The sequence below is a fragment of the Rossellomorea vietnamensis NBRC 101237 genome (assembly GCF_001591825.1).
Classification (GTDB): domain Bacteria; phylum Bacillota; class Bacilli; order Bacillales; family Bacillaceae_B; genus Rossellomorea; species Rossellomorea vietnamensis.
The window spans coordinates 1-87,420 of record NZ_BCVQ01000015.1; the positions used below are offsets into that span (position 1 = coordinate 1).

The 87,420-nt window shown below is 45.5% G+C and carries 89 protein-coding genes, 1 pseudogene and 2 riboswitches; of the genes and pseudogenes, 69 read left to right on the top strand and 21 right to left on the bottom strand.

The window, feature by feature from the left end:
* The first annotated feature begins 102 nt into the window (after positions 1-102).
* From BVI01S_RS09975 to BVI01S_RS10105, 28 genes and pseudogenes are all read left to right on the top strand, one after another.
* Positions 103-612 carry a nucleoside deaminase gene (locus BVI01S_RS09975; protein ID WP_061810040.1) on the top strand — a complete coding sequence of 170 codons (510 nt, stop codon included), beginning with the start codon at positions 103-105 and terminating at the stop codon, positions 610-612.
* 1 nt (position 613) lies between these two features.
* A complete protein-coding gene (locus tag BVI01S_RS09980; RefSeq protein ID WP_061810041.1) occupies positions 614-1,090 on the top strand; it encodes a hypothetical protein in 477 nt (158 codons plus the stop codon).
* An 18-nt stretch (positions 1,091-1,108) separates the two neighbouring features.
* Positions 1,109-1,732: a kinase gene (locus BVI01S_RS09985; RefSeq protein ID WP_061810042.1), complete on the top strand. Its 624-nt coding sequence runs from the start codon at positions 1,109-1,111 to the stop codon at positions 1,730-1,732.
* A gap of 91 nt (positions 1,733-1,823) precedes the next feature.
* Positions 1,824-3,077 carry an ATP-binding protein gene (locus BVI01S_RS09990; protein ID WP_061810043.1) on the top strand — a complete coding sequence of 418 codons (1,254 nt, stop codon included), beginning with the start codon at positions 1,824-1,826 and terminating at the stop codon, positions 3,075-3,077.
* Positions 3,078-3,353: 276 nt separating this feature from the next.
* Complete coding sequence (locus BVI01S_RS09995) at positions 3,354-3,776, top strand: DUF4181 domain-containing protein (RefSeq protein ID WP_061810044.1); 423 nt, start codon at positions 3,354-3,356, stop codon at positions 3,774-3,776.
* Between the two features lie 13 nt (positions 3,777-3,789).
* Complete coding sequence (locus BVI01S_RS10000) at positions 3,790-4,857, top strand: DmpA family aminopeptidase (protein ID WP_061810045.1); 1,068 nt, start codon at positions 3,790-3,792, stop codon at positions 4,855-4,857.
* A 16-nt stretch (positions 4,858-4,873) separates the two neighbouring features.
* Positions 4,874-5,365: a kinase gene (locus tag BVI01S_RS10005; protein ID WP_061810046.1), complete on the top strand. Its 492-nt coding sequence runs from the start codon at positions 4,874-4,876 to the stop codon at positions 5,363-5,365.
* 17 nt (positions 5,366-5,382) lie between these two features.
* A complete protein-coding gene (locus BVI01S_RS10010) occupies positions 5,383-5,814 on the top strand; it encodes a cytidine deaminase (protein WP_061810047.1) in 432 nt (143 codons plus the stop codon).
* Between the two features lie 50 nt (positions 5,815-5,864).
* Positions 5,865-6,674 (top strand): MBL fold metallo-hydrolase, encoded by an 810-nt coding sequence (locus BVI01S_RS10015; RefSeq protein WP_061810048.1) that lies wholly within the window; start codon positions 5,865-5,867, stop codon positions 6,672-6,674.
* 90 nt (positions 6,675-6,764) lie between these two features.
* Positions 6,765-7,331 carry a DEAD/DEAH box helicase family protein gene (locus tag BVI01S_RS10020; protein WP_061810049.1) on the top strand — a complete coding sequence of 189 codons (567 nt, stop codon included), beginning with the start codon at positions 6,765-6,767 and terminating at the stop codon, positions 7,329-7,331.
* A gap of 39 nt (positions 7,332-7,370) precedes the next feature.
* Positions 7,371-7,970 (top strand): GNAT family N-acetyltransferase, encoded by a 600-nt coding sequence (locus tag BVI01S_RS10025; RefSeq protein ID WP_156477321.1) that lies wholly within the window; start codon positions 7,371-7,373, stop codon positions 7,968-7,970.
* The gene (locus BVI01S_RS10030; protein WP_061810050.1) at positions 7,963-8,523 is read left to right on the top strand and encodes a class I SAM-dependent methyltransferase; all 561 of its coding nucleotides are present in this window, start codon (positions 7,963-7,965) and stop codon (positions 8,521-8,523) included. The genes BVI01S_RS10025 and BVI01S_RS10030 overlap by 8 nt, the downstream gene beginning before the upstream one ends.
* Before the next feature lie 236 nt (positions 8,524-8,759).
* Complete coding sequence (locus tag BVI01S_RS10035; RefSeq protein ID WP_061810102.1) at positions 8,760-10,046, top strand: histidine--tRNA ligase; 1,287 nt, start codon at positions 8,760-8,762, stop codon at positions 10,044-10,046.
* A 482-nt stretch (positions 10,047-10,528) separates the two neighbouring features.
* Positions 10,529-10,948: a MarR family winged helix-turn-helix transcriptional regulator gene (locus BVI01S_RS10040; RefSeq protein ID WP_061810051.1), complete on the top strand. Its 420-nt coding sequence runs from the start codon at positions 10,529-10,531 to the stop codon at positions 10,946-10,948.
* Positions 10,949-10,960: 12 nt separating this feature from the next.
* Positions 10,961-12,154, top strand: coding sequence for an MFS transporter (locus BVI01S_RS10045; protein ID WP_061810052.1), 1,194 nt, complete (start codon positions 10,961-10,963; stop codon positions 12,152-12,154).
* A 202-nt stretch (positions 12,155-12,356) separates the two neighbouring features.
* Positions 12,357-12,623 carry a hypothetical protein gene (locus BVI01S_RS22935; RefSeq protein ID WP_244886919.1) on the top strand — a complete coding sequence of 89 codons (267 nt, stop codon included), beginning with the start codon at positions 12,357-12,359 and terminating at the stop codon, positions 12,621-12,623.
* 12 nt (positions 12,624-12,635) lie between these two features.
* Positions 12,636-12,833: pseudogene (locus BVI01S_RS22940) on the top strand (GyrI-like domain-containing protein); the annotation flags it as partial.
* A 112-nt stretch (positions 12,834-12,945) separates the two neighbouring features.
* The gene (locus tag BVI01S_RS10055; RefSeq protein WP_034762207.1) at positions 12,946-13,419 is read left to right on the top strand and encodes a DUF2975 domain-containing protein; all 474 of its coding nucleotides are present in this window, start codon (positions 12,946-12,948) and stop codon (positions 13,417-13,419) included.
* Positions 13,420-13,428: 9 nt separating this feature from the next.
* Positions 13,429-13,650, top strand: coding sequence for a helix-turn-helix domain-containing protein (locus BVI01S_RS10060; RefSeq protein ID WP_061810053.1), 222 nt, complete (start codon positions 13,429-13,431; stop codon positions 13,648-13,650).
* A 2-nt stretch (positions 13,651-13,652) separates the two neighbouring features.
* Positions 13,653-14,468, top strand: a complete 816-nt coding sequence (locus tag BVI01S_RS10065) for a DUF817 domain-containing protein (RefSeq protein WP_061810103.1) — start codon at positions 13,653-13,655, stop codon at positions 14,466-14,468.
* Entirely contained in the window at positions 14,465-14,719 is a 255-nt protein-coding gene (locus BVI01S_RS10070; protein ID WP_061810054.1) for a hypothetical protein, read from the top strand. Before BVI01S_RS10065 ends, BVI01S_RS10070 begins: the two co-directional genes overlap by 4 nt.
* A 115-nt stretch (positions 14,720-14,834) precedes the next feature.
* Positions 14,835-15,119, top strand: coding sequence for a DUF3784 domain-containing protein (locus BVI01S_RS10075; RefSeq protein ID WP_034762213.1), 285 nt, complete (start codon positions 14,835-14,837; stop codon positions 15,117-15,119).
* Entirely contained in the window at positions 15,119-15,973 is an 855-nt protein-coding gene (locus BVI01S_RS10080) for an alpha/beta fold hydrolase (protein WP_244886925.1), read from the top strand. The genes BVI01S_RS10075 and BVI01S_RS10080 overlap by 1 nt, the downstream gene beginning before the upstream one ends.
* Before the next feature lie 107 nt (positions 15,974-16,080).
* Positions 16,081-17,049 (top strand): ATP-binding cassette domain-containing protein, encoded by a 969-nt coding sequence (locus BVI01S_RS10085; protein WP_061810056.1) that lies wholly within the window; start codon positions 16,081-16,083, stop codon positions 17,047-17,049.
* Positions 17,039-17,818, top strand: coding sequence for an ABC transporter permease (locus tag BVI01S_RS10090; protein WP_174523023.1), 780 nt, complete (start codon positions 17,039-17,041; stop codon positions 17,816-17,818). Before BVI01S_RS10085 ends, BVI01S_RS10090 begins: the two co-directional genes overlap by 11 nt.
* A 298-nt stretch (positions 17,819-18,116) precedes the next feature.
* On the top strand, positions 18,117-18,512 hold the full coding sequence (gene spxA, locus BVI01S_RS10095; protein ID WP_034762215.1) for a transcriptional regulator SpxA: 396 nt from the start codon (positions 18,117-18,119) through the stop codon (positions 18,510-18,512).
* Positions 18,513-18,585: 73 nt separating this feature from the next.
* Positions 18,586-19,002, top strand: a complete 417-nt coding sequence (locus tag BVI01S_RS10100) for an RrF2 family transcriptional regulator (RefSeq protein ID WP_034762217.1) — start codon at positions 18,586-18,588, stop codon at positions 19,000-19,002.
* Between the two features lie 59 nt (positions 19,003-19,061).
* Positions 19,062-19,394: an IDEAL domain-containing protein gene (locus tag BVI01S_RS10105; RefSeq protein ID WP_034762219.1), complete on the top strand. Its 333-nt coding sequence runs from the start codon at positions 19,062-19,064 to the stop codon at positions 19,392-19,394.
* Between the two features lie 61 nt (positions 19,395-19,455).
* Here BVI01S_RS10105 and BVI01S_RS10110 read toward each other — a convergent pair whose 3' ends face one another.
* Both BVI01S_RS10110 and BVI01S_RS23270 read right to left on the bottom strand, forming a co-directional pair.
* Positions 19,456-19,815: a hypothetical protein gene (locus BVI01S_RS10110; protein WP_061810057.1), complete on the bottom strand. Its 360-nt coding sequence runs from the start codon at positions 19,813-19,815 to the stop codon at positions 19,456-19,458.
* Complete coding sequence (locus BVI01S_RS23270; RefSeq protein WP_369690886.1) at positions 19,812-20,039, bottom strand: DUF2651 family protein; 228 nt, start codon at positions 20,037-20,039, stop codon at positions 19,812-19,814. The genes BVI01S_RS10110 and BVI01S_RS23270 overlap by 4 nt, the downstream gene beginning before the upstream one ends.
* Before the next feature lie 429 nt (positions 20,040-20,468).
* On the opposite strand from BVI01S_RS23270, the gene BVI01S_RS10125 reads away from it, so the two are divergent.
* From BVI01S_RS10125 to BVI01S_RS10135, 3 genes are all read left to right on the top strand, one after another.
* On the top strand, positions 20,469-21,482 hold the full coding sequence (locus tag BVI01S_RS10125) for a C45 family autoproteolytic acyltransferase/hydrolase (protein WP_061810060.1): 1,014 nt from the start codon (positions 20,469-20,471) through the stop codon (positions 21,480-21,482).
* Positions 21,483-21,671: 189 nt separating this feature from the next.
* Positions 21,672-23,411 (top strand): ABC transporter ATP-binding protein, encoded by a 1,740-nt coding sequence (locus tag BVI01S_RS10130; RefSeq protein WP_061810061.1) that lies wholly within the window; start codon positions 21,672-21,674, stop codon positions 23,409-23,411.
* On the top strand, positions 23,408-25,180 hold the full coding sequence (locus BVI01S_RS10135; protein ID WP_061810062.1) for an ABC transporter ATP-binding protein: 1,773 nt from the start codon (positions 23,408-23,410) through the stop codon (positions 25,178-25,180). The genes BVI01S_RS10130 and BVI01S_RS10135 overlap by 4 nt, the downstream gene beginning before the upstream one ends.
* Before the next feature lie 114 nt (positions 25,181-25,294).
* Here BVI01S_RS10135 and BVI01S_RS10140 read toward each other — a convergent pair whose 3' ends face one another.
* On the bottom strand, positions 25,295-25,498 hold the full coding sequence (locus BVI01S_RS10140) for an IDEAL domain-containing protein (protein ID WP_061810063.1): 204 nt from the start codon (positions 25,496-25,498) through the stop codon (positions 25,295-25,297).
* 150 nt (positions 25,499-25,648) lie between these two features.
* Here BVI01S_RS10140 and BVI01S_RS10145 point away from each other — a divergent pair, with 150 nt between their 5' ends.
* Positions 25,649-26,359 carry an SDR family NAD(P)-dependent oxidoreductase gene (locus BVI01S_RS10145; protein ID WP_061810064.1) on the top strand — a complete coding sequence of 237 codons (711 nt, stop codon included), beginning with the start codon at positions 25,649-25,651 and terminating at the stop codon, positions 26,357-26,359.
* 14 nt (positions 26,360-26,373) lie between these two features.
* Positions 26,374-26,733, top strand: a complete 360-nt coding sequence (locus tag BVI01S_RS10150) for a MerR family transcriptional regulator (RefSeq protein ID WP_061810065.1) — start codon at positions 26,374-26,376, stop codon at positions 26,731-26,733.
* Positions 26,734-26,799: 66 nt separating this feature from the next.
* Here the strand turns inward: BVI01S_RS10150 and BVI01S_RS10155 are convergent, their stop codons facing one another.
* From BVI01S_RS10155 to asnB, 5 genes are all read right to left on the bottom strand, one after another.
* Complete coding sequence (locus BVI01S_RS10155) at positions 26,800-27,600, bottom strand: YibE/F family protein (RefSeq protein ID WP_061810066.1); 801 nt, start codon at positions 27,598-27,600, stop codon at positions 26,800-26,802.
* Positions 27,597-28,718, bottom strand: coding sequence for a YibE/F family protein (locus BVI01S_RS10160; protein ID WP_061810067.1), 1,122 nt, complete (start codon positions 28,716-28,718; stop codon positions 27,597-27,599). Before BVI01S_RS10160 ends, BVI01S_RS10155 begins: the two co-directional genes overlap by 4 nt.
* 300 nt (positions 28,719-29,018) lie before the next feature.
* On the bottom strand, positions 29,019-29,351 hold the full coding sequence (locus BVI01S_RS10165; RefSeq protein WP_061810068.1) for an SdpI family protein: 333 nt from the start codon (positions 29,349-29,351) through the stop codon (positions 29,019-29,021).
* Positions 29,352-29,365: 14 nt separating this feature from the next.
* A complete protein-coding gene (locus BVI01S_RS10170; RefSeq protein WP_061810069.1) occupies positions 29,366-31,066 on the bottom strand; it encodes a S9 family peptidase in 1,701 nt (566 codons plus the stop codon).
* Between the two features lie 353 nt (positions 31,067-31,419).
* On the bottom strand, positions 31,420-33,243 hold the full coding sequence (gene asnB / locus BVI01S_RS10175; RefSeq protein WP_061810070.1) for an asparagine synthase (glutamine-hydrolyzing): 1,824 nt from the start codon (positions 33,241-33,243) through the stop codon (positions 31,420-31,422).
* Between the two features lie 364 nt (positions 33,244-33,607).
* Between asnB and BVI01S_RS10180 the strand changes: the two genes are divergently transcribed.
* From BVI01S_RS10180 to BVI01S_RS10215, 8 genes are all read left to right on the top strand, one after another.
* Entirely contained in the window at positions 33,608-34,441 is an 834-nt protein-coding gene (locus tag BVI01S_RS10180; RefSeq protein ID WP_061810071.1) for an STAS domain-containing protein, read from the top strand.
* 162 nt (positions 34,442-34,603) lie between these two features.
* Positions 34,604-35,152 (top strand): hypothetical protein, encoded by a 549-nt coding sequence (locus tag BVI01S_RS10185; RefSeq protein WP_061810072.1) that lies wholly within the window; start codon positions 34,604-34,606, stop codon positions 35,150-35,152.
* Positions 35,153-35,281: 129 nt separating this feature from the next.
* On the top strand, positions 35,282-35,614 hold the full coding sequence (locus tag BVI01S_RS10190) for a hypothetical protein (RefSeq protein WP_061810073.1): 333 nt from the start codon (positions 35,282-35,284) through the stop codon (positions 35,612-35,614).
* A gap of 148 nt (positions 35,615-35,762) precedes the next feature.
* Positions 35,763-37,808 carry a DUF4179 domain-containing protein gene (locus BVI01S_RS10195; RefSeq protein WP_061810074.1) on the top strand — a complete coding sequence of 682 codons (2,046 nt, stop codon included), beginning with the start codon at positions 35,763-35,765 and terminating at the stop codon, positions 37,806-37,808.
* Between the two features lie 196 nt (positions 37,809-38,004).
* On the top strand, positions 38,005-39,912 hold the full coding sequence (locus BVI01S_RS10200; protein WP_061810075.1) for a PTS mannitol transporter subunit IICBA: 1,908 nt from the start codon (positions 38,005-38,007) through the stop codon (positions 39,910-39,912).
* 85 nt (positions 39,913-39,997) lie between these two features.
* Positions 39,998-42,067, top strand: coding sequence for a BglG family transcription antiterminator (locus BVI01S_RS10205; RefSeq protein ID WP_061810076.1), 2,070 nt, complete (start codon positions 39,998-40,000; stop codon positions 42,065-42,067).
* Between the two features lie 5 nt (positions 42,068-42,072).
* Positions 42,073-43,212 (top strand): mannitol-1-phosphate 5-dehydrogenase, encoded by a 1,140-nt coding sequence (locus BVI01S_RS10210; RefSeq protein WP_061810104.1) that lies wholly within the window; start codon positions 42,073-42,075, stop codon positions 43,210-43,212.
* Between the two features lie 346 nt (positions 43,213-43,558).
* Entirely contained in the window at positions 43,559-44,206 is a 648-nt protein-coding gene (locus BVI01S_RS10215; RefSeq protein ID WP_034762805.1) for a 2OG-Fe(II) oxygenase, read from the top strand.
* Between the two features lie 41 nt (positions 44,207-44,247).
* On the opposite strand, the gene BVI01S_RS10220 is transcribed toward BVI01S_RS10215, so the two are convergent.
* Positions 44,248-45,207: a DMT family transporter gene (locus BVI01S_RS10220; protein ID WP_061810105.1), complete on the bottom strand. Its 960-nt coding sequence runs from the start codon at positions 45,205-45,207 to the stop codon at positions 44,248-44,250.
* Positions 45,208-45,299: 92 nt separating this feature from the next.
* On the opposite strand from BVI01S_RS10220, the gene BVI01S_RS10225 reads away from it, so the two are divergent.
* Entirely contained in the window at positions 45,300-45,890 is a 591-nt protein-coding gene (locus tag BVI01S_RS10225) for a helix-turn-helix domain-containing protein (RefSeq protein WP_034762248.1), read from the top strand.
* A gap of 95 nt (positions 45,891-45,985) precedes the next feature.
* Here BVI01S_RS10225 and BVI01S_RS10230 read toward each other — a convergent pair whose 3' ends face one another.
* On the bottom strand, positions 45,986-46,774 hold the full coding sequence (locus tag BVI01S_RS10230) for a DUF2935 domain-containing protein (RefSeq protein ID WP_034762255.1): 789 nt from the start codon (positions 46,772-46,774) through the stop codon (positions 45,986-45,988).
* A 152-nt stretch (positions 46,775-46,926) separates the two neighbouring features.
* A riboswitch (Lysine riboswitch) is annotated at positions 46,927-47,103 on the top strand.
* A 113-nt stretch (positions 47,104-47,216) separates the two neighbouring features.
* Here BVI01S_RS10230 and lysA point away from each other — a divergent pair.
* From lysA to BVI01S_RS10260, 6 genes are all read left to right on the top strand, one after another.
* Positions 47,217-48,503, top strand: coding sequence for a diaminopimelate decarboxylase (gene lysA, locus BVI01S_RS10235; RefSeq protein ID WP_061810077.1), 1,287 nt, complete (start codon positions 47,217-47,219; stop codon positions 48,501-48,503).
* 110 nt (positions 48,504-48,613) lie between these two features.
* Positions 48,614-49,483, top strand: a complete 870-nt coding sequence (locus tag BVI01S_RS10240; RefSeq protein ID WP_244886922.1) for an ABC transporter permease subunit — start codon at positions 48,614-48,616, stop codon at positions 49,481-49,483.
* Positions 49,480-50,508, top strand: coding sequence for an ABC transporter permease subunit (locus tag BVI01S_RS10245; protein ID WP_061810078.1), 1,029 nt, complete (start codon positions 49,480-49,482; stop codon positions 50,506-50,508). The genes BVI01S_RS10240 and BVI01S_RS10245 overlap by 4 nt, the downstream gene beginning before the upstream one ends.
* Before the next feature lie 557 nt (positions 50,509-51,065).
* Positions 51,066-54,779, top strand: coding sequence for a S8 family peptidase (locus BVI01S_RS10250; protein ID WP_061810079.1), 3,714 nt, complete (start codon positions 51,066-51,068; stop codon positions 54,777-54,779).
* A gap of 149 nt (positions 54,780-54,928) precedes the next feature.
* Positions 54,929-55,186 carry a hypothetical protein gene (locus BVI01S_RS10255; RefSeq protein ID WP_156477322.1) on the top strand — a complete coding sequence of 86 codons (258 nt, stop codon included), beginning with the start codon at positions 54,929-54,931 and terminating at the stop codon, positions 55,184-55,186.
* A gap of 69 nt (positions 55,187-55,255) precedes the next feature.
* The gene (locus BVI01S_RS10260) at positions 55,256-55,747 is read left to right on the top strand and encodes a GyrI-like domain-containing protein (protein WP_034762265.1); all 492 of its coding nucleotides are present in this window, start codon (positions 55,256-55,258) and stop codon (positions 55,745-55,747) included.
* A gap of 59 nt (positions 55,748-55,806) precedes the next feature.
* Here the strand turns inward: BVI01S_RS10260 and BVI01S_RS10265 are convergent, their stop codons facing one another.
* The gene (locus tag BVI01S_RS10265) at positions 55,807-56,709 is read right to left on the bottom strand and encodes a LysR family transcriptional regulator (protein ID WP_061810080.1); all 903 of its coding nucleotides are present in this window, start codon (positions 56,707-56,709) and stop codon (positions 55,807-55,809) included.
* A 118-nt stretch (positions 56,710-56,827) separates the two neighbouring features.
* Here BVI01S_RS10265 and BVI01S_RS10270 point away from each other — a divergent pair, with 118 nt between their 5' ends.
* Positions 56,828-58,825 (top strand): YhgE/Pip domain-containing protein, encoded by a 1,998-nt coding sequence (locus tag BVI01S_RS10270; RefSeq protein WP_061810081.1) that lies wholly within the window; start codon positions 56,828-56,830, stop codon positions 58,823-58,825.
* A 47-nt stretch (positions 58,826-58,872) separates the two neighbouring features.
* Here the strand turns inward: BVI01S_RS10270 and BVI01S_RS10275 are convergent, their stop codons facing one another.
* Positions 58,873-59,577: a DUF1836 domain-containing protein gene (locus tag BVI01S_RS10275; protein WP_034762270.1), complete on the bottom strand. Its 705-nt coding sequence runs from the start codon at positions 59,575-59,577 to the stop codon at positions 58,873-58,875.
* Between the two features lie 155 nt (positions 59,578-59,732).
* On the opposite strand from BVI01S_RS10275, the gene htpX reads away from it, so the two are divergent.
* The 3 genes from htpX to rlmD all read left to right on the top strand — a co-directional run bounded on the left by htpX (position 59,733) and on the right by rlmD (position 63,472).
* Positions 59,733-60,614, top strand: coding sequence for a protease HtpX (gene htpX, locus BVI01S_RS10280; RefSeq protein WP_061810082.1), 882 nt, complete (start codon positions 59,733-59,735; stop codon positions 60,612-60,614).
* 165 nt (positions 60,615-60,779) lie between these two features.
* Positions 60,780-61,946 carry an N-acetylmuramoyl-L-alanine amidase family protein gene (locus tag BVI01S_RS10285; protein ID WP_051758406.1) on the top strand — a complete coding sequence of 389 codons (1,167 nt, stop codon included), beginning with the start codon at positions 60,780-60,782 and terminating at the stop codon, positions 61,944-61,946.
* A 161-nt stretch (positions 61,947-62,107) separates the two neighbouring features.
* Positions 62,108-63,472, top strand: coding sequence for a 23S rRNA (uracil(1939)-C(5))-methyltransferase RlmD (rlmD, locus tag BVI01S_RS10290; protein ID WP_408005960.1), 1,365 nt, complete (start codon positions 62,108-62,110; stop codon positions 63,470-63,472).
* Between the two features lie 136 nt (positions 63,473-63,608).
* Here the strand turns inward: rlmD and BVI01S_RS10295 are convergent, their stop codons facing one another.
* The 3 genes from BVI01S_RS10295 to BVI01S_RS10305 are packed head-to-tail and all read right to left on the bottom strand — an operon-like array spanning position 63,609 to position 66,123.
* Entirely contained in the window at positions 63,609-64,199 is a 591-nt protein-coding gene (locus tag BVI01S_RS10295) for a hypothetical protein (RefSeq protein WP_034762275.1), read from the bottom strand.
* Positions 64,196-65,221: an ABC transporter permease subunit gene (locus tag BVI01S_RS10300; RefSeq protein ID WP_061810083.1), complete on the bottom strand. Its 1,026-nt coding sequence runs from the start codon at positions 65,219-65,221 to the stop codon at positions 64,196-64,198. Before BVI01S_RS10300 ends, BVI01S_RS10295 begins: the two co-directional genes overlap by 4 nt.
* Entirely contained in the window at positions 65,218-66,123 is a 906-nt protein-coding gene (locus tag BVI01S_RS10305; RefSeq protein ID WP_061810084.1) for an ABC transporter permease subunit, read from the bottom strand. Before BVI01S_RS10305 ends, BVI01S_RS10300 begins: the two co-directional genes overlap by 4 nt.
* 161 nt (positions 66,124-66,284) lie before the next feature.
* On the opposite strand from BVI01S_RS10305, the gene BVI01S_RS10310 reads away from it, so the two are divergent.
* From BVI01S_RS10310 to BVI01S_RS10340, 7 genes are all read left to right on the top strand, one after another.
* Entirely contained in the window at positions 66,285-67,679 is a 1,395-nt protein-coding gene (locus BVI01S_RS10310) for an amino acid permease (RefSeq protein WP_061810085.1), read from the top strand.
* Positions 67,680-67,786: 107 nt separating this feature from the next.
* Positions 67,787-69,235 carry a protein adenylyltransferase SelO gene (locus BVI01S_RS10315; protein ID WP_061810086.1) on the top strand — a complete coding sequence of 483 codons (1,449 nt, stop codon included), beginning with the start codon at positions 67,787-67,789 and terminating at the stop codon, positions 69,233-69,235.
* 66 nt (positions 69,236-69,301) lie between these two features.
* Positions 69,302-70,336 carry a zinc-binding dehydrogenase gene (locus BVI01S_RS10320; protein ID WP_061810087.1) on the top strand — a complete coding sequence of 345 codons (1,035 nt, stop codon included), beginning with the start codon at positions 69,302-69,304 and terminating at the stop codon, positions 70,334-70,336.
* Between the two features lie 178 nt (positions 70,337-70,514).
* On the top strand, positions 70,515-71,087 hold the full coding sequence (locus BVI01S_RS10325) for a cysteine hydrolase family protein (RefSeq protein WP_061810088.1): 573 nt from the start codon (positions 70,515-70,517) through the stop codon (positions 71,085-71,087).
* Between the two features lie 147 nt (positions 71,088-71,234).
* Positions 71,235-71,864 carry a TetR/AcrR family transcriptional regulator gene (locus BVI01S_RS10330; RefSeq protein WP_061810089.1) on the top strand — a complete coding sequence of 210 codons (630 nt, stop codon included), beginning with the start codon at positions 71,235-71,237 and terminating at the stop codon, positions 71,862-71,864.
* 2 nt (positions 71,865-71,866) lie between these two features.
* Positions 71,867-72,568: an ABC transporter ATP-binding protein gene (locus tag BVI01S_RS10335; RefSeq protein WP_061810090.1), complete on the top strand. Its 702-nt coding sequence runs from the start codon at positions 71,867-71,869 to the stop codon at positions 72,566-72,568.
* Entirely contained in the window at positions 72,568-74,784 is a 2,217-nt protein-coding gene (locus BVI01S_RS10340; RefSeq protein WP_061810091.1) for an ABC transporter permease, read from the top strand. Before BVI01S_RS10335 ends, BVI01S_RS10340 begins: the two co-directional genes overlap by 1 nt.
* 70 nt (positions 74,785-74,854) lie before the next feature.
* On the opposite strand, the gene nei is transcribed toward BVI01S_RS10340, so the two are convergent.
* Both nei and BVI01S_RS10350 read right to left on the bottom strand, forming a co-directional pair.
* A complete protein-coding gene (gene nei / locus BVI01S_RS10345; RefSeq protein WP_061810092.1) occupies positions 74,855-75,679 on the bottom strand; it encodes an endonuclease VIII in 825 nt (274 codons plus the stop codon).
* 121 nt (positions 75,680-75,800) lie between these two features.
* On the bottom strand, positions 75,801-76,700 hold the full coding sequence (locus BVI01S_RS10350; RefSeq protein ID WP_061810093.1) for a Gfo/Idh/MocA family protein: 900 nt from the start codon (positions 76,698-76,700) through the stop codon (positions 75,801-75,803).
* Between the two features lie 176 nt (positions 76,701-76,876).
* Positions 76,877-76,980, top strand: a riboswitch (purine riboswitch).
* Positions 76,981-77,123: 143 nt separating this feature from the next.
* On the opposite strand from BVI01S_RS10350, the gene BVI01S_RS10355 reads away from it, so the two are divergent.
* The 6 genes from BVI01S_RS10355 to BVI01S_RS10380 all read left to right on the top strand — a co-directional run bounded on the left by BVI01S_RS10355 (position 77,124) and on the right by BVI01S_RS10380 (position 82,265).
* Positions 77,124-77,987: a 5'-methylthioadenosine/S-adenosylhomocysteine nucleosidase gene (locus BVI01S_RS10355; RefSeq protein ID WP_061810094.1), complete on the top strand. Its 864-nt coding sequence runs from the start codon at positions 77,124-77,126 to the stop codon at positions 77,985-77,987.
* 108 nt (positions 77,988-78,095) lie between these two features.
* Positions 78,096-78,881, top strand: coding sequence for an SDR family oxidoreductase (locus BVI01S_RS10360; protein WP_061810095.1), 786 nt, complete (start codon positions 78,096-78,098; stop codon positions 78,879-78,881).
* A gap of 175 nt (positions 78,882-79,056) precedes the next feature.
* Positions 79,057-79,923, top strand: coding sequence for a TRM11 family SAM-dependent methyltransferase (locus BVI01S_RS10365; RefSeq protein WP_156477323.1), 867 nt, complete (start codon positions 79,057-79,059; stop codon positions 79,921-79,923).
* A gap of 267 nt (positions 79,924-80,190) precedes the next feature.
* Complete coding sequence (desA, locus tag BVI01S_RS10370; RefSeq protein ID WP_061810096.1) at positions 80,191-81,222, top strand: Delta(5) desaturase DesA; 1,032 nt, start codon at positions 80,191-80,193, stop codon at positions 81,220-81,222.
* A 76-nt stretch (positions 81,223-81,298) separates the two neighbouring features.
* Entirely contained in the window at positions 81,299-81,772 is a 474-nt protein-coding gene (locus tag BVI01S_RS10375) for a response regulator (protein ID WP_061810097.1), read from the top strand.
* Positions 81,773-81,893: 121 nt separating this feature from the next.
* Positions 81,894-82,265, top strand: coding sequence for a DUF2500 domain-containing protein (locus tag BVI01S_RS10380; RefSeq protein ID WP_197035355.1), 372 nt, complete (start codon positions 81,894-81,896; stop codon positions 82,263-82,265).
* Positions 82,266-82,309: 44 nt separating this feature from the next.
* Here the strand turns inward: BVI01S_RS10380 and BVI01S_RS10385 are convergent, their stop codons facing one another.
* The 3 genes from BVI01S_RS10385 to rluF all read right to left on the bottom strand — a co-directional run bounded on the left by BVI01S_RS10385 (position 82,310) and on the right by rluF (position 84,816).
* A complete protein-coding gene (locus BVI01S_RS10385; RefSeq protein ID WP_034762305.1) occupies positions 82,310-83,308 on the bottom strand; it encodes an inorganic phosphate transporter in 999 nt (332 codons plus the stop codon).
* 14 nt (positions 83,309-83,322) lie between these two features.
* A complete protein-coding gene (locus BVI01S_RS10390; protein WP_061810098.1) occupies positions 83,323-83,940 on the bottom strand; it encodes a DUF47 domain-containing protein in 618 nt (205 codons plus the stop codon).
* Positions 83,941-84,108: 168 nt separating this feature from the next.
* Positions 84,109-84,816, bottom strand: coding sequence for a 23S rRNA pseudouridine(2604) synthase RluF (gene rluF / locus BVI01S_RS10395; RefSeq protein WP_061810099.1), 708 nt, complete (start codon positions 84,814-84,816; stop codon positions 84,109-84,111).
* A 154-nt stretch (positions 84,817-84,970) separates the two neighbouring features.
* Here rluF and BVI01S_RS10400 point away from each other — a divergent pair, with 154 nt between their 5' ends.
* The 3 genes from BVI01S_RS10400 (at position 84,971) to BVI01S_RS10405 (ending at position 86,473) form a co-directional block, all read left to right on the top strand.
* Positions 84,971-85,744, top strand: a complete 774-nt coding sequence (locus BVI01S_RS10400) for a MerR family transcriptional regulator (protein WP_061810100.1) — start codon at positions 84,971-84,973, stop codon at positions 85,742-85,744.
* Between the two features lie 85 nt (positions 85,745-85,829).
* Positions 85,830-85,976, top strand: a complete 147-nt coding sequence (locus BVI01S_RS22170) for a DUF3934 family protein (protein WP_082804709.1) — start codon at positions 85,830-85,832, stop codon at positions 85,974-85,976.
* A gap of 296 nt (positions 85,977-86,272) precedes the next feature.
* Entirely contained in the window at positions 86,273-86,473 is a 201-nt protein-coding gene (locus BVI01S_RS10405; RefSeq protein WP_034762311.1) for a cold-shock protein, read from the top strand.
* Between the two features lie 77 nt (positions 86,474-86,550).
* Here the strand turns inward: BVI01S_RS10405 and BVI01S_RS10410 are convergent, their stop codons facing one another.
* The gene (locus BVI01S_RS10410) at positions 86,551-86,763 is read right to left on the bottom strand and encodes a hypothetical protein (protein WP_034762313.1); all 213 of its coding nucleotides are present in this window, start codon (positions 86,761-86,763) and stop codon (positions 86,551-86,553) included.
* A gap of 255 nt (positions 86,764-87,018) precedes the next feature.
* Between BVI01S_RS10410 and BVI01S_RS10415 the strand changes: the two genes are divergently transcribed.
* Complete coding sequence (locus BVI01S_RS10415) at positions 87,019-87,219, top strand: cold-shock protein (RefSeq protein ID WP_034762315.1); 201 nt, start codon at positions 87,019-87,021, stop codon at positions 87,217-87,219.
* Positions 87,220-87,420: the final 201 nt, after the last annotated feature.

The following is an 87,420-nucleotide window of genomic DNA, read 5'->3' on the forward strand; positions in this document are numbered from 1 at the left end:
CAGACCTCTTTTTTATGAAAGAAAATAGCCCTTGAGTTAATCATTGAGTTATCCTTCTTAATTTGAAATAATTGGTATATAGGTTTTATAAGGAGGGGGAAAATGCGCAACGATCGATTCTTTCTGGAATTGGCGCTTGAAGAAGCCGAAAAAGCTTTAAACGATCAGACGTATCCGATAGGCGCTGTCATTGTCGATGAAAATAAGAACATCCTCTCCACAGGGAGAAACCGTGTCCATTCTCATCAGGATGCAACGGCCCATGCGGAAATGGACGCCATCCGAAATGCCGGTTCGTCCATTTTCAAAGCGAAAATAGAAGGTGAGACATTAACGATCTACACTACTGTGGAACCGTGTCTCATGTGCACCGGCGGAATCCTTTTCTCTAAAATCAGGAGGGTGGTGTGGCTGCTGAATGATGGGCAAGGATTTGGCGGATATAAAAAAGTGAACGCTGCCGGCATCTTTGAACGCAAACTTAACGAAGTCGACGTACTGGAAGAACCTTATGCCGATTTAAAGATGAAGCAGCTCGAACTCATGAGGCAGTGGGAGGAGAGCCCCAATCATGTGGTGAACTTGAGGAAAACATTCAAAAAGGGAGGATGAGATGGTTTATTTTATCATTGGCATCATAGTAGTATTGATCATCTTTTTAATGAAGAAAGCATCAAAGCCGGAACCACTGCAGGAAAATCGTTACGAAATTTACAGCTATGTCGTAATGGAAGACGAAGACGAAGAGAAATTCAGTGAAGCAGATCAGCCATTGTGGGGTCTGGCAAAGCGTCACTCATTCCTGCATCCCGGACAGATCCTGTGTAGAGTAGATCGCTACAAGGATGTACATCAAGAAGAATGGGATGAAATCAGAAAGTATTCCAGCTTCACAAAAGACAAAGAACCTTATTACATATTCTTCGATGAGTATCGTGCAGACAAAGACCGGCCGACCCAAATGGCTTGGGATCAAAAGGTATTTGAAACAAATGATCTCGAGGAAGTGAAGAAGTGGTGTGAGAAGTTTGAAGAAGAAATCTTCGAGAAACATGACGTGTATGTAGGGAAAGTATATGACTCCAAGTAATGATGGAGGAACATGGACATGGCCATTGAGCAAGTGACCCGCACATTATTCGCACAATATACAAGACGCTCTTCGATCAACCGTCCCTTCATCGTCGGGATCGATGGCTTAGGTGGATCGGGGAAGACGACCCTTGCCAGAAAGGTGCAACAAGCATTAATACTCGCAAAGTGTGACGCGGTTATCCTCCACATGGACGACTACATTGTGGAAAAGAGCGAACGGTATGGAACGGGGAACGAGGAATGGTATGAATATTACGCACTTCAGTGGAATATTGAACAGCTTCGGAAAGAACTTTTCCAAAGGTTACATGGGGGCTGTAACTCTATCACGTTACCTTTCTATGAATCCAGTGCGGACTCAGTCGTATCGAAGCCATTCCACCTAGACGGGGTAAGGGTGGTCCTGATTGAAGGTGTCTTCCTGCAACGGAAGGAATGGCGTGATTTCTTTGACTTTGTGATTTTTTTGGACTGTCCCTCAGAACTCAGATCCGAAAGAGTTATTGGGCGGGACACCTATCTCGGGGATGAGCAGGCCAGGGTCGAGAAGTATAAGAGAAGATACTGGCTGGCGGAGGATCATTATCTTCTTCTCGAAAATCCGGCTGGAAAGGCAGACTATATTGAAAGAATCTGAAAATGTCGTAAGTTGTTGAAATATTCTCTATCTTCATCTGTTTTTTTGTTAAAATAGAACCGTATATAAACAGAAGGCGAATGGTGCCCAGATGAGTATAGTGAAAGATTTCCTGCTGCAGCTCACCCTCATGATCATACCGATATTCAGTTATTTCACCTTTATTCTGGAAAAAGTAAAGAATGACCGCACAATCAAGATGTTCGTAGCCCTATTGTGGGGAGTGTCCATCGTGTTATGTATGTCATTCCCGGTGGAATATGCGGGAGGAGACCGCCTCGATTTGCGATTTATTCCACTCCTTCTCGGGACATTATACCTCGGGATAGGTCCAGGGCTCTTTCTGTCGGTCCTGATTATCTTCTATCGAATGACCTCGGGAATCACCATGGGACTCTATACAACAATCCTTGTTCTGGTTATCACCCTGCCTGTCATTTTGTACGTTCAACGAATGTTTATGCGGGAGAAAAAGGATCGAAGAGTGATGATTGCAGCGGGATTATCTTTCCTATATTGCCTCTGTGGTATGACGGTGTTCAGTCTTATAAATGGAATCTCAATCCCCGTTTTGAAAGTGCAAGGTATCCATCTTCTTTTTACAGTGGCCGTTACCTGTTTCTGTACGGTATTGATTGAAAAGATCCGTGAGATCCATCAGCTGAGGCTAGAGATCCAGGATGCGGAGAAATTCAGGATGATCAGTGAGCTGACCAGTGTGTTTGCCCATGAAATCCGAAACCCCATGCAGGTGACCCGTGGCTTTCTTCAGCTACTCGATGAGCCGGACTTACCTCAACATAAGAAGGAATATATCAAGGTATCCATTGAAGAATTGGACCGTGCCAATGAAATCATCAGCGACTTCCTGGCGTTCGGCAAGCCTTCCCTCGATACATATGGGACCATCAATGTCGGTGAACAGTTAAAGCGTGTCACCACGCTCATTCAAACATTCAACATAAACCAGCAGGTGGAGTTTAAGTCCGATATAGCGGATGACTGCTGGATCCAAGCAAACCCTCAAAAGCTGAACCAAACTCTGATCAATATCCTGAAAAATGCCGTGGAATCCATGCCGGAAGGTGGAACCGTCTGGATCGCCTGTCACTCATCCGATGACGGACATATCAGGATCACCATCAAAGACCAGGGAGTCGGCATGAACCCAAACCAAGTCGACCGCCTTGGCTCTCCCTATTATTCTCTCAAAGAAAAGGGTACCGGTCTCGGGATGATGGTCAGCTATCAAATCATCCGTTCCTTCAAAGGGCGCATCACGGTGGAAAGTGAAGAAGGGATCGGTACGGAGTTTGTCATCGAATTTCCCCGTGTTGAAACGTGAAAAACGGCTTAGATCTTTATTGGTCAAAGTCGCTTTTTCTATGGCTCCCACAAAAAATTCGACGTAGCTGCTCGATTTCAATCGAAACCGGCATGATTAAATCCAATCTCGCACGATTATCTTCAGTCCCGCATGAAAAATCCAGAACCCGCACGATTTTTTAAAATCCCGCATGATTACAGGGCAAGGAATGTCTTTATCAAGAAAGGATTGAGTTTATATGAATATTTTGGAATAATTGGTATGTAACTGACTACATAGGAGGAGAACGATTAGTTGGATCATTTTTTAGTAAAGAGTTTCTTATTCTTATCAATCTACGCTTTGTCCATCTTCCTATTTAATGCAGGAATGAGGAAAATATTGAACGTCAAGAGAAAGAAGAGGTTCTCGTATAACCATGTGAATGATCATCATAAAAAATGGGATTGGATGATTCGAATCGCATTTTTGATCCTTATTGTCATTGGAGGCATCTATCATGCTTTCAATCTGGATCAAGAAGGAAGAGTATGGTACTTGCAACCGTATATAATGGTATTCGGTTTTGGCCTGGTATCGGAAACAGTCAGGGCCATCTTTGAAAAGAAACATTCAGAGAATCCCAATGATTATAAATTCACCCTTTCACAGCTAGCCTATCTATCCATCACGTTACTAGTATTCTTCACAACCGAATTTTTCGGAATATTCACCTAATGGAGGGGCCGCAATGAACCATCCTGCACAAAAAAGAATCCGGGACTACGGAGTGAAAATCGGTAAGTTAGAAACAGGTCCCAACAATTCAATCACAGATGTTGAAGGCGTAACGGTCGGTCATGTCACCCTTAGTGAAAATGATAGGCAAACCGGTGTCACGGCGATCCTGCCTCACCAGGGAAACCTATTCAAAGAGAAGCTCATCGCCTCCACCCATGTCATCAACGGATTCGGCAAAACAATGGGAACGATCCAGATCAATGAACTAGGAACCTTGGAAACTCCCATTCTATTAACGAATACATTGAGCATCGGTACAGCCGCCGACGCCCTGATCGATTACATGCTCGAACAAAATCCTGAGATTGGCAGAACGACAGGGACCGTCAATCCCGTGGTGTGTGAGTGCAATGACATGTTTTTAAACGACATTAGGGCACGTTTCATCACGAAAGATCATGTCCGGAAAGCTCTGGAAAATACCTCGTCATTCGTTGAAGAGGGGACGGTCGGAGCCGGTACCGGTATGCTCTGCTACTCCTTGAAAGGAGGAATCGGGACGGCATCACGGATGATGAAGATGGACCACGGGACCTACACAATGGGTGTCCTCGTCTTAACGAACTTCGGGATACTAAGCGACCTGACTATAAACGGAAGGGCTGTCGGAGGAGAACTGAAGAAAAGAATCCTCCACTCCCGGGAAGAACTGGACAAAGGCTCGATCATCATCATTGCAGGGACGGACCTCCCCGTGTCCGAAAGACAGCTCAACCGAATCATCAAGCGGACGATCACAGGATTATCCCGTACAGGCTCCATCATCACAACCGGGAGCGGCGAAGTGGTCATCGGCTTCTCGACGGCAACGAAGATCCCCCATGACCAAACGTCTCAATATATGTCTGTCCCCATGATTCATGAAGAAGAAATCGATCTTGCATTCCGCGCAATCGGAGAAGCAACGGAAGAAGCAGTATTGAACTCATTGATCACGGCAACACACGTGGTGGGCAGGGACGGAAATGAAAGACCGGCATTAAAAGATTTACTGGAAAAATACACTATAGAGCTATAACCACCTGGGAGGAATTATGGAATCAACATTGATCATCATTCGAGGAAATTCCGGCAGCGGAAAGACCACGACCGCCAAGCGTCTTCAACAACATCTGGGACGGGGGACACTCCTCGTCTCCCAAGATGTCGTCCGCCGCGATATGTTGAAGGTTCAGGACCGGGACGGCAACCTGTCCATGGACCTGATCAGGCAAATCACAGAATACGGCAGAGGGAAATGCGAGTACGTCATTGTAGAAGGAATCTTCTCAGAACAACGCTACGGTGACATGCTTCGGGAGTTAATCCAGTTTTATAACGGAAAAGCTCATACATACTACTACGATTTATCGTTTCAAGAAACCGTCCGACGGCATAACTCCCGTTCAAAAAAGACAGAATTTGGGGAGGAGTCTTTGCGTGACTGGTGGAATGCGGAGGACTATCTCCGTGTGGATGGAGAGGTTCAATTGACGGATGAAATGACACAGGATGAGATAGTGGAAATGATTTTAGCACAAATATGAAAAAAAGGGAGTGCAACATGTTAAACGTTAAACCATTAGAAGAAAGAGACTATGAACTGATCAAAGAAGCAGAAAGAGTCATAGAAACGAATTATCGGTACGGTCGGCACCACATCGGTTCAGCCGTCAGAGCAACATCCGGAGAGGTCTATGCAGCTGTCCACGTTGAAGCAAACGTCGGCAGGATCACCGTATGCGGCGAAGCGATGGCCCTTGGGAAATCCATTTCTGAAGGAGACCACGAATTTGAAACGATTGTTGCAGTAGCACACCCCCATCCACACGAAGACATCGAGAAATGCTGGGTCGTCGCACCTTGTGGAATGTGCCGGGAATTAATAAGCGATTATGGAAAACATACCGATGTGATCCTTTCATATGGGGGGGAATTGGTGAAGTGTAACGTGATGGAATTGCTGCCGGAGAAGTATTCGAGTGATGTGGAATGAATTTTCAAATAAACAAAAGAATTTTAGGATGAGCTCAAAGGAGGTATCATATGATCCACTTCAAAAACGACCATTTAACCGTTTTTCAAAGTTCACTATATCAAACCACATCAGCCATCATTCAAACTGATGATGTCATGATTATGACCGACCCCAATTGGCTGCCCCATGAAGTCCAGGCCATTCGGGAGTATGTGGATAGAGAATTAGGTGACAAGCAGCTTTATATCATCTACACGCACAGTGATTTCGACCACATCATCGGTTCCGGGGCATTTCCGGAAGCAAAGGTGATTGCTTCAGAAGAACTGAAAGCTCATGAACACAAGGAAGAAATCTTGCAGAAGATCAGTGAGTTTGATCAGCGGTATTATATCAAAAGGGACTACGAGCCCCATTACCCATCAGTGGATCACGCCATATCCCGCGATGGAGAAAGACTCGAACTCGGCTCACTTTCTTTACGTTTTTACAAAGCACCCGGTCACACCCACGACGGTCTTTTCACGGTCGTTGAACCATTAGGTATCTTTTTATCAGGTGACTATCTATCCGATGTAGAGTTTCCGTTCATTTTCAGCAGTTACATAGATTATAAGAAAACGATGGAAAAGGCAGCAACGATTATGGAAAATCACTCTATTCAGATACATGTCCCCGGGCATGGGTCTGTGACAAATAATCCCGACGAAATCATGAGAAGACTCAAGGAATCAACCTACTATATTAATCATCTTTTACAGGATGGGGAAAAGCTCGAAACCCATTGTAGCGAACAATACCCCTTTTTTGAGGGAATGAAGAGTATCCATTTTGAAAACATAAAGTTGGCTAGAAAAGAGGATGGAGAAGACCACTGACAAATCTTGTTCATAAACAAAAAAGCTGGTCCTTAAATAAACATAAAATCAAGCGATTTACTAGCAAATAACCCAAAAGGGGGCACTCCAATGAAACTCATCTTACTATTCGGACCCCAGGCCGTCGGCAAAATGACGGTAGGACAAGAACTGGAAAAAAGAACAGAACTGAAACTATTTCATAACCACATGACCATTGAACTGCTTCAGCCTTTCTTCGGATTCACAGAAGAAATGTGGAGGATTTGCGGGATGATGAGAGAAGAAATTTTTCAATCATTTGCAAAAACAGATCAATACGGGATGATATTTACCTTCATGTGGGCATTTAACGAAGAAAAGGACTGGAAGTGGGTCGAGAAGGTCACAGACATTTTTGAATCCAACGGGGCAGATGTCTATTTCGTCGAGCTGGAAACAGATCTGGAAGTCAGACTGAAACGGAACATCACACCGAACCGACTGCAGCATAAGCCGTCGAAGCGAAATATCGAAGACTCCGAAAAGCGGTTGCTTGCTTCCCTGGATACATATCGCCTGAATTCGGTCGAAGGGGAAATAGAAAGAGAGAAGTATATCAAGATCAACAACACAGATATGAGCCCCGAACAAGTTGCCGAGAAGATAATAGAAGAGTTTCAGCTCGAGCGTAAGTAAGGGACGGACCTCAAAATGAATGGAAAAACAGGAGGACATATGAAAACTACTATCTTTCATTCCCCACCGACATTAGAAAATGAGAAAATCAAATTGATACCCTTGGAGGTTCACCATTCCGCTGCTCTCCTTGAAGCAAACGATCCGGAGATATGGCGTTTCATGTTAATCGGAATTACAACCCTTGAACAAATGGAACAATGGGTAACAGCCGCTACCCGGCTACGGGATCAACAAACGGCCTTACCTTTTGCGGTTGTGTTAAAAGAACAAAATAGAATCATAGGGTCTACCAGGTTGTTCGAAATCAACCTTTCACAAAAATCGTGTGAACTAGGTTCCACTTGGTACAGAAAAGATTATCAGAGGTCTTTCGTGAATTCCAGCTGTAAGTATCTCATTCTTCGTTATTGTTTTGAAGAACTGGGGATGTTGCGGGTTCAGCTTAAAACAGATGAACGAAACCTCCGTTCCCAGAAGGCAATTGAACGGTTAGGTGCCGTGAAAGAGGGAGTCTTGAGAAAAGAAAGGATCCTGTCAGGTGGCTATGTCAGAAATGCCGTTCTGTATTCGATCATTGATGAGGAGTGGCCTTCGGTAAAGGCAGGATTTGCTTTGAGGGAGTTGAAGTATGAATAATAATCATACAGAACTCAAAGTCGTAATCGGCGCAGGAGAATATCATAATAATCCCGGTTGGTTGCACACCCAGGAAGAAGATCTGAACTTACTGGATGAAACGACGTGGCAAAACATGTTCGAAGAAAATTCTATATCCGCAATATTGGCTGAGCATGTATGGGAACACCTTACATACGAAGAAGGGTTACGGGCAGCAAAGATATGCCTGAAGTATCTTAAGGCGTCTGGATATATTCGTTGCGCTGTACCTGATGGGTATTTTCCTGATGAAGATTATCAAAGGGTCGTACAAATAGGGGGACCTGGTCCGGAAGATCACCCTGCTGCCAGTCATAAGATTGTTTATGATTACAGGGTGTTAAAGGAACTATTTGAGGCAGCCGGATTCCAAGTGAGATTGCTTGAATATTTTGACGATAAAGGCGATTTTTACCAACATGATTGGGATGGATCTGACGGGGTCATCTTCCGATCCAAAAAGTACGATCCTAGAAATCAGGGGGAACGTATGGCTGCCCCTTCTCTCATCCTTGACGCTATTAAGTATTGAAATCACATTTCTTATGTGATAACGTATATGAAAATAAGAGGTGGATAAATATGACTTTCATCAACAAGCAATGCTCATTCACACAATTCCATCATCATATCGAGTAACCTTGCTATCCGATTTTTAACAATCGCACATAGGAAGGTTATTTCCCATAGAACCGCATTTGATTAAGTTATTCGCTTATCAAGTGCGGTTCTTTTTTTATAGAAAAAAGGAGGAGAAGAAAGATGAAGATGAAGAAGATGGATTATCAAAATGTCAAAGGGACGCAGGATTATTTACCGGAGGCGGAAGTGATCAGAAGGGAAGTCAGGAGGACCCTGGAGGACGTTTTTATCCAATACGGCTGCAAGCCCCTCGAGACCCCGATCCTGAATTACACAGAATTACTCGCCTCGAAATATGCAGGAGGGGCTGAGATCCTGGAAGAGATGTACACCTTAACGGACAGGGGAGAAAGGGACCTCGCCCTGCGCTATGATTTGACGATTCCCTTTGCCAAGGTGGCGGCCATGAACCCGACCATCCCCATGCCGTTCAAGCGCTATGAAATCGGAAAAGTATTCAGGGACGGACCTATCAAGGCGGGTAGATTCCGGGAATTCACTCAGTGTGACGTGGACATTGTGGGCGTCGAATCACAGGTTGCGGAAGCGGAGCTGCTGATGATGGCCGTGGATGCGTTTGGAAAACTCGATATGAAGGTGACCATTCAATACAATAACCGGAAACTGCTGACAGGGATGCTTGAAGTGTTCGGTGTAGAAGAGGATCGAATCAATCAAGCAGTTTTGATCCTCGACAAACTCGAAAAGATTGGTGTCGATTCGGTCATCTCAGAACTCTCTGACCTGTCCATTGCGGACAGCACTAACCAATTGATCCAACAATTTTTAACAGACAGTGACAATAGCCGATTGGGCTATTTCGAATCATACGCCGATCAAAACGGCCAAATCAGGGAAGGATTGGATGAATTAAAGGAACTGACTTCCTATATTGACTTCCTGGAAATCAACGAACAATGCGTGTTCAATCCCTTTTTGGCAAGAGGTCTGGAAATCTACACGGGGACCATTTATGAAATATTCTTAACGGATGGGTCCATCACCTCAAGCATCGGTAGCGGAGGGCGGTATGATAATGCTATCGGTGGTCTATTGGGAACAGGTGAAAATGTCTCGACTGTCGGCATTTCCTTTGGATTGGATGTCATATATGCAGCGATCATGACGACTAAGCAAAATGGGAAGAAAAGTGCCACCGTTGACTATTACATCATTCCACTTGGTACCGGGAAGGAAGCTTTACGGGTGGCACATGATTTAAGGAAAAAAGGCTATATCGTCGAACTTGAGATGAGCAGCCGGAAATTAGGAAAGCTCTTGGAGAAAGCAAATAAAGAAGGGGTACGGAATGTGATTGTTATAGGAGAAGAGGAGGTCCGGAAGAATCAATTTAAGGTGAAGGATATGGTAACCGGAGAGGAGAAAGTATGGGAGATGAGTGATTTGCAATAGACTGAAGGGCAGAGGTTCTAAGAATTAAAGATTATTCGACAAGAGGCTTTATTATCTCAAGACCCGCACGATAATTTCTTATGTCGCATGAAAAGTGGTCCAATCTTGCATGATTCTCTTATTGAGAATCTTTTTCTCTCAGTTTTGACTAGGAATCAGTACGTCTATTGGAAGAGTAGAGTAATATTGCTTGCTGAAATGAACAAAAGCAACGGGAATCTTATAGAAATCACGGAAAAATGATTAAACTTCCCATTTATTGTCCACCCTATACCCAATAACCCTTTTCGTATTATAGCTCTGACCTGGTTCGTCCATGTTAACCTACGTCCTACGAAGAAGGGTTTATTTTTTTGCGAAATGGGCTCAAATTACCCCTCAACTCCCCCCACTCGACAACCCTACAATCATCTGTTACTATATAATAGTTACCCAAGATAACCATTACCCAAGATAACTATATGAAAAGGAGGATCCACCAAATGAAATCGGAGCAACAGTTTTTTCAGGAGCTGATCAGGCTCTACAGGCCATTTGAGAATCAATTGAACGTTCAGCTGAATGAACACGGTCTGCATAGGGCTCAGTGGACGATTTTATATAATCTTTATCATAACGGACCTGCCTCCAACGTGGAGATCTCCAACTATCAGAGTGTGGAGAAACCAACGATTACGAGGACGGTTCATCAGTTGGAGGAAGCGGGCTATATCGAGCGTATTCCCGGGAAGGATCGCCGGGAAAAGCGGATGCAGCTGACGGAGGCGGGGATCGAAGTGTATGAGAATGCCCGCAAAACCATCGACCGTTTTGAACAGACCATCATGGAAGGAATCAGCGAAGAGAAGCAGCTTGAGATGATGGAAATGATGAAAAAAATCAAAGAAAACTTGAACAGATAAGGAGTTTTACAGATGAGCCAGACACAGTCAAAGCTATGGACGAAGGACTTCACGCTCATGTCCATCGCCAACTTTTTCATCTATTTAATCTTTTATTTATTGCTCGTCACCATGGCGGTCTATGCTGTGGATGAATTCGGTGCATCGGAAAGTCAGGCGGGACTAGTGACCGGGATCTTCATCATCGGGACCTTGATCGGACGCTTGTTCCTAGGCCGAATGATCACGACCATCGGAAATAAGAAAATGCTGTTTGTCGGCATGATCGCATTCATTGCCACCTCATGCCTGTATTTTGTGGAGGGCGGCATCAGTTTCCTACTGCTTACCCGTTTTCTTCACGGTGTGGCACTCGGGATGGTCAGTACGGCTACCGGTACCATCGTAGCGGAAATCATCCCTGGGAGCCGGAAAGGGGAAGGAATCGGTTACTACAGTATGAGCATTACACTCGCAACCGCTGTTGGACCATTCTTCGGTCTTTTCTTAAGTCAGCATGCAAGCTTCACAACGATCTTTGCCTTCTGTCTTGCCCTTGGGGTCATCAGCTACCTCATTACACTGTTTGTGAAAATTCCGGTTGTCAAGAAACCGGCAGGGAAAAAAGCGGAGAAAGAGCGCCTGAGCCTGTCAAGTTTCATCGAGCCAAAGGCACTTCCTATCGCGCTTGTCGTATTGTTCGTTTCCCTTGCTTACTCAAGTGTCCTGTCGTTCATTAATTTCTATGCCATCGACATCGACCTTGTAGAAGCAGCGAGCGTGTTCTTTGTCGTCTATGCCGTTGCGATCCTCGTATCGCGCCCATTCACAGGAAGACTCATGGATGCAAAAGGGGCCAAGGCCGTCATGCTGCCGGCGTTTGTCCTGTTCGCGGCGGGCTTGTTCCTATTAAGTGCGGCTGGTAATACAATGATCCTGCTTCTTTCGGGAGTTCTAATCGGACTGGGATTCGGTAATATGCAATCCGTCACACAGGCGATTGCCGTGAAGGCCGTTCCTCCTGAGCGCGTGGGTCTTGCAACATCCACTTATTATATTTCCCTTGATGCAGGCCTTGGATTCGGACCTTATGTACTTGGCTTCCTGATTCCCTTGACCGGCTATCGTTCCCTGTACACGATAATGGGAATCCTGGTTGCCGCAACACTCGTACTCTACTACTTCCAGGAAAGAAAACAATCGCGCGCAGTACTTGCGCATGAATAAGATTCACTTAAAGGAGTCCGGCCACATGGCCGGACTCCTTTTTTTTGAGGGACGGACCTCCAAAATGTCTATTTACTCTATTGGTTTCCCGCCCATAGAGGTCCGTCCCTCACCTGTCTATCATGAGCAAGAATGGACAGGAGGGTGTCTTGAATTTCTACTATATTAGTAGAGTGCAGGTGAGATGAGAGGTGGGAGAGGAATGAAGTTTAAAGAAGTGGTGAAGGAATCTTTTGTTGTGGTCGGATATAGTGCTCCGGGGAGCTGGGGCGAAGATTTTGCATATCCGATACCTGGCCTATGGGAGAAAGCGAAGGAATTCATCGCAACGGATCAGGTGGATCAGATAGTAGGGGTCTGCCTTCCCCCAAGAAGCGATGACTACTATTACACCTGTGGGATGGAGATGGATTCTGTAGCTTTCCGAAGAATGAAAAAGGACTTGACGGCACACCTTTTTCCGAAGTAAAAATACGTCGTATTCAACCATAAAGGCCCCGCCAGGAACATCCCTTCAACCTACCACAAGCTGTGGAAGGTCTTTGACCGGGAAGGATATCACATTGAAAAAGGAATGCCCGAGATTGAAGTGGTGGACGGGCATTGGTTTGGAAAAGAAGATAGCGATGAATATGAAATGGACATCTGGATTCCGGTTGGTGAGCATCCCCGCGCATAAGGGGGTGCTCTTTATTTATCAATAAACACATCTTAAAAAATAATAAAAATTTATTGTAAAACAATAAATAACATGGTAAATTCATATTATATTATCAAGTGAGGTGCTAAGAATGAAACGGGAAACACTTTTTTTGAAAATTGCCCTTTTTCTTATCGGGGCTCCCATTGCCGCTTTATGCTTGATTGGATTACCTCTGATCGCAATGGAAGCGGCGGGTTCGAAAGTTGCCTATGTGGTTTATGGGATGCTGGCTGTCATGTATGCATCGGCGATCCCTTTTTACACGGCGTTGTATCAGGCGTTTAAATTATTGATGCTGATTGACCGGAACAACGCTTTCTCAGGGGCATCCGTGAAGGCGTTGAAGGTGATCAAGAAGTGTGCCATCGTCATCAGTCTCTTCTATGTAGCAGGATTGCCGCTCTTTTATGTACTGGCGGAGGTGGATGACGCGCCGGGGATTATCGTGATCGGGATGATCTTTGTCTTCGGATCAGCCGTCATTGCGGTATTCGCGGCAGTTCTCCAGAAGCTTCTCTACAATGCCATCGAAATCAAATCTGAAAATGATTTAACGGTCTGAGGTGAAATTATGGCAATTATAATCAATATAGATGTGATGCTTGCGAAACGGAAAATGAGTGTGACGGAGCTTTCGGAAAAAGTGGGAATCACGATGGCCAACCTTTCGATCCTGAAAAACGGGAAGGCAAAGGCTGTTCGTTTATCCACGCTGGACGCGATCTGCAAGGCACTTGATTGTCAGCCGGGAGATTTGCTTGAGTATGAACGGGATGAAGAAGCAGAGTCATGATCATGAGAGCGGGCAAACAACTCCTTCGTTTCGGCTGGGAGCAGGCTCTGTCCTGCTTGTTTCCTGTGGTCATCTTTGCATCTTTGGCGATGACTCAAATCATTCCGCTCCCCTTCCTGCCGAGGTATGACTGGCTGCTCCTGATCTGCCTTATCATGCAATGGGGAATGGTGAAATCGAGTCTCGAAACCCGGGATGAATTGAAGGTCATCACCCTATTCCATCTGATCGGCCTGGCCCTTGAACTGTTCAAGGTACATATGGGCTCGTGGTCTTATCCCGGGGAAGGCTATTCCAAGTTGTTCGGCGTCCCTTTATATAGTGGATTCATGTATGCAAGTGTAGCAAGTTACCTGTGCCAGGCGTGGAGGAGGCTCAAGGTGGAGTTGATCCGGTGGCCGCCGTTTTGGGCAGTCGTAGCCCTTGCTGCCGCGATCTACCTGAATTTTTTTACCCACCATTATTGGATCGACATCCGCTGGTGGCTCTCGGGCCTTGTCATCGTCGTCTTTTGGAAGACGTGGGTCGAATATGAGGTGGGTGGGACACGTTACCACATGCCTCTCGCCCTATCATTTGTCCTCATCGGCTTCTTCATCTGGATCGCTGAAAACATCGCAACCTTCTTCGGTGCCTGGGAATACCCGAACCAGACCGAAGCCTGGAGCCTTGTCCACCTTGGGAAGGTCAGCTCATGGCTTCTCCTCGTCATTGTCAGCTTTTTGATTGTGGCATCGTTGAAACGAGTGAAGGGTAAGGGTGAGGCAATCCACATCCCAACCGAACATTCCCAGCAAGGTCAGGAGGGAACAGTTTGAAGAAGCTGGCTTTCGTATTCATATTGATCCACTTCATCATCTTTATCCTGTGGATCATGAATTCAGGATATTTATTCTCACCGTATGGAATATTGGCTTGGATCGCCATCGTAGCAATCGGATTTGTGATTCAAATCAAGCTGGAAAACGTGTGGATGGTCAGACGGGTACTCGCCATTTCAAATGGCTGGATGGTGTTTTTGATGGTGGCAACCGTGTTTATCTATTTTGCTGTCAGCTCCATGCCTTAATCTATAGGAGGAACAGGTCCCTTGGTACGCCAATGGGGCTTTTTTTAGTAAAAATATGGAACCTTTCGGGAGCTGAAACGTACATGTACTAACATGAAAAATGGGAGGAATCACTATGGACTACGGTTTGCTGGTGATCGGTCTTGCTCTTGTCCTCGTTTCATATTTAGTCGGTGTCAAAAAACAAACTTGGCTGCTCGCAGGCTTCAATGAAAAGATGATCAAAAATAAGTCTTTGTTAGGAACGGTAACGGGATTTCTCTTTTTTCTTCCTTTAGGGTTGATTGTGATCATCAATAGCTTAATCGATTATCCCTACGAGGGAACCATTCTTGTGGTGGTCATGTTGACTCTTTTAACGGGTGTGTATGTATTCATTAATAGGAGGCTTATGGATTGATGGAAGAAAAGCATGTCATGATAAATGGAAAGAACGTTTTTATTACTAAAAAAGGAGAAGGGGAGCCGATTGTTTTCCTCCATGGAGGACCAGGCGGGAGTTCTGACTATTTCCTCCCTCATATGGAGCCTTTAGGGGAAAGCTTTCAGATCATTTTTTATGATCAAACGGGGTGCGGAAGATCTGAAATAGAGACAGGACATTCCTATTCCATAGACGATGAAATCAACAACCTCGAAGAAATCAGAAAAGCCCTCAACTTGGAGAAAATGACGCTTTTTGGAGAGTCCTGGGGGAGCATCCTGGCCTTATCATATGCGGCGAAGTATCCGTACCGTATCCATAAACTGATTCTCACCGCTGCCATAGGGTTAACCTCTAGGGATTATCGGACGTTTAAAGAAAACCTTTTTCGAAAACTCGGATTTCACAAGAAAATGCTGCTCGGTTATTATTCCCTTTCCTCTCTCTTGGGTGTCGATTCATCCTGGAAGATTGAACAACTCCTCGACCCATATTACGTGTATTCAAATGACACATTAAAAAAGAAAACAAGGATCCCATACAACCAGGATGCCCTTAAACATATTGGGCAAGAACTTGACCATCAATACAACCTGGTCCCGTCCTTGGCGGTGCTAAGATCCCTCCCCATCATGATTGCTCAAGGATCACACGATATTTTACACTATGCCTATATGAAGGAAAATGTTTTGATACATTTGGATAACGTCATCCTTAAAGAAGTAGAAGAAAGCGGACACTGGACCATACTCGAACAACCTGAAAAGATGGTTGCATTAACACATGAATTCATGAGTTTCACAGGGACAGTCATCCCGGTTCACTCTTAAGAGCCAAGGTGCCTGTCCCCGTGGCATGCCAACACATCGGCACACACCAGATAAAGGATAAACCAATCCCTCCCTCGAATAGAAATAGATAGAACGGAGGGATGCTCATGAATGGCAGGATTGAAGTGGAGAATCTAACCAAAACATTTAAAAAAGGAAATGTGCAGGCAGTGAAGAATGTATCTTTCCATGTCGAAGAAGGGGAGTTTTTTGCTTTTTTAGGTCCCAATGGTGCAGGGAAATCAACGACGGTCCAGATTTTGACGACCCTCATCAATGCTTCGTCTGGAAAAGTGGAGGTAGCCGGATATGATGTCATAGGGGAACCGGAACAAGTCCGGCGGCATATCGGCGTCGCCCTTCAGGAGACGGGCGTAGACCCGGATTTGACCGGCCGCGAGATGGTGGAGCTTCAGGCGTTTATTTTCGGCTTCGGGAAAGAAGAAGGGAAACGCCGGGCACAGGAGCTTCTGGACATTGTGGAATTATCAGAAGCATCTGAGCGAAGGATAGGTGGTTATTCCGGGGGGATGAGAAGGAGACTGGACCTTGCTCTCACCCTGGTCAACGAACCGAATATCCTTTTTCTGGATGAACCGACGACGGGACTGGATCCGTCGAGCCGTGCAGCGATTTGGAAAGAGCTGCGCCGTCTGAACAAGGAGAAGGGCACGACGATCTTTCTCACAACGCAGTATCTGGAGGAAGCCGATTCCCTTGCAGACCGGATCGGTATCATCAATAAAGGCGAAATCGTCGCCATGGGATCTCCGAAGGACTTGAAGGCTGAGATCGGGCAGGATCTCATTACTCTCACCTTGAAAGACCGGGATGTGATCGAACACAGTGTGAATATGATTCGCACCCAAATGGAAGAGGTCGATGTACTTGCACAACAAGAAAAGATCCTCGTTTATGTAGAAGAGGGAACGAGGCAGCTTCTCGAGGTCGTCCGAATCCTTGACACGGAGGATATAGGGATCATCGATATTCAATTGTCTTCCCCAACCCTGGATGATATCTTCCTGAAATTGACGAGCGAGACGAAGGAAGGGGTGAAGAGTCGTGGGGAATAATGTATTCAAGGACACATGGCTCATGACGGTCCGGAACATCAAGACCACCATCCGAAACCCGTTTTCATTCATTCCTAATCTGATTATTTCTGCGTTCTTCCTTCTGGTGTACGAGGGGGGACTGAGCGGTATATCCCAGTTGCCGACCTTTGAAGGTGCCGATTATCTTGCCTTCATCCTTCCCGTATCGATTGTATCGGCTGCCATCGGTGGGGCAGGGGGAGCGGGGCAGAGCATCGTAAAGGATATTGAAACCGGCTTTTTTTCAAGATTGCTTTTGACACCGGCATCACGCCTTGCCATCGTTCTCGGTCCGATCATCGCCGGGATGCTGCAGCTGCTCGTTCAGACGCTCCTTATCATTGGCATGGCCTTTTTACTCGGTCTGAACGTCAAAACAGGCTTTGCCGGGGTTTTGTTTGTCCTCTTAATCGCGATTGGGTGGGGACTTGCATTTGCCGGGTATTCCGTCGGGATTGCCCTGCGGACGAGAAATGCCCAGGCCGCCCAGGCGGGGACATTCATCTTTTTCCCGCTCATTTTCTTAAGCACGACCTTTGTTCCACTTGAATTGATCGAGGCTCAGTGGTTAAAGATTGCCGCTACCATCAACCCGACGACTTATGTGTTTGAAAGCATGCGGACCGCTCTCATCGACGGTTGGGTGTTCTGGGATTTGATGCAGGGTGTCATTGCCATCGTGATCGTCTGTGCCATCACGATTACATTTGCCGCCGTTTCTGCGAAAGGAGCCGTTTCAAGAAAATAGAGTAGTAAAAGGAATTCTTCTCTTAGAGGGAAGGATTCTTCTTTTTATCAGGTTTATAAAACCTTTATATAAGCTTCTTGTCAAAAAACTTCGAAGAATTCAATGAGTTCAATCTTACGTTTATCCATTTAGCTTATGGGGTAAGGAATAATCATAACGGTCTAAAAGAGTTTTCTAAAAAGAGTTGACATCTTTAACTGTAAATATTATTATTACAGTGTACCCGAAATTGGCGTGCATTTATTTTAATCATAACTGTTACTTTTTTTATTACATTTAAAAAGGAGTGTGTAAACACATGGTCAATTTATTTCTGACACCGAGCTGTACGTCCTGCCGCAAAGCGAGAGCATGGCTTGAGGAACATTCCATTGAATTCGTAGAACGCAATATGCTGACAGAGCCATTGACGCCTGATGAGATCAAGTCGATCCTCCGCCTGACGGAAAATGGCACAGAGGACATCATTTCTAAACAATCAAAGGCGTACCAGGAGTTGAAAGTGGACATTGATTCGTTGCCACTCCAGGATTTATATAAATTAATCAGGGAAAATCCTCTCATATTGAAACGACCGATCATGCTGGATGAGAAAAGATTGCAGATTGGATATAATGACGAAGAAATCCGCAGCTTTCTCCCAAGGAAAGTGCGTAACTTCGAATACAGTGAGCTGCAAAAGCTGGCCAATTAACCGGGAACCGGATTCTTGACAGTGTGAACTGTAAAAGTTACCATTACAGTAACATCCGGGAAGGAGGCAGTCCATGAATAGCGACTTTACCTTAGCCATCCATAGTTTGACGTATCTGGCACTGCAGACGGACCGCATGTCGACAAGCGATGCGATTTCGGAAAGTGCAGGGGTTCATCCGGTCCGGATTCGCAAAGTCCTCAGTCTTCTGAAAAAGCAGGGATTCATTGCGTCTAAAGAAGGGACAGGCGGCGGATTCATCTTTGCCATGGACCTGAGCGACATTAATCTGTGGGATATTTATAAAATCACATCAGAGGGCGCCCTTCAGCCAAAATGCACCGCTACCAATGATAAGTGTCTCGTAGGCGCCAATATGAAGAATGTCCTTTTCCAAATCTTCCTCGGTGCAGAAGAAAAACTGGGGGATTACTTAAAGGACTATACGATTAAAGACATCGTCGAGATGATCCATCAGGAGAAAGCGTAGAGAGCTTTCTTTCTGGCTAAATGTAACAAATAACATTACAGTTTGGAAGGTGAAAAGGAATGTCAAACGAGCAAACACTATTAAAAATTGGAGATTGGGTCAAAGGGAAATTACTTACCGGAGAACTGGTCATCGGCTATATTGAGAACCTGGACACCAAAGGAGAAGCTGTTAAAGCGAAAATTGTGACCAGTGATAATAAAACCATCGAAGGGAAAATCCTTCCCCTGTTAAATAGACAAATCAACAAAATTCCCGATACACATGTCAAAAATAAAGAACAGATCCAATACTTGATCGACCTGGCCCTCGAAACGGGAGATGAAGAATGGTTCCTGGAGCTGACAGCTAAGTTGAACTCCATGCGTGAACTGGTTGAGGGTGTGAAGTGAATAGAGTAGTGAAAAGCTGAAGGAGTGGACTCTTCAGCTTTTTTTGTATGTGGGGGAATTTTCAACTTCTCTGCTTGTTAAAGACCATTCCGGATAAAAACAACACAATCATCGTGTACACCCCAAACATACCTGCATACAGATAAGGCATGATGATATCACCCAGATCTCTAATCGGTTCGGGTGGATATAGACTGATACCAAAGGAAGCAAAAAGTAGATAGAAAAGACCCGTACTGAACGAAATCACAATGATATCTTTTCTATCCCAATTTTTCTTCCTTCTATAGAAAAGAAATACAACAATCGTGAGAAGGAGTGACCAAGCAAAAGAGCCCCATAAACCGTCAACTATGCGAATGAAAAGAAACGAAAGTAATGAGAGTAAACTAAATAGCATTCCTGAACGATAGTTTTTCATATTGCCCCCTTATTTTCTTTAAAGATTTTTATCCCTAAACCAGAAAGAAAAGCTAAGCTGGTATATACAAAAACCCATAGCAGAAACGAATCATTGAAAACAGTAAACGTGGCAACAAGCGCAGATAGAAAGACGAATATAGGTGAGACAAAGAGATTTCTAAAAAAGAAATATCCCAGAATTCCTGCTATGATTGACAAAATCGGAAAGCCAACTAAAACCATGAACAAGATATCCAATGTAAAAATCACTCCTTTAGTGTAATATTACACCAAATAGACGTAGTTATCAATTGGATTTTGAGGACCTTGTAGATCTTTGAATTAAAATTTATCGATAAGCTCATAAGTCAGATTGATCTAAATATGGGAAGGTACGCCCATGGAGTAACATGAGCATTATAAATGCGATTATTTTAAAGAAAATTCGACAAGCTGGCACGATTATCTGAAATCCCGCATGATATGTTCCATATCCCGCTTGATCCTGAGTCATTCGGCATGAAAAATTCATTTCTCGCTTGAAAGGTCTCGAAACCCGCATGAATCCCGTCTCCCTTGTACATTCAATTCAATCAATCAGTCCCAAACAAGCACAAAATGACAGGTGTGAAGCAATCAGAAGGAATAGGATGGAATCAAGGAGGGATTTACATGCCGGATTTCAAACTACAAGTCTTTCAAATGAGGGGCAACTCATATGATATCGGAGTAGAAACAGGTGAAAAGATGAGAGATACTTCCATCTTACATATGCTTGGGTCAATCACTAAACAAGAGATTGATCTTCCAGAAATGAAATCGATTTATACCTCATTCTCCCCACACCTGATGGAGGAACTGGAAGGCCTTGCAGAGGGTTTCGGTATCTCATCTCTTAAAGCAGCTGCCTTATGCAGTGGGTATGATGTACCGAAGACTGAAGCGATGGGGTGTTCCAGCCTTCTTTCTAAGGAGTGTTATGTACGGAATTATGATTTTTCCCCGGATTTATATGATGGGGTTTTTAGTATGGTTCAGCCAAAACAAGCCTTTGCATCCGCAGGGTATAATCTTCAAGTCCTGGGAAGGCATGATGGGGTGAATGAACATGGTCTGGTTGCAGGATTGCACTTTGTCAGTCATGACGGCTACAGAAAAGGAGTCTCTCCGTGGGCGGCCATACGGATGGTTCTGGATACATGTTCTTCCCTCGAAGATGCAGTTGCCTTGCTACAGGAAATCCCGCATTCAGCCTGCTATAACTTTTCCATCGGAGACCGAAATGGAAAGATGGCCGAAGTGGAAGCTAGTCCTGAGAAGGTGACGGTCAGGTATGGAGAATCTTTTCTGTCATGTGTGAATCATTTTCAGGATGAACAAATGAATAGCAAAAACCGTCCATTCATTGAAGGCTCCCTGGAGCGAAATGAACATCTACTGAGATTAAACGAAGAACAGCTTTCCCATCGTCAACTGTTTCACCATTTTAAAGACATCGACTCCCCGATTTTCTTCAGTGATTATGAGAATTTATTCGGCACCCTTCACACCTTTTCGTATTCCTATCATGATTCAAGAATCCTTACAACCATTGCCGGGAGCAAGGAGGCACTGGACGTGAACTTTCACGATTGGGTAACAGGGGGCGACATTCTCAGAAAGAAACTGAGTGGCTACATAGAGTGAATAGAGAAAAGCTGATCCCATGCCAAGATGGATCAGCTTTTTCTTCATCCAAAAGTCGTAGAACCCATCCGCCCCAACGACCGAAGATAGGGATGGAAAGGATGAATATACTTAATTTATACAGTATTCAAATTATAGTGAATATTTTCATCTGTTGGTATAAAATAGAATTTTGTGAGGGGGTTCAACATGAACTTATTAAAAATAACGTTAAACCATTTTAAGCCTTATTGGAGGAAGCTGTTGGTGGCACTCCTGTTTTCCGTCATCGGCGGTCTCTTTACGATCGTGCCGTCAATTCTTGTGAAACGATTGGTGGATGACGTCATTGTCGGAGGGGATCTGAACTTTCTTGTCTGGGTAGTAGGCGGGATTCTCGGTGCGTATCTCGGTAAATCCCTGTTCGAAACGATGCAGGAATACGTGCAGGTGAAAATCGGTCTTGATGTGATCACAGATATGCAGATCCGGGCGTTCAGAAAGCTGCACCGGACCCCGATGTCGTTCTTCTCGAAGACGCCGAGGGGGGATATGCTCTTCCGTCTGACGCATGATGTGGAATCGATTCAGAACCTGAACAATACGGTCGTTCCCCGTATTCTGCAGCAGGTGGTGGGAGCAGTCGCTGCCTTTTCCACCGTGTTTGTTTTATTCTGGCCTGCTGCAATTGTCATGTTCGCGGTTTTTGCCATTTATATCATCCCTTCCTTCACCTTGGGTAAAAAAATGAGGAAAATGAGCGCGGTCCAGCGGGAGATGAGTGCGGATATGTATCAGCACCTGCAGGAAAGCATTGAAAGTGTCCGATTGGTGAGGACTTATCAGACACAGGATATAGAAGTTGGCACTCAGGAGAAGAAGCTAAGTGATTGGAAGCAATTCTCGATCCGGGCAGCGCTGATCGGAAAGGTGAACTGGCGCCTCGGGAATCTCTTTAATATCGCAGCACCGGGTGTCGTCATGCTGATCGGGGGCTGGGCAATCTGGGATGGAACGATCACCATCGGTACCCTAGTTGCCTGCCTGAGCTTCATTCCCATCATGTTTTTACCAGTAAGATCCATGGCAGAGCACGCCTTGACGATTCAGCAGGCGATTCCTGCCCTGCATCGGATTTATGAATATTTCGATCTGCCGGAAGAACATGAAGAGAAGCTTCCCTCTTTTGGTCCTGTAAAAGGAAAAATAGACTTGGAGAATCTATGGTTTTCGTATCCCGGGACGGATAAACAGGTATTAAAAGGTGTTTCTTTGTCACTCAACCAGGGGAATCATATCGGGATCGTCGGAACGAGCGGCGGAGGGAAAAGTACCCTTGTCCAGCTATTACTGGGACTCTATGAACCGCAACAGGGTTCGGTGATGATCGATGATAAAAATCTATTCGACTATAACAGGAACAGCTTTCGCCAGCAGGTAGGGGTCGTATCCCAGGAGACGTTCTTATTGAATAGTACCTTAAGGCAGAATCTGTTATACGGAAAACCAGATGCGACGACAGAAGAACTTGATCAGGCTGTAGAAGCCGCAGGTCTGAAGGAATTGATTTTTTCTCTTGAGGAAGGATATGAAACCATCGTCGGGGAGAGGGGATTGAAGCTTTCAGGCGGACAGAGGCAAAGGGTGGCCATGGCTCGTGCCATCCTGAGGCAGCCTCCTGTCCTGATCTTCGATGAAGCGACTTCTTCCCTTGACGGAGAGACGGAGGAGCGGGTGCAGGCTTCCCTGGAAAAACTGATTCCGGGACGGACAACGATCACCATCGCCCACCGTCTTGTCACCGTAAGGAATGCCGATGTCATTATTCTTCTCGATGGAGGAGTCGTGGCGGAAAAAGGTACTCATGAAGAACTGCTTCTGAAGCAAGGCAAATATTATGAATTATACAAGGCTCAATACAGCGAGCTTGAAAGGGAGTTGATCGGATGAGCGCGAAGAAGAATCGCGACGGCAGAAGAGTGCTGAGCTTTCTCCGTCCTTATAAAAAATGGGTCATCGCGGATTCCATAGTCATCGCGATCAGCCAGGTATTTTCGGCATTGATCCCGACTCTTGCCCTTAGCTGGCTCGTGGATACGATCATTCCGAATGAACATTACAACTGGCTTTGGGGGCTGATGTGGCTCTTGATCCTTTCAGCAGTTCTGGATCTGGTCATGATGGTCATCGACGAATATTTCTGTCACCAAACGGCGAAGACGGTGACGAATTGGCAGAAGCTGCGCTTGTTCCGCCATCTGCAAATCGTCCCGTATTCTTTTTATCATCATAATTCCACGGGAGAGATGCTTGCGAGGGTGTCGGATGATCCGGATACGCTTCATAATTTCCTCGCATGGGAAGGATCGACCTTCATGGCAAGCGTGCAGGGGGTATTCATTTACAGCCTGGTGCTCCTATGGATTCATCCTTATCTGATGATCACAAGCGTCGTCCTTGGCGTGATCTTCTATTGGACTTCCAATATGGTAGGGGCAAGGACCCGGTTGGCGTCAGCGGATGCCAGGAAAGAAGCGTCGAGATATCTTGAACGATTGAGAGAGTCCGTGACTGGGATCCATCTGTCCAGGGTCATGGGTGTGTCGGAGAGTGAAGTGGACAGCGTCATCTCCATCCGTGACAGTTTTGTACACCACTCGGTCAAAGAACTGAAAGCAAGGATGCAATCGGTCGTCGTCATTGCAAGTTATAACGGGTTTGCCCTGGGACTGGTTTATTTGATCAGTACGCTCTTAATCTGGAATCAAGGACTGACAAGTGGCCAGATGCTGACAGCCGGTGGACTCGTGACCATTGCGGCGAATGAGATGCAGCGCCTGCTCAGAAACTGGCTTTCTGTCAGACGGACCGGTCCGGCGTTGGATCGGTCGGAAGTTTTGCTTGCCGAGGAAGCTTCGGAAGCTGAGGTGTCAGAAGGCATCGCGGGTAAACGGGCAATCGGCAGTATCCGTCTTCAGGACGTCGCATTTTCTTATCCCGGTAAAGATGAAAATGTATTAAAGGGTGTATCTTTTTCCATCGGTGCCGGGGAAAAATGGGCATTGGTCGGTCCAAGCGGCTCGGGTAAATCCACGATTGTCGATCTCTTATTCAAGCTCTATGATACGGGAGTAGGGCGGATTGAAGTGGATGGCCGGGATATCAGGGAGTGGGATACAGCCTGGCTGCGTTCACAGATGGCCATTGTCACCCAGGATGTCATGCTGAGGAGTGGGACACTCGCTGATAATCTGCGGATCGGGAAACGGGATGCGACGGATGAGGAGCTATTGAAAGCCCTCGAAGACAGCGGGCTCGGTGAATTGATTGAAACGCTGCCTGAAGGGCTCTATACTTTGGTCGGTGAAAGAGGGAGCCTGCTTTCCGGTGGACAGAAGCAGCGTCTTTCCCTTGCAAGGGCCCTTTTAAAAGATGCTCCCATTCTTATTCTGGATGAAGCAAGCTCCGCCCTTGATCCCATAACGGAAACAAAAATCAACGAAGCGGTGCTGCGCGCCGGAAAGAACCAAACGATCATCATCGTCTCTCACCGTTTATCCACGGTCCTGTCCGCCGAGCAAATCGTCGTCCTGGAGGATGGACGGATCGCAGAGCAAGGGAAGCATGGGGAGTTGTTACAGAATCAGACCGGTGTGTACGCACGGTTGTTTGGCAGAGAAGCGGAAATTGGCGGAGCGACGATTGATTATGTGTCGTGAGATCATATAGGTCAGACTTAGTAGAAAAAACGATTAGTAGAACATAAAAGAGGACCCATTCCCTACTTCAAATCAGTTGGGGAACGGTCCTCTTATCATTATTGTAATATTTAATTATCCCACACTCTGAATTTCCTTCAATTCCTCCGTCAAACGCAGGAATTCTTTTTTATTCCGGTTACATAATGCCTGGTCAATCCCTTGTGCGATTTGCTCTTTCCGAAATGTCAGCAGTGCCTCGTCCAATATCATTTCTGCAAATAGTGAATCCATGTGATTTACATCAGACTGTGGTGAGTTCAGCAAATACTTCTTCATGAAAATCAGCTCCTTGACCTTTTTTCTATTATACTAACCATTTATAGAATATTCAAACATTTTATTAAAAAAATATTCTTGCCCTCAACCTTGGTTCAGGGTTTATTCTGAATTTAGAACAACAAAACGAAGTACATGGAGGAAAGATATATGACAAAATATGCTTTGGTAACAGGAGCGAATAAAGGAATTGGATACGAGGTCGTTCGACAGCTGGCGGAGAATGGGTTTGAAGTTTTCTTAGGAGCACGGAACGAGGATCTGGGCAAGGAAGCGGTGGAGTCCCTTGGCAAATCGAATGTAACATTCGTTCAATTGGATATCTCCAGTTCACAATCCATTCAGGACTCAGTCCGAACTATTAAGGGAATGACGGATCACCTTGACTTATTGATCAATAATGCCGGTATAGCGCTTGATTTTAACATTCAACCGAGTGAAGTGAAGGTCGAAATGCTGCGTGACATCTTTGATGTGAACTTCTTTGGGACATTTCAAATGATGCAAGCGTATCTTCCTTTATTGAAAAAAGTGGAGGGAAGTAAGATGGTGAACGTTACGACGGATATGGCATCCCAGACCATGTTCGACAATGGGGATGTTCATCCCCTCAATATCCTGGGATATAATTCTTCCAAGACGGCTGTGAATTCACTGACATTATCCTTCAGTAAAGAACTGGGGAGTGAGGGTCCTGAAGTCATGGGTGTCACGCCTGGTTTCACTTCCACTGATTTAAACGGGAATGCCCCTGGAGGGAAAACGACGGCCCAAGGAGCAGAAGTCATTGTGAAATACGCTTTGAGTGAGACAAACTATCATGGTAAAATCCTTAATAACGACGGGATTATTCCTTGGTAGAAGGAAGGTACAGAATGGATTATTCGATTGGGCAAGTTGCCAAGATGAACAATATGACGATATCGCAACTGCATTACTATGATCGGCAAGGGTTGTTACCCTTTATTAAACGGACGGAAAATGGCGACCGGACTTTCGATGAAGGCTCCCTTAAGTTCCTCGAGATGATCCTTTGTCTGAAAAATACCGGGATGCCGATCAAAAAGATCAAGGAATTTGTCGAGTGGACGATGGAGGGGGATCAAACCCTGCCTGCACGCATGGACATGATGCTCGATCAGGAACAAAACGTCCAAGAGCAGATAAGGGATATGCAAGCCAACCTAGAGAAAATTCAAATGAAAATTAAAAGATATGAGAATGAAATGAAGTAATAGGGAAAACCCCGATTCTTTTATAAAATCGGGGTTTTCACCTTTCTATTTGAGGGACGGACCTTCTCATTTGTCGATCGGTGATTCGTAATGGACTGGGGATTTCTCCCTTTGGCGTGCCTTCACCAGATAATACGCTGTGATGGCCGAGGTGACGGGGATGGCAAGGGCCACTCCGAGTCCTGCTGAGCCGATGAAGATCATTTCAGAGGTGAATACCTTGGAGTTCACGATGTCCCCGATGGAGTAGGAAAGGTCCTTAAACCAAATCAGGAGTCCCATGTAGCCACCGAAGAAAGCAAAGAACAGCGTATTGGCGCTTGTCCCCAATATATCCCTGCCAAGCCTGATTCCCGATGTGAATAAATCCTTCCGGCTGATATCGGGATTGTGATAGGCGATTTCCCTCATGGGGGAGGAAATGGATATCGTTACATCGATGATCGCACCGATCGTGCTCATGATGATCATGGACGCACCAATTTTGACGAAATCGACTCCGACATACAGGGAAAAGGCTCCGATCTCTTCGGTTTCTTCCTCACTGAAACCCTGTATCATGGCGGCATCGGTCAACTCCAAAATGAAGAAAATCAATGCGCCGGTCGTCACAATCGTAGAGATGAAGGCGGTGACGGTCTTGATATTGATTTCACTGATATAAAACAACGAGATACAGCTGATCAGGATACATGCAACCAACGTCAAGATGATTGGGTTCATATCCGGATCATTCATCATGATGATGGTGAGCAGGAGCACTCCCGTATTTAGGAATAAGGCTACAAAGGACCTTGCTCCTTTCTTGCCGCCGACTGCGACCATCAGGGCGAATAGAATGATGGCGAGCCATACTTGGACGGTCATACTTTCACCCGCTTTCTGTTCACAAAGAAAATGGCTGTATAAATGCCGATCGGGATGGCGAGTACAATCCCGATGCCTCCTGTGAGGGCCCTCGTCATTTCTAGGGAAAGATTCATGGAAAGGGTGAACGCGAGTGGTGAGGCATTTTTAAAATAAAGGATGAGCATGGGAATTCCACCGCTGATGTAGACGAAGAACAGGATGTTGGTCATTGTTCCCATGATATCCTTTCCGATGTCAAAACCTGACGTTCTCAGTGCTTTCGTAGAGATGTCAGGATTTTTCTCGAATAGTCCAAAGATCGAGGACGATAAGGTGATGGCTACATCCATCACTGCTCCCAGGCAGCCCACCAGGATCCCCGCCATGAATACCATTTGGTAAGGGCGGGTGAGATACTGCATTTCCTCATACCGGAGTCCGTCCCCGGCTGTGAAGCGGATGACAACATAGCTGATAAGGAGCGTCATGAACGTTCCGATCAGAGTGGCCACCACCGCCGCATACGTTTTCTCATTGAATCCATTCACGAATAAGAGGGAGACGAGGGTGAAGGCAATCACCCCAACGCTGCAAGCAAGCAGCAGGCCCACTTTCTCCGAGTTTAGATAAACATCCAATGCGTAAGAAAGAATCAGTGCATTGACCCCGAGCGTGATCAGTGAGAACAGACCCTGTCTTTTTCCTACAAGCAACAGGAAAAGGATGAATGCCCAGGTCATGATCATCAGATATTGATCCCGCTTCACATCTTCTATATGCCCATTCAATGTTTTATCCTTTTTGTCCCCGTCATCAATAGAGACGAATAATTCATTCCCCGGTTCATAGCGCTGATCGTTGGCGCCGGACATGGAGTATTTATTCGATAAGAGGATGGTCTCCCCTTTATGTTTGCCGTTTTTCACTACGGCTTTCAACTGTTGTATGTATACCCGGTCTTTATTCCCGGTCATGTCTTCCATATCCGTATCTTCCATTATCTTTGAACTCGTCACTTCTGCAATCGGACGGTCGCACAGACTCTGATTGTGGTTGACGAAATATAATGAAGCGAAAACACAGATTGCCAGGAAGGCGAATAATAGTAGTGTCCTATATTTTTTAATGACTATCACCTTTCATCCTCCAGCTCCCGGATGAACCCATCATCCAAATCGTAATCATTATTCCATATCGGCAGGGATTACGCAAAGGTGGACATGAAAAAAAGTGTCCATATAATATGAACACTTCAGAAGGAGATTGTCACGCCGCATTCCATGCGTTACGCCAATCGTATGAATGTGATTCCTCACCTTCTGCTTCAATATAATGTATGAAACGGGTTTCAGAACAAGGAAAAAATCAAAAACGTATCGAAAAAAAGGAAATCTGGCATTTATGGGGACGGATCTCCTTTGATACATGCAAAATGATTACAGTTCTTTAGCATAAAAGAAAGTTCGAACAACAGGTGGAACGAGCCACATACACGGTAAAAACACCAGAATAACCTCCGTTGTCTCCGTAAATGGGGGCAAAAAAAGAACGATGATTCCGATTAGAAATAAAGGGACGGACCATACGATCATCTGCAAGGCCCCATATCGATTGATCTTATACCAGGCTTCATCCGATTCGAATGATGTTGAAATTCTGATACCGTAATACGTATTCATCCTGATTTTCCCTAAAAGTAAAGGTAAGCTGATACCGATAAATATAAGGGAAGCACTCATATGTGTGAGTGAAACACCAATATTACTCATTTTATAAAGTCTCTCTATCTTTGAAGGAGGGACTCATGATCTGCCTCCACCAGCCTATCCAAAAATCTGCGGATTTCTTTGTTGGCCCGCATTTCATTCTTTTTCTTAGAAAAACCATGACCTTCATCATGAAAATGGAGGTATTCAACAGAGACCCCTTTGTTTTTTAATTCATTTACCATTCGCTCCGACTCCTCCGTCTTCACCCTCGGATCGTTCTCCCCGTGGATGATGAACATCGGAGAATTCATATGGTCGATATAGGTAATAGGTGAGTCTCTTACAAGCTTCTCATAGTCTGTTTCAGGATTTCCAACCAGTTGATCCATAAGGGTTCTCCAACTAGACGGTACATTATTCAGGAAGGTTAAAAGATTCGATATGCCAAATATGTCGACAATCCCACAGAAATACTCGGGATGTCTTCCTGCTAGAAGCAGACTCATATAACCGCCATAGCTTCCGCCCATCGCCACGATTTTGCCCTTTTCAGCAAACTCCTCTTGTATGAGCCATTCCATTCCAGCGACACAGTCGTGTCGAGGTCCGTCCCCCCAGTTCTGTTCCACCATCTTCTCGAATGTTGCCCCGTAGCACTTACTGCCCCGGAAGTTGGGGGCAAAGAGGGTGTAGCCGCTTTGGACGAGGTACTGGATCACAGGTCTGTAGATCATACGCTCTGCATTCTGAGGTCCCCCATGTGGCCAGAGGATGGTGATTCCATTGGGACTTTCCGGTTTGTACAGCAGGGCTTCGATTACCAGGCCATCATGGCTTTCATAGTGGACGATGTCCGGTTTAATCATGTTTTCTTCAGGCACGCCAAGTACTTTGGTATTCGTCACCTGTGTCCAGCTGCCGTTCGTGTCCCTTTTGTAGATGGTATCCGTTTTGTCAGCAGAAATCCCAAGCACATAGAGGTTTCCATTCTTGGTGACTATTATTTTTTTTATAACATCGCAGGGGGTATCGATTCTCTCTCCCTCATCCGTCGACAAATCATAGACATATAGATGATCCCTTACGCCTTTTTCCGCTGTGATGACGATCTTATTTGATTGTTGATGGAACCGGATCGAAGTGATTTCTTCTTTATCCAATGTAAAAAGAGGCTGGAATTCATAGGTTGAAAGGTTAAAAGAAGCAAGATATGAAAATTCTTTTCCATAGTTCGTTGTGAAATAGATAAACTCCTTGGTCAAGCAAATGTCCTTGATTGTATGAGCGGTGTGAACATCCGGGACCAGTGGCACTTTACTGTCTCCAGTCTGGTAAAAGGCAGTGGCATGGGTGTTGGAGTACGTTTCTGTATAAACATAAGACCCGTCGGAAGAGGCGGCTGCCACAACGATCGGAACATGATCACCTTGTTGGATAAGGGTGGTATGGCCCGTTTGTAAATCAGTTTTGTAAATGTTCAACAATGGGTTTTCGTGATTGGTAGAGTAATACATTTCCTGATTGGTAAAGCAGGCGTGATAACACGTTGAACCGGATTCCACCTCATGGAAGGGGAGTGGAGTCCCGCCTGATTTAGGCAAATGGTGCAATTGGTAATTTTCATCCCCATCCTTCTCAAATGTGGCGATGATTTGATTATGATGGATATGGATGAGACTACTATTCTGATTGATGGTCGTTAGCCGATAAGGGAACAAGTGGGGAAGATCCATGGCCCAAAGATTAAAGGTCCCGTTAAGGTTCGTGCTGAACACAAGTGTGTCTTCGTTTTCATTAATAGTGAACGTGCTGATTTCAGTAGTGTGGAAATAATGTTCGACTTCCGTTGCAGTGCGGATAAGTCATTCCTCCTTGGAAATACACTCAGTTATAGGTATATTATTCCATTTGGTGGGAGGATAGGCAAGATAAAATAAATGAGGATGAATTTCAGGAAATGAAGCAATCCTGTTACAAGTAGCCTGGATGGAGATTCGATAGGCAATAATCTTACATACTTCTACAACTATTTCCCCGGAAATTGATAAATACGTATACAATTCGACGCATCTTCCGCTTCCATGAACAGGAAAAGGAGCCAGGGGACCTGTCCCATGGCTCCTACAGATTATATTGCCACTTTAATGCTGTACTCTTTCAACCATCCATTCACTTGGATTAAATAATCCAATAAACCTTTTGCACTAGAATCAGAAAGGCTGCTTTCTCCGTCTGCAATCTTTCTGACAGCTTCTACATCGATCAACTGGAGAATCGGGGAGGTGGAATCATCCAATATATTGGTCATCCACTTCTGGACTCCTATGAGATACGCATCATCCTTCGTACTAGGATAGGCACTCTTCCGTCTGTTCCGCACATCATCCGGCAAATATCCTTTGAATGCCCTGCGGAGGATGCCCTTCTCGATGTCATCGATATTTTTCATCTCGAACGGGATATTCCATAAATATTCGACGAGTCGGTAATCACAGAATGGTACGCGCACTTCAAAGCCCGTCATCATACTCGCACGGTCTTTGCGGTCAAGCATGAACGGAAGGAAGCGGGTGATGAACATATAGGACATTCGCCTTTGCTTTGCTTCAGTATCGCTTTCGCCTTCTAACACGGGTAGCTCTGCGAGTGCTTCCTGATAGCGCTGCTTTTGATATTCCTTGATGTTCAGCCTGTTTTTCAAGTCTTCATTCAGGACACCGGCGATTCCTCCGATATTCAGGAGCCACGGGAATACATCGGCAGCGAGGAACTCCTCCTGATGGAACCACGGATATCCGGAGAACACTTCATCTGCGGATTCCCCCGACAATGCGACGGTGGCATCCTTTTTCATTTCCTTAAATAAAAGGTAGAGGGAGGTCTCAATTTCGCCGACTCCCGGCAGATCCCTTGCACGCATAGGGATGAGAAGATTTTCCACAAGTTTCTCCGCATCAAAGACAATCGAAGTATGGTCCGTCCCTACATGATCTGATACCCGCTTCACCCAAGGTTCATCAAGGTCGCGTCTCAGGAAATCTTCCTTGAAGCTTTCTTCATTATTCACGAAGTCGATGGAGTAGGTTGGAAGCACTTTGTTTTCCTCCTTGAACTCCTTACCTGCAATCGCTGTGAGTCCACTTGAATCGAGGCCGCCAGAGAGCATGGATACAAGTGGTTTATCTGCGATCAGCTGTCTCTTGACCGTATCTTCAAGCAGACCTCGAATGGTTTGTACAGTGGTTTCAACATCATCCGAATGCTCTTTGCTTTCAAGTTTCCAATATTGGACGGTCTTGCGATCATTTTTTGTGACAGTCATGTAATGGCCGGCGCGAACTTCATATATATCTTTGAAAATGGCTTTTCCTGGTGTCTTCATCGGTCCGAGGCCGAATACTTCAGATAATCCTTCTGTATCGATTTCTGCTTGAACGTCAGGGTGGGCAAGTAAGGCTTTGATTTCGGAGCCGAACAAGATCTGATCTTCTTTAATCGTATAAAATAAAGGTTTTACCCCCAAATGATCACGACCGAGTATGAGTTTTTCTTTTTCCTCATCCCAGATCCCAAAAGCGAAGATGCCGTTGAAGTGACGGACGCAGTCTTCACCCCATTCTAGGTAAGCACGCAGTAGCACTTCTGTATCGGAGTTCGTTGTAAATGGATGATTCCTCTCTGTTAGCTCTTTCCGGAGCTCCAGATAGTTATAAAGTTCTCCATTGTACGTTAACGCAATGGTGTTTTTTTCGTTTTGATAGAGCATGGGCTGTTTGCCGCCATCCGGATCGATGACAATCAATCTGCGGTGCCCGAGTGCAGCATGACCCTTCAGCCAGCTTCCCTCTGCATCCGGTCCACGGTGCTCAATGGCATCGGTCATATTCTTTAAGGTCCGTCCCTCATTTGTAAGGTCTTTGGACCAATCAATCCAACCTGCAATTCCACACATATTCCATACGCCTTCTTTCTTTAATTGCATTCACGTTGAGCGCTCAACTATGAAATGGGTTTTGAAGCATTTATTAAACGATCCCTGTTACGGGTTCACGTTAAATGGTAAATCTACTATCTTGTGAACGTCAAAGGATTACCGTTTATTTTTGAGAAAAAATGTAAAAGGTCGTTCTTTCCTTCCAAAAAACTCCTAAAAAGGCATGTCCTTTGCCTTAATAAAATTGAAGCGGAATTTTGAGCATACTTTTCTCTTTCTTTTAAAGGTGGGACATAGTACATTACTCGTATAAGGATAAAAATGATGATTTAAGAACGGACTATTAAACAATTGAACATCCTTAAAAGAGAGTAGGTCGAATATGCAAGTATCGGAAAAGTTTTATACGTTTATGAGCGAACGAACGTGGCAGTTGACGGAGAATTGGTACGAATCATTGGATAAAAGCGATCCCACTGGCGTATATGCCTCCCAGGATCTTAAAGTGATCCAGACACTGAAGGAACAGAATCATGCTTTCCACGAGCGATTCTGTAACCTTTTTAAAGACGTTGACCAGGATACTCTATGTAACTTTGAACAATGGATCGAAGAGATTGCCAAGGATGAAGAACACTTGCAGACCCCTACACATTTCATTCTTAGGGAGTTTTTCAGGACTCAGGACCAATATCTAGATATTTTAAAGGAATTCATTCGTTTGCATGGCAATGATTATTCACTTGATGAACTTGAGTCATTAAGAAATATCATCATCAAAACCTTCAGCCTTGTCATCTCCAAATTTGCAGAAGAAAATTACGAGTATTCCCAAAGACGGTTGAATGCCCAGCAGGAAATAATCAGGGAATTGAGTTCTCCAGTCATCTTGTTGAATAAAAAAACCGGAGTCCTGCCTTTGATCGGCGACATTGATACGGGAAGAGCCAGATACATTCTTGAAAATACCCTGGCTGAGTGTGTCGAAAAGAATGTCGAGCATCTTTTCATTGATTTATCAGGGGTCATAATGGTAGACACAATGGTTGCCCACCAGTTATTTCAAATTATTGAAAGCCTGAATTTAATCGGTGTGAAGAGTACGATTTCCGGAATTCGTCCGGAAATTGCCCAAACGGCGATTCAGTTGGGGATTTCATTTGAAAATATTTCGGTCACATCGACTCTCGAACGTGCATTAAACGAACAAGTATAGTAGATTGAAAGATAAAGGGCGTCTAGTTGAACGCTCTTTTTTTTTTATTTAATTACTCATACTTTGTTTGAAGTCATTTTATATAGGGAATTACCTCCATTATAGAGTGAATTTGGCAAGGTATGCCCTTGAATAAAATTCACCGTAGAAGGAGGGGGCGCCATGCAATTCGTCAAGATGATCCGTTTTCATCAAAATGGATTCACATGTGAATCACCTGCTACACATAAGGAGAAGGATCCGGGTTTCATCAACCGTGTCGTTCATAATCTGTTTCATACCGGTCAAACGATTTTCACAACAGAAATAATCTTTCCGAAAGAAGCAGACCGTGACTGGGACGGTTGTTTCTGCTACTTGGAGGAGAATACGATGCAAACGTCAGGTACAAGGACGATTGGGTTCCTTCCCAGGGAAAGCACCATATGGGTGAGGAACCTAAGCCATTTTGGTGATGGCATCCCATACTACAATCGTTCCCTCCATCCATTGGTGGAAGATGGATCCGGTGATGGAGAGAATATGATCACCGATACATGGGTGCAAATGAGTGTAGAGGATGCTTTGGAGCGAACCCGTCTTTGGAAGGAGAAGAGTGTGGACCTGCCTGGTTGGGTAACGGAGTGCTATTTGACCGAGCTCCAGGTGAAGAGGCTGATCTATCCTTCCACAAATGAAAAGGTCATGGAATTTTGGTTGAGTAAAAATTAACACACTGAAGTGTCTGCCTGTGCCATTTTTTTGTTATACTACATAGTAGTTAATCCTACAATCTAAGAGGACTTGAAGTGTAACGATCTTTCGTTCACTATCTATGTATTATATAAAAGGGGAATTCACTTGAAATTTGAAGAATTGAATCCGGAACTCGTGGCATTATGTCAGACAGCTGATCATTTTCACATGGCAGAAACCGTGATCGGCAGTCCATTAAGAGGATTAGATATCCTCTCATTGAAGGGGATAGAACGTAAGAAGAACCTTCCAGTCGACGTGACCAATCTGTTGATCATCTATTTCTTTACAGAGGTGAAAGGCACGGTCTATCACCGGAACGCCCTGGCTAAATTATATAATCACTGGGTATCGAACGAAGTGTTCACCTTTTCTAAAGCACAAGAGATGGTGAAACTCGATATGCAATCCCAGTTGGGTGAAATCGATCAATTATAATAGAAAGAAGGAGGTCTGGATCCAACGTGATCCAGACCTCTTTTTGTATGTTTGATGCCAACTCAATCAAATTTTAAGAAAAGCATTGTGAAGTATTGGGAATTTTGAAATAATTATGAGTAGGAAAAAGGAAGGAGGGAAGACGGTTATGGCAAAACTGGAAACCGGTACCGTACCGGTGAGCAGGACTTATGAAAGGGATATCGAACCGATCATTGCCCGGTACGAAGAGGATAGGCATTCGTTCTATGCATTGGCTCTGGCTTTCACGAATCATCATCAGGAGATGGAGGATCTTTTTTACCGCTCGATTATCCGCCTGGAAGATGAGTCTCGAAAACGGAAGAAGGTTCATTCAGCTGCGGCTACAAGGATTTTTCTGGAGGAATGTAAAAAGGTATCGGAACCATCTGTTAGTTCAGATGATGATCCCTTTCACCCGTTTCATCACTTGGGAGCAGCTGATAAAGAAGCGGTGGCCTTAGTCTATATGAAAGGGTGCGACCAGGATGACGCCGCCCATATTCTTGATATTTCGGTTGATGAAGTGAAGTCCCGCTTATTCAGAGGCATACGGAAGCTTCGTGAAATGATGGGGAAGGACCCTGAAGTGAAAGGCTGCCACAAGTATCGGAAGCATTATCTGGATTACTTAGGAAGAACGATGGATCGACCGGAAAAGGTGGATTTTGAAATACATATATATCATTGCACGAATTGTCAGGAAGACCTCGCTTCGTTTCAGGAAGTGACTCTCGCCCTTGCCGAATTGGCAGAAGAGACCCATCTACCGGCTGATGTCATGGAGAGAGTCAGAAACAGACTGGATCAAAGGGAAGCACAGAGACAGAAGCGGAGGAAGAAACGGAAATCGATCCTCCTTTCCTTCGCGGGAATATTTGTACTCCTGATCGTTACAGGGTTTATCACCGGTGGGTTTGCTAGTCTCTACTATTCTTACACGGAGGATGATGAACAGCTCCGGGCCATTCTCCAGCACAATCTTGGTGAACGTCTCGACCTGGAGTCGGAGAGTGACGGTGTAAAGGTTACGATCAAGAGTGTTGTCGCGGATGACGTGCAGACGCTCGTCTTTTATGAAGTAGAAGACATGAAGGGGGAAAATCGTTATATGATGAACCCTTATGAAGGGGTCATCATCGAAAACGAATACGATGTCATGAAGAGGGACGAGCAATCCAGTTTCTATTCTCCTCCCCGGGATCAGGAAAACCTACATAATGATAAGAAAAATGTCTATAGGGGAACCATCAGTCTCCAGCCGGTCTCAGTGGACGAGGGGACGATAAGATTACAGATTGTACGACTCATGCAATTAAACGAAGATCCTTCAACCGGCGAATTGATCGGCGGCGGGGAAATGAGATTTGCCGAAGGGGGTTGGAGCTTTGAGATTCCATTCGAAAAGCAGCCATCCCGTGTCCATAAGCTGGATAAGAAGATGGAAGTGGCAGGCATACCGGTCCGATTGGATCAAATGACGATCGCTCCAACTGCAACGGTTCTTGAATATAGCTTTCAGGAGCAAGAAAAGGATGGTCGGATCGATATGATGACCTTTGAGTCGATTGAATCGAAAGATAAAAAATGGAAAGCGGATAAATTCGGGGGTATGATGTATGGAGGAGCTTCTGATAATGAGGGATGGAATTCCTTTAAAACGGCCTTTGACACGCTTTATTTCGATGATCCGAAAGATGTGACCATCCGATTTGGAGCGGCTCATCTTTTTGTAAAGGATCAAAAAGTCATTGAACTCGATGTAAATAAAGAGTTGCCGGATACGATAGAGTATCTCGGTAACACGATCACCATTGATGAAATCAAAATCGGTAGCCCGACACAGGTGACCCTCACACACGACTTGCCGAAAGATCGTGAGTATGAAAGTGTGAACTATTTATATTATAAGACTGCGGAAGAAGAGGAAGATTACTACTCAATCGGAGTCAGTGGCGGGGATGGCATATTAATGGACAAGGATGGCAAGAAGTATGAGCCGGGTTCCTATGAGTACGAGAAACTGGACCAGCCCCGTTACTTTGAAACGGAACAAACCATTGATTTTTACAACGATGGCTCCAGTGATGACGTCGTGCCGACAGAGCTTGTCATCGACGGCTACAGCACCACCAAATACCTGGACGATTCGGTGAAGGTGAAGCTGGAATAACGGCTTAAAGGGAACAGTACCATGCTGTTCCCTTTTTTCTTGATCCACCACCGGAATATCTTCCCCATTCAGAGAAACAATAGGTTTGTCGTCACCAGGGTGACAAAGTTAGTTTTCATCATTCTTGAAACCCCCATGCTGTAAGGCCTATCATTAAAATAAGAAATTATTATTTATACATGAAAGGATGAGAGAAGTGGCGCAATCCAATATGAAAGTTGCGGTACAAAAGTTTGGTAACTTCCTCAGTTCTATGGTTCTGCCGAATATAGGTGCATTTATCGCTTGGGGTTTAATTACAGCGTTGTTCATACCAACTGGGTTCTTTCCAAATGAAAGCCTTGCCAAACTGGTGGGGCCGATGGTTACGTACCTGTTACCATTATTGATCGGTTATACAGGAGGTAAACTCGTACACGACCAGCGCGGTGGGGTCGTGGGTGCCATCGCGACAATGGGTGTCATTGTCGGTGCACCTGATACACCGATGTTCTTGGGTGCCATGGTCATGGGGCCGCTCGGAGCATATGTGATCAAGAAGTTTGACGGAGTGATCGAAGGGAAGATCAGAGCAGGATTTGAAATGCTTGTGAATAACTTCTCGGCGGGTATCCTTGGGGGAATCCTTGCCATTCTGGCATTCTTAGGTGTCGGACCTGCAGTGGACGCATTTACAAGTCTACTCGTTGAAGGTGTTGACTGGCTGGTTGCAGCAGGCCTGCTTCCATTAACCAGTATCCTGATCGAACCAGCGAAGATTCTATTTTTAAATAATGCCATCAACCACGGTGTCCTGTCACCAATCGGGCTGGAGCAGGTTCAACAGGGTGGAAAATCGATTCTCTTCCTATTGGAAGCTAACCCGGGACCAGGTCTTGGTGTCCTGCTTGCATTTATGTTCTTTGGAAAAGGAACAGCGAAGCAATCAGCACCTGGAGCAGGAATCATTCACTTCTTTGGTGGGATTCATGAAATCTACTTCCCATACGTATTAATGAAGCCGATGCTATTCATCTCCGTCATCCTTGGTGGAATGAGCGGAGTATTTACTCTTGTTTTATTAGGTGGAGGACTGGTTTCACCAGCGTCACCTGGAAGTATCATTGCTATTACGGCCGTTACTCCTCCTGAAGGAATGGCGTATCTGGCTAACTTTGCAGCGGTACTTGTTGCAACAGTCGTATCCTTCATCGTGTCTGCCATCGTCTTGAAATCAAGCAAAGCGACAGACGAAGATATTGAAGGTGCAACAAAGAAAATGCAGGAAATGAAAGGCAAGAAGAGTTCTGTTGCGGGACATGTGAGCAAGGGAACCCTGCCGGAAGAAGTAAACAAAATTGTCTTTGCCTGTGATGCAGGTATGGGCTCGAGTGCAATGGGTGCGTCCCTTCTGCGTAAAAAAGTGAAGGCGGCAAATCTCGATGTCAGCGTGACAAATACATCGATCAGCAATCTTCCATCAGATGCTCAGGTCGTCATCACACAAGAAGAACTGACGCCTCGTGCAAAAAATAAACTACCGAATGTGTATCATATTTCTGTGGATAACTTCCTATCCAGTCCTGAGTACGACAAGCTGATTGCGAGTCTTCAAGACGGGATCACGGACGAACAGGCAGAGGTTGTCGAAGAAGCAGAAGAGGAAGCAGTTAATGCTGAACCGAATGCAGATCACGATGACGATCTTCTTCTTGAAGAGAATATCTTTATGAATCAGTCATTTGCCACGAAAGAAGAGGCGATCCGTTTCGCCGGGGAAGCTCTTGTCAAAGCAGGGTATGTGGAAGAAAGCTATGTAGATGCTATGATTGATAGAGAAGGCATCACATCTACGTATATGGGTAATAATGTAGCGATCCCACACGGTACGGAAGACGCGAAGAAAGCCGTCATCAAATCCGGATTCACCGTGGTTCAAGTACCGGACGGCGTCGACTTCAACGGTGAAAAGGCGAAGATGATCTTCGGTATCGCCGGTAAAGACGGTACACATCTTGAAATCCTATCCGGCATCGCCGTTGTCTGCTCAGAGCAGGAAAACGTCGACCAGATGGTTCAGGCGAAGTCAGCCAAAGAACTGAAAGACATCATCAACAGCAACTAGAGAAATCATTCAGAAAGGCGGGATCCCTGCCTTTCTGTTCTCATTTGTTTTGATAAAAGCTCATGACAGGGAAAGAGGGGAAAGTATGTTTATTACTTCAAGGGAAAAAGCCATTATTGAATTGATAGTAAAAACATCAGGCAAACATACCGTGTACTCTCTTTCTGCATTTTTGAATGTGAGCGGAAGAACCGTACAGCGAAATTTGAAATCAATTGAAAGTATATTAAAACAGTATCACCTGGAATTGAAAAGGACGGCCAATGAAGGTCTGTTCATTGATGGGAAGAATGAGCATATCTATCGTTTAATACAAAATCTTGCGGATGTGAGTCCGACCGACGAAACACCTGAGGAACGAAAGCTGAATCTCCTGATCATCCTTCTGCATGAAGGTCCTTCTTTTAAAAAGCAGGTGCTGGCGAGTCAGCTCGGAATCAGCGTGACAACCCTGTCTTCATATCTGGATGAGCTTGCAGATTGGCTTCAGAAGTACGGAATCACCCTGACAAGAAAACGAGGGGTTGGGGTTGAGCTTGTGGCGGAAGAAGTCGACAAGCGTCATGCTCTGGCAAGTTTTTTTCTGGTTCATTTTTATGAAGACATTATCGAGACCCTGTATGGGATGCAAAAGGGCCATCATCTTGATGAACCGGTTCTCGGTTATTTCAAACCGGACTATTTACTCGCCGTCGACCAGGTGGTGAATCACCATTTGGCAGAAGAGCAGATCACGTTAACGGACAGTGATTATATCGGTCTTGTCGTGCATATCTGCCTGACAGTCCAGCGAACCGAGAAGGGCTTCGGATTACAGCAAAGGGAACCATCCGAAGAAGGGGCACCAGGTGAGTTCCAGTTGATGGACAGGATATGCCGGGAACTGAAACAGCGGCTTTCCGTTTCAATCAACCATCTGGACGTTCAATTCTTGACCGTCATCTTGAAAGGATCAAAGGTACAGGATCCAGAAGTTGTATACTACGACAGCATCCTTCTTGGGCATCTGATCAAAAATGTCATCAAGGATGTATCGGTGGACCTCCACGTTGATCTGTCCGATGATTTTTCCCTGTTTCAGGGACTCCTTGCCCATATGGGACCGTCCATCTTCCGTTTGCAACAGGAGCTCGATCTTTTCAATCCCCTGACGGATGAAATCAGGAAGAAGTATCCGGTTTTATTTTTAGCCGTGAAAAAGAGTCTGGAGATGGAGTTCAAGGATATCTCGTTTCCAGATGATGAGGTGGCGTTCATCGTCCTTCATTTCGGATCCGCCATGCTGATGAATGAAGAAAAGGTCAATATCCAGGCCGTGGTCGTATGTCCGACAGGAATCGGGACCTCAAAGATGCTCGCAAGCCGCATCCAGCGGGAGTTGAGCATGATCAACAAGGTGGAAATCCTGTCTATCAAGGATTTTCAGAATGCGGATCTCGAGGAGTACGACATTGTCATTTCCACCGTCAGGCTTCCCTTTACGGAAGTGGAGTATATTCTCGTGAGTCCATTATTGAGTGAGAAGGACATCGGTTTCATCCAAAGCTACCTCCAGAATAACGTGGAGAAGCTGACGAGGAAAAAATATTTGAAACCATCCCCGAAGTCTGACGGGAAAGGCGAAGTGAGAATGCTCCTTCAAGAGATCAAAGATGTCCATTCCAGCATGGAAGCCATCCTTACCAATTTCCGCGTATACCGGAAGCAGTCTGCGGGAAATCACGTCAGGATCCTGAGTGAAATGGTGGAGCAGGCTGACCGGGACGGACTTCTACAACAGCCTCAAGCGGTCCTGGACCAACTGATGGAAAGGGAGAAGAAAGGCGGACTGGGCATCCCGAACACGAATATGGGGCTTTTCCATTGCCGTGATCATAACGTAAATAAACTGATCTTCCAAGTGGCCCATCTGGATGAACCTTGCAAGATCAAGGGGATGGATGGTGCGGAGATGGAGATGAAGAGCCTTCTCCTGATGCTTGCCCCGGAAGAATTGAGCAGGCGGGAACAGGAAATCCTCAGCCTGATCTCAACAAGTTTAATCGAAGATCATCGATCGATGATGATTTATTCGTCCACGAACGAAGCGATCATTTTAAAGAAATTAGAAGAAATCTTTCTGGACTACTTACAAACTAATTTGATAAAGGAATGATGATGTTGAAACAAGCCGTACATTTTGGAGCAGGAAACATAGGCAGAGGGTTTATCGGGGCATTGTTTTCCCAATCAGGTTACCATGTGACCTTTGTGGATATTGCGGAACAAGTGATCAATAAACTGAATGAAGAGGGACGCTATGAAGTGAAGCTTGCAACGGAAAAGATGGAAACGGAAACGATCGAGAATGTGTCCGGCCTGAACAACCTTCATCAGGAAGGCGAAGTGATCGATACGATCGTCTCGTCTACTTACCTGACGACGGCAATCGGACCGAACATCCTGCCACGGATCGCACCCCTGATCGCTAAAGGGATCACGAAGCGAGTGGCCTCTTCAGATGAACCGTTATACGTCATCGCATGTGAAAACCAGATCGGTGCAACGGATATTTTGAAAAAGCATATCTTGGAAAATCTTGATGAAAATACGGCTGCAAAGCTTGAAGGTAAAGTCTTCTTCTTCAATTCAGCGGTGGATCGCATTGTACCGATGCAGGATCAAGGTTCATTGGACGTCCTCGTTGAGCCATACTACGAGTGGGTGGTTGAGACGACGGAAGAAATCCCGCCTGTTGAAGGAATGACGATCGTGGAAGATCTTGCACCCTTCATCGAGAGGAAGCTGTTCACGGTGAATACAGGCCACGCCGTCATTGCTTACCTTGGATATCTGCAAGGGAAATCTACCATTGATCAGACATTGGCCGATGACACAATCGCTGCACAAGTGAAGGAGACCTTGAAAGAAACAGGTGCCTACCTTGTGAAGCAATATGGTCTGGATGAAAACGACCATCTTGCTTATATTGAGAAAAACATCGAACGCTTCAAAAACGCCTACTTGAATGATGATGTGACACGTGTGGGACGTGCGCCGATCAGAAAGCTTGGTCCCGATGACCGCTTGATCCGCCCGACCACCGAAGCTCAAAAAGCAGGACTGTCTTATTCGTATCTTGCCAAAGCGATTGCAGCAGCGCTCCTGTTCGACAATCCTGAAGACGAACAGGCCATGGAAATCCAGGGCATGATCAAGGAGCAAGGACCGGCTCATGTGTTGGAAAAAGTGAGCGGACTGGATGCGGATAGTGAAATCGTGAAAGAAGTAATGGTTCAGTATGAAGCATTGAAGAAATAAATGGATGGACTGTCGGATGGAATCCGGCAGTCTTTTTTTTATGAGTTTTGACTACGTGTCCTTTCTGTGACATCCATCAACCCACGCCAATCCTACACCTAAGTCATCCTCATTATTTTTCAGCGGAAAATGAAAAAATAAAGATAGAATTCCCTTCATACCGGGTGTAAAATATATAAAAATACACTCTCATATTTTGACATGCAGGAGGAAACAACCGAATACAATATACAGTTATGCCTAAAGTTGCTATCGTTTTTCCAGTCTGGAAGATTCAAAGAATGCTTCCACCAATGTAAGAATTCAGAATGTTAAAAATACGATAAGAGGTTGATGAAAGTTGGCAATGAATACGACTGAAATAGCTGTAAAGGAACAAACGATTTTTCACCATACGGGGAATAAGATCAAGACGGAAGACCGGGATATCCAGATCATCGCGAAAATGGAGGAGCCCCTGATCGTCGTGCTTGGCAATGTGCTGAGTCATGAAGAATGTGATGAACTCATTCAGCTGTCCAAGGACCGTGTTGAGCGTTCGAAAATCGGAAACACGCGTACAGTTGATGGACTAAGAACAAGTAGTTCTGTGTTTTTAGAAGAGACTCATGACGTTGTGACACGCGTTGAGAAGCGAGTCTCTCAAATCATGAATATACCCGTCGAGCACGGGGAAGGTCTGCAGATCCTTAACTATAAACCTGGTCAGGAATACAAAGCCCACTTTGATTTCTTCTCAGCATCTGCAAGGCCGGTGAAGAACCCGAGGATCAGTACCCTTGTCATGTACTTGAACGACGTCGAGGAAGGCGGGGAGACGTACTTCCCGAAACTGAATCTATCGGTTTCACCACAAAAAGGGATGGCCGTTTACTTTGAATATTTCTATGATAATCAAGAGTTGAACGACTTGACTCTTCATGGCGGTGCGCCTGTTGTCATCGGGGATAAATGGGCTGCGACCCAGTGGATGAGAAGGCAGGTATTTAAATAATTAAAAGGAGGAGTAGCCCAAGTGTGGGTTACTCCTCCTTTTTAGCTTGCGGATTTCACCGGCTTCACGACTCCGGCATTCATTTTTTTCACGTTGACGGTGTGGACGATCATGCCGGCGATGATCAGGATGATGCCGAGGAGAGCAAACCCTGACGGAAGGGGAACGGAAAGGATGGCCGCTTCTCCCATGATGACGAACAGGATCTGGGTCGACTGGGTCGCTTCCACTGCCGCGAGCTTCCCGGGATGATGCCTTGCCATATTCGTCGCAAGGAAAAAGAGGGAAGTCGCAATCACGCCTGAGCAAACGGCCACGATAAAGGATTGTGTCACCTGACCAGTGGAGGGGACGCCTACTTTGAACAATGCATAGCTTCCAAGGATCAACCAGAAGGGAGTGCTTGCTATCGTCATTCCGAGTACCCGTTGAAAGGGATCAAGTTTTCCTCCGCATACCTCCATCATTTTACGGTTCCCAAGGGGGTAAGCGAACGCTGCGACAATCACCGGTAAGACACCTGTAATCATTTCTGAAAGAGACAGCCCACCGGCATTTTCCTGTTGGATGAACATCACGCCGATAAGAATAATCGAGGAAATGGCGAGAGCCCTTTTTTGAATGGTGTGCCTGCGTCTCACAGGTCCTGATGTGAAAAACAAGGGAGCGAGCAGGATCCCGGCCACAATCGTAAATTGCCACGTTCCCGCAACAAGCCAGCCGGGTCCATATGCCGCCGCATACGTCAAAGGACCATAAAAGAGGACAAACCCTACAAAGCTCCACGTCAGCCACTCGTATGGCTTCTTCCTCATTTCAATCCACACTTGATTTATATTCTTTCGTAAACCTACAATAAGGAAAAGGAAAGGGAGCATGAACAAAAAACGCAGGGACGAACTCCACATCCAACTTCCGCCGGCAAGCTCCATGGACCGGTTCAGGATGAAGGTGACGGCAAAGAACATGGATGAAATGATACCGATAGTCAGTTCTTTGATGAGAAGCACTCCTTTCAGATACATATACTATAGTTTGTTTTATATATATTATAATATACTTCAAAACGTTGAGGATAGAAAGAGGTAGAAAGATGAATAATGAAGGTTTGACATGGAAGGACCCGGAAAAGCTGGCCCGCCACGTCGGGAATACATTGAGAAACATTCGAAATGAGCGGGGGCTTAACCTCCAGGAACTTGCGGATAAGACCAGTGTCAGTACATTGACTTTAGGCAAGATTGAAAGAGGGGAGGCCAATCCCTCTTTGACGATCATCTGGAAAATCGCGAATGGGCTTTCGATCCCAATATCAGCCCTCCTCGTGGAAAAGCAGGAAGTCCAGGTTTCCAGGAGAAATGAAGGCAGCAAAGTGATTAGTGCCAATGAGTCCCTGACCCTTGAACCAATGTTCACTTCTTCAGGGTACGGATCATTGGAAACCCATCGTGCTTTCCTAAAACCAGACAGCGAATACCGTGCCGAAGCCCACCAGCCCGGCGTGACTGAATTTGTGACGGTCATGGAAGGGAAGGTACAGGTGAAAGTGGAAGGTGAAGTATTTGAGCTCTCTCAGTATGATTCGATCAAGTTCCATGCGGATAAAGAACACAGTTATATAAATATGGAATCAACCGAAGCGGTCCTCCATTTTGTGATGATTTATACTGGACGGGCAGATTGAATGATTCTGTGCATGGTATTGTAAAATAAAACTGAATTAAGAAAATCCCCGGAATTTAATCAACTCTGGGGATCTTTTAATGATAGGTGTCAAAGTTAAATACGGGGCTTTGTAGGGTCACAGTCCGGACCTTGCTGGCTGGTTGCTTCTGCGAGTTTCGTTAAGTAATAGCATTCTTCCCTCAGCATATGATCGGCCATTAAAGCGGCGAAGGTTCCGAGTGCTGTCTTGCTTAATTCCATTTCCTCAATCTCATCTAAAAAGCCCATAAAAAGCTTCATCTCAAGTTTGACATCATCATTGAATCGTTCGAGTGCAGGAAAGTGTTTCACTTCTGTCCGCAGGAACCCTGCCATTTCAACGGCCTTTAAGTAAAAGGCTTCAAAATCTGTTGTGAATTCATCACTTTGCTTCTTGATTTGTGTTTCTATCCGGTCCATATTATCGGAGATGGCTCCGGCATGTCCCGCCGCATCTAACAGCCACAAGAGGTGATGGTGGAGTTCATGGAAGATGGGAGGCTTTTCGCCTTCGGTCAAGTATTTTAAAACGCGGAGGTATTCTTCAAGCTCATTCACCATATGATTTAGAAATGTGGGTCCAAGACCTATGCTGATATCCCCTGTTAAATGACGTTTAATCAGTTCAAGTTTGAATTTCCTGAAACGGAGGCTAAGCTCTTCTGCCTGTCTGCTTAAAGAAATATCAGGATCCTGTTTCGAGCGTTTCAACAGTTGATCCCACTCATTTTTAAATGTATTGGCAGTATTGATTAGTTCTTTTTCTTTTGGAGCAAGAGAGTCATGGATAAACCGTGCATGATCTCCAAGTACCTGCAACCAAAAACCATGTTCAAATCGGGCTGTTTCTTGGTAACTTGCCATTTAGTATCCCCCTAGAGTAGTTTCCTTGTATATGTATTAAAGAAATTATGAAAAAATGTCCGATTGTTCGTCCTTACAGGGGGAACAAAAAGCATTGACAACCATTTCAAGAGAATGATATAGTTATGCCAATAAAAAATATACAGTCACTCTCTGATAATAGAGGCGCGAGAATGATGAGTACCTTCTTTGAGAATAATGGATTCCGGGATAAGTTGGGAAAGGCAGATCGCCGAAGCATAAAATAGCCAATTCTATTTTTTGTTGGGCCAGCATTGAAGAAATGCTGGACTGTCACAATGCAAAAGTTGTGGAGCACTATTGAAGAGATGTTAATACATAGTCTTCATCTTGGTTCCGTAACCTTTGATGGAAAACCGTATGAGCATCTGCTTCATACGGTTTTTTTGTGTTTTTTAGAGAGTCAAAAGGAGTTAGGGATATGAGTACAGTTGAAGTGAATGTTCAAGGGGATTTAACAATCGGTGGGATCGGTACGGGTGATTTGGTCGAAAGATACGGTACCCCCCTGATGGTTTATGATGAAGGGATGATTCGCGGGAATGCTAAATTGTTCCGGGATGCATTCAATGAAAGTGGTCTGAAATATCAGGTGGCTTATGCGAGTAAGGCATTTCTTTGTAAAGAAATGGTGCGCCTGGCGGAACAAGAGAACCTCTCCCTGGATGTGGTCTCAGGAGGGGAATTGTATACGGCCCTTGAAGCTGGTTTCCCGGCTGCACGCATCCATTTTCACGGTAACAATAAATCCGAAGAGGAACTTCTAATGGCTCTTGAAGCTGAAATCGGCTGCTTTGTCGTCGATAGTTTCCTTGAACTTGAACTGCTTCACGACCTGGCAAAAGAGCGGGAGCAGGAGGTGCAGATCCTCATCAGGGTCACACCGGGCGTGGAAGCCCATACTCATGAATACATCACGACGGGCCAGGAAGATTCGAAGTTCGGATTCAGCATTTCAAACGGTCAGGCGGCTACGGCGATCGGGCTTGCGATCAGGAAGCCATACTTCTCATTGCTCGGCCTCCATTCCCATATCGGATCCCAGATCTTTGAACAGGAAGGCTTCGATCAGGCGATCCGGGTGCTGTCTGATTTCATGCAGCGGATCCGGATCGACTTGGACATTACGATGCCTGTCTTGAATATCGGTGGCGGATTCGGTGTCCGGTACACGGATGAAGACCAGCCTCTGCCGATTCCGACCTATGTCAAAGGGATTACGGATAGTGTGAAAACCTATTTTGCGAAAAATGAATACCCGCTCCCGGAAGTCTGGGTGGAGCCGGGTCGAAGCATGGTGGCGGAAGCAGGTACGACGTTGTACAAAGTGGGATCAAAGAAAATCATTCCAGACCTGCGGACATATGTAGCGATTGACGGAGGGATGACGGATAATATACGCCCGGCGCTGTATCAGGCGAAGTATCACGCGGTACTGGCGAACCGTCCGAATGAAGAATGTACGGAACGTGTAAGCATCGCGGGGAAGTGCTGCGAGTCGGGTGACATGCTCATCTGGGACCTGATGCTGCCGCCGACGAATTACGGTGATATCCTGGCTGTGTTCAGTACGGGGGCCTACGGGTATTCCATGGCGAGTAACTATAATCGGATACCGAGACCGGCTGTTGTGTTTGTGGATAACGGGGAATCCCGGGTCGTGATTGAGCGGGAGACATATGCGGACCTTGTAAGAAAAGATCGGTAGGGGAAAGAAAGGTGGAGTCCAGAAGCGGCTTCACCTTTTTTTATGGGTTTTTTTGGCTTATTATGGTAATGTAAAGGTAACTTTATCCAATGAATTCGGAGGATCAATCTATGAATCTCAAATCGATCGGTTCCATGGTTTTGAAATTTGTCTTCGTTCTGTTCGGAATCATCCTTCTGACAGGCCTCATCGGTTTGTTCAATGAAGGGGTGGATCTCAGTTTGAAACAATATGTGCTCAACATTGTGGAGATATCGACCTCCCTCATCCATTCTGAATCGATGACCATCACGAATGAATCGAACAACTCATACCCGATGTTCCCGGCCTTCTGGGAGCCGTATTTCTATTCTGTTTCGATTTTTTTGTCTGCCTTTCTTTTATCCATCCTCATGGGCATCTTCCTTGCGTACCTCACACATTTGCTGCCATCCGGCTGGTCAACGTTCATCCTTAGGGCGACTAACTTGCTCGAATCCACACCTGATATCTTCATCTTGATCGTCATTCAATACAGTGTCATTTTCATCTTGAAAGAAACAGGGGTGCTTCTGTTTCCAATCGTCGGCTCCCAGGAAAAGGTGTATCTGGTTCCGGTTGTGACCCTGTCCATCTTGCCGACGATCATGTTGTTCAGGATCATCTATCTGTTGGTGAATGATGAATACAGGAAGACGTATGTTGATCTGATCAGAAGCAGGGGGATGTCCAAGCACTGGATTTTCTTCATCCATGTCCTGCGGAATATCGCGTTCAGTTTATTGAATCATTCCAAATCCATCATTCTGTTTCTCTTATCATCATTGATCGTATTTGAAAGATTATTTAATATTTATGGCATCACTCATTTCATCCTATCATTCTCTCAAATGGATGTGATCTGTTTCAGTCTGATCATGTTCTATCTGCCGGTTTTCGTCCTGCTCATCCTCATCAGAACCATCGTTGATCGTAAGACCGGGCAGAAGGTGGCGATATGATGCTGAAAAAATTGATGAAGAATCCGTCATTCATAATAGGGTTTATCTTTCTGTTTGGTATGTTTGCCGCAAGTCTTGTTTATTATGTCGGGTGGGGGGATGAGGTGCCGAAGTTGGATCTTTTGAAAAATGAAGAAGGGGAGCTTCTCAGCCCTCCCTATTCACCCGTGGAGTATCCACCCCTTGGCACCGACAATTTTAACCGGAATATCTTCCTTCTCGTCATCGTTGGCGCGAAATATACCATTGGGGCAGCGCTGGTGATCACGCTTTGCAGAGTATTGCCTTCGGTGTTCATGGGGTTGATCCTTCACTTTTATTTAAAACCATTCAGGAGAATCATTGATCACATGGTGGATGCCGCCAACTATTTTCCGCCTACCTTATTATCGTTTTTATTATTGAATTGGATGATGTTGGACGGTCCGTTGCATCATCCTGAGGGATTCCCTTATGATTTTACGGATAAAACGATTTTTTACCTGATCATTCTTATCATGATTTCACTTCCGAGTCTGACCCTGCTATTTACGAATGAATATGACCGGATCATGAGTCACGAGTTCATTGATAGTGCGAAAGTGCTGGGAGCAACGAAGCGTCATTACATCAGGAATCATATTCGTCCTTTTATTCTTCCGCAGATTCTTCTCGTGTCGATCAGGGAATTTATGATCATCATGCTGTTGATTGCACATCTTGGGGTGTTGAACATTTATATAGGGGGATCATCACTTGAGGTAGACCTTTTTGACAATCCGTTCCTGGCTTCCCTATCTCATGAATGGTCGGGTCTTCTCGGCGGCTGGTGGCAATTCCTGTGGACGACCTATCCGTGGATATCTTTCATCCCTGTCGTTTTCTTCACCTTGACGATCCTGTCTGCAAAGTTGATGCTGATCGGGGCGACACAAGTGGTGGAAACCCTTATGGAATCCTCAATAGAAGAAGGATCGGCTGAAGAAACTGAAACCACATGCCTAAAAGACAAAGAAATATTCCAACTTGTGAAAGAAGCGAAGTGAGAGGCTGTATCTAATGGCCTGTGTTTATAGTCCGGAAAACGAATGAGAAAGAAGGCAGCATCTGCCAGGATGCTGCCTTCTTTCTTTTCTGTTTCATCCTGATAGCCCGGATCAAGCGGGGAATGAGCGATTTGAACGCTTATTCCATGGAGTTTTTCACGATTATATAAGAGGACTTTAGTCTTCGGAGAATGGAATGGTAAGCTGCTTTTTCGTTATTCTTCACATGATATCCTCCACCAGCCACTGAATAACTGCACCTAATTTCATAGAATTGTTTCCTGCTCTCCGGGGAGCGTGGGCTTTTCTAGTACTCTCGTCCCGGAAAATAACCCCAATTGAGGAATCCATGTTCATACCCTTACAATTCAATTAACGACATGAGGTTCAATCGACTTCCAGGACATACCTTTTAAATCCAATCAAGGAGGCGGTGGCTGAATGATCTACGAGTAGTCTATCAATCCTGTATTGACTACATAGTTCCTTCCTTTTTTTCTCACCCGAGATTCTACCCTATGACCGAATCAAGACCTTAATAGAATAGGAGAATGATAATGAAAAAGCTGAACGTGAAACCCCTTATGGTCGGATCGATCGCTGCCTCGGTGATTGCAGGCTCGATATTCCAAGTGAATGCCCAGGGTGTAACTTCGAAAGACGTGAATCCTGAACAGTCGAGCGTTGATGTAAAGGCCAGCATAAAAGGTGAGCATACCATCACCCTCATAACCGGAGACGTAGTGAAAGTCTCTACGTTAAACAACGGAAAACAAATCATCAATGTGGAGCCGGCAGAGAAGAACGGTGAGGGAGTCAGGGTCATGACGATCAAAGATGAAACCTTCGTCTTCCCGAATTCTGCGATGCCTTATATGTCAGCGGGTAAGCTGGATGAAGATTTGTTTAACATTACAAAATTGATTGAGTATGGGTATGATGACAAAAACACAGATGCTGTACCGGTCATTGTCGAATACGAAGAAACGAAGGCGAAATCGATCAACGCTGCACCAAAGGGGTCTAAGAAAGTACGGGAATTGGAAAGTATCCAGGGAGCGGCACTTTCAGCAGAGAAAAAGCAGGCTGAGGTTTTCTGGAATGACCTGACGGTTCAAAGTGCTGAAAAGCAAGCAACGTCCGAATTCGAAAAGGGTGTAGATAAAATCTGGCTAGACGGACGCGTTGAGGCAGCTCTTGATCAGAGTGTACCGCAAATCGGAGCAGACGAAGCTTGGGAACAAGGGTATACAGGAGAAGGCGTCAAGGTGGCGGTCCTGGATACAGGGATTGACTCGCAACATCCCGACATTACCGGTCAATTAGATGAAGCAGTCAGTTTTGTGCCTGGAGAAGAAGTAAAGGACGTCCATGGTCACGGTACCCATGTGGCCTCGACGGTGCTCGGTACTGGAGCGGGTGACGGTAAGCATAAGGGAGTTGCACCCGATGCCCGTTTATTAGTAGGAAAGGTACTGAGTGATGAAGGATATGGACAGGATTCCTGGATTATTGATGGAATGGAATGGGCATCTGAGCATGCCAAAATCGTCAATATGAGTCTTAGCAGTGATATGCCGAGTGATGGAACAGATCCAATGTCAGAAGCGGTCAATCAATTGACGGAGGAAAACGGGACATTATTCGTTATCGCCGCAGGTAATAGAGGCGGGGAAGGGACCATTGGTTCTCCAGGGGCTGCCGATTCTGCATTGACGGTTGGAGCCGTGGATAAGTCGGACGAACTTGCCTACTTCTCTTCCAAGGGTCCGAGATATGGAGATATGGGTCTGAAACCTGATCTATCAGCACCAGGAGTAGACATCGTGGCGGCCCGTTCCCACTATTCAAATGGAGATGGATTGTATAAAAGCATGAGTGGTACTTCGATGGCCACGCCTCATGTAGTAGGAGCAGCAGCGATTTTAGCAGAGAAGCACCCAGAGTGGGACGGAGAAACATTGAAACAGGCCCTCATGAATACGACCAAGAAGCTTGATGGGTATCAGCCTTATCATGTGGGGACAGGTCGGGTGGACATCCCGGCGGCACTCGGCGCAGAGGTAAGGGTGACTGAATCCGTTTCATTCGGCTTCTTCAAATGGCCGCATGATGGGGCAGAACCAGTTGAAAAGGTAGTCACATACACCAACGAGGGCAAAGAAGAAGTGACGCTGGAATTGGATGCCACTTTTACGAATGCGGAAGGAAATGAAGCTCCTGCCGGTATGCTGACTCTTTCTCAAGAATCAGTCACGGTGCCAGCGGGTGGAAAAGTGGATGTTAACGTAACCCTCGATTCAACTCTGGGTGAAACAGGCTCACGTTATCAAGGATTTCTGACAGCGAAAGCAGATGGAAAAGAGCTTGTCCGTACGACAATGGCCATGGTCAAGGAAGAGGAACGTTATCCGCTGACCCTGAATGCAACTGATCGTGACGGGGAGAAAGGACTTGCTTATGTTGTGTTGTTCAGTGAAAAGATGGAGCCTGAAGTCGTGGCTGTTGATGGATCACTCGAGCTTCGATTGCCACCTGGTACGTATTCAGCCATGTCACTTATGGATGTAGATGCTGATACAGATGATATGGGGGTTGCGCTTGTAGGGGATCCTGAAGTGAAACTGGACGGACCGAAGACGGTTGAGCTTGATGCACGTAAAGCCAAGGAAATCAAAGCAGTCGTTCCAAAGAAAGCTGAAGCGAATTATAAGCGTCTGGAATATCATCAAACCATCGGAGAAATGCCGATGACAAGCCTTTATCTCATGCCGGTTTGGATAGATAAGCTGTATGCTGTACCGACTAAAGAGGTGAAGAGTGGGTATTTTGAGCAATTGACCCGCTGGCGTCTGACGAAGCCGACATTGACAATTGATTTTAAAGGCAAAGAATTGGATGATATCCCACTGGCGGGAAGTACGTTGTTAGATGGGAAGTATAATCTTTCCACAGTCTATGCGGGTAAAGGGAGCGCTGCTGACTTTGACCGCCTCAAAGCAAAAGGAAAAGCTGTGGTGGTCGATCGTAATGCAGAAGTGAGCGTGTCCCAGCAAGCGACGAATGCTGCCGCGGCTGAAGCGAAACTTTTGATCGTGGTGAACAGTGAAGACAAGGAATTTAGTGTGTATGCTGGAACGGCAGACTATACGGATAACCCGGTGGCCGTTGCAGGTATTAGTAAAAGTGAGGGAGACAAGCTCGTTAAAGCGGTCCGCTCAGGAAACGTAAAATTGAAGGTGGAAGGAACGGTCGATTCCCCATACCTGTATGATTTAATGGATGTCCATGAAGGGTCGATCCCGAAAAATCTGACCTATGCGCCAAAAGGGAAGGAACTGGCGAAGATCGAAACAAACTACACCTCGCCAGTTGAAACCGATGGAGGGGAATTCCGTTATGATCTTCGTCCACATACCATGGGAGCTGTAGGTTTCTTACAAAAAGTATCATTGCCAAGCGCCCGCACTGAATATGTATCGGCGATAGATGGGACAGGTTGGTATCATCAGGCAAACGTACTTGATGAGACCTGGCAGGTCCGACAACCGCTTATGACCTATGATGGAGGAGAGAAAATCTTTGAGAACTGGTTCTCTCCAGTCGTTCGTCCGAGTCTCGGAGATGGTTACTGGCCTCCAAGAAGACAGGGCAACTCGCTTCAAATCAATGTTCCTGCATGGGCTGACGGCGGGAAAGGGAACACCGGTGGGACGGATTGGGATATCTCAAACCAAAACCAGACCACCCAGTTATACATGGGAGATACGTTATTGAAAGAAGGAAAAGGACAGGCCTTGAATGTTTGGGACATTTTACCGCAAGAACGTACCCAATACCGATTCGTCACAGATGCCAAACGGGATGAAAACCGCTGGAAAACCTCAACCCGAACCCATACGGAGTGGACATTCTGGACAGAAGAAACTGAGAATTGGATGGAAGACCTTCCGTTTCTGATCCTTGATTATAAGGTAGATACAGATGTGAATGGAGATGCTCTATTGAATCGTCCTACCGAACTCAAACTTTCTGTGGATAAGGTAGAAGGAGCCATCGGTTATGGGGATGTAAAAGATGCAGCCTTAGAAGTGTCCTTTAACGAAGGGAAGTCATGGAAGAAAGTAAAACTTGATCGTGATGGAGATACGTTTAAAGCGATCATCAACAACCCTAAAAATGCCAAGAATGTATCACTTAAAGCCAGTGCCTGGGATGATCAAGGGAATAAGATCAGTCAGGAGATTATAAAGGCTTATGGATTGAGATAGATTTATAGTAGGAAGATGCCTGAATCATCAGGGCATCTTCTTTTATTTCACTGAAACCATTTGGGCATAGGCCCGTATATTAAGGTGACAAACGTTAAGAGTAGCTCTTTACTGAGAGACTATTACGAGGATTTGATCTAGGAGGAAGAATGATGAATAAACCTTTGGAAAGTATTTTCTTTCTGTCCGTCTGGATCGGGAAATGGATTGGAAAAAGAATTGGGAGAGGACTAAAGGGGCTTATCAGTTTCGTACTCATCTACTTCATCTTTACATTACTCCTCTCAATCTTGACCGATATGATTGGAAGTCCGTTCATTGATCAGTTGTTTTACTTTTTCAATACATATCTTTTGTTAGGAATGTTTTATGTATATGCTTATGATTGGAAGAGCTCAAAAAAATAGTCCTGGCAGATTATAAAGACCAATAGGAGTCCATGAAGGAGTCAATTATTAATTGAAAGGAATGACTGTATGAAACCTGAAATCGTAAATGTACACTCTAAGAAACTAATCGGAAAATCCAAGATGATGTCCCTTGGGGAGGATGCAACAAGAGAACTGTGGCAAAGCTTCATGCCTCATCGGAATTCGATTCCTCATCGTGTAGATGAAAAACTATATAATATGAAGGTATTTAAACAAGGGACTGATGTGAGGAATTTAAACCTTACTACTCCTTTTCTTAAATGGGCAGCTATAGAAGTAGAGTCCATTGAAACTGGACTGAATGGGATGGAGACCTATACTCTTCAAGGTGGACTGTACGCCAAATTTCTTCACCGCGGTCCCGCTAGTCGTTTCCACCAAACCCTTGAGTATATTCACACAGAATGGATGCCTGCATCCGAATACAAGCTAGACGATCGCGAACACTTCGAACGCTTCGACGAACACTATAACCCAGCCAATCCCAACTCAGTCGAAGAGGTCTGGATTCCCATTAAGAGAGGGACGGACCTCTAAATTCCAGGCAAACCCCAGTAGGGACGGACCTTCATTTGCAAAAATGAAGGTCCGTCCCTTTATAGTTGATTCAGCTTCTTCCCAATGTGATGGAAGTAGTTGATCATGAAGGGATGAAACTCTTTGGCGGTTCGGGTGAAGTGCCTTCGTTTGGACCAGCCGAGGCCGATGGTGCGCACGCAAGTTGGGCTTTTGATCCGGATTTTGTGGGGGAAGGGTGTCCGGCGGTTCATCCATGAGATGGCAGGTATGAAGGCGATGCCGAGACCTTGCCTGACGAGGTCACCTATGACGCCGGGTTCATCTCCTTCGAAGGAAATCACGGGTGAGAATCCTGCCTGCAAACAGATTTCATCTGTCAGGTTCCTGAGGCCGTAGCCTGTATTCATGCTGATGAACGGTTCATCCTTCACCTCGATTAAATCGATTTCATCCCTGTCTTCCAACCAGTGACCAGGAGGGACGATGAGGAAGATTTCCTCTGTCATCAGCGGCTCCCACACGATGTCTTCATCATCTTCCAACGGGATGGAGGAAATGCAATAATCCACTTCGCCATTTTTCAACTGTTCCTTCATTTCAGCCATCGAGTGGACGAATTGCTGAAATCGGACGTGGGGATTTTCCTTCAAGAACGACCCGACCAGATCCGGTAGAACCCTTGGGATCGTGACGGCCATCCGGATGGTATGTTCCTCGAGGTTTAAAGCTTCCCTGATCTCTCTTTTTCCTTCATAAATCTCCATGAATATACGCTCTACCCGGTTAAGAAACAGTTCTCCAAACCGGTTCAGTTTGATCTGGCGGTGCTGCCGTTCGAATAACGGTACGCCCAGATCGTCTTCCAACCGGGCGATCGTCTTACTGAGTGAGGGCTGGGCGATCCTCAGTTCCTCAGCAGCCTTGGTCATATGCTCCAGACGTGCAACCGTCTGAAAGTAGTGGAGCTGTTGTAGTTCCATAAGAACACATCCTTCCATAGACTGAAAGCTATATATGTATAACTCATTATGTATTATACATTATCATTTTATCCACGTATGATAAATGGATGTAAATGAGTATAAGAAGGAGTTTGTTATGAAAGGATTCACATTATTAGTACAAGATTTAAAAGCCATGGTCAGCCATAAGCATAGAAGGATCGCCCTGGGCTTTCTTCTTTTAGTTCCATTAATCTATTCGGGTTTATTCCTGTCAGGCTACTGGAATCCATATGGAAAGCTTGAGCAATTACCTGTTGCCATCGTCAATGAAGACGAGGGAAGCGTAATGGAGGATGAACCGATAGAGGCAGGGAAGGATTTTGTAAAGGAACTGAAAAATTCAGAAGATCTGAACTTCAAGTTCGTTTCCTCTACTAAGGCCAATGAAGGTCTTAAAGAAGGCACGTACTACATGGTCGTGACCATCCCTAAAGACTTCTCGGAAAAGGTGAGCACCTTGATGGATGAACATCCCGAGCCTGCCGAACTACTTTATAAAGACAACCCTGGTAAAAATTTCGTCGCCTCGCAAATCAGTTCGAGTGCTACGGAAAAAATGAAAAGCAAGCTGTCTGATACGATTTCCAAATCCTATGCAGATGGAGTGTTCTCAAAGTTTGAGGAATTAGGGAAGGGATTAACGAAAGCGAGTGATGGAGCGAACCGGCTGCATGAAGGAATCGCAGATGAAAAGGCAGGAATGAACAAGTTTGCAGCCGGAATCGACTCACTTGGTGAAGGTTCTCTCACTCTTCAAGCTGGCAGTGAAAAACTATCTGATGGAGCAGGTTCCTTTGAAAGTGGGCTTCATCATCTCGATTCAAGCTCAGCTCAACTAGCCGGCGGGATGAAGAGCCTGTCACAAGCCGGAGAGAAAATGAATAATGGCACCGAACAACTGGCGAGTCAAACGAAACAGCTTGCAGGTGCAGAGAATAGGCTTACAGAGCAGCAAACGGAGGCTAGACAAGAGGCAGAAGAGCTGAAAAACGAGCTTCAAGCCTATCAGGAATCACATCCAGAGGTGGAAAATGATCCTGCATTCGCAACGATTCAATCACAGGCGGAAAAATTGTCAGCATCCACCTCGGAGCTTGAAAATGAACAAGTGAAACTCCATCAACAATCAGAACAGCTTGCCGGAGGACAAAGTAAGCTGCATGCAGGGTTTTCTCAATTGGCAGACAAATTGACCCATGCATCCAACGGAGCTTCTGATTTAGCGTCGGGTACATCCACGCTTTCTTCCGGCTTTGCCGATTGGAACAGGGGATTCAGAACCCTGACTGCCGGAATCGACCGTATAACCAACGGAACGGACAAGCTTTCTTCAGGAGTAGGTGCTTTGAATGAAGGATTGACAAACCTGGAAGCAGGCTCAGGAGAATTATCATCGAAACTCAGCGATGCTGCAGAAAAAACGTCAGCCGTTCATTCGACGGATGAGTTAACGTCCATGTTCTCGGATCCCGTCCATCTTGTGAAATCCAATGTGTCAAAGGTTCCGAACTATGGAACAGGGATTGCTCCCTATTTCTTGTCATTGGCGTTATACGTCGGAGGAATCATGGCAGCGAATATCCTGCCACTCGCTAGACGCAATGATCTTCACGTAAATGGAACGACCCACTTCATCAATAAGTTGGGGTTGGTGTTTTTCATCGGTGCCATTCAGGCACTCATTGTCGACGGGGTCCTTTTGTTTGGATTCCATTTAGAGGTCGTAAATATACCGCTGTTTATCCTATCAAGTGTCATTGTTTCCTTTACGTTCATGACGTTTATCTTCATGCTGATCACCGTGTTCGGTTTCGTCGGGAAGTTTCTGGCCGTCACCTTCCTTGTCCTGCAATTGGCGACATGCGGAGGGACCTTCCCGAGAGACTTGAATACACCGATATTGCGCATTATTGGGGAAAACTTACCGATGGCGCACTCATTAAGCAGCTTCCAGGAAGTCATTACCCTCGGGGACTTCACTCAGCTGACGCACCAGCTGTGGATCCTGTTTGCCTATTTGGCTGTGGCCGGTGGGATCGCCTGGTTTACCACCCATATGCAGCATTCCAAAGCCGCTGAAGTCGCGGAATGATCATAAAAATGCCTGCCCCCGATCAAATGGGGGGCAGGCATTTTTTGTTAAGAAAAGGCATCCATGACATATCTCTTCGTTACATCCTGATAAAATCCGGCCTGGACCGTCAAAACGGATACAATCATGACATTAAGGACTTTGGTGAGGTTTTCCTCCGCAATTCCATCAAACGTTGCCAGCATAGCCCGGCACTCATCCTTGATGAATCCATCGATATGTTCGTTCACTGAACCATCCGCCGTTTTGATTGACGGGAGGGACTGGTGGTGGATCTGATCGAAAATGGATGCATAGGCAAGATAAAGATCCGTGGGATTGACGATGTCATCGGTTCGGTCTTCAATATTATTGAACACAAGAGTCAGGATCTTACGAATTGATTCGAAATCAAGGGTCGCTTTCAGGTCTTCGACGATGAATAACATGGCGGCCTGTTCGGTGGTGTACTTTTTACCGAGTTGGGGGGACCCGATCAATCCTCTTACATCCCGTTTCACCCAGTTCTGGACGGTGCTTTGGGGAAAATTGGTGAATTCGATCAGGTTTCCCAGGGAGACGATCTCTTTAAGGGAAAAGCCGATGTCGCCTTTGACTGGTTTAAGGATTTTTTGGATGATGGGAGGACGCTCCCTTTGAATGGGGTCCGACCAAATTGCCCCGATCACCGCATGTGGAGTCCTGCTCGCAGTGCCGTTCAGAGAGAGCAGCAGGTCGGCCATATTTTTGCGTGTCAGTTTAAACGTTTCCATCGTGATTACCCCGTCTCTTTTGCAAATATCTTCTTCTATACTACTGGTTAGGTGAAGTCTCGTCAATTTCACCTTTTGCTTGTATTTTGAACATGAAGGATTTATAATATTATCAGATACAGGTTCATTTGAACTTGAAATAGGAGTGAGAAAAGATGGGGAAACGAATATTTTATTTCCTGTTAACGAACGTTTTAGTACTACTGACGATTAGCATCATTTTTTCCGTCACAGGAGCGGGGAATTACATCACGGCTTCAGGCGGATTGGATTTAGGGGCACTGCTCGTATTCAGTGCGATCATCGGTTTTTCCGGATCGTTCATCTCTTTAGCGATGTCACGCTGGATGGCGAAGAGGATGATGGGTGTACAGGTATTGAATCCGGATGGCTCTTTATCATCTGAGGAACGTGCCGTTGTCGAGAAAGTCCACCGTCTATCAAAAGCGGCAGGACTCATGCATATGCCGGAAGTGGGAATCTACCATTCTCCCGAAGTGAATGCATTTGCAACAGGACCTTCTAAGAAACGCTCCCTTGTTGCCGTTTCAACTGGATTGCTTCGTGAAATGGATGATGATGCGGTTGAAGGTGTCATTGCCCATGAAGTGGCCCACGTGGCGAACGGGGATATGGTGACGATGACCCTGCTGCAAGGTGTGGTCAATACATTCGTTGTCTTCCTCGCACGGATCGCCGCATGGATTGCATCCCGATTTGCAAGGGAAGAAATGGCACCGATCGTGCATTTCATTGCTGTGATCGTATTCCAAATCGTCTTCTCGATTTTGGGAAGTCTAGTTGTCTTCGCTTATTCACGTCATCGTGAGTATCACGCAGATAGAGGCGGAGCGGATCTTGCCGGTAAGGATAAAATGGTCCATGCCCTGCAGATGCTGAAAGCTTACTCAAGCCGCATGAAGGGGGAAGACGACACGGCGATTTCTACGTTGAAAATCAATGGACGACGTAAATCGGCGATGTTCTCGACTCACCCGGATTTGGATGAGCGGATCAGCCGTTTGCAGGCGAAATAATAGAAGATTAAAAGGTGTCTGACTCCATTAAGGGGGCAGGCGCCTTTTTTATGTTTCTGAAGAAAATGGTAAAAATTCCTCTACGAATAGATTCTATTCTTTTCCTCTCGCCGTGACCATTTCTCTACTCTATGAATATTTTACTAGTAAAGGAGGATACAAAATATGGTAAAAGCTAGTGATTATTTAATAGCATTGGATGATGGGCACGGTCTTGGGACAGCTGGTAAACGGACGCCTTATATTCCGTCCATCGGAAGGCAGATCCGGGAAAATGAATTCAATGAAAAAGTGACCTTATTTTTGAAATGGGAATTGGAGAGATGTGGATTCCGGACGCTGTTAACGGCTCCGACCGATGCAGATACCCCGCTTCAGGCGAGAACCGATGCCGCGAATTCCATGGGGGCGGATGCAATGGTTTCCAACCATTATAATGCTTTTGATGGGAAGTTTGATGGCCCGGGGAAGGATGCAGAAGGGCATTCGCTTCATGTATATTTCAATGATGCAAAGGATAGGAAACTTGCTGAGAGCATTGCAAAGTACTTGAAACAGGGGACAAAGCAAGTGTACCGGGGGATCATTGAGCAGAACCTTCATATGACGAGGGAGTTTGATGGGCCGGCGGTGCTTGTAGAGAATGGGTTCATGGATAATGAGAGGGAAGCGTTGCTCATGATCAACGAGGATTTTCAACGTGAGACGGCAAGGGAGCAGGCACTGGGGGTGTGTGATTTCTTCGGGGTGCCATATGTGGCTGCAGGCAACGGCGGAAACGTCGGGTCACCTCCCGTATCCGGTGGGACAAGCACCGGAAATGTTGTCGGCAAACGCGTTGAGAGTATTTACAGAGGAGCAGAAGGTCTTGACTTCTACAGCCGGCCGACCTTCGATGATACCTACCGTGCAGGAATACTGAAGTACGGGTATGGATTTCCGACGATTGTCCGGAAGCTGAAGGTGGAAGGGGCCGATATGTATGAAGTCATGAACTCCAGGGGCTATGTGTTTTATGTGACCGCCTCACCGAAATATGTGAAGGTGGAAGGAAGCGGACAGCAAGGGGGCCAAGCCTCACCGCCGCCTGCAACAGGAGGGCCGATTGCCATTGGGGAAATCACCATCATAGGAGTCGCCAATGCCGCCATCATACAAGATCGTCCGGATCGCTTGACCTCAAAAGATTTGGGTACCATCAGAAAAGGACGTACCATTCCCGTCACGGGATCCGTCAGAGGGAAAAACAGCAGCTCAGGCTATTGGGAAGTCGTCTACAACGGAAGAAGAGCTTATATCACCGGTGAATTCGGACGTTACAAAGCCTATTAGTCTGTTCCGATCAAAGAGGAGCCTTGCATGCAAGGCTCCTTCTTTGTGCTCTTTGCCCCCTATATCCCCTGTTGCAATCCGCCTCCATTTTTAATAAAGTATAGAGTTAGAGAGCAATTTGAAGGAGGACGTAGATAGTGTCGAATAATAAACCAGAAACAATGGTTGCTACTATAGAAGAATTAGATCAAAAAGGGTCGGGACAGGCTGTGATCTGGCGTGAGAATGAGCTGGGGAATCCGAAGAAGCTGCGACTCACCATCCCTCAGACCCTGATCGGGGAAAAGGTGAAGGTGACGGTCGATCAACCGGATCGCAGGAGACGTAAGGCGATGGCGGATGAAATCCTGGAGGCGAACCCAGAGCGTATCGAACCACCTTGTCCACATTTTGACCGCTGTGGAGGTTGTGTGTGGCAGCATTGGGACTATGAGGGTCAGCTGAAGCACAAGACCGATCACGTGAAAGAAGCTCTGAATGGGCAGGGGTTTGATCCCGCACTTGTCCGTGACACGATGGGAATGGACAACCCTTGGCGTTATCGCAATAAGATGGAGTTTACCTTCTCACCGGATGGAGCCCTTGGTTTACATGAGCAGGGGAATTTCCGGAAGATCATTTCACTTGAAACCTGCCTGATTGCAAGTGAGGAGATGGTGGAAGCGACGATGGAAGTCGCTGATTGGGTGAAGGATCATGACTTGCAGGGGTATGACAAAGATAAGCATGAAGGGTTATTGCGCCATTTGATGGTTCGCCAATCGTTTGCGACGGGTGAATTGATGCTTGCTGTGTTCGCTACGGAAGCACCTCATCTCCACTCAGATGCGGTTAAAGATTTAATGAGACGTGTTGAAGAGAAATTCCCACAAGTGAAGAGTCTATTATGGCTTGAAAACACGGCATGGGCAGACCGTACCCAGGCAGAGGAAATCCACCTGCTTTCGGGACGTGATTTCATCTATGACGAAATGGACGGCTACCGTTTCCGTCTATGGTTCGATACGTTCTTCCAGACGAATCCGACGCAGGCACAGAAGCTTGTGGACCTGGCGGTTGAGATGAGCCAGCCGAAGAAAACGGAGAAGATGATCGATCTTTTCTGTGGAGTAGGGACGTTCTCTCTTCCATTTGCAAGCAAAGTAGGGGAGCTTGCTGGTATCGAGATCGTGGAAAGCTCCATTGAATCGGCGAAACGGAATGCAGATGATAACGGAATCTCCAATACGACATTCCTCGCAAAGGATGCACGGAAAGGAATCGACCAGATGCTCGAAACGTTCGGTCATCCACAGCTGTTGATGCTTGACCCACCGCGTTCCGGTGCCGGTGGGAAAGTGATGAGAAGGATCGGTCGCGCGAAACCTGAGCGAATCGTGTACGTTTCATGCAATCCGGATACGTTCGCGACGGATATCAAGGAACTTGAGCCCTTCGGCTATACCCTTGATGCGGTTCAACCCGTAGACCTATTCCCTCATACGGTGCATGTGGAATGTGTCGCCACACTGACATTGAATTCATAAGCGGGAAGGACTTTCCACTCCCCTTATCAATAAAACACCCGACCCAATGGGGGCCGGGTGTTTTTTGATGGTTCATTATTATCTATCAAAGATAGTAAGAGGGACGGACCTCCATGGAGGTCCGTCCCTGAATTTTTCATTTGATCGGCCTTGATTTTTTGAATACGTCTGTCAGGTTCCATTTTACGCCATTGCCGCTTGGGTCAGAAATGTTGACGATTGGTGCGACCTTAATTATGCCGGTTATTGTTCTTCCATTGTGCTTGAAATCTGTCCGGCCGATAGTGGCAGCAATATTTTCTCCCCACAATCCGTATGTTTCCTGGATCTTTGATTTTTGGATAGCGGGATTGAAAAGAACCTCCAATTTGTAACGTTTATCAGGGTTGACCCGTTCCACTTTGATTTGGAACTTCCCTTTTTCGTCCACTACCCCGGTACTTTCTGTGACGTATTCCATGTCTTCTTCCCCCTGCCAGTTGATCACCCTTGCATACGATTCATGGTCCCCGTATTCCTTGAGTCCGGCAAACATGATGGAGTCTTTGGGAAGGTTGCTTTGTCCATCCACCACCAGTTCGTTATCCTGAAGGAGTACCGTCCCGGTCAATTCAATCCTCACCCCGGAAGGAGCTTCCTGTTTTGGAGGAAGTTCCGTTGCCATTTCAACCCGGCATCCTGTCAGGAACAGGATAGTGAAAAGGATAAATAGTAGCCGACTTCTCAATGGAATTCCTCCTTTGATCGGTTTGTGAATGAAAAAGGATCTTCAAGGTATGACGGATTTTCCGGCTGCTTGGAAGGCTTCTCATCCTTCGTGACAGGAAACGTATCCTCGAGTAGGACTTCTTTTAAATACCTGGTCAATTCATTGATACTGAAGATCGAAACGGCAAAGAAAGCGAGAGGGGTCAACACGAGCCACGTATGAAGGAAGACCATCTGAATATTGATGCTCATGGTGGCCGCCCATTCATTTGTGTAAGAGAAATATTCAGGTACGGGCTCAGTGATCCCGAAGTTTGCTATTTTTAAGCCTCCCAAACAGATATGAAGAACCCCGATTTGAATGAGGAGATAAAGGGTTTGAGAGATTTGTTCCGAAAACATGACGAGAGCATGACGGCTGAATTGTGGACGTAAATGCCGTCTGATGATATAAAATCTGCTCGCCCCAATCTGTCGGGAAACGCTAATGAAATCATTTTTCAAATACTCTCTCATTTCTTCCCCGATATACATCCCCAGTGAAGGGATCACAATGATGGCAATCACCCCAATTTCGATGATCAAAAATTGAAACGAATACATAGCCCCTGACTCAAATGCAAGCTGGAGTGGGCTTAGGAGAACGAAGGCAATGATCGCTAAGGGGATGAAGTTGAACGTGTCCCCGATTCCTTTGATCATCTGTCTCGTCCAATCAGGAAGAAAAGCATATATGATGCCGAACAAGAATCCACCGACCATACGGAGGAGGGCGATGGCGATAGCAGACAGCAGCGTGTATTTGGCACCTGAAAGGAGCAGATAGAATAGATTCCGCCCCAGTTTATCGCTGCCCAAAGGGGCCATTTCCTCCATTGAATATGGAGGATCTGCAATCAATCTTCCGGCATCGTCTTTTAAGAACGACGGCCCGGGCTCAAGGAGTTCCGGATACAACGCAGGCACGATGAAGCTGGCTGAGAGAAGAATCAGAAGAAATCCGAGTGGGAGCCAAAAACGAAATGATCTAAGAATGATCATGAACGGACCTCCCCGCCGGACAGCCATTTCTTAAGTAATACGGCTCCCAAAGTAAACACAATGAAAAAGGGTATGTAAATCATCAGCATTCCGATAAAAAAGGCACTCGGCGTATTGATCGACACATCCAAAAGCACATTCATAAATCCATTAATGTTAAAGAGAATCTCGATGATCAACAAATTGGAAAGCATGAGAAGAAAAATCGGTTTGATATGATAATAAAAGTGGATCCATACATTCCGGAATAAGTGAACCCAGATCGTATAGGCCTTCGAGAATCCTTTTGAATAGGAATACTCTACATACGGTTTTTCTTCTTCTTCCCGAAGCTGAAATAAGAATTGCTTTGTCAAAAACGCGATCGGCATGATGGCAAGACAAATGATCGGGAGTAGGTAAGTTTTTTCATCCCCAAGGGTATAGATTTCAAACAGTAGGATATCCGTTTTCTTAAAAAACCAGACGATGAATAGCTGGATGAATACAATGATCATGACGTCCGGAAGGGAATCCAGTGAATCGAGTAAGCGAAAGCAGACCCGGTAGACCTTCCTTGGTAAAAACATAAACAAGTAGCTTATCAGTGAAGACATGCCGGCAGCAAGGAAAAGGGCAAGCAACAGGAGCGAGAAGGAATAGCCGAACAGTTGGAAAAACAATGGGTAAAACGGATAGCTTTTGTAGTCCATCGGATCGCCGACTTTGATGATGATGGATCCGGGTTGAAGTATTTCACGGGCCATTTCCTGAAGGGTTTGGAGATACTTTCCCAGCATGATGACCAATTCAGTATCGAATGCCAGGAGAGAACCTGCAGCGCTGAAAAGGAATAGACCGATACATGTGAGTAGGAATTGAATGGGAAGACCGACGATAGGTAATCTTCTCAGTTGACACACCTCCAATGTCTTTTAGAATTAGTATAACTTCACATTACAAAAATTTCAAAATAATTTTAATTTTTACAATTATGTTAATTTGCTGGGAGGACAACCTTTGTATAGTAATCCGCACCGATGAAAATCCTATCTGTAGGAGATATAGACGAAAGGATGGTTGAATGAAAGACGAGCATTTATTGACCCAGACGGTAGCCCATCACCAACAGAAGAAGCAGGAGAAAAGGGAAGGGACCAAGCTCAGCTGGTGGCAGCTGTCCCTGATCGGGATCGGGTCCGTCATCGGAGCGGGATTCTTTCTCGGAACGGGGTTATCCATCAAGACGGCCGGTCCGTCCATTCTCATCGACTATATGATCGCAGGAGTGACCGCTTATTTTGTGTTCAGTGCCCTGGCGGAAATGATCACGAATGATCCACAAAAGGGAACATTCAGGATTTACGCGAAGAAGGCATTCGGACATTCATTCGGGTTTGTCTCAGGATGGATGTATTGGTTATCAGGTATCCTGATTATGTCCAGTGAAATCGTGGCGTTATCGACGTTCACCCAGTTTTGGTTTCCCCACGTCCCGTTATGGATTTTCTCCATTCTTTATGCGGTCCTGGGTTTTGGCATCAATCTACTGGGGGCAAGTAATTTCGGTAAGATCGAATCGGTATTTGCCGTGATCAAATTGTCGACCTTGCTTATATTCATCGTTTTCGGTGCCCTGCTTTTGTTTCATATCATTACACCATCCGAGCTTCAATCTGCCAAAAATGCCGGTATTTCTCCTTTTATGCCAATGGGGATCAAGGGAACATGGGCGGCTTTGATTTTTGTGTTTTTTTCTTTTGGTGGCATTGCCGTTCTTGGTATCGCTTCGAATGAACTGCGTGACAAGAAAGATGTCCCGAAAGCGGGGAAGGGCACGTTGTTTTCCCTGGTGACGGTGTATGTTCTTTCCTTGTTCTTTGTCATGAGCATGGTGTCATGGACAAAGATCAACGAGTCAGAAAGCCCGTTTGTAACGGCGCTCTCGGCGTATCACATCCCGTTCCTTGATTCGATTTTCAATATCATCATCATCAGTGCGGCCTTCTCGACGATGGTCGGGGCCTTATTCTCCATTACGAATGTGATGATTTCCCTGGCTGTCGATGGAGATGCGCCGAAAGGATTCGCTGAGAAAAATGATCGGGGTGTGGCAGTGAAATCCTTGATGGTCACAGCGATCGGGCTCGGGATATCGATTCTATTTTCCTTTCTCCTCCCCAATGAAGTGTATGAGTATATCACCACAGCGGCAGGGGTCATGCTGATCCTGAACTGGGTCATTATCCTGGTCTCCCATATCAAGCTTCATCCGTCATACGATGCATCGAATGGGAAGTTTAAAATGTTTGGTTATCCATTTACCTCCTACCTTGGGATCGCTTTGATCCTACTGGCAATCTCAGGTGCCATGGTCCACGCGAACCAACGAATTGGGTTATTCATTTCATTGGGATTGATCTGTGTGATTTACCTTTCGTATTGGGGTGTTTTCCGCAGAGGCCATAAAGGACATTAGGGGGAAAGAAAGGTATAATGAAAGGGAGATAAAAAGGAACTTCACCAAAAAATCATAGAAGGAGTCTATGGTTTTTTGTTTTATTTATTAAAAAGGAGGAGAGGACGATGATGGAAAAGAAAGCAGGTTGGAATCTCGAAAACAGCTATAAAAGCCTTCCTGGAACATTTTTCACCCTTCAGGTTCCTGAACCTGTGCGTTCCCCAAAGCTGGTGGTTTTAAATAAGAGAGTTGCTGAGTCCCTGGGGCTCGATGCCGAAAAACTTGGAGCGGATGTCCTATCGGGTAATGAAATCCCTGAAGGAGCCGAACCCCTAGCCCAAGCCTATGCGGGCCATCAGTTCGGACATTTCAATATGCTGGGTGATGGTCGGGCTGTCCTGATTGGCGAGCAGATTACGCCGGAGGGAAAACGATTCGATATTCAGCTTAAAGGGGGAGGAAGAACCCCTTATTCTCGTGGAGGGGACGGTCGGGCAGGACTCGGTCCTATGCTCCGTGAGCACATCATCAGTGAAGCCATGCACGGACTTGGGATTCCGACTACCAGGAGTCTGGCGGTAGTGACAACAGGTGAGCCCATTTACCGGGAAACGGAACAACAGGGTGCGATCCTGACCAGGGTCGCGGCCAGTCACCTCCGCGTCGGGACATTCCAGTTTGCTTCAAGATTCGGAGAGGTGGATGATCTCAGGGCCCTGGCAGACTATGCCCTCGAGCGCCATTATCCAGAGGGCAAGGATGCTCCAAACCGCTACCTTTTGCTATTGAAGGAAGTCATCAAACGCCAGGCATCCCTCATCGCCAAGTGGCAGATGGTGGGCTTCATCCATGGGGTCATGAATACAGACAATATGACGATCAGCGGGGAAACGATTGATTACGGACCCTGTGCTTTCATGGATGCGTATGACCCGAAAACGGTCTTCAGTTCCATCGATGCACAAGGGAGGTATGCATACGGAAATCAGCCGCCGATTGCTGGATGGAACCTCGCCCGTTTTGCAGAAAGCCTGCTTCCGATCCTTCATCCTGAACAGGAAGAATCCCTCAAGCTTGCCCAGGAGGCGGTCCTCGAATTTCCCAAAATGTATGAAGGGCACTGGCTTGACGGCATGAGGGCCAAGCTTGGGATATTCAATGAAGAAGAAGGGGATCGCGCGTTGGCAGAAGAACTGCTGGATCTCATGAATAAACATCAGTCAGACTTTACGAATACGTTCCGGAGCCTGACATTGGATCGTGAAGAGTCAGATGTATTCAATACACCTGAATTTACGTCTTGGAAGGAACGTTGGAAAGAAAGGCTGAGCAGACAGGACGAGACGATGGAAGCTTCCAAGCGGCGGATGCGCACGAGTAATCCGTCGGTCATACCGCGTAACCATAGGGTGGAAGAAGCACTTCAGGCGGCAGTGGAAGAAAATGATTTCAGTGTGATGAACGACTTGCTTTCAGTTCTGGAAGATCCATATGCATACTCTCCCGGCCAGGAAGAGTATTGTACGCTTCCAAGTCCGACGAATCGTCCGTACCGAACCTTTTGTGGAACTTAACGATCATGAGTTGAGGGTAGGATTTTCGGTAACACTATAACAGGATAATGGAAAGGTGGGACGCTCATGAAGGCCGTTCAAGTTACAGGATATGGAGATGTCGATAAGCTCGAAGTCGCGGAGATTCCGGTCCCCGCCCCTCAAAAGGGGGAAGTTCTTGTCAAAGTAAAGGCGTGTGCCATTAACAATACTGAAATCTGGATGAGAGAAGGCGCATATGGAACGGAAGAGAAGTCTGGGTGGAGGCCTGAAGGGGTTCAGTTTCCAAGGGTTCCCGGTTCGGATATTACAGGTGAAGTGGTTGAAGTGGGTGTGGATGTTTCCGAAACCATGCTGGGTAAAGATGTTGTCCTGTTCCCATTCACTTCAAGCGGCACAGAAGGAAGCGAACATATATCAGACGATATGTCGTTCATCGGCTCTGAATATGACGGGGGATATGCTGAATACGTCGTTTGGCCATCGGAACTCTGTTATGACATGCCTCTCTCCACATATGAAGAAAGTGCCGTGTTTTCCGTCAGCGGTTTGACGGCTTGGCATATGGTGGAACAGATCAAGGCTCAGCCTTCGGAAACGATCGTCGTGACCGGTGCCAACGGCGGTGTGGGATCATTGAATGTTCAAATTGCTTCCAGGGTATTCGGAGCAAAGGTCATTGCCATAGTAGGGGACTTGGCTTTGGAAGACAGGATGAAAGAGCTCGGTGCCACACACGTATTATCCTATAAGTCGCCAAACCTTGCCGGTGAAATACTTGATGTAAATGGTGGTCCTGTCGATTCCGTGTTGGATGTAGTAGGGGATGCACTATTCGAAACATCCCTTGAAGTCTTGAAAAAAGGCGGCAAATTCTGTATATCAGGCTCAGCCGGTGGTCAGAAAACACAACTCGACTTCAGAACCCTTTATTTAAAGCATATCACGTTCTATGGTTCGGTCCTGGGGACAAGAGAAGAGTTCAAACGCATGCTTGCTGCGATCTCGGAAGGGAAAATCAAGCCGGTCATTGACCGGACGTTCCCGCTCGAGCAAGCCCGTGAAGCACAAACCTATTTTAAACATTCAGGAAAGCTGGGGAAGATCGTCCTGCTTCCTTGACATACATGCGATGGAGCTCGGAGTCATATGTGATTCCGGGCTTTTTTTGCTGTGTGAAAGGATTGTAAGGGAGAGAAGCCGAACTATATACATATAGGCTTGGGGCGGTTCATGATGAAAAAGATGACCGAACGACATCCGTTTAAAAGAGGACTAAAATCGTAAAGGGGTTTTGTAAGTGAATCAGGCATTACTTGTCATTGATGTGCAACAGGAATTAGTGGAAGGCAACGAAAAGGAACAGGCTGTCTTTCAAAAAGAAAAACTGATCGAGACCATCAACAGAGTGATCGCAAAGGCAAAGGAAGTGGACGCCCACATCGTTTTCATCAGGGATAAGGACGTCGCAGGCGGAACCGGCGAAGGGTTCGGGGTACATCGGGACTTAGAGATTCCGGATCATGCAGAGGTATTCGATAAGCTTGCGACCAATTCATTCTACGGGACGCCGTTACTCTCCTTTTTAAAAGAAAAAGAGGTAGAGCATCTCGTGATTGCGGGCTGTCAGACCGAGTACTGCATCGACACGGCTGTCCGTTATGCGACGGTCAGCGGATTCGATGTCACACTGGTGGCAGACGGCCATTCCACCAAGGACTCCCAAGCCTTGAAGGCCGAGCAAATCATCGCCCATCATAATCTTGCTTTAAGAGGGCATTACAATGTGGATCATTTCTCGGATGTGAGACCATCCAGTGAGGAACTGTTCCAGCCGAAGCATGATGAGTACCGGAAGGAATATGGTATGTAAGAAGTACGAGCCCATTTCATTTGATGAAGTGGGCTTTATTATTTCTGAGACAAGCACGGTTTGACAATCAATATTCTTCCAGTTAAAATATGAATGTATTCATAAATGAACGCATTCATATTTTTTATAACCAAAGGAGCATTGATCATGGCAGGATTACGTGAAGATAAGAAACGGCAAACGCAGCTGAACATCATGGAATCAGCGAAGAACATTTTCTCTCAAAAGGGTTTCGAAACGGCTTCCATGGCTGAAATTGCGAAGGATGCGGGTGTGGGGACGGGGACCATCTACAATTATTTTCCTTCTAAAGGAGCTTTGCTGCTGCGGATTTTCACTGAAGAAGCGGAGGGGATGAAAGGAGCGCTTCAAGATCCGTTTTCCTCAGAAGAGAGTGGCGATCTGGTAGAAAGTGTGGTTGGGGCCATGCAGGGGTTTGCAGAGTTCTTCCAGTATTATCCGAAAGCATTTTGGCGCGAGCTGTTTCACGTGATGACGGGAGAAGTGGAAGAGAGCATCCGGTTGAGACAGGGGTTATTCGGCATTGATGAAGAGATGATGAAGTGGGTTATGAATTTGATCGAAAGCCATTCAGATTGCTTTGCCGTAAAGATCGATCCTGAAGAAGCGGCTTATGCCATCTATAGTGCAGCCATGTCCGATACGATGTTCTATATGTATAACGAAGAAATGGATCATGTAGCGTACAAGGAGCAGTTGGCGAGGCACATCCGATTTTTATTTGAAGGAAAAATGAAACCGGGAAAGAAGGAATGAACATGAGCATCTTAAGCATCAATGGAGTTCATAAAACCTATCAAAGCGGTCAAACCACCTTTCAGGCACTGACGGATATCCATGTAGAGGTGGAGGAGGGGGAGATTGTCGTCATCCTCGGTCCCTCGGGTTCCGGGAAGTCCACATTGTTGAATGCCATTGGAGGCATTGATGCAATTGATTCAGGGAGCATTGTGGTAAATAAGAAAGAGATCGGCCGATTGAGTGACCGAGATCTTGTGGACTATAGAAGGGAAGACGTTGGCTTTGTCTTTCAAATGTATAATCTGATCCCGAATTTAACGGTCTATGAAAATATCGAATTGACGGCGAATATCAGCCGGGAGGCAATGTCTATTCCGGAGGTGATTCATGCTGTTGGATTATCGGGGATGGAGGATCGCTTTCCACGTGAATTAAGCGGAGGGCAGCAGCAACGGGTTTCGATCGCCCGTGCCGTCGTGAAGGCTCCGAAACTATTATTATGTGACGAGCCGACTGGAGCATTGGATTCAGTCACATCGAAAGACATTCTGCAGTTGATCGAGAAAGTGAATAAAGAATTTAACACGACAGTCCTTATCATCACCCATAACCAGGCAATCAAAAGCATGGCGAACCGGGTCATCACCCTGAAAGATGGAAAGGTAGAATCAAACTTTGTCAATGAACACCAGACCTCCGCTGAAGGGGTTGAGTGGTGATGCCTCTTCGGAAAAAGCTTTTTCGAACCATAATGGAAAAAAAGGCGCAGTTCTTTTCAGCGTGGTGTCTGATTGTCATCAGCTCCATCGTATTTTACGCATTCACAGCAGCCGGAGCAAATCTCATTGATAATCTACAGATATTTTTTAACGAGAATAAAGTAGAAGATGCGCAGTTCATGACCCAACAGCCTTTGAATGAAATCGAAGAATTGGAAAAGGAAAGTGGCGCGGAAATCGAGCAAAGGATGGCAATCGATCTTCCATATAGGAAAGATTCGACTCTCAGGTTGTCGGATGAGACGGATGCCCTCAATCTTCCTACTATAGTGGAGGGGGAAAAACTGTCTTCGGACCGTGATATATTAGTGGATAAAGGTTTCGCCAAAGCCCATGATGTGGCGATTGGAAATGAGGTTGAACTGGGAGGGGAAACGTTCCGTGTTGCAGGCTATATGGCGATTCCGGATTACATCTATCCATTAAAGGATGAATCGGGTTTCCTGAAAAATCCGGATGCTTTCGGTGTCGCCGTCGTGAAACCATCTGTTTTATCAAAGTTTGAAAATCACCGGATTTACTATAGTATCCGTCTACCGGATGCTTCTCCGGAAGAACTGAAGAAAAGGATCAATCAAACAAATCAGATCATTAAATGGACGGATAAAAAAGATAATAACCGCATTTCCTTCATCAAAGGGGATATTGCCGGTGTCAAAAAGATGGGACAATTTCTTCCGATCGGTATTTTATTCATTAGTATGGTGATCATCCTAATATTATTGTGGCGCTTAATGAAGAAGGAATATGTACAGATTGGCACATTGTATGCACTCGGCTACAGGAAAAGAGAAATTATCCGTCATTATCTTTCTTATGCCGGAATTCTTGCCACAGCAGGAAGCGTGGTCGGTACGATCCTTGGATGGGTATTCCTGCATCCATTGCTATCCAGTTTTGCGGCTTATTATAATCTGCCCGTACTGGATGTGAAACTGCATGTGGGTTATTTACTTGTGAGCATTTTTCTGCCACTTGTGCTGTTTCTCCCGTTCACCTATTACTTGGTTCACCGTGTCTTGAAGATCCCTCCGGTGAGTTTGATAAAAGGTGGGGAACGAAAGGTCAAAGTGAGCAGGCTTGAGCGGTTGTTTAAAATGAAGAAGCTGCCGTTCCGGCGGAAATTCGTGATCAGGGAAATCATGAGAAACCTTCCAAGAGCACTGTTTTTGATCATAGGTGTGATGTTTGCGACATTATTATTGATGTTCGGATTCGTCACCAAGAATTCGATGGAGTACCTGGTGACCGATCATTTTCAGCAAGTATACGACTATGAGTATAGCTATCTATTCAATGCTCCACAGAGCATAGAGCCGGAATCGGGACAGGTGGGATCCGTGGCACCATTTACGACAGATGAGGAGAGCGTCATGATCACCGGCTTGAAGCCGGACAATACAGCTATTCGCTTGCAGGACGGTAGTGGAGAAAGGCTGACATTCAATTCAGTGATCATGAATAAATCACTCTCAGATAAATTGGGGATTGAGGAGGGGGATTCGATTCATGTGACAAATGAATTGACGGATAAATCCTTTACTCTCACCATTGATCACATCGCTGAATCCTATCTCGGAAATATGATCTATATGCCACTCGACGAATTCAACCAATTAAATGACTACCCTTCAGGAAGTTATACGGAGATTTATTCAAACAAAGAACTCAACTTGCCGGAAGATCAGATTCTCTCGACGACAAAATCATCCGACACGATTGACGGTTTCAAGGAAATGATCAAGCCGTTGAACTATGGAGTGGCGGCGATTGCCCTTGTTGCCGCGATCATTGCGGTCATCATCATCTATATTTTGATTTCATTATTAATCGAGGAAAATTCATTCAAAATTTCACTGATGAAAGTCATCGGCTATCGGGAGAAGTCGATCATGAAGATGATGATCGGCTATAACATTTGGTTCATCATCCTGGGGTATGTAATAGGCGTTCCTGTAACGATTTTCTCGATATCAGCCTTTATGAATTCCATCACTTCAGAAATGAATGTGACCATACCTATAAGGCTGGACTGGATGAGTGTCATCATCAGTTTCATCATCATGATCCTATCGTATTATGTTTCCCTGTGGCTGAATCGTCGGAAATTAAAAGGAGTATCAATGAAAGAAGCGATTAACCGGAGTACCGAATAGAAACTGTGGTTGGACGTTAAACTGATAAAAGGGTACCTGGCGTTAAGATTGCCACGTACCCTTTTATCGATCATACGATTCCCTGACAAACCGGACAATGGTAAAGCCTTCTTGAAGCGGCCACCGTCTTCTCGATTTCGCTTCCACAGATGAAGCAAGATTCCCCTTCACGGTTAAAGACCCAGTGACGATAGCGGGATCGCTTCACACCTTTGGCTTTCAGTTTCTGTGCAAGGACGGGATCGTTGGTGATCCCTCCCGTTTCATACGATTGCTTTATTAAATCCATGATCCCATGGGCAGCTTTGTTTAATTGATCTTCCGTACAGTCGACAGGCCTTTGGGAAGGATGTATGCCGGCAACAAACATAATTTCAGATCGCAAATAATTACCGATTCCGGCGACAAAACCTTGATCAAGCAATATAATCGACCATTTCCGGTTTCGGAATCTTTTATCTTTCATCCGCACGACCAGTTCATCTACGGATACCTCTTCGCTTAAGAGGTCTGGTCCGACCTTTGAGATGAATGGGTGAGACGGCACCTCTTCGTCCCTGAGAACCTCGATATCCGACGCACTATAGAGAAGGGCGGATTTTTTCTCGTTATGTAGGGCCAATCTGAGCTGACGATTTGTTTTAGGATAATTGTAGGTGTTTCTGATATACCATTTTCCGTAAAGTTGATTGTGGGAGTAAATCGTGTAACCATTATCAAAGCGGATGAGCATGGCTTTTCCTTTCGTATCGACTCTTCTTACGATAGACCCTTTCAGCAGATCTTCGTAGTCTTCTAAATGAGGAAAGGCAAAATAAACATCTTCCACTGTTTTATTTTTAAGAGCACGCTCAACGTTATCGGCTGCTCTTCTGATTTCGGGACCTTCTGGCATGATGGTTTCTCCTTTTTTACTATAATGGTTCCCCTTTTCAGTAAGTTGTAACATTTCGGTGGGTTAAAAGGGAAAAGAAGAGGGACGGACCTTGCAAGGTCCCTCCCTCTTCTTAATAAAGCTACTCGATCATTCCCACAATCCGTTCACAAATCTCATGGGTGATCAATGAATCCTCGATGGAAGGGTCCGGTTCCTGCCCTTTTTCCACACATTCGATAAAGTGATCGACCAGATCATAGAATCCCCGTTTATACAGTGTGGGTTCCCAGTCCCCAAAGGAGGAAACACTCATTTCTTTGTTATGATAATGTGTCGTTTCAACAAGGCTGTCGACGATGTATTTGTGATGTCCGGCAGAGAATTCGATGATTTCTTCCGTCACCCCTCCGTCACGATTCATGATGCCGACTGCCGTGCAGTCCTCACCGATAAGCTGTATGACGAGATGGTGAAGGAGATCTCCTTTTTTCAATGACTGAACCTTTACATCTTTTACAGTTGAATCCATCAGGAAGCGGAGAGTGTCTACTACATGAATGAAATCTTCGACAACAAATCTTCTTGGCTTGTCCGGTGCAGCAAACCTATTTTTCTGCATCAACAAGAAGCTCGGTTTTCCGTGCTCTTTCAGTTCTTTTACCTTGGGAATGAAGCGTCGGTTGAATCCAACCATGGCAATCTTCCCGTTCTCTTTTGCAAGTTGAACGATTCGTTCGGTTTCCCTGAAGTTGAGGGAAATCGGTTTGTCTATGTATACATGAATGTCATTCTCCAAGAGCTTCTGGGTTATTTCATAGTGGGCTTCAGTGGCTGTACTGACGAAGACTGCGTCGATGTTTGCAGCGATCAGTTCTTCAACTGTCTGAACCCTCTCCTCCACTCGATACTTTTCTCCAAGTGTATGTAGCGTTTCGGTATTTCTTGTGCAAAGGACCAATTCAATGCCTTCTTTTTCAGATAGGACAGGAAGATAGGCTTTCTTTGCGATATCCCCTAATCCGATTAGCCCGATTTTCATCGTCTTCACCTCTTCATTTTTCTTTTATTATAGTATTCTACAATAGGATTTCAAATGTAACGCTTTCAAACTGGAAGAGAGTCTTTCTTTTAAACACGAACAATAACTAAACTTTTTGGAATAAAATTCGTATTTCGGTTGATTAAAAGCAGAGGGTTTGTTATAGTAACACCGTACCACCATTACATATCGTTACTCGTATATCCTCAGTAATATGGTCTGAGCGTTTCTACCCGGTTCCCATTACAAGAACCGGACTACGGGTTAAAGTATTCGGTTTTTACGGTTTTTACGGTTTTTTGCCGTTTATGCTTTTACTTTGACTTCTGAGATCTGGAACGTAGATTCACTCTGCCATGACAGGTCTTTTTCTTTTGACCAAAATCAGCGGGATCCAATCACCAAGAAAAGGGAGAGATTCACATGAAAAAGAAAATCGCATCACTCGCAGCTGTGTCGGTACTAGGTTTGTCCTTATTTACGGGGTGCAGCTCAACAAACAAAACGGAAGCGAAAGATAAAAAGGAAGAACAGCCGATCCTGATTCAGGGGCCGATGCCCATTGAAGCTGAAAAATTCGCTGGAAAACTTGAGAATGTGAAGGAAGAAACATCCGGCTCATTCGTTTTTTATAAAGGAACGGTGGACGACTATCCGGTCATCGTTGCCAAAACGGGGAAGGGAATGGAAAACACGGCAGCAGCCACGGCTGTCGCGATTGAAAAATACGATCCCGTCGCCATCATCAATCAAGGGACATCAGGCGGTCATGATCCGGCATTGAACGTGTTTGATATCGTACTCGGGGAAAGAACCGTCAATCTTGGTTCATTAAAAACGGGGAACATGGCAGATGAAGAAGGAATCGAACCCACTTCCTGGAAGCCGATGGACCTTATGGCATCTGAAGGAAGTGCCGGGGAAGACCCAAATGCAGAAAAAATTCGCTATTACGACGGTGACGAGGCACTGCTTGCGGCGGCTGACGCCGTAAAGGACACATATAAAAAAGGCAAGGTCGTCGAAGGCACAATCGGTTCTGCTGACGTGTGGAATAATGAAGTGGACCGTATCCAATGGTTCCATGAGAAATACGGTACTTCCGTAGAAGAAATGGAAGGGGCAGCGGCCGCACAGATCGCTGGGGCATATGATGTGCCTTTCCTTGGAATCCGTGTGCTGTCAAATAACAAAACGAACGGCGGAGCTTACAATCCCGACACAGCAGCAGCGAACCAGGGGTATGTGTATGAAGTGGTGAAAGAATATATTAAAGAGATGGAGTAATTGATCATGAGGGACCGACCGTAATCGGTCCCTTTTATATTGATAAAGTTTTACTGATTCTGTAAAAGGGAAGAACATACCATACTAGATTGCCAAGGAGGAAACAGAATGGGTAAAACAATTTTCATTACTGGCGCGGGAAGCGGTCTCGCCAAGGGAGCGTCTCTTGGTCTTGCGAAGAAGGGCCACCGTGTCATTGCGACGACAGAACTAACCTCGCAAAAGACCGACCTCATGAGGGAAGCGGAAGAACAAGGATTGGATATGGAGGTATTTAAGCTTGATATAACGAATGCAAGGGACCGCGAGCAAATATCGAAGTATGAGTTCGATGTCTTCGTAGCCAATGCAGCCATCAATGAAGGAGGACCACTCGGGGAAGTCCCGATGGATCGTTTTCGTGCCCTCTTTGAAGTGAACGTGTTCGCCACCTTGGAAACGGTTCAGTTGGCCGCCCAAAAGCTCGTGAAGAAAGGCAGTGGGAAAATCGTGTTCATGAGTTCCATGGCCGGGATTTCAGCAACACCTTATGTCGGTCCGTATACGGCAACGAAACATGCGATTGAAGGGATTGCCCAAACCATGAAGTCCGAGCTTGAAGAATTTGGAGTGAAGGTCGCAACCATCAATCCAGGGGCCTTCGAAACCGGATTCAATAAGCGGAGCGGGGAAGAAATCTGGAAATGGTTCGATGACGAGAAGAATTACACGAGAAAAGAAGATATTCTCGAACAGCAGAAGGGATTGGAAGATCAGTTCGACCCTGAAGATATGATCCAAAAGATGATTGAAATCATCCCTGCTGAAAATCACAAATTCCGTACGGTTTATCCGGAAGAAACGGAGAAACAGTTGAAACAAACTCAGGCAGAGCGTTGGGAAATGGAGATTTAATATCTTTTCATATTTATAAAGGGAGGGACCCTGGAGAAGGGGTCCTTCCCTTTTTGTGTTACAATGGTGAAATGCATTATCTCATTTTGTACATCATACGGAGTTGATCATAATAGAAACGAAAAACTATTTATATACGTATTCATGGGAACCGAACGAAGAATCACTATGTGCATTGGAAAAACGCACATTGTTCGGTGAAAGTTCTGAATCTGGTATTCTTGAAAGTACGGTGAAAATAGATCCCAGCAGGAGTCCTTTTATTCGGGAGAGGCTTGAGGTCATCAGTGAAGCTGCCGAGTTCGAAGGATTATTGAAGGAAATACAGGGACTAGATGCGGTGGATGGATTCAAAGTCGTGTTCGTACAGAATCCCGATGCCGATCGTGTCGGCTTCAAGAAGCTGAGAAAGATCGAAAAGGAAGTCGGGCTTCATCTGAAAGGCGAAGCAGAACTAGTCAATCCGGACATCTGGTATGGGGTCATCAAGACAAATGAACGCTGGGTGTTTGGGTTCTATAAGAAGAATGAAGCGGTTTGGCTGCATCACGTGAAAAAGCCCCATAGTTACTCCACAGCTTTGAGTACCCGGGTGGCAAGAGCTGTCGTGAATATTGCGGCTCCCGAAACGGACGGGCTCAAGATGATCGATCCCTGCTGTGGAATCGGGACGGTACTGGTTGAGGCATTATCCATGGGCATTGATATCGTCGGGAGTGACCGCAATCCGCTGATCCTCGACGGGGTAAGGGAAAATATCGCTCACTTTGGTTTTGATGGGGACGTGTCATTAAGGGACATCAATGATGTAACCGGGAGCTACGATGTCGCGGTCATTGACCTTCCTTATAATCTTTGCTCCGTCATAACGGATGATGAACAACTGGAAATGCTCAAGAGTGCGAGGCGATTTGCTGAAAAGGTCGTGATCGTGACGTTGGAAGATGTAGATAGAAACGTTGAAAAAGCGGGCTTCGATATTGTCGACCGTTGTGAAGTAAGTAAAGGAAGATTTGTCAGACAGATACTAGTATGCGCGTAAAGAGTGTGGGAGACCACGCTCTTTTTTTTTATGACACTTTCTCACTAAAACAAGAATATATTTCTTTTTCTCAATAATAATAAAGTTAATTGAACGGTTGGCTGTATGAGAGGAAGTCAGGTTTATCAAGGGTTCCGGGCGATGTAAACGCTTTACATTTTCTCCCTTATGACATTTGTCATGCCCAGCATATGACACCTACTACTAACACGATGATCCCCCTTATCCTATAATGAATCCAACGCCTTAAACGAAGGGAATAATGACATGACAAATATAAAAACGTTGAAAAAAGAAGTTGCTCCTTATGAAAAGTCTACAACGAAAGAAAGTGTATGGCAGATGATCAACACGCTTGGACCGTTCTTTCTATTATGGTTCCTTGCGTATCAAAGTCTGTCGGTATCATACTGGCTCGCACTCATTCCAATCGTGATCGCCGCAGGGTTCTTGACGAGGATCTTCATCATCTTTCATGATTGCACCCACTTTTCTTTCTTTAAAAGCCGTAAAGCCAACCGGGCAGTCGGAACGGCCATGGGTGTACTGACACTGTTCCCGTTCGATCAGTGGGGACACGATCATGCCGTGCATCATGCGACAAGCGGAAATTTGGATAAACGTGGAACCGGTGACATTTGGACCCTTACAATTGATGAATATGTAGCAGCACCTTTGAAAACTCGTTTAGCGTATCGGTTTTACCGCAATCCGTTCGTCATGTTCGTTCTGGGACCGATTTATGTATTTCTATTGAAAAATCGTTTCAACCGTAAGAACGCTCGTAAGAAAGAGCGCAATAACACGTATTTAGTGAATGTGATCATCGTGGCACTCATTGCACTGCTCTCTGTCACGCTTGGATGGCAGGAATTCCTTCTTGTGCAAGGGTCGATCTTCATGGTTTCAGGTTCGATCGGAATCTGGTTATTCTATGTACAGCATACATTTGAAGATTCCTATTTTGAAGAAGACAAAGAATGGCAGTATGTGCTGGCAGCCGTGGAGGGAAGCTCATTCTATAAGCTTCCGAAGGTCATGCAGTTCCTGACTGGAAATATCGGTTATCACCATGTCCACCATCTGAGTCCTAGGGTACCGAATTACAAGCTGGAGCAAGCGCATGAAAATACGGAGCCGCTGCAGAATGTACCGACGATTTCACTCTTAACGAGCTTGAAATCCCTTCGCTTCAAGTTATGGGATGAAGAAAATAAGACGTTTGTAAGCTTCAGGGGCATCAAATCCTCAGCGAAATCAAGCGCGCGCATTTCCACAGAAGCCAAACCTGAATTATAAACTCAGCCGACTCTCCTTATGACATTCATATAAGGGGAGTCTTTACTTGATACGGTATCAAAAGGAGAGGATACAGATGATTCGCATCGTGATAGCAGAGGATGAAGAATGGGTGTTAGGAACAATCGGAGCACTGCTCAACCTTGAAGAAGACATGGAAATAGTGGGAAAGGCGAGGGACAGGGAGCATGCACTCGAACTCATCCACTCTATGCAACCAGACCTCCTTATCCTCGATATCGAACATCTCTTGAGGGACGGACCTCTGGAAGTGCCGGAATGTCGGCTGCTGGTACTCGCAACATTCCCTAGAGAAGGATATCTGGAAAGGGTACAGAACACCGGTGCAGACGGCTACTTATTAAAGGATAGTCCGAGTGAAGAATTGACATCTTCCATTCGCCGTTTGATGGAGGGGACGCAGGTATACTCATCAAAACTCTTAGAGAAGAAAGAACCTGCATTATACGAAATCCCCCATGCACCAGGACCGGTGAAGAAGAATTATTTTACGATGATCATGGATAAGATGAAGCATCCGACAGGGTGAATAATTCGTCAGCCCCTCACAGCGGTGGCTGGCTTTTTTTAGTTGTCATCATCAGAATCCCCGACTCATATACGTATTAAAATGTTAAAATGTAGAAAAAGAGTCAAAGGGGGAAATGGGGATGTATAGTGGTGGAGACTTTATGTTTCAAGTGGTCCCGATCTTCATTGGCATCATCTTCGTGATCGTGATTTCGTTCATTTTGTTTTCTGCCGTAAAAGGAGTGTCACAGTGGAGTCAAAATAATCAATCTCCTGTCTTGAATGTATGGGCCAAGGTGCTGGGGAAACGGACGGCTGTGAAAGGCGGAGGAGAAAGCAGGGCATATAGCCATTATTACATCACCTTCGAAGTGGAAAGCGGAGACAGGATGGAATTAAAAGTGAAAGATTCAGATTATGGGATGCTTGTCGAAGGGGATGAGGGGGAATTGTCCTTCCAGGGCACGCGTTACCTTGGTTTCGAGCGTAGTCATCTAAAAGCGCAACGATAAAAGGAAGTCAAAGGGGAGGAACCTCCCTTCTGACTTCCTTTTTATTAGAAAAATAGATTCAGGATATAAAAGAAGATGGCGGCAAGACTTGCCGAAATGGGCAAAGTGATGACCCATGTGATCAACATTCTTTGAGCCGTTCCCCATTTCACACCCTTCAGTCTGTGGGCAGAACCCACACCAAGGATCGAAGAAGAAATGACATGTGTCGTACTGACAGGTAAGTGAATCGCCGTAGCCCCAAAAATGACAGCTGCTCCCGTCAAGTCTGCTGCCACACCATTCACCGGTCGGATCTTCATGATCTTTCCGCCAACGGTTTTGATGATCTTCCATCCGCCGATCGAGGTCCCGAGACCCATGGCCGTGGCACAGGAAACCTGAACCCACGTCTGGATATCATCGGAGGTTTGATAATTGTTCACGATCAGGGCCATCGTGATGATCCCCATCGCTTTTTGCGCATCGTTCGTACCATGGGTGAACGATTGAAGTGCCGCTGTCGCAATCTGGATCGAACGGAAATTCCGGTTCGTTTTCGCCAGGTTCCGATTTTTGAAAACGACCTTGAATATGCTATAGATGATGAACCCGATGACAAAAGCCAAAATAGGGGAAAAAATCAACGCCTGGATGATTTTAATGAACCCTTTGTAATTCAGCGCTGAGACACCAGCCGCCGCAATGGCCGCCCCTGCGATCGCCCCGATCAATGCATGGGAGGAACTGCTCGGTATCCCGTAATACCACGTCACTAAATTCCACGTGATCGCGGCAAGGAGCGCTGCCAGGATGACAATCGTCCCGTTCTCCAGGGAAAAGGGGTCGACGATGTCCTTGGTGATTGTTTTGGCGACTCCTGTAAATGCAAGTGCTCCCGCGAAATTCATGACGGCTGCCAGGATGATGGCATGCCTGGGCTTCAGTGCCTTTGTCGACACAGCTGTCGCGATGGCATTGGCCGTATCATGGAACCCGTTGATGAAATCAAATGCAAGGGCCCCCACAACAATAAGTATGGTTAAAATTAAGATTGTATCCATTCCTGCAAGACTCCTTAAGCATTCTTCATAATAATGGTTTCAAACGTGTTGGCCACATTTTGACAATGGTCTGCGATTTCCTCAAGCTCTTCATAGATCTCCTTATATTGAATGATACGAATGGGATCTTTTTCTGTATGGAAGAGATGCTTGATGGATTGACGGAGAATCCCATCACATTTTGATTCTAAATCTTTGATCTTGATGGCATGCTCTCTGATCTGGATCCATTTCTTTGTGGATAACAGTTCGACAGCCGATTCAATCTCATCGGAACATTGACGGATCGCTTCGACAAACTTCAGCATATATTCGTCTGCCTGGGTGATGGAATACATTTCAAACATAGCGGATGTATGCTCGAGCCCATCCAGTACATCATCCATACTCATAGCCAGCGCCAGGATATCTTCCCGTTCGATCGGTGTGATGAACACTTTGTTCAAGTCCAAAATGACTTCATGCACAAAAGAATCCCCTTTTGTTTCATATTCCTTCATCTGACTGGAAAATTCTTTTAGGTCGCTCACATTATTCAGTTTATAATCAGCAAAATAATGCGCACTCTCTTTCAAATTACCAGCTATTTGACTAAGAAGAATAGCGAATTTATCCTTTTTCTTGAAAACCATATGTTCTCAAACCTCCACAAAATCTAGTTAGAATTTCTAAACCATTTAATAATAGCGTATATTGTCGAAAATAAGAAGAGTAAATCCATTCGTTCCTGGAGCCTGAAAAGATAAAAAAAGACCGGTAACCCGACTGTCATGCAGTCATGGGACCGGTCCTGTCTGTTATTACCATTCTTTTGGTTCGTAATTTAAATCCTGAAACAATCGCGTTTTTTCTTTTTTGGATAGATCGCGCCACTGTCCGACAGGAAGATTTCCTAATTGTATATTCATGATCCGTGTACGCTGCAATCGGTATACCTCATATCCGAGTGCTTCACACATGCGGCGGATCTGTCGGTTCAACCCTTGGGTGAGGGTGATCTGAAATACATATTTCGAAATCTGCTCCACTATACATGGCAGTGTTTTCGTTCCAAGAATCTTGACGCCCTCTGACATCTGCTTAAGGAAGTCTTCAGAAATCGGACGGTCAACCGTGACGATGTATTCCTTCTCATGTTGATTTTCAGCACGGAGGATTTCATTGACAATGTCCCCGTCGTTCGTCAGGAGAATCAGTCCGTCGGAATCCTTGTCCAGGCGTCCGATATTGAATATTCGCAGGGGATGATTAACGAGATCGACGATATTCCCCTTGACCCCTTTTTCTGTTGTACTCGTTATTCCAACAGGCTTATTCAGAGCGATGTATACATTATTCCGAGCGACTCTTACAGGTGCGCCGCTCACCAACACATCGTCACCGGGGTTTACCTGGTCACCGATCTTCGCCACACGTCCATTGATCGTGACCCTGCCTTCCGTGATTAACTTGTCGGCACCGCGTCTCGACGCCTTCCCAGCTTCACTGATATATTTATTAATTCGCATATTCAACACAACCTTATACTCAAAGTGATTATACTAAGAATATCGGACTGGCACGTTATTTTCAAGAAAATCCACATTCGCGGATTTTAGAAAAAATCCCTTTACATTCACGCTGCGTCAACCTGTAAAGTAAGAATTGTCAGGAGGTGACATCATGGAATATACCGTTAAGAAATTGGGGGAGATCGCTGGGGTGAGCACGAGGACCCTCCGTTATTATGATGAAATTGAGCTTCTGAAGCCGGCCAGGATCAATTCGTCAGGATACAGGATTTACGGACAGGAAGAAGTCGACCGCCTGCAGCAGATCCTCTTTTACAAAGAATTAGGTGTTGGACTGGATGAAATCAAGGATATTCTGGATGATCCCGCCTTTGACGCAACACTTGCATTACGGGAACACCGGAAAATCTTACTGAACAGACGCGCTCAGCTTGATCAACTGATTGCGAATGTCGATAAAACACTACGTGTAAAGGAAGGGAGAATCACCATGTCGGATAAAGAAAAATTTAAAGGGTTCAAAGAAAAAATGGTGGAAGAGAATGAGAAACAGTATGGAAAAGAAGTGCGGAGGAAATATGGTGACAAGAGTGTGGACGAATCCAACGCGAAAGTCATGAACATGTCAGAGGAAGAGTATGAAAAGGTAACGGGACTCGAGCAGGAAATCAAAAAAATACTGGGAGAAGCATTTCAAGACGGTGATCCCGGAAGTGAGATGGCACAGAAAGCGGCTAATCTTCACAGGCAGTGGATTTCCTTCTATTGGGGTCACTACAGCAAGGAAGCTCATGCTGGACTCTCACAGATGTACGTGGACGACGAACGATTCAAGGCGTATTATGATGGAGAACAAGAGGGAGTGGCCGAATTCCTGCGGGATGCGATCCACATTTATACCGGGAAGAAAAAAGAAGTGGAATAAACAAGAAGTATCCTGACGTACTAATCCATGTTATGATATGGGGACGAACTTGAAAGAACGAACCTGATTATAACGGAGTGAAAAAATGAGTAAACCTAAGAAAAAGAGCGGAACAGGCCAGGGGACCGGCAAGAAAGGCTGGAACCGGTGGCAGGCAGGCGCCAATAAGAAGAAGAGCAACAAGCCTTACACGAGTAAAGGTGTAAAACACGGAAACAAGCGGGAAGAGTAAGAATGCACGTCCATTACCTTTTGGTAGTGGGCTTTTTTTCTGCAGGTAGGCGAAGGAAGGGAATAGCATCTTCTTTCTATATATAAAGAGAGTGATGAAGCCAGACTTTCATTAAAGCATTTATTAAAAAAGAAAAAAGAATTTGCTATTCTTACGATTTCCTGTTATTCTAAGAGAGAATTATTTTTGTTCGGTCTGTAAGGAATGAAAGTATTTAAACTTTTCGCCTTTGATATCTAATTGAGCAATAATAGTAATAAATCGTGGATACAATGTCCACACAGGAGGATACACACATGCAAGAAGGTACAGTAAAATGGTTTAACGCAGAAAAAGGTTTCGGTTTCATCGAAATCGAAGGTGGAGAAGATGTATTCGTACATTTCTCAGCTATCCAAGGCGAAGGATTTAAATCTTTAGACGAAGGTCAAAAAGTTTCATTCGAAACTGAGCAAGGTCAACGCGGCCTTCAAGCGACTAACGTTAACAAAATCTAATTGCTTTAAAAAGAAGATCCTCTCTGAGGGTCTTTTTTTTGCGAAAAAAAAGTGCCTGCAATTAGGCACCATCCAAGTTACGTCAAAGCGTATTTCATGATTCCTTGAATGTAGATGAACGTTTCCTTCAACTCACATTCCCTGATTTTGATCTTTCCTTCTCTTTCTAATTCAGCTGCCACATTTTCGATGGTTTCCGCTTCTTCCCTGGATTCCACAGGAAGTTCGATCGTGAAAAAGTTTCCGCGACTTGCTTGACTCAGCTTTTTGAGCAATGTGCTTTTATTCATTGGCCCATCCCCTTTACATCTTCATTATATCTTTACTTTCGACAAAGGAAGGATATATTCCTTTAAGGAGAGAGAGTGGGAGTGATTTTCCGGACGGATTTGCTTTTTATCAGATTATCTGTTAATCTTAGTAAGAATTATTTTTGTTCGGTCTGTAAGGAAAGAATAAGTTTTAAACTTTTCGCCTTTGATATCTAACTTGAGCAACGATAGTAATAAATCGTGGATGCAACATCCACACAGGAGGATACACACATGCAAGAAGGTACAGTAAAATGGTTTAACGCAGAAAAAGGTTTCGGTTTCATCGAAATCGAAGGTGGAGAAGATGTATTCGTACATTTCTCAGCTATCCAAGGCGAAGGATTTAAATCTTTAGACGAAGGTCAAAAAGTTACATTTGACACTGAGCAAGGTCAACGTGGACTTCAAGCGACTAACGTTGTTAAAGCGTAATAGCTTTTAAGGAAAAAGGACTCTCTCAGGAGGGTCCTTTTTTTATTGGTGAGGAGACGTTTTGGGTGGATCTGGGGCCGCCTGCGCTTTAGGGTTCTTCCAGCTCCGGCGGCTAGAGGCTCGAGGTCATAAGGTAAATTGGCCAGGAAGGCAAAGAGCGCCTTCCCAGCCTATTCATCTTATGCTTGTCGCCTCTGAACG

Excerpts from the sequence above, each read along its gene's own strand:
- BVI01S_RS09975 (WP_061810040.1), top strand. The coding sequence starts at position 103 with ATGCGCAACGATCGATTCTTTCTGGAATTGGCGCTTGAAGAAGCCGAA.
- BVI01S_RS09980 (WP_061810041.1), top strand. The coding sequence starts at position 614 with ATGGTTTATTTTATCATTGGCATCATAGTAGTATTGATCATCTTTTTA.
- BVI01S_RS09985 (WP_061810042.1), top strand. The coding sequence starts at position 1,109 with ATGGCCATTGAGCAAGTGACCCGCACATTATTCGCACAATATACAAGA.
- BVI01S_RS09990 (WP_061810043.1), top strand. The coding sequence starts at position 1,824 with ATGAGTATAGTGAAAGATTTCCTGCTGCAGCTCACCCTCATGATCATA.
- BVI01S_RS10000 (WP_061810045.1), top strand. The coding sequence starts at position 3,790 with ATGAACCATCCTGCACAAAAAAGAATCCGGGACTACGGAGTGAAAATC.
- BVI01S_RS10005 (WP_061810046.1), top strand. The coding sequence starts at position 4,874 with ATGGAATCAACATTGATCATCATTCGAGGAAATTCCGGCAGCGGAAAG.
- BVI01S_RS10010 (WP_061810047.1), top strand. The coding sequence starts at position 5,383 with ATGTTAAACGTTAAACCATTAGAAGAAAGAGACTATGAACTGATCAAA.
- BVI01S_RS10015 (WP_061810048.1), top strand. The coding sequence starts at position 5,865 with ATGATCCACTTCAAAAACGACCATTTAACCGTTTTTCAAAGTTCACTA.
- BVI01S_RS10020 (WP_061810049.1), top strand. The coding sequence starts at position 6,765 with ATGAAACTCATCTTACTATTCGGACCCCAGGCCGTCGGCAAAATGACG.
- BVI01S_RS10025 (WP_156477321.1), top strand. The coding sequence starts at position 7,371 with ATGAAAACTACTATCTTTCATTCCCCACCGACATTAGAAAATGAGAAA.
- BVI01S_RS10030 (WP_061810050.1), top strand. The coding sequence starts at position 7,963 with ATGAATAATAATCATACAGAACTCAAAGTCGTAATCGGCGCAGGAGAA.
- BVI01S_RS10035 (WP_061810102.1), top strand. The coding sequence starts at position 8,760 with ATGAAGAAGATGGATTATCAAAATGTCAAAGGGACGCAGGATTATTTA.
- BVI01S_RS10040 (WP_061810051.1), top strand. The coding sequence starts at position 10,529 with ATGAAATCGGAGCAACAGTTTTTTCAGGAGCTGATCAGGCTCTACAGG.
- BVI01S_RS10045 (WP_061810052.1), top strand. The coding sequence starts at position 10,961 with ATGAGCCAGACACAGTCAAAGCTATGGACGAAGGACTTCACGCTCATG.
- BVI01S_RS22935 (WP_244886919.1), top strand. The coding sequence starts at position 12,357 with ATGAAGTTTAAAGAAGTGGTGAAGGAATCTTTTGTTGTGGTCGGATAT.
- BVI01S_RS10055 (WP_034762207.1), top strand. The coding sequence starts at position 12,946 with ATGAAACGGGAAACACTTTTTTTGAAAATTGCCCTTTTTCTTATCGGG.
- BVI01S_RS10060 (WP_061810053.1), top strand. The coding sequence starts at position 13,429 with ATGGCAATTATAATCAATATAGATGTGATGCTTGCGAAACGGAAAATG.
- BVI01S_RS10065 (WP_061810103.1), top strand. The coding sequence starts at position 13,653 with ATGAGAGCGGGCAAACAACTCCTTCGTTTCGGCTGGGAGCAGGCTCTG.
- BVI01S_RS10075 (WP_034762213.1), top strand. The coding sequence starts at position 14,835 with ATGGACTACGGTTTGCTGGTGATCGGTCTTGCTCTTGTCCTCGTTTCA.
- BVI01S_RS10080 (WP_244886925.1), top strand. The coding sequence starts at position 15,119 with ATGGAAGAAAAGCATGTCATGATAAATGGAAAGAACGTTTTTATTACT.
- BVI01S_RS10085 (WP_061810056.1), top strand. The coding sequence starts at position 16,081 with ATGAATGGCAGGATTGAAGTGGAGAATCTAACCAAAACATTTAAAAAA.
- spxA (WP_034762215.1), top strand. The coding sequence starts at position 18,117 with ATGGTCAATTTATTTCTGACACCGAGCTGTACGTCCTGCCGCAAAGCG.
- BVI01S_RS10100 (WP_034762217.1), top strand. The coding sequence starts at position 18,586 with ATGAATAGCGACTTTACCTTAGCCATCCATAGTTTGACGTATCTGGCA.
- BVI01S_RS10105 (WP_034762219.1), top strand. The coding sequence starts at position 19,062 with ATGTCAAACGAGCAAACACTATTAAAAATTGGAGATTGGGTCAAAGGG.
- BVI01S_RS10110 (WP_061810057.1), bottom strand. The coding sequence starts at position 19,815 with ATGAAAAACTATCGTTCAGGAATGCTATTTAGTTTACTCTCATTACTT.
- BVI01S_RS23270 (WP_369690886.1), bottom strand. The coding sequence starts at position 20,039 with ATGGTTTTAGTTGGCTTTCCGATTTTGTCAATCATAGCAGGAATTCTG.
- BVI01S_RS10125 (WP_061810060.1), top strand. The coding sequence starts at position 20,469 with ATGCCGGATTTCAAACTACAAGTCTTTCAAATGAGGGGCAACTCATAT.
- BVI01S_RS10130 (WP_061810061.1), top strand. The coding sequence starts at position 21,672 with ATGAACTTATTAAAAATAACGTTAAACCATTTTAAGCCTTATTGGAGG.
- BVI01S_RS10135 (WP_061810062.1), top strand. The coding sequence starts at position 23,408 with ATGAGCGCGAAGAAGAATCGCGACGGCAGAAGAGTGCTGAGCTTTCTC.
- BVI01S_RS10140 (WP_061810063.1), bottom strand. The coding sequence starts at position 25,498 with ATGAAGAAGTATTTGCTGAACTCACCACAGTCTGATGTAAATCACATG.
- BVI01S_RS10145 (WP_061810064.1), top strand. The coding sequence starts at position 25,649 with ATGACAAAATATGCTTTGGTAACAGGAGCGAATAAAGGAATTGGATAC.
- BVI01S_RS10150 (WP_061810065.1), top strand. The coding sequence starts at position 26,374 with ATGGATTATTCGATTGGGCAAGTTGCCAAGATGAACAATATGACGATA.
- BVI01S_RS10155 (WP_061810066.1), bottom strand. The coding sequence starts at position 27,600 with ATGACCGTCCAAGTATGGCTCGCCATCATTCTATTCGCCCTGATGGTC.
- BVI01S_RS10165 (WP_061810068.1), bottom strand. The coding sequence starts at position 29,351 with ATGAGTAATATTGGTGTTTCACTCACACATATGAGTGCTTCCCTTATA.
- asnB (WP_061810070.1), bottom strand. The coding sequence starts at position 33,243 with ATGTGTGGAATTGCAGGTTGGATTGATTGGTCCAAAGACCTTACAAAT.
- BVI01S_RS10180 (WP_061810071.1), top strand. The coding sequence starts at position 33,608 with ATGCAAGTATCGGAAAAGTTTTATACGTTTATGAGCGAACGAACGTGG.
- BVI01S_RS10185 (WP_061810072.1), top strand. The coding sequence starts at position 34,604 with ATGCAATTCGTCAAGATGATCCGTTTTCATCAAAATGGATTCACATGT.
- BVI01S_RS10195 (WP_061810074.1), top strand. The coding sequence starts at position 35,763 with ATGGCAAAACTGGAAACCGGTACCGTACCGGTGAGCAGGACTTATGAA.
- BVI01S_RS10205 (WP_061810076.1), top strand. The coding sequence starts at position 39,998 with ATGTTTATTACTTCAAGGGAAAAAGCCATTATTGAATTGATAGTAAAA.
- BVI01S_RS10215 (WP_034762805.1), top strand. The coding sequence starts at position 43,559 with ATGAATACGACTGAAATAGCTGTAAAGGAACAAACGATTTTTCACCAT.
- BVI01S_RS10225 (WP_034762248.1), top strand. The coding sequence starts at position 45,300 with ATGAATAATGAAGGTTTGACATGGAAGGACCCGGAAAAGCTGGCCCGC.
- BVI01S_RS10230 (WP_034762255.1), bottom strand. The coding sequence starts at position 46,774 with ATGGCAAGTTACCAAGAAACAGCCCGATTTGAACATGGTTTTTGGTTG.
- lysA (WP_061810077.1), top strand. The coding sequence starts at position 47,217 with ATGAGTACAGTTGAAGTGAATGTTCAAGGGGATTTAACAATCGGTGGG.
- BVI01S_RS10240 (WP_244886922.1), top strand. The coding sequence starts at position 48,614 with ATGAATCTCAAATCGATCGGTTCCATGGTTTTGAAATTTGTCTTCGTT.
- BVI01S_RS10245 (WP_061810078.1), top strand. The coding sequence starts at position 49,480 with ATGATGCTGAAAAAATTGATGAAGAATCCGTCATTCATAATAGGGTTT.
- BVI01S_RS10250 (WP_061810079.1), top strand. The coding sequence starts at position 51,066 with ATGAAAAAGCTGAACGTGAAACCCCTTATGGTCGGATCGATCGCTGCC.
- BVI01S_RS10255 (WP_156477322.1), top strand. The coding sequence starts at position 54,929 with ATGATGAATAAACCTTTGGAAAGTATTTTCTTTCTGTCCGTCTGGATC.
- BVI01S_RS10260 (WP_034762265.1), top strand. The coding sequence starts at position 55,256 with ATGAAACCTGAAATCGTAAATGTACACTCTAAGAAACTAATCGGAAAA.
- BVI01S_RS10265 (WP_061810080.1), bottom strand. The coding sequence starts at position 56,709 with ATGGAACTACAACAGCTCCACTACTTTCAGACGGTTGCACGTCTGGAG.
- BVI01S_RS10270 (WP_061810081.1), top strand. The coding sequence starts at position 56,828 with ATGAAAGGATTCACATTATTAGTACAAGATTTAAAAGCCATGGTCAGC.
- BVI01S_RS10275 (WP_034762270.1), bottom strand. The coding sequence starts at position 59,577 with ATGGAAACGTTTAAACTGACACGCAAAAATATGGCCGACCTGCTGCTC.
- htpX (WP_061810082.1), top strand. The coding sequence starts at position 59,733 with ATGGGGAAACGAATATTTTATTTCCTGTTAACGAACGTTTTAGTACTA.
- BVI01S_RS10285 (WP_051758406.1), top strand. The coding sequence starts at position 60,780 with ATGGTAAAAGCTAGTGATTATTTAATAGCATTGGATGATGGGCACGGT.
- rlmD (WP_408005960.1), top strand. The coding sequence starts at position 62,108 with ATGGTTGCTACTATAGAAGAATTAGATCAAAAAGGGTCGGGACAGGCT.
- BVI01S_RS10300 (WP_061810083.1), bottom strand. The coding sequence starts at position 65,221 with ATGATCATTCTTAGATCATTTCGTTTTTGGCTCCCACTCGGATTTCTT.
- BVI01S_RS10310 (WP_061810085.1), top strand. The coding sequence starts at position 66,285 with ATGAAAGACGAGCATTTATTGACCCAGACGGTAGCCCATCACCAACAG.
- BVI01S_RS10315 (WP_061810086.1), top strand. The coding sequence starts at position 67,787 with ATGATGGAAAAGAAAGCAGGTTGGAATCTCGAAAACAGCTATAAAAGC.
- BVI01S_RS10320 (WP_061810087.1), top strand. The coding sequence starts at position 69,302 with ATGAAGGCCGTTCAAGTTACAGGATATGGAGATGTCGATAAGCTCGAA.
- BVI01S_RS10330 (WP_061810089.1), top strand. The coding sequence starts at position 71,235 with ATGGCAGGATTACGTGAAGATAAGAAACGGCAAACGCAGCTGAACATC.
- BVI01S_RS10335 (WP_061810090.1), top strand. The coding sequence starts at position 71,867 with ATGAGCATCTTAAGCATCAATGGAGTTCATAAAACCTATCAAAGCGGT.
- BVI01S_RS10340 (WP_061810091.1), top strand. The coding sequence starts at position 72,568 with ATGCCTCTTCGGAAAAAGCTTTTTCGAACCATAATGGAAAAAAAGGCG.
- nei (WP_061810092.1), bottom strand. The coding sequence starts at position 75,679 with ATGCCAGAAGGTCCCGAAATCAGAAGAGCAGCCGATAACGTTGAGCGT.
- BVI01S_RS10350 (WP_061810093.1), bottom strand. The coding sequence starts at position 76,700 with ATGAAAATCGGGCTAATCGGATTAGGGGATATCGCAAAGAAAGCCTAT.
- BVI01S_RS10355 (WP_061810094.1), top strand. The coding sequence starts at position 77,124 with ATGAAAAAGAAAATCGCATCACTCGCAGCTGTGTCGGTACTAGGTTTG.
- BVI01S_RS10360 (WP_061810095.1), top strand. The coding sequence starts at position 78,096 with ATGGGTAAAACAATTTTCATTACTGGCGCGGGAAGCGGTCTCGCCAAG.
- desA (WP_061810096.1), top strand. The coding sequence starts at position 80,191 with ATGACAAATATAAAAACGTTGAAAAAAGAAGTTGCTCCTTATGAAAAG.
- BVI01S_RS10375 (WP_061810097.1), top strand. The coding sequence starts at position 81,299 with ATGATTCGCATCGTGATAGCAGAGGATGAAGAATGGGTGTTAGGAACA.
- BVI01S_RS10380 (WP_197035355.1), top strand. The coding sequence starts at position 81,894 with ATGTATAGTGGTGGAGACTTTATGTTTCAAGTGGTCCCGATCTTCATT.
- BVI01S_RS10385 (WP_034762305.1), bottom strand. The coding sequence starts at position 83,308 with ATGGATACAATCTTAATTTTAACCATACTTATTGTTGTGGGGGCCCTT.
- BVI01S_RS10390 (WP_061810098.1), bottom strand. The coding sequence starts at position 83,940 with ATGGTTTTCAAGAAAAAGGATAAATTCGCTATTCTTCTTAGTCAAATA.
- rluF (WP_061810099.1), bottom strand. The coding sequence starts at position 84,816 with ATGCGAATTAATAAATATATCAGTGAAGCTGGGAAGGCGTCGAGACGC.
- BVI01S_RS10400 (WP_061810100.1), top strand. The coding sequence starts at position 84,971 with ATGGAATATACCGTTAAGAAATTGGGGGAGATCGCTGGGGTGAGCACG.
- BVI01S_RS22170 (WP_082804709.1), top strand. The coding sequence starts at position 85,830 with ATGAGTAAACCTAAGAAAAAGAGCGGAACAGGCCAGGGGACCGGCAAG.
- BVI01S_RS10405 (WP_034762311.1), top strand. The coding sequence starts at position 86,273 with ATGCAAGAAGGTACAGTAAAATGGTTTAACGCAGAAAAAGGTTTCGGT.
- BVI01S_RS10410 (WP_034762313.1), bottom strand. The coding sequence starts at position 86,763 with ATGAATAAAAGCACATTGCTCAAAAAGCTGAGTCAAGCAAGTCGCGGA.
- BVI01S_RS10415 (WP_034762315.1), top strand. The coding sequence starts at position 87,019 with ATGCAAGAAGGTACAGTAAAATGGTTTAACGCAGAAAAAGGTTTCGGT.